The sequence below is a fragment of the Maribacter halichondriae genome (assembly GCF_027474825.1).
In the GTDB taxonomy this organism is placed as follows: domain Bacteria; phylum Bacteroidota; class Bacteroidia; order Flavobacteriales; family Flavobacteriaceae; genus Meishania; species Meishania halichondriae.
On record NZ_CP107030.1, the window covers coordinates 3,657,672 to 3,773,014 of the forward strand.

Below are 115,343 nucleotides of genomic sequence, written 5' to 3' on the forward strand. Positions count from 1 at the left end.
CTCGACGACGTCATGTAGAAGCGCGGAAGCAATGGAGACTGCATCTAAACCAATTTCAGAGGCAACAATTTTAGCAACGGCAATGGGGTGAAAAATATAAGCTTCCCCAGACTTTCTTCGCTGGTTTTTATGAGCGTCTACTGCAATTTCAAATGCTGCCCGTATCAGTTTCTTGTCATCATCCGACAAGGTCTGATAGCTGATGCGAAGCAATTCTTTATACTGCTTGGCAATTTCCTTATTTTCTTTTTCTAACGTTGCTTGTGTCATGAAATATTAAAAATACATCGATCTTTACTAGCAAGCAACAAAAATTATGCCCGAAGATTCTTGATTCTTTGGATAAGGGGTGGATGTGAATAATGCATGAACACATAAGCAGGATGGGGGGTAAGGTTGCTCAGGCTATTCTTGGAAAGTTTTTTTAAGGAAGTAATCAAAGGTTCGGCCCCAAACGTATTCTTGGCATAATCATCGGCCTGATATTCGAATTTTCGGGAGAGGTAGTTCATGATCAAACCGGTCAATTCCGAAATCGGTCTGTACAGAATGCCAAAACCGATAAGTGCTGCATGAAAACTAGGTCGGGTTACTCCAATGGCCAATGAAATATCAGGATTGTTAATAAATAGAGAAAGAATATACAAGGTCAAACCGGTAGTGACAATCGATGCAACTAAATTGAATAAGATGTGTTTTCGCTTGTAGTGCCCAACTTCATGCGCCAAAACCGCCACAATTTCATCTTCCTCAAGATCGTTGATTAGCGTATCATAAAGGGTCACTCGCTTTTCTTTGCCGAAACCTGAAAAATAAGCATTGGCCTTGGTAGAGCGTTTTGACCCATCGATTACGAAGATATTTTGTAGTTCAAAACCAACTTTTTTGGCGTAGGCTTCGATCTTACTTTTTAAACTTCCGGTTTCCAAAGGGGTCTGTTTGTTGAATAATGGCACAATTAAACGACTGTAGAATAGGTTCATAAAAAGGGTGAAAACAGTAATGATGCCCCAAGCATGGATCCAAAAATTACTACCGGCCACTTTATAGAACACCATGATGGCAGCTAGAATTCCACCGCCCAATATTCCTGACATCAGCCATCCTTTTAACTTGTCGATAAAAAATAGTTTTCGACTTGTTTTATTGAACCCGAACTTTTCTTCGATGACAAAAGTGGAATAATATGAAAACGGAGTGGTAATAATATCGCTACCAATCATGATAATTCCGAAAAATAATAAGGCCATACCTTTGACATTGCCTGTAATCGACCTGACGATATTGTCGATCCACTCGAATCCGCCGAAAATCAAGAATCCCAGAGTCAATACTAGGGAAAATGCCGAGCTCACCAGACCAAACCGATATCGGGTCTTTTTATATGCTTGTGATTTCTGGTATTCTTGTATGTCGAAGACATCGTTGAGTTCTTCTGGTACAGGGTCTGCATAGCGCCTTGCATTGAGGTAATCTAGAAAAGTCTCCAACAAGAATTGGGCTATAAGAATAGCAATAATGATATGGAAAAGAGTGCTCATATCTGGTCTGGTATATGAAGATTGCTGTAGTGCTTGAGTGCCATCTCTGATTACTGAAGGCTACAATCCCCTTTGTCTTTTAGCCTCAAAGATAAGTATTGCAGCCGATACCGATACGTTCATCGAATCAATTTCGCCCTGCATCGGAATAACGATATTTTGATCCGACTGTTCTAGCCATGCTTCGCTGAGTCCGGTGGCTTCAGTGCCTACTACGATAGCCGTAGGGTGTTTAAAATCGGTTTCGATATAGTTTTTCGCTGCGGACAGGGCCGCGCAATAGATCTTGATTTTATGGGCTTTTAAAAAGGCGATGACCTCGGTTGTGCTTCCTGTGGCAATCGTATTTGTAAAGACACAGCCTACGCTCGAACGTATGATATTCGGGTTGTACAAGTCCCCTTTGGGGTTGGCAATGATCACCGCATCCAAGTTCGCGGCATCTGCGGTACGCAGTAAGGCACCTATGTTTCCTGGTTTTTCTGGGGCTTCGGCTACCAAGACCAGTGGATTTTTGTTTGTGAATTTGAGGTTTTCCAGCGTGTGCAGCTTACTTTTTACGATAGCTAAAATACCTTCTGTTGTCTCGCGATATGCCATTTTTTGGTAAACATCCCTGGATACGGAAATAATCTCAGGTCGGGGTTTTGATTCAGGAATTAATGCGAGAATTTCTTCTTTGGAAATGATATCGGAAAAGAAAAGTAATCGGTCAATTTCATAGTTACCTTTCATGGCCAATTGTAACTCGCGCTGCCCTTCCAGAACAAATAAGTCTGACTTTTTCCGTTCCCGTGATTTTTCCCTCAAAGTCAAAACCTTTTTGACCAAAGGATTTTGAAGACTACTGATTTCCTTAATTTCGCGCATCATTACAAAAGTAATTTAATTACAATTGCTCCGACGAATGGGAAAAACTAAAAACGTAACAATGAGATTATTGACTTTAGCCTTTACTATTTTGGCTTTTACGGCTTGTAAGGAAATCAAAAAAGAAGCTATTCAACCTAAAATGGAAGAAGAAACGACTTCAAAGGAGTTTCCTGAAACAATTTTCAAAATTTTTGAAGCGCATGGCGGATTCGATACCTATATCACCAATAGGGTACTTTCTTTTGAAATTCCAAAAGACGATATGACCGAGGCCCATACCATCGATTTGAAGACAAGAAACGAAAAGATAACCATGGGCGATATTGCAATGGGGTATGATGGTTCTGAATTTTGGCTGTTGGATGAGAAAGGTGAATACAAAGGCGATCCGATTTTCTACCATAATTTGATTTTCTATTTTTATAATATGCCTTTTGTCTTGGCCGATGATGGAATACATTATGAAAAGACCGAAAGTCTTGAATTTGAGGGAAAGAACTATCCGGGTATCAAGATAAGTTACGATGCGGGAATTGGCTCATCTTCGAAGGACGAATATTTTATTTATTATAATCCGGAGACATTTCAAATGGAATGGTTAGGGTACACTGTGACCTATCGAAGCAATGAGAAATCAGATAATGTACGATGGATTCGGTATATCGATTGGATGAACGTAGACGGTTTGACCCTACCTAAATCTATCACATGGTACGCGTATGAAGGCAGAACGATCAAGGAAGCGAAGAATACAGTTTCATTTGAAAATGTCATTTTAGCGAAAACAAAAAAATCGGATACTTTTTTCGCCAAGCCCGAAAATGCCAAAGTGGTCACAAAGGAATAGAAAATCCTCTTTTTTTAAGTAAATTGAACTTTCAATTAAAAGAATAGATGGAATTATTGTTATTCGGAATAGCCAAAGATATCGTCGGCGAATCGGTTATTGATTTGTCGGATAAGGATTGCTTGCCCACTTCGGTGGCGGAACTTAAGAAGCTTTTGGCCGCCGCTTATCCCGATTTCTCAAAACTTTCATCCTTGGCCATTGCAGTAAATAGCGAATATGCCGATGATGATGTCGTTTTGGACAAGGATGATGAAATAGCTATAATTCCGCCAGTAAGTGGGGGATAATGGAACATATTGTTGTTGAAATAGTCGATGAAATTGATACTTCCCAAGTGTTCACGGACCTGTCCCATGCACATAGCGGGGGTATTTGCATTTTTGTAGGAACCGTTCGTGAATTCACTCAAAATGAGGAAGTTGTTTCTTTGGAATTCGAGACCTACGAAAAAATGGCACTAAAGGAAATGAATAAGATTGCCTCGGATGCCACAGCGAAATGGAATTTGAACAAAGTGGTCATACGCCATGCGGTAGGTGCGAAACAAGTTGAGGAACCTGTAGTTATTGTAGGTGCTTCTTCCGCCCATCGGGATGCTTGTTTTGAAGCTTGTCGATATCTTATCGATACTTTAAAAGAAACCGTTCCCATTTGGAAAAAAGAAATTTTTAAGAATAAAACAGTTTGGGTTTCGGCGCATCCGTAGGTTTAAGGTACGAGGTACGAGGTACGAAATACGAGGTTCGAAGTGCGAAGTTTAAAAAAAGTAAAAGGTAAAAGCTCCTCCCCTCAGACGAGGGGAGGTGGACCCGCTAGCTGGCGGGGACGGAGGGGTTGAAAACCCAAGCCTTTGCTGGAAAAAACCGAACTTTAGAGTCAATGCCCAAACCCTAAACGAGCCCAGCCAACTAAATAAAAATATTCCCGCCTTCGCGGGAATGACAATAAAATTTCATCTTTAATGACAAAACAACTTTCACACATAGATGAGGCTGGCAAGGCTTCTATGGTTGATGTATCCGACAAAAGCACATCCGTGAGAACGGCTAGGGCGTCGGGGAAAGTACTTTTCCTTCGGATGTTTTTGACCAACTTGCAGCGGATGATTTCCTTGGAAAAAAAGGAAGTATCATTCAAACGGCAATTATCGCAGGAATCCAAGCCGTTAAAAAAACGGCTGAATTGATTCCTTTGTGCCATCAATTGAACCTATCTAAAATACAATTGCATATTGAACCAAGTGATAAAGCATTACAAATCTCGTGCAGCGTTAAATGCAACGAACGGACCGGAGTCGAAATGGAAGCTTTGACAGGGGTATCCGTCGCAGCTCTGACCATCTACGATATGTGCAAGGCCTTGAGTCATGACATTACGATTTCAGAAATACAATTACAACAAAAAACAGGAGGGAAGAATGACTTCAACCGCTAAAATCTACGGACTGGTGCTCTCCGGAGGAAAAAGCTCTCGTATGGGTACGGATAAGGGTTTGATTGACTATCATGGAGCCCCCCAACGTGAATATTTGTATGATTTGCTGAGTCAGGTTTGCGAACGAACGTTCATCAGCTTGCGCGAAGAGCAAGAATCTGAATTACCGGCAAGAATGCAAACCATTATTGATTTAAACGAATTCAAAGGACCATACAATGGACTTTTATCGGCCCATAAAAAATTCCCTGATGTAGCATGGTTGGTCTTGGCCTGCGACCTTCCCTAATGGAATTGGAAGCATTAAAAGAATTGATCGCGGCCCGAAATCCTGATCGCGAAGCAACCGCATTTGCCTTAGAAGAAAACCCACTACCGGAACCTCTTTGTGCCATTTGGGAGCCGCAAGCATTACAAAATTCAATTAAGTATTTAGAAAGGGGCAATGGTACTTGTCCGAGAAAATACTTGATCAATCATGATACGGAGTTGGTTTTTCCAAGTAATGAAAATGTATTATTGAACGCAAATTCTGAAGAAGAGTATAAAGAGGCTTTGAAGAAGTTGGCGGAGGTATGATAGTGTTTTTTTGGCTTCCCTCGTAAGACCTGACGGAAGAACTTAAAAAAGTAAAGATTAGAATTTGAACAAAAACCGCTACAATAGACAAACAATCCTAAAAGGCTTCGGCCCTGAAGGGCAGCAAAAACTAGCCAATTCCAAAGTTTTGGTCATCGGAGCAGGAGGTTTGGGCGTACCTGTTTTGATCTATCTTAATGCAATGGGCATTGGCAAAATAGGAGTGACGGACAATGATGTGGTTTCATTAACCAATCTACACCGTCAGGTTTTATATTCCGAAGCGGAGGTTGGGCAACCGAAAGTTTCAGTAGCTATCGAAAAATTAAAAGCCCAAAATTCAGATACCGAACTCGTCGGTTATGAGACTTTTTTATCCGTAGAGAATGCATTAGAAATTCTTATGGGTTATGATGTCGTGGTAGATACTTCTGATAATTTTCCGACACGCTATTTGGTAAATGATGCTTGTGTAATCTTGAACAAACCTTTTGTGTATGGTGCTTTGCACGGCTATGAAGGTCAGGTAAGTGTGTTTAATTTTCAAGGAGGACCCACGTATAGGTGTCTTTTTCCAACGATGCCAAAGGAAGATGAAGTACCCAATTGCAATGAACATGGAGTGCTAGGGATAATTCCGGGAATCATCGGAAACTTCCAAGCACTGGAGACCATAAAAGTCCTTACGGGAATAGGGGAAGTACTTTCGGGAAAATTGTTGTTATTCAATGGACTTAACCAATCACAACAGAAAATAAAATTCAAGCTACAAGCTGAAAACTTAGAAATCAAAAAGCTCCAAGATTTTTACGAATGGAACGACCCCTGTGAAATTGTCCCGACTATTGAAGCAGAAAATATTCAAAAACTACTAGTAGCAAATGCCCAGATTGTTGATGTTCGTACAGATGAAGAATTTAGGAATTATCATCTACCCGAATCGATTCATATTCCTTTAAACGAATTGGAGAACAATACTGAAAAGATCAATTTTTCGATTCCCGTCTACTTAGTATGTCAATCAGGTAAGCGAAGCGAAACAGCTTTGAGACTACTGCAAAAAAAATACCCCAAGAGTTCGCTTTTTAGTATTTTAGGTGGTCTAAACCAGTATTTGGCTACATGCTCCTGACCCTACCCGAACTCTTGTTATTAATGCTTGGCTTTTTTGTGATTGCCACACTTTATTCTTCTGTGGGTTTTGGAGGCGGGTCTAGTTATTTGGCTTTATTGACTTTGGTTTTTGCCAGTTTTTTTGCGATTCGAAGTACGGCTTTGATTTGCAACCTAGTAGTGGTTTCGGGGAGTAGTTATCTGTACTTTAAAAACGGCCATCTTGATTTCAAAAAGTTCCTGCCTTTCATTGTAACCAGTATTCCGTTGGCTTTTATTGGAGCCTCTTTTCGATTGAAGGAAAATGTTTTTTTTATCATACTAGGGGCTGCATTGATCATTTCGGCATTGGCCCTGATTTATCAAACTTTTGCAAAAAAAAACTGGGACGAAGTAAGTGCTGACTATCCTCCCTATATGACCTATTTCTTAGGAGGCGCCGTCGGTCTGCTCTCTGGACTCGTAGGTATTGGAGGTGGTATTTTTCTCGCCCCGATTCTCAATCACATGCGATGGGATAAATCGGTTAAGATTGCAGCATTGGCGAGTTTCTTTATTTTGGTCAATTCCGCTTCGAGTATTGGCGGATATCTCAGCAATGGAACTTTTGAACTCCCCTGGCGCGAAGCCATTGGTTTGGTGATTGCAGTTTTTATAGGTGGTCAATTGGGTATTCGTATCAGCCTAAGCAAGTTCACGGGGAAAAGTATTAAAGTGATTACTGCGATATTGGTATTGTTTGTGGGGATTCGGGTTTTGGTGGTTAATGGACTATCAATTGAGTTTTAACCGTTATTAGGAGACCGCTTCTTTTTGTCTTCCAAATCGAATAAAACGATAGAAATACCTGAAGTTGCCATTGTACCAAATGGCAAAGATAAAGGCGGTGTAGAGCAGCCAATCTGGTAGTACGGCTACATTGTAATAAGTTTTGGAAATCAGAAATGCCAAGGCTGTAGTGGCGATACCTAAGGAAATCCAAGTTCGTTTGTCTTTTCGATTCAATATAATCATGGTAATGATTATGATTCCCATGATCGGTTTGGTATGCAGGAGTACAGGTACGAGTGTGCTGTATTCCACATCAAAGAAAAGTACCATGGCGCTCATATAGGCAGTCATACAAAGTGGGCACTTAGGAATAAGAATCAATAAAATGGTAGAAAGAAAAGACATGGAACCATTGGCTGCTTCCACTTTTTTGGGAGTGTGCACCTTGGCTTTACAACAACCTGTCTTTGTGATTTCCATAGCAAGAAATTACCATTTCCTTCGGTAAGGTACAAAAGGATAAACCTCATTCGCAAAAAATTGGTTTTTATTTTGAGGTAATATTAAGAATCCGTCGGTTTTAACGAGATTGGCGAAATCTCCCGAACCATTTCCTGCAATGGGGTCTGCCACTAGGGTGCCATCGGCACGACTTTCTAAAGCAGCCTCTAAGAAATACACCAAATCAGGATTGAACTGTACGTCTTTTTTCAACTCCACATACAAGGTTTCGGGTTCTAAATTCAAGGATTTTTTCAGCCAGAATTGCAAATACATATAAATACAAACAAAAGAGGAAACAGGGTTTCCCGGCAAGGCAAAAATCTTATTGTTGTGCACACTGGTACCGAACCAGAAAGGTTTACCAGGGCGTTGCTGAATTTTGTGAAAATGCTTTTTCACTTTCAATTCTTCCAAGACGTCAGGTAAGTAATCATACTTTCCTTTGGAAACACCGCCTGTAAAAACCAGTAGTTCGTAATCCTTTAAGAGTTGGGAAATAATAACAAGCATTTTTTCCTTGTCATCGGGCAGATGTTCCAAGTCTGCTTCTAATCCCCATTCATTCAACGAATTTTTTATACCGTAGATATTCGAACGGCGAATCTGGTGGAGTTGGGGAGTTTCGGAAACGGGTACGAGTTCGTCTCCAGTAGAAATAATAACCGCTTTTGGTATTTGAACAATTTTCAATTCGGCTTTTCCAACGGCCGCAGCAATATTGATTTCCGCACTCGATAGCTGTTTTCCTTTTGCTACAATACAAGTTCCTTGTGCAATATCCATCCCCTTGAAATGTACATTTTGTTTGTGGTTTAGGGAATCCAAATGTATGGTGGCTAAACCATTTTCAATCTGCAAATCCTCATAACGAATAACGGTATCGACTCCGTTAGGCATAATAGCCCCCGTCATTACTTCAATACAGTTTTGTGGATTTTCTAATGTCTTTTGTGGAGTACCGGCTGGAGCGATGGCCTCAATTTTAAATGCACGTTGTCCTTTTCCAAAAGTCGAGAAATCAATGGCAATGCCATCCATGGTTATACGATCGAAAGGGGGAAGTCCCGATCGGCCAATAAATCTTCTGCCAAGTAGGCGCCAACGCATTCCTCCAAGGGTTTTGAAACTATGGGAAAATCACTTTTGTATTCCGCTAAAATGGAAAGGGCTTGCTCGTAGGGTATAAAGGTGTTGTTTTGCATCAATTTTGTTGAACCGTGAAAACGAGTTAGGTATTAAATTTAACTGGAAGGAGTGCAAAGAAAAAGTGCAAAGTTCGCAAAGTTTTATTCTCAATTTTTTGCCTTATCGTCCTTTGCGCCTTCTTCGCGATCTTTACGTTTAGATAATCATTGTAATTTTCAAACAGTTAACTATTAGTTCCCTTTATTCTTTATCCACCAATAACACTCATACTATCCATCACGTTCGACGTTTTCTTGTGCGTTTTTTCCGCCGCGAATCCGTCCTTAGGTTTTAGCTTGATGAGTTCTTGGAATTTTAAGCCTAGTTCTTCATCGGAAACTCCCGATCGCATATAATCCCTGATATTAAAGACGCCACCGTCGTAGAGGCAGGTCTTGATTTCACCTTTTGAGGAAATACGAAGTCGATTACAGGTGTTACAGAACGTTCGGGAAAAGGCTGCGATGACACCAATGTTTCCTTTGTAATCGGGCACTTGATACAGCGTTGCCGTATCGCCATGTTTACCTTGAAGTTCGTTGAGGTTCGGATATGCTTCCCGCAAATCTCGAAGAATGCTTTTCGCGCTGTACATCTCGGTATTCTCCTTGTACCCACCGTTGAAAGGCATTTCTTCTATAAAACGGACATCAACTTGATGGTCTTTTGCCAGTTCCGCCAAGGAAATGATATCTTGGGTATTGATTCCGTGCATAATAACTGCATTGAGTTTGACCTTGAAGCCGTTTTCCATCAACATATGAAATGTCTGAATGACCTTTTCATAATCATCCCTACGGGTAATTTTATGAAAACGCTCACGGTCTAACGAATCGATGCTGAGGTTGATTTGGGTAATGCCCAGTTCCTTCAATTTCGGAATATGTCTTTGCAATAAAGTGCCGTTCGAGGTAATGTGAATGGATTTGTAATCTTCCAATCCGGCGGTATTCTCCAATAATTTCATGAAATCTTTCCGCAAGAAAGGCTCGCCACCAGTAAACCTGACTTTTTGAAAACCAAGATTTCCCAATACCTGAAGTAAGCGGGTAATCTCTTCATAGCTAAGCAAATGTGCTTTAGGTTCATACGGAATACCCTCAGCTGGCATACAATAGAAACAACGCAAGTTGCAACGGTCGGTCACAGCTATTCGTACATAATCAATAGTTCTATCAAAGGAATCTTTCATGATTTATATCAGCGATAAGAAGATTCAATATAGCTAATTTTGGATATATTAGATGGACTATTTAAGAAAGAAATAAGAATTGCTGCCGAAATGAAAGAAATTAAATCGATACTTCAACTGTATAACTCTTTCAAGAGCTCTGGGGAAAAATGTGCTATTGCGCAGGTAGTCAGAGTAGAGGAATCATCATATCGAAGGGAGGGCGCCCGAATGCTTGTTTTTGAATCGGGTGTTTTTGAGGGAGGCATTAGCGGTGGGTGTCTTGAGGGAGATGCTTTGCAACGCTCTCAAATTGCTATTTTAAAACAAGAACCTTCTATAGTGACCTACGATACTTCAAAAGAAAATGAAATAGGAGTCGGCTTAGGTTGTAACGGCGTTATCGATGTTTTGATTTCTCCCATTTCAGAGAATTCCGCGACCTTGGAAATGCTTCAGAAATGTGTTTCGGATAGAGGGGAACATATTATTGCTACCGTAACGGACTTGAATTCTGATATTGATACAATTCCGTTAGGAAGAAGTTTTTATTATGATCGGAATACATCATCCTTAGAGGATTGTCAACACAACGGATTGCGAAATTTTCTTCAGGATAGAATTCAGGATGTCTTAGAGAATAAAAAATCAAAAACCTATCATTTTGAGGAAGTAGAGGTAAAAGCAAGTGTTTTTATCGAATTGATTCCACCACAATTTCATTTAGCGATTTACGGAGATAATTATGATGTGTATCCCATGCTAGAAATGGCAGAATTGATGGATTGGGATGTGAGTTTGGTAGGAAACGTTCAAAAGCTCAAAAAGGAAAAATTACAGGCCGTAAAAAATATCTATCTCAAAGATGGCGAAGCACGCCCAGAAATAGACCATCGTACGGCTATCATCTTAATGGCGCACGACTATAAAACAGATTATGCCAATCTGCAAGACTTGATAAAGAGTCCGGCGCCCTATATTGCTTCTTTAGGCCCTCGTAAGCGTTTTGATAAAATGGTCACAGAATTCAAAGCAAACGGAATCGAATTTTCACAGGAGGAACTAGACCGTATTTTCGCCCCTTGCGGATTGGAAATCGGAGCCAATACGCCTGAAGAAATAGCAATGAGCTTGTTCAGCGAAATTCTAAGTGTTTTTTCCGATAAGCATGGGGGAATGCTTCGTGAGAAGGTTGGGCCGATACATGAACGGTGATTTGACCGTAAAGTGCGCAAACCTGCCTGCCGGCAGGCAGGGGTTTCGTAAGGGTCGCCAAAAAGGAAGGTAGGTTAGATTTCTCCTTTTAAAGTGTTTTGGTCGCTATTCGTTCATAACCCAATTTGGCAACCGCAGTTTCGTAGTAAGGATCCTCTTGCTTTTTATTGGTAAGCAAGTTTGAGGCAATCAGTCCGTATGCCATTGCACCTTTGGCTCCAACACCTGACATTCCTGCTATCACAACAAAGTTCTCATCTATTGAATTATCGTCCTCCAGAATTGGGGTAACAAATGGGACTTCGGTCTCGGTAAGGCTATAGACACAGGAGTACGTATCAACAACTTCAATTTGATTGACCATGATGGGCAAATTCAGAAAGTTTAGGTAAGAGGCTATTTTTTCGATGGACCAGTTGATCTCTTTTTGATTCAGTTTCTTTTGCCAAACTTTATCAATATCGCCAATATTTGTCCGCTGAAAATGCCCCCCAATTTTAATAATAGGATTATCTTGTTCATCGTAACTTTCAATCATTGCAAAAAATTCTTCGCACTCTAAGTTCGTCGTCCTATCGATTACCGGAAATCCATTTTTCATTTGCTGTTTTTGCGCTACTGGTAAGTTGTTATAATGTTCATTTTTGATTCTCAGAAAAGTGAGAAAGACCCTCTTAGGATGAATCAGGCTATTATAATAGGGAGCGATTTTTTGGAGCAGTCCCCCCGTATACGGACCTGCTGCGCTAACTACTTGTTTTGCACTTAGAAGAATCGATTTACCATTGGCATCCACTGTTATTTTGTAGACTCCATCTTTCTTTTCAATTCCTGTGACTTCGGAGTTATACCTTATTTGATAGCCCTTTAAAGCAATCGCCTGATGCAGCAATTGGATTAACTTACGTGGATTAAAAGTGCCAGAATGTGTATTATATTCCCGATGCAGGAAAGTGCCCTCTTTAAGGTTTACACCAAATTTGGATTCCCCTTCTTCTACCTTAGAAGCAAGTTCAAAATTGGCATCCTGATTTTTTAGATTGTTCAGAAGCTGGCCTAGTTCTTCATGTCTAGCTATATATGATATTGGTGAGGTGGTGTAAATACCCTCCATCGTAATTGCTGTTCCTTTATTATTCAAAAACCTGATCACTGTTTCAACTTCTTTGACGCTAGTATTATGGAGATAGGACCAAAGGGTATCGCCTTCAATGTTACTACTTCTTACTACTCGGGCTTCCCCTTTACTAGATCCCTTTTCGTAAACTCTACCCTGCTTCTCCAGAAGTACAACTTCCTTACCATAATTGGAAAGATGCCAAGCGGCGGAACTTCCCATGAGTCCTCCTCCGATTACAATGACATCATGGATTGTAGTTTGTTCACCGTTATGACCATTTGAATTAAATGTCATAAGTACTTATTTAAATAGTTTTAAGCTCTTCGCTCCCAAAGAATATTAGCCTCTCGCTGTTTCGAAACTTCGTCCTTTACAATCTCAACCGCCTTTTCAATATCTTCCTCAGTAGTATACCTCCCAATACTCAAACGCAAAGAAGCATACGCCAAACTTCGTTCAACGCCCATGGCTGTTAACACATGTGAAGGTTCAACCGAAGCAGAATTACAAGCTGACCCATTGGAAACGGCAATTTGTCTACTCAAAGCAGTCAACAGGTTGGCACCATCTACATAGGGAAAAGAAACATGAACCGTGTTCGGTAATCGCTTGGGAGTTTTACTATTAGAAACGGCTAGTTCAATTTCAAGCAAACCTGCTTCAAGTTTATCACGAAAGGTTTTCATTCGCTTATGCTCTTCCTCCAAATTTGAATAAGCCAGTTCAATCGCTTTTGCCAATCCCACAATCAAAGGAGTATTAATGGTTCCTCCGCGTTGCTTTTTTTGTTGTCCACCGCCTTGAATAAAACTCGGTAAACTATCTCCGTCTTCGTTGTCCTTTATATATACGAGTCCGATTCCTTTTGGGCCGTAGACTTTATGTCCTGAAAAACAAGCGAAATCTACAATTTGTAAAACATCGGTTAAATCGACTTTTCCCAAAGCTTGGGTGGTATCTGAAAATAGCAAGCTTCCATTTTCTTGGATCAGTTTTGCTATCTCTTCTAAAGGTTGAATGTTTCCCGTTTCATTGTTTGCGTATAAAATCGAAACTAAAATGGTGTCAGGGCGCAAGGTTTTGTTTAAGGTTTCCAAAGAAATCAATCCATCGGAATCAACATCCAAATAACTGATTTCAAATCCATCTTCCTCTAAAAAAGCACAGGTATCTAAAACAGCTTTGTGCTCCGCTTTGGTGGTAATGATATGTTTTCCATGGGATTGCATTTTTCGCGCGACTCCTTTCAGCACCATATTGATACTTTCCGTTGCACCCGAAGTATAAATTAAACTGCTCGGAGCAATACCTAAGTTTTTAGCGATTGAATTCGTAGCATCTTCAACAGCACCCTTCGCCAACCACCCGTAGGGGTGATGACTACTGGATGGATTCCCAAAATCTTCATGAAAATGCGGCAACATACTGTCCACTACTTCCTTGTCACAGGGGGTGGTCGCATTGTAGTCAAAATAGAGTTGGGAGTACATGATCGATATCGATTTGCCAATAAGTTAAAGGTAAGCAATATCCCAAAATTTACATTTTCTCTTTTAGAGCTGACAATTGGATTTATCTATGCAACTATAAATTATTAATTTGTTAATGACTGATTAATATCATTGTGATTTTAGCGAATTAGAGTTACATTTATTGCTTACCTCTTAAATTAATTCCTAAAATATTATGATTCCAGCTAATTTCAATTATCATAAGGCAACTTCTTTGAAGGAAGCGATTGCCTTATCACAAGAACTTGGTGAAGAAGCGAAATACATGTCCGGCGGCCATAGCCTGCTGCCCATGATGAAACTTCGATTCGCCACTCCCGAACATATTATCGATATCAGTAAAATTGAGGGTCTTTCCTATATTAAGGAAGAAGACAATATGCTTAAAATCGGTGCTTTGACCACACAGAGCCAGATGGAGCATAACACCCTTATAAAGGAGAATTATCCTATTATGGGTGATGCCATCTGGTTGACGGCCGATCCTTCAGTTCGAAACTGTGGCACCATTGGCGGTAACATCGCCCACGGTGATGCGGCCAACGATCAACCTGCTTTAATGTTGGCCATGAGGGCAACGATTATTGCGGAAGGCGCGGATGGGCAAAAAACAATTCCTATAGACGAATTCTTTCACGGATTTTATATGACGGCTTTGGAACCCGGAGATATACTTACGGAAATCCAAATTCCGAAAGCCAAGAAAGGCAGTGGTGGCGCCTATCACAAAGTAGAACGAAAAGTTGGGGATTATGCAACCGCAGGCGTAGCCGTTCATGTTGAATTGGATGATGATGGCGTTTGCCAAGAAATCGGGATAGGCCTTACCAATGTGAGTGCCGTGCCTATGCGCTTGGAAAGAGGAGAGGAAGTACTTCGAGGAAAAAAATCACAGCGGATCTCATCGAACAAGTGGGTCAGATCGCAAGCGAAGATTGTGAACCCGAATCTGATTTAAGGGGGTCGGAAGCTTATAAAAGATCTATCGTGAACACGGTTACAAAAAGAATGTTGAACAAGGCTCTTGAAAGAGCAAAACAATAGAAATCGCTATGGCAAAACACAAAATAACAATGACAATAAATGGGGCAAGCGTTTCCGCTGAGGTGGATTCTCGTTTGCTCTTAGTACACTTTATACGAGAAAATTTAGACATGACAGGCACCCATATAGGCTGTGATACTTCGAGTTGTGGTGCGTGCACCATTTTGATCGATGGTAAATCGGTCAAATCTTGTACCTATTTGGCCGTTCGAGCCGATGGTGCGAATATCACCACAATTGAGGGCATTGCCGCCGATGGTACCAACCACCCGCTGCAAAAGGCATTTCATGACCAACATGGTCTACATTGTGGTTTCTGTACTCCGGGTATGATTATGAGGTCGATAGAACTATTGGAAACAAACCCCAATCCTACGGAAAGGGAAATACGATGGGGAATTTCTGGAAACCTATGTCGATGTACTGGCTATAACAATATCGTTAAGTCGGTTCAACAGGCCGCGGAAGAAATGTCAAAGGAAAAAGAAGCTACAGTCTAACCTCTAATAAAAAAGAAAACATGTTTAAATGTAAAACATCAGCAGAGGTAGGCGGAATGGGCCACTCTGTAAAACGAAAAGAAGATGCCCGCTTTTTACACGGCAAAGGTAATTATACCGATGACGTAAAATTACCGGGGATGTTGCACATGGTCATGGTGCGTAGTCCGTATGCTTATGCAAAAATTTTAAGTATTGATAAAGAAAAAGCTTTGGCTATTGATGGTGTTTTGGCCGTCATTACCGGTGAAGATTTGGCACAATACAATCTGCATTGGATGCCAACTTTACTTTCAGATACACAAATGGTTCTACCAACGGATACGGTAATGCATCAATCGCAAGAAGTCTGTGCCGTGATTGCCACGGATAGATATATTGCCGTCGATGGTGCGGAAGCGGTAGATGTGCAATACGAACCGATGCAAGCGGTGGTGAATCCGTTCAAGGCATTGGATGAAGATGCACCTTTATTACGACCGGATAAAGAGGGTCAAAAAGACAATCATATTTATCATTGGGAACGGGGTAAGCGCGAAAAAACCGATGCCGCTATTGCAGCTGCGGACGTAGTTGTAAAAGAGCGTATTCACCTTCCAAGAATTCACGTAGCTTCTATTGAAACCTGTGGCGTTGTGGCATCCTATGATAAGGATACCGAAAAAATGTTGATTTATTTGACATCTCAGGCGCCTCATGCGATTCGTACCATTCTAGCTTTGGTTGCGGGTCACGTGGGTTTATCCGAAGAAAAGATTCGAATTATCGCTCCGGATATTGGGGGTGGTTTTGGAGGAAAAGTACCTGTTTATCCTGGGTATGTTGTTGCGATTGCAGCTTCTTTCTTAATCGGAAAACCAGTAAAATGGATTGAAGACCGTTCCGAGAATTTGGTGAACGGATTTGCCCGTGACTATCATATGGACTGCGAATTGGCAGCTACAAAAGACGGAAAAATCCAGGCGTTCAAAGTTTCGACTTTGGCTGACCACGGGTACACCGATTCTTCGGCAAACCCTTCAAAATATCCTACAGGAATGTTCTCCATTTGTACCGGATCGTATGATTACGAACATGCGTTTGCCGAATTGGACGCGGTCTATACCAACAAAGCGCCAGGTGGTGTAGCGTATCGATGCTCCTTCCGCGTGACGGAAGCCGTGCATGCTATTGAACGCATGGTTGACAAACTTGCCGCTGAAATTGGTAAAGATCCCGCGCAAATACGTTTTGAGAACTTTATCAAGAAAGAGGATTTTCCATATGCGTCTCCTTTAGGTTGGAGTTATGATAGTGGTGATTACAAAGCTACTTTGGAAAAAGCCATGGAAATGGTGGGCTATGATGACTATAAAAAAGAACAAGCCGAAAAACGTGCCCAAGGAAAATTGATGGGTATCGGAATCTGCACCTTTACAGAAGTAGTAGGGGCAGGACCATCCAAAGATTTTGATATTTTAGGTATCAAGATGTTCGATAGTGCCGAAATACGGGTGCATCCAACAGGAAAAGCATTGGCTCGTTTCGGAACCAAATCGCAAGGTCAAGGACATGAAACAACTTATGCCCAGATTCTGGCAGAGGAATTGGGAATACCCTATACCGATATTGAAATTGACGAAGGAGATACGGATACCGCTCCCTACGGATTAGGAACTTATGCAAGTAGAAGTACTCCTACAGCCGGTGCGGCAGCAGCGATTGCGGCACGTAAACTACGTGATAAGGGTAAGAAAATTGCGGCCCATTTATTGGAAGTAAGCGAGGAAGATATTGAATGGGAAGTAGGGAAGTATTCTGTAAAAGGTGCCCCTGAAAAATCGAAGACGATACAGGATGTTGCCTTTGCTGCGTATACCAATTTCCCTGAGGGAATGGAACCTGGTTTCGAAGCAACACACTATTATGACCCACCAAATTTAACCTTCCCTAATGGCGCCTATATCTGTGTCGTTGAGGTAGAAGAGGAAACAGGTGCAATCGATGTAAAACGTTTTGTTGCGATTGATGACTGTGGAAATATCATCAACCCGATGATCGTAGAAGGTCAAATACATGGTGGATTGACACAAGGTATCGCTCCTGCAATGTATGAGGGTATCGTCTATGATGATGAAGGAAACGTTTTGAACGGAACTTTAATGGATTATCTAGTGCCAACGGCGGTAGAATCCCCACATTGGGAAACTGGCCATACGATTACACCATCACCACACCACCCATTAGGTGCAAAAGGTGTAGCCGAATCTCCAACCGTTGGAGCGCCACCGGCAATTGCGAACGCGATTATCGATGCATTATATCCATTGGGAATCAAGCATTTGGATATTCCCATCACTCCTGATAAAGTTTGGGATGCTATACAAAAGGCAAAAGCGGAAGCGTAGGTACGAAGTTGAAAAAGTAAAAGCTTCTCCCTTCAGAAGAAGGGAGATGGAATTCGCTGAAAGCGGATGATGGAAGGTTTGAAAGCGCAAACCTTAAGAAAAGCGCAGAATACCATTAAACAGATTCCAACCTTTACTGAAACGAGTTAAGCACAAGCGTTTGAATAACAATAAAAAATACTATTGCAATGAAAACACAATTAGATAAATCGTTCGAAGTACCCCAAAGCACCGAACTAGTCTGGGAACACCTTATCGACCCAGAAAAAATAATGGACTGCGTCCCTGGCGTATCCATAGATGAAAAGGTGGGCGATAATCATTATAAGGGTAAAGTCGGTATGAAGTTCGGCCCAATGGGTGTGAAGTACGACGCTGACATCTTTTATAATGAAATTGATAAAGAAAATCGAAAAATCATTATTACCGGAGACGGCGTGGATTCAAAAGGTCAAGGAAATGCCGAAATGAAAATGACGATTGATCTTAGCGACCGAGCTGAGGGAGGCGTAAAGCTTGATGCCATTATGGATGTTACCGTTAACGGAAAGATTGCTCAATTTGGTTCGCGATTGATTACTACCGTTTCCAATCAATTGTTCAAACAGTTCGTTTCGAATTTTTCAAAGAAGCTTGCCGCAGCGGAAGCATCGGCGACCACATAGATAGTCCCGGATTCTATAATCAGAAGCTATGCTCCCCGGGCATAGCTTTTAAAATTTTAGCTATTGAACAAAGAAATTGAAGCGCTGATAAAAGACTTTTATGAGCACGACTACATCCTGAACGAAGAATTAGCGACTTCCATTTTTCTATTGAAGAATTTGGAAAAGCCATTATTGTTGGAGGGAAACCCAGGAGTGGGTAAAACCATGCTTGCCAAAACCTTGGCTGAACATTTAGGCACAAATTTAATTCGTTTGCAATGCTACGAAGGTCTTGACGTTAGTACCACCATTTACGAGTGGAATTACCAAAAACAACTGCTCCATATCAAACTCTTTGAACAGGAAGAAGATAAATTAGTCTTGCAAAACCAGATTTTTGGAATGGATTATGTGCTTCAGCGACCCTTGTTACAATCCATAAGTTCAGACAAACCTGTGGTACTTTTGATTGATGAAATCGACCGCGCTGATGAGGAATTTGAAGCCTATTTGTTAGAGCTGCTTTCCGACTTCCAGATCAGTATTCCCGAATTGGGTACGATACAGGCGACTTCAAAACCATTGGTCATTTTGACGTCTAACAGAACAAGGGAACTTAGTGATGCATTAAGAAGGCGGTGCCTCTACCATTGGGTAGACTTTCCATCCAAAGCCAAAGAAATTGATATCATTGCCAAGAAGCTTCCGAATATCGATGAAGAACTAGCAACACAGGTAGTGACTTTCATTCATAATTTACGAAAGTCAAGCCTACACAAACCCCCAGGAATTGCGGAATCTTTGGACTGGGCGAAAACGCTACTATTAATGAACCAAAAAAACATTACGGACGAAATCGTGCAAACTACCATCGGTAGTGTTTTGAAGCATAAAGACGACGTCGAATTCGTTCGCAACAAAACGGTGCAAGAATTCTTGATACCCGTTTAACGTAAAGTTCGCAATGGAATTCCATATCAATCTAAACTTTGCGATACTTGCGATTTAACCCTTGCGTTCCTTGAGGTTAAACTTCAGTAGCGTAAGCCATAAATTAACAATCAGTTTTTAACCATTTACATATAAACTGTGGTCGCCGTAGACAAAACATTCAAAGAACGCCTCATCGATTTTACCATGTATTGTCGCGAACGTCAGTTTGTTTTGGGCCCACAAGAGACGCGTGATGCATTTGCTATTGCTGAACGCGGTTATGCTTTGGACCGGAAATTATTCCAATACAGTCTAAAGGCGATTTACTGCAAACGCAAAGAACATTTCGACCGTTTTGATGAGATGTTCCAGCGTTTTTGGAGTCGTTATTATGAGGAAAAATTAGAGCAGCGTCAAAAACAAATCAAGCAACTTAAAAAGGAAAAGGATACGGCTACAATTATTTTTTTGGGAACGGAATTTAAAGTACCGAAAAAGGAAGTCAAAAAACAGGAAGCTAAGCAAACTGTCGGTGCGAATGAAAGCATCCGGTTACGATTGACGGACTTCTCGAAAGTCAATGTTGCCGATAAGGAAAAATTGGAAGAACTGGCCGAAGAACTTTTCCACCAGATGAGTATGCGCTTTAAAAGGCGACTCGAAAATGCAAATAGAGGTAGTATCGATATTCGAAATACAATTCGCCATGGCGTTTCCAAAGGAGGCATGATGTTAGATCTCGCCTATCGCAAGAAACGAAAAGAAAAACGGAAAGTGGTCTTTCTGTTGGATGTTAGTGGTTCAATGGATACCTACAGTTATTATTTGCTCCGTTATGTGATGGTGTTAAAGAAGTATTTTAAGAGCTTAGAGTTTTTTACCTTTAGTACGCAGTTGACCCACGTGACACCAATGTTGCGAGCGAACAATGAACAGCAGGTTTTAAATCAAATTGGTAAAAATGTACATTCGTGGTCGAGCGGGACAAAAATTGGGGAATCGCTGACAGAATTCCTTTCGGTCTATGGCCATAAGTTTTTGAGTCAAAAACATATTGTAGTGATCTTGAGTGACGGCCTCGAAACCGGAAATGTAACGGTGCTCCGAGATGCGGTACGCACCATCCGCAGAAAGTGTAAAACCTTGGTATGGCTCAATCCACTAAAAGGAATGGAAGGCTACCAACCCATTCAAAAAGGAATGGTCAATGTAATGCCACATTTAGATGCGTTCGAATCAGCCCACAACTTGGATAGCTTATTGAAATTGGAAAAATTATTGATAGATGTTTAACGAACTCGCGATACAGATTGAAAAACACTTGGCTAAAGGTGAAGATTTTGCCATTGCACAGGTCATCGACCGTATTGCCCCAAGTTCGGGTAAGGTAGGGGACAAGGCGCTAATTTTGGCGACAGGCGAACTCATCGGTTGGGTCGGTGGGGGCTGCGTTCGTGGTATCGTAATCAAAGAGGCCCTCGATGTCATCAAAACGAAACGTTATCGAAGAGTACGCATTTCCCCAGAAGGCGGAACTCGCGAAACTGCAAATTTTAAAGAATACGTTATGAGCTGTCAAAGCAAAGGTACTTTAGAAGTTATGATAGAACCTGTTATCCCTCAACCAGAACTTATTGTTGTCGGTAAGTCGAACATTGCCCGTAAATTGGTGCAGATGGCTTCTGCCGCCGATTTTAAGGTTGCCGTTATGGCGAGCGATGCCGATGTGCAAATGTTTCCCACGGCGAACCATATGTCCGATACCGTTGATTTTTCTACCCTTAAAAGTGTAACGAATACCTATATCATCGTAACCACCCAAGGCGAAGATGACGACCTCTCCGTGAAAAAAGCTTTGGAAACTTCCGTCAAGTATGTCGGTTTTGTAGCGAGTAAAAAGAAAGCTGAAGATATTAAGACCTACCTCGAAAATGAAGGTCTCGCTACCGATCGCGTTGCGCAATTACGCAGTCCCGTAGGGTTGGATATCAATGCGAAATTGGCCAGCGAAGTCGCCATCAGTATTTTGGCTGAGGTCATCGATCATTTTAGAAAAGGCAATGTATCGGAGAACATGCCCGTGCACCAACCAGAAACAACATCGGAAACACTTGCTGCGATGCCAGCAGCGGCTACGTTTGCCGAAGAATACTATATCAACCCCGTTTGTCAAGTGCCGGTCTCTAAAAGGAATCCGAAACATATTGTCGAGTATCAAGGCGAGAAGGTCTATTTCTGTTGTGATGGGTGCAAGGTTAGCTTTGAGAAGAATCCTGCGCAGTATATAAAGGCCTAACAGAAATCATTTTGACGAAATTCTTTATTATACGTACCCCAAGTGGCAATTATTATAGTAAAGTTGTTACAACAACATAAATAAACGCATCATCGTCGAAATCATTTAAAGCCAACCACTTTGAATCCAACTTTTAAAAATGTCTTGGCCGTTGCAGCCGGACTCGTCATAGGAAGTATCGTCAATATGGGCATCGTTATGATTAGTGGTTACCTCATTCCACCGCCTGAAGGTGGAGACATCACCACCATGGAGGGTTTACAAGCGACCATGCACTTGTTCGAACCCAAACATTTTATCATGCCCTTTTTGGCTCATGCTTTGGGCACTTTGGTCGGGGCATTTGTTGCCGCTAAAATCGCCGTCACACAAAAAATGACCATGGCCCTGATTATTGGGGTTTTCTTTTTGATCGGTGGCGCAGTGAACAATTATTTGCTTTCAGGACCGCTATGGTTTACGGCACTTGATTTGATCGTGGCCTATATTCCAATGGCCTATTTGGGGGCTAAGTGGGAGATGAAGAAGTAGTTCTTTTTTTTACGACAATACGAAACTTCAGTTGGTGCTTGTTAAGTTAGCTTTGAGGACAATCTATAAAAGCACAGCACTACTGATTCAAGAACCAGGGTCAGGCACAAAACAGCTAGAATCACCCCAGATTGGTTCTTCGACACAGTCCGTACCATCGGGGCCGTAGCAAACGGTTTCAAAACAGGCATCCTCTTCCGGGGTACACGAAAGGCAAAGTATCAAAGTCAGTATGGCAAAAAAGCGTTGTATTCTAGTGTAACTAGTATTCATTAGTGTATTGGTGTTAAATATGTTTAGACGCTAATAAATATAATATTTAGCAAACCAATTTTGTATTCGGTCTAGTCGAGCTTTATTCCATAGGCACTTCGATTTCCTCATCCCAAATATATTTCCCGAACCACTGCCAGTTGTGCCAGGTCGCCGCAAGGCGTTCTTTGGGCTTATTGATTCCGTGGCCGAATCCTTTGTAGATAATCAATTTCGTTTCAACCCCAATATCTTGAAGCCCTTGAAAAAGTTCGTAGGCATTCGCCGGCGGCACCCTTCTATCGAATTCGCCATGTTGTATCAGGGTAGGGGTCACGGCATTGTTGATGTTGGTCATCGGTGAGGTCTTTTCATAAACTTCTTTATCTGACCATGGGGTGGCTTGTAAATATTGACGCGTGAAGGGATGGATATCAGTATTAACGTAATAGGTCATCCAATTTGAGATGCCCGCACCGACTGAAATTGCCTTAAAGGTATCGGAGTTTGTGGTAAGAAATGCGGAAATATAACCCCCTTGGCTCCAACCCATTGAGCCGACTTTGTTTCCATCGATGAGTCCCTGATCTTCTAAATGCTGTACACCTGATAGCACATCCCAGGCATCGCCGACGCCAAGATTTTTCACATTGAGCGATCGGAATTCTTCGCCATACCCTGCAGAACCCCTATAATTTGGCCGTAAGACCAGAGCTCCTTTGTTGAGCCATTGTACCATAGGGTAAACATATGAGGGAACTGCATTCGGTACAGATACCCCGGTAGGGCCACCGTGAATAACGACCAAGAGCGGATATTTTCTGCTCGGATCGTAATCCTGAGGTTTGTGGAGCACCCCTTCAATTGTAGTTCCGTCCTTACTTTTCCAAGAAATGACTTCGCTTTGCGCAACCGCCCAATTTTGGATTTGGTTAGTCGAAGCCGTTAATTTATCGATTTCCTTAATCGGATAAGTCGTTTGGTAGATTTCGGTCAAATCGCTGTCATTGACTCCCGTAAAGGCCATTTTTTTACCGTCTTTTGAAAATGAATACCCATAAATGCGTTCAGGCCCTTTTTCCAGCATTTTGGTCTTCCCGTTTTTTGGATCGATATGGATCAACGGCCGTTTTGTTTTTTGCCATGAAAGTGCGAAAATTCCGTTCGGGTTCCATTGTATGGCAAAAAGGTCTTCATCGAAATCTTCCGCTAGTTGTTGATTCTCCGTGCCGTCTACATTGATGCGAAAGATTTTTCCGTTTTTATAATAATTGGAAATACTATCGTTAAGGCTAGAACCATATAGAATGGACGCGCCATCGGGAGACCAAGTGACCAATCCATCATAACTCAAATTAGCTACCAAAGTGGTCAGTTTTTTGGTTCGAATATCATAAATGGAAATATCCGCCTTAAAAAATGTATTCCGCAAGGGATCGGGTTGATGCTCCAAGGCTATTTTTTGTCCGTCGGGAGACCATTTGAAGGTATTAATGGAAAATGACACACTATCTATCATCGGTTTCGCCTCCAAATTTTTGGTTCGTACCGTATCTTTTGACTCCGAGGGTAACGGATTGTACCTAAGACTATCGGGCTTAAAATTGGCTAGGTATAGTTGATTCATACTATACTCGGCGTCTTCCACGGCAAAACCACCATAGATATCCTTTCTTTTTTCTTCTTCTTTCGACCTATCCTCTGATTGTAAAAAGGCAATTTTTTTACCAATGGGCGCCCATTCATATTGTGAGATGTCCTTCTCGGTATGGGTGACTTGTACGGCCTCTCCGCCATCGACCCGAATCACATGAATTTGACTCTTTTCCCCTCGCTTTGACAAAAAGCTGATCCATTTGCCATCGGGTGACCATTTCGGATTCGAACTACCGTTCTCGGGATTATTGGTTAGTTGGAAGGGTTCACCTCCATTTTTAGAAATCCACAACTCGGTGACATATTTATTTTCTTCCCAGTCTACCGTCTGTTGCTCAAATACAATGTGGTTACCATCAGGTGAGATGGCGGCATCCGAAACTGACCGCAATGAAATTATTTCCTCAAAAGATGGGTTTTGTGCCTGTTGGGCATGGCTAGGAATAATTAAGGTAGCGACTAAAACAACAAGTAATGTGATTTTCTTCATAATATGATTCTAGTTATTCCCCCTCATACTTCCCCGAATACCTTTTCCAAAGCTCAGTCTGGTGAGTTTCCAAGGAAATAGTACGGCCATCGATAAAGGCATGGGTCAGTTGATTTCCGCGCATGTCGAGGGCATCTCCTTCTGAAACAAAAAGGGTAGCACTCTTACCAATGGCCAAAGTACCGTGGGTATCATCGATACCCAATATTTTTGCAGTGTTGCCTGTAAGCATTTGTAACGCTTTTTCTTTGTCCATTCCCTGACCTACGACCTGACCTGCATAAAAGGGCAGGTTTCTGGTTTGGAAGTTGGAGGCTTCCCCATTTTGCAGGGCGACTAAAAGGCCAGCATCCATTAATAGTTTGGGGAGTTTGTATGGCAGAATCATAATCGTCATCGTTCAAACTAGGCAGGTTGTGGGTATATTGTACTAAAACGGGAATATCGTTTTTCTTTAGAAAATCCGTCACTTTATAGGCATGATAGCCTCCAACCAAAACTACATGCTTTGCACCGGAGTTTTTGGCCAAAGTGATGCCGTCGATAATTTCTTTTTCGCCATCGGCATAAACGTATAATCGTTGGTCTCCACTAAAAACGCCTTGCATGGCCGCGAAGGCTGGGTTCAGCTCTTTTGCGGTTCCCTCTCCGTATGCAGTGGCGTTTTGCATAAAGGTCTCGACTTCGTCCACTTGTTTTTGGTAGTCCTTATTGGGTTGCAATCCGCGAGGTTCGCCCATCCACCAGCGACCTCTTCTAAAACTAGGTGGCCAGTTCAAGTGAATACCGTCGTCGACTTTTACGGCAGCATCTTCCCAATTCCAAGCATCGAATTGTACGATGGAGGAGGTGCCGGAAATACGTCCACCTTTGGGCGTAATCTGCCCTATCAAAACCCCATTGGGGCGCATGCTTTCCACCACTTTCGATTCAGCATTATAGGCAATCAAGCTTCGTACATGGGGAATGATATCACCAATCTCATCGGCATCATTACTCGCACGAACGGCGTTGACTTCTACAAGTCCTAATTCCTTGGCGGGAGCTATAAATCCGGGATAGACATGTTTGCCAGCCGCATCGATGGCAGTCCCCTTTGCAGTAGCATCTGCGCCTAAGGCCGTTATTTTTCCATCCTCAAAAACGATGGTGCAGTTTTCTACAATTGTGCCGTCGCCGATATGAGCGGTTGCTCCAGTGATGCTAATGGCTCCGCTTTGTTTTGGTGCGGGAGTTTGTTGGGCCCAGCTCGCTACTCCGAAAGTGAGTAGGAGGGCGGTTATAATGTTAGTTGCTTTTTTCATTCTAAATGATTTATTGTCATTCCCTCGCTTGTGCTGAACTCGTTTCAGTAAAGGCGGGAATCTGTTTAAAGTTGGTTCTATGTTTCTTATGGCTTGGGCTTTCAAACCCTCTGTCATCCCGCCGAAAAGTCGGGATGCCACCTCCCTTTTTCTAAAGGGAGGAGCCCTTATTTTTTCATTTCGTACCTCGTACCTCTAACTTCGTACTTCATCAAAGCGTTTCACACGTCATTCGCTCTTTCTTGCTCATTTTCGGCCCTTGCGTCTTACCGCCTCCTGCTTTTTCCTTCAACATCATATTGATCAGTTGGTTACGTTCTTTTTGGACGGCTTCCCGAAGTTGCTTGTCTTTTTCGATATCGAAATAGGTCGCGCCTTCGATTAGGGTTTTTTCCGCTTTGGCATACACCGAAAGGGGATGATCCGACCAGAGTACGAGATCGGCATCTTTACCTTCTTTGATACTTCCGACGCGATTATCGATATGCAATAATTTCGCGGGATTGATGGTTACCGTTTTCCAAGCATCCAATTCACTCATTCCGCCATACTTGACCGTTTTACCGGCTTCTTGGTTCAAACGTCTCGCCATTTCACCGTCATCACTGTTGATGGCTACGGTGACACCTACTTTGTTCATGATGGCCGCATTATAAGGTATCGCATCGTTCACTTCATATTTATAGGCCCACCAGTCACTAAAGGTACCAGCACCCACGCCATGTTCCTTCATTTTATCGGCCACTTTGTAACCTTCAAGAATATGCGTAAAAGTATTGACCCTGAAATTGAATTTATCGGCCACTTTCATCATCATATTGATTTCGCTCTGAACGTAGGAGTGGCAACTGATAAATCGCTCTCCATTGAGTATTTCGGCAACGACTTCCATTTCTTCGTCATAGCGATAAGGCTGTCCGCTTTTCTTCAAGGCGTCATATTCCTTACCGCGTTGGAAGTAATTCATAAATACTTGCTCCACGCCCATACGGGTCTGTGGGAAACGTGAAAAGCTCTGCCAGTTCGATTGCTTTACATTTTCACCCAAAGCGAATTTGATGAATTTGGGAGAGTTGTCATAGATCATCTCATCTGCAGAGGCGCTCCATTTTAACTTCAAAATAGCAGAACGCCCACCGATCGGGTTGGCCGAACCGTGCAGCAATTGTGCCGAGGTAACGCCGCCCGCCAATTGACGGTAGATATCGATATCCTCATTGTCGACCACATCTTCCATTTTCACTTCGGCGGTAGAATTGTGCCCCGCTTCGTTAATGGCAAGGGCTGCGATATGGGTGTGTTCATCGATGATTCCCGTGGTCAAGTGTTTTCCTGTGGCATCGACCACTTTAGCGTTACCTCCTTTGAGGTCTTTTCCGATTTTCGAAATCTTTCCATCCTTTATTAAGACATCGGTGTTTTCGAGAATTCCCGCTTCTTCGCTCGTCCATACCGTGGCATTTTTAAAGAGGATGTTTTCTGATTTCGGTTTTTCGGAAAATCCGAAACCAACATTCGGGTAGGTGACGCCAACCATTTCAGGTTTGGATGATGCTTTGTCATCTTCTTTTTTCTTATCCTCAAAAGCACTTGTTTTCGTAGCGCTAAAAGAAGATTCATTGCCGTCGGGAAGCACCAGTTTTCCACTCAGATTATCATCGGTCGTTACCAAGCCTGTCATGCGATAATTCTTTTCTTCTTCATCCGTGGAAAAAGAAAGTTCCAACCAATCACCTTTGTAATTGATCTTTGATTTTAGTTTGTTCGTGTCTTGTTTGATTTCCACTTTGGGTTTACTCGGCTCACCTGTAATGGCTAGTTTATAGGTCATTCCACCTGCGGCCAAATCGTAATTACCACGAATATCTTTCTGGTCCTTCTCCTTGATGATATTCTTATTGCCTTGTACCCAATTCTCGTAAAGGGTAGTGCCTTTTTCAAAAATATCCCCAGAAGTAATCAAAAAATTCGCTTGCCGCCCAACTTCTAAGGAACCAATGCTTCCTGACTTGCCAAGAATGGTAGCAGGTACGGTGGTCAGTGCTTCTAGAGCTTTCGTTTTTGGAAGTCCGTATTCGATGGCCTTCATTAGATTATCCTTGAATTTCGAAGGGGATTTCAAATCATACAGAGTAAGTGAAAATGGAACTCCCGCATCCGCCAAGGCCTTTGGATTCGACGGGGCTTGGTTCCAATGGCGCATATCGGCCAAGGTTACATAGTCAGCCTGAAACGGATCCGAAACATTATAGGCCTTAGGAAAATTGATCGGGAGAATGAACTTCGCGTTCGTACCCTTGATTTCCGCAATGCTTTCATATTCATCGCCGCCACCTAGAATCGCAAATTGAATTCCGTTGGTATCTCCGATTTTATCTGCGCGTAAGGCATTGCCTTTGTCTTTTGCTTCGAAAATCTGTACGAGACCCTTGTTGGCGTTCAATGCTTCCAAGGAACGGTCTTTGGTATCTGAATTTCCTGCAGCGTACCATTTGGCATCCGAATACATTTGGCGTAACAAGGCCATAGCACCCATCAGAGACGTAGGGTACGATTGTTTTTTGATAACACTCTTGTCGAATGAAAGATATTGTGCGGACTTGTCATCTAAAATTCGGTTGGCATCGCCATCTGTTCCGTTAAGAGCGACGAGTACCCCCGTTCCTCTTACGATACCATCGTGTATATGAGAGTTGACCACTCCGAATCCGGCATCGCGAAGCTCTTTGGCTTCTTTGTCGTCATATTTGAATTTATCAATCGCCGCATTTTCGGGCATTACGTGGTCGTTCCAGTAAAAACCTTCCCGCTCGGCATCATATTGTGAAGCTCTGCCGCCTCCGGGTTTTCGTTTCGGTTGCTCCACCCCAAATTTGGAATAGGCATCTATAAAGGAAGGATAAATCGATTTTCCACTTAAATCGACCACCACCGAATTTTTTGGTAAGGCTATCGTTTTGCCCACTTGCTTCACTTTTCCGTTTTGGATCAGTAAGGTGCCCCCATCGATAACCTGTGTGGGCGTCACGTAGATTTTAGCATTGGTAAAGGCCGTGTAGTTGTTGTTCTTTGATTTTACACCGTCGTTCTCAGGGAAGTAATCTTGAGCGGACAAAATTGCGGTGCATGCCAACAGTGTTAGCGTGAGAAATCGCTTTTTCATAAAGTTCTGTATTATTTGATTAGCCGTTCTAAAAATAAGGGAAGTGAACGGATTATCTATCCTATTTTTAAGTTTTTTGGATGTATACTCCTACCACTTAGAAACCCGAGTTTTTTGTCTTTCTTTTTCCTTTCCCGGTGTTAAAATTTTTAACCGTAGCTACGGCTATGCTTGCAAATTTTGTCTTGGGAAAGAAAAAAATAAAATCCCCAAAATTCCCGGATTTCTAAGTGGTAGGAGTATAAACACTATTATTATAATGGATGCTTTTCATAATAGTTAACCAAAAGTGAGACTACCGAATTATAGCTCAGAATACCTTCGCTTTGATTATTGGCTTTTAGAAAGGTGTTGAAGACAGATTTAAAAACAGGTTCCATGGGATTTTCATAGGATAGCCAGAAATCGTTCATCTCTTTATAATTTTTACGAACGCCTTCATTTAGTTTCGCATACTCTGTATTGAACAAGGGCATATCGACCCGTTGTAATTCTCCCAAGGCATAGGCCAACGCATAGGAATAGGCCGCATATTTAAAATACACATCCTCATTGTTCACCGTAGCCAGGTACCCAATAAAATTCGTTTCGTTTTCTGCGGAATAGCCCAATTGATGTCCGACCTCATGGCCTGCCACCACGGGAAACCGATATGCAGGCAATTTACCGTTCACTTGTGCCTCGTTGGTAAACGGATTTAAATATCCCCCATACCCCATATATGTAAGGGCCAAGCTGAAAATTGATTTTTTAAGGCTTGGGGATCGGTATTTTAAAAATGGAATTTTGTTTCCTAGATCATTGTAACTATGGATTGTTTTTTCAAAGATTTCTCTCTTGGTAAAGGGAAGTTCAACAGCTTTTGTACTGTCCGATGTAATACTCAAGTGGACTTGATTTGTTTTTGTTGTCAACTTCTCGATAAAGGAGGTCAATTGTTCTTTGGTATGGGTTTTCGGCAGGTCGAACTTTTCGGCTATAGGAAGGCGATAATAATTCATGCCCCACATCAAATGGAATGTAAAATAGGCCACCGACAGCACCACTGCGATATTTAACAAGAATTTCAAAGGATATGCACGGATTCTTTTTCTGTTTACAAATACATATCGAATGGCGATCACTCCCAAAAGAAAATAAAGAACATCCCCGAATGAAAATGGAATCCACCCGAACAACAACCGGAAAAACCTCGAAATCACGGGATAAATACCTTTGCTATAGTAGGTCTCGACAAGCTGTGGATAATGGGCCAACCATTTTACCAGAATAATCTGGGGAATCAAGGAAATCGCAATGCCCAATTTCAGTTTTGACGTCATGGGCTCAAAAATAATCAAAACGACGGCTATATGTCGCAATGTTATTTTCTAACCGTATTTTTGGTCAATAACAAATTCGCTATGAACAAAACGATACACGACTTAGAGCCCAAATCACTTTGGAAGAATTTTTCAGATTTGAATGCAGTTCCTCGACCCTCTAAGAAAGAAGAACGTGTGATAGCGTTTATGATGGATTTTGGAAAATCACTGGAGCTCGAGACCTTTACCGATGAAGTAGGCAATGTAATCATTCGAAAACCGGCTACTGAAGGTATGAAGGACCGAAAAAGTGTCGTACTACAATCGCATCTTGATATGGTACACCAAAAGAATGCCGATACCGTTTTTGATTTTGATACCCAAGGCATCGAAATGTACATCGATGGGGATTGGGTCAAGGCAAATGGGACAACACTTGGTGCCGACAACGGTATCGGGGTCGCTACGATTATGGCTCTGTTGGAAAGTACGGATATACCCCACCCTGATTTGGAAGCCTTGTTCACAATCGATGAAGAAACAGGCATGACCGGGGCGATGGGATTAAAAGGTGATGTTTTAAAAGGCGAAATACTTTTGAACCTAGATACGGAAGAGGATGATGAAATCGATATCGGCTGTGCGGGAGGTATCGATGTAAACGCGGAACGCGAATACAATGAAAAAGATATACCGAGTTCGTTAATAGGATATAAGATAACGGTAGACGGGCTAAAAGGCGGTCATAGTGGCATTGAAATTCATAAAGGCTTGGGCAACGCCAATAAGATTATGAATCGCGTATTGTTTTGTGCCTCATCCGAGTTTGCGGTGCGAATTGCCGAAATCGATGGAGGAGGTCTTCGCAATGCCATTCCCCGAGAAAGCGTTGCCCATATCGCAGTAGCTAAATCACAGGCTGATGAGTTTGAAAATTCATTTGCAAAGCTCGCAGCCACAATTAAGAATGAACTTGAAATTATGGAGCCTGGCCTTGCCATTCGATGTGAGAAAGGCTCTCTTCCTAATAAAATTATGGGTCTGGGGTCTCAAGAGAAATTCATCAAAGCGGTCTACGCGGCCCATAACGGAGTGTATGCCATGAGTGCATCGATTCCTGATTTGGTAGAAACTTCGAACAATATAGCCCGTGTTTTTGTCAAGGATGGGAAGATTAAAGTGGGATGTCTGACCCGTTCTTCCGTCGATTCGGCAAAAATCGATTTGGCAAATACCTTGAAGTCCGCTTTTGAACTAGCCGGATTCGAAGTTGTATTTGGAGGTAATTATCCTGGTTGGAATCCCAATCCGGATTCGGAAATTCTTGAAGTTTTGAAGTCTAAATATCAACAGCTGTTCAGTGAGAAACCCAAAGTAGTCGCGTGCCATGCCGGACTCGAATGCGGAATATTGGGGCAAAACTATCGTGACATGGATATGATCAGTTTCGGACCGACCATAAAAGGAGCCCATTCACCCGATGAGCGTGTGAGAATCTCCTCGGTACAGAAATTCTGGAAGTTTGTTCTGGTGATTCTTGAGGATATTCCCAAGAAATAAATGCCTTGGCTTTTTGTTTGCCAAGGCATTTATTGATTTTCTATGTATTGTACTACTGCGCTATACCCGTAATCTCAAGATCAAAGATAGTTTCTGAATTCGGCGGAATAGGTCCGGCACCTTGTGCTCCCCATCCCAAATGAGGGGGTAAGAACACACGTAATTTGTCGCCCACTTTCATGCTTAACAATGCTTCCCTAAAACCAGCAACCAATCGTGATTCGGGTGAATATTCCATAGGCGTGGCTTCGTAACTTCCATTTAGTTTATCTTGTTCAGTGAACCTGCCATATTTTTTAGCGATTTCTTCATCATTACTGTCGAATAACGTACCATCGGCCAAGTAACCGGCATAGATTACGTTCACTCGCTGCCCGACCTTAGGTTTTTCACCCGTACCTTCCTTAATTCGAAGCACTTTTAGGCCCGACGGCAGTTCTTCCGCTTTTTCTCTTTGTGCATTTAATTCAGCTACAACTTCTGCCGACATTCTTTCTTTCTCGGCAAGCAGGGCCTGCTCCTCCGCGAAGTAATCGCTCATTACTTGAGGTGCATCGAATTTTTTGGCCGCTTTACCATTGCGTATAATTTCAACCGTCTTCATAACGATATCGTCCAAGGGGCGATTTAACGTCATTTGATCTTTTGAAACCGTCACGTTCGCTATGGAGTCTACTACATCAAGACCTTCGACGACTTCACCGAATACGGTATGCTTGCCATCGAGCCAAGGGGCTTCCCCGTGGAGAATGAAGAATTGGCTTCCATTTGTGTTTGGCGGTCCAGGGTTTGCCATTGAAATAATTCCGGGCTTATTATGACGGAGCGAATCATGTATCTCGTCCTTGAATTTATAGCCAGGCCCTCCCATGCCCCTTCCAAGGGGATCTCCACCTTGTATCATAAAATCTTTCATTACCCTATGGAAAATGAGGCCGTCGAAATACTTTTTTCCTTTTAAGCTATCCGATACGAAAGGGCTAGTACCTTCGGCCAAAGAAACGAAATTGGCAACGGTTACGGGCGTTTTATCATGCTCTAAGCGCAAGATGATATCTCCTTTATTGGTCTCGATATCCGCAAAAAGTCCGTCACCCAAATCGGGATGTTGACTTGATTTGCAGGCCGAAAAAACCATGGTCAATGTGATAATTAATAAATACGCTTTCTTCATTATTAGTAGAGTTTAATTTTGAATAGTATCTTGAGGTTCTTCAATTTTGAATAGGGTAATCGTCGATCGTACCGGTATATTTACACCTACGCGGTCGTTATCCCCCTGATAGCCAAAGGCCAATGACGAAGGATATAAAAAGGTAGCCGTTTCATTTTCCTTCAGAAGTTTGACACTGTTGCGCAGTCCTGGAAATAGTTCTTGTTTGTCGACCTTATATTTTATAACGCCTATCTCGTCGTGCGAGTATATGGTATCGTTGTCGAAACCCATAATATTATAGGTCATCGTCACCAAATCATCGGGTCGCGCCGTATAATCGGAGTTTTCGTTTTTCTTCTGGTAGTAGTACCATGATCCGCTCGCACTTTGTTCGTACAAGTGCAACGAATCGTTGGCGATATATTCTTGAATCATTTCTTCTTCGGCCTCCAAAAGTTTTTTGTTTCGTTCGATATCTCCTCCAAAATACGTGCTTGATTTTACTTTGACCGGTCTTCTAGGTTCCGGACCGCCGCAACCTATCATAAAAATTGCCGTGAAAATTAAAATAGCGAATGGCCTCATGACTTTAATTGATTTTTGTATGAATTTAGAAGGGATTCAAAACGGGTCGCGGTTTCAGGCAATGAAAGTTCACTTCTACCGCCCGCTGCATTGTCATGTCCTCCGCCATCAAAATGGGCTCTTGCAAATTCATTAACCGAAAATTCTCCCACCGACCGAAACGATATTTTGATTATGCCTTCCTCTTTATTTTCTATAAAAATCACGGCAAATATAATGCCTTCCAAAGTCAATCCATAGTTTACGAAGCCTTCGGTATCTCCTTTTTGATATCCATACGCGTCCAATTCTTCCTGACTTAAGGTGATGTAGGCCGTTCTATAGTTTTCTAGAATGACCATATTTTTAAGGGCGCAGCCTAAAAGATGTAAACGATTTGGAGAATTGGTATCGTAAATTTGATGATGAATGGTCGTGTTCCTTGCTCCTTTTTCGATTAGGTCGGCTACGACAATATGTGTCCTGCTGGTGGTAGATGCGAATTTAAAGGAGCCGGTATCGGTCATAATACCTGTATAGAGGCAATCGGCAATTTCGGGTGTTATTTTATCCGTATCCCCTAAAGACGCTATGAAATTGTACACCATTTCACAAGTTGAACTCATGGTCACGTCAGAGTAGGTGATCAATGCATAATCAGCTGGGGACTGATGGTGATCTATCATGATAAAGGTAGCGGTTGATTTTTCCAAAAAGGATTCCATTTGTCCAATGCGTCCCAAGTGATTAAAGTCAAGGGTAAAAATAAGGGTTGCAGCATCTATTTTTTCGCGCGCCTGCGAATTCTCCCGTTCAAAATTCAAGATATGCTCGTTACCGGGCATCCATTTCAGAAACTTAGGATAATCGTTGGGGGCTATGATGGTCGCCTCTTGCCCCGTATTGTTGAGGTAGTGCCATAGTGCAAGGGTAGACCCGATGGCATCCCCATCCGGGTTTTTATGGGGAACGATTACAATTTTTTGTGGCACCGAAAGCAATTGCTTTACGGTCTGTATATCCTCAAAATTCATGCGGGCAAAGATACAATTTAAAAAAATACTCCTACCAATTAGAAATCCGAGTTTTTGTGCCTTTCTTTTTCCCTTTCCCGGCGTTAAAATTTTAAACCGTAGCTTGGGCTATGCTTGAAAATTTTGTCTTGGGAAAGAAAAAAACAAATTTCCCAAAATCCCCAGATTTCCAATTGGCGGGAGTATGTGTAAAGTCCTATTTTTGTGCTCAACGAAAAAATAGACGATGAGGTACTTCTATAGTTTTCTGGCCCTTTTAATTTTTGCGGTTTCTTGTAAATCTGCGGGAACCCTATCGAAAAAAGAAATTCTGCAGACGGAATCGAGTGATTTTACCATCGCCTTCGGGTCGTGTAACAAGACCGATAAAGAGAATCTTTTGTGGGACGATATTTGGGCCGTTGACCCCGATATATGGATTTGGGGAGGAGACAATATTTACGCCGATACCGATGATATGGAAAAGCTACGGGCTATGTATCAACAACAAAATCAAGTAGCAGGCTATGCTAGCTTAAAGGAAGAAGTTCCGATTATCGGCACTTGGGACGATCATGACTATGGATTGAACGATGGGGGAGTGGAATTCTCGGCAAAAAAAGAAAGCCAACAAGAATTTTTGGATTTCTTGAAAGTACCGAAAAACAGCCCAAGACGAAGTCAAGAAGGTGTCTATAACTCACATGATTATAAAACCGAAGCCGGCCATATAAAAGTGTTAGTGCTGGATACGCGCTATTTCAGAACCGCACTGACCCCTGATACCGAGACAAAAAAGCGTACCAAACCCAACTCTTATGGAAAGGGAACTGTTTTGGGCGCCGAGCAATGGAAATGGTTTGAAAAAGAATTGAACCGGTCAAAGGCCGATTTCAATATTATCGTAAGTAGTATACAGGTGCTATCGAACGAACACGGATTTGAAACTTGGGGCAATTTTCCGCATGAGGTGGAGAAATTGGAAAAATTGATTTCAGATTCCCGGGCAAAAGGGATAATCGTATTGTCGGGAGACCGCCATATTTCCGAGTTTTCAAAGAAAAGTATTTCCGGACTTGATTATCCCCTTATCGATTTTACCAGTAGTGGGCTGACCCATGCCTATCGCGATTTTTCGGGAGAACCTAATCCGTTTCGGGTGGGGGAAGTTGTTTTTACGGAGAGTTTTGGGGTGTTAGAGTTTGATATAGAAAGAAGAAAGGTCCAATTCAAAATGATAGGTAATAATGGCACATTGCTTCAAACCATAGAACAGTCCTATTAATGATTGTGGGTTTTGGAATAAACCGTATTTTTGCACAAAATTTTACGCATGTCAACAAGAACGAACAGAACATTTACCATGATTAAACCTGATGCGGTCGAGAATGGCCACATCGGTGCTATACTTGAAAAAATAACTTCGGCCGGTTTTAAGATCGTGGCCCTAAAATATACGCAGCTCAGTAGGAGGGATGCACAGGAATTCTACTCCATTCACAAAGAACGTCCGTTTTTTGGTGAATTGGTACAGTTTATGACCCGAGGCCCAATCGTATCAGCTATTCTTGAAAAAGAAAACGCGGTAGAAGATTTTCGTGCCTTGATTGGTGCCACAAACCCTGCCGAAGCTGCAGAAGGCACCATTCGCAAGTTATTCGCCAAAGATATCGGCGAGAATGCGGTACATGGATCCGACAGTGATGAAAATGCTGCCATCGAAGGTGCTTTTCACTTTTCGGGCAGGGAGGTTTATTAAATTTCAGATAGAAAGATATTAAAATTTAAAAACCCGGTAAATGATATTTATCGGGTTTTCCTATTGAGTGTTGAATCAACAATTTTTATTCTAAACATCAACCATCAACCATCGACCATCGACCATCGACCTATCTCAACACCAACTTCTTTACCAATTCCTTCCCTAGCTCTTCATTGAGCATATTGATGATTTTAGTCTTTCCATGGCTTAGTTCTTCGCGTAGTACAGAGGAAGAAAGCGATACAAAAAGGGTTTCGCCCCGAAGTTCAACGGTCGTGGTATAATTGTTCACTCCATTGCCCATAAGATTAGCCCAGGCATCGCGTACGTTGACCTTGTCAATTCCCTTTTCAAGCTTGTTGACTTTGATGAATTCTTGAAGCGCATCACCCAGGGGAATACCCGTACTTTTTCGTTTCGCCATTACTTTGGAATGTTAATAGGAATGAATCGCCCGTATTCGTAAATAAGTCCTTCTTCGTTTTGGAGCGAAAAACTATTTTCGGAAACCTTGAGAAGCACTTCCGACCAAGTATTCGCCCCATTTTTATATTGTAATAGAAATGTACCCTCTTTTTCCGAGATTACAAAAGGTTGGGCGTCATTGGAGGTGTCAAAGGTACCATTCAATTTGGGTTGTACCTTTTTACGAAATCCTTTTTTATCCTCTAATTTTATAAAATCAATACTAGTATTCACCGTATAGTCCTTCTTTTTCCATCCGGGAACACGACTTCCTTGATTTCCCAATAACCGTTTAAATGACCAAGGTCTTCAGCGGTAGGGGAATTGGAACATCCTGAAAGAATGAAAAAAAGTGCTACTGTACGATAGATATTCAACTTTTAATAATTTTAATAAGTAAATAAGTAATCAGTGGACAGCAATCAGTAGGTGTGTCTCATTAAAAAAATATAATAAAGAATGTAATCAATTCCTTCTCCACTCAACCAATCTACTTTTTTTACCAACTTCCTTCTTCCTTCTTCCTTCTTCCTTCTTCCTTCTTCCTTCTTCCTTCTTCCTTCTTCCTTCTTCCAACCTCACTCCAATTTAAAAATTTTATAAGACTGGTGAATTTTTTTTACCACATTTTCGGTGCGCTCGGCGTGGGTGTCGCTTATAAAAATTTGTCCAAAGTTCTCATTGTCGACCAAGGTTATAATATGGCTGACGCGGTTTTCATCCAACTTATCAAAAATATCGTCCAATAGCAAAATCGGAGTGGTTTTGGCCAGTTCTTTGATAAAATGGAATTGTGCAAGTTTCAAGGCGATCAAAAAGGATTTCTGCTGCCCTTGACTTCCGAATTTTTTGATGGGGTGTCCTGAAATCTCAAAACTTAAATCGTCTTTATGGATTCCTACACTGGTATACTGTACGGCCCTGTCTTTTTCAAGATTGCTTTCTAATAGGTTCAATAATGTATCTGTGGCAAGCTTACTTTCGTATGACAAGGTGACCTCTTCGTTACCCCCTGAAATAATGGCATATTGTTCCTTGAAAATGGAGATAAACGGCTTCATGAAGGCGGTGCGCTTTTCGTAAATCGTAGTTCCTAAATGGTTCAATTGCTCATTGTAGACCGTTAGGGTGGCGGAATCAAAAGTATGGTTGGCGCCAAAGTATTTCAACAATGCATTGCGTTGCGATACGACCTTATTATATTTTATGAGCGTCTGTAAATACTCTTTATCGGATTGGGAAATGACCCCATCGATAAATTTTCGACGGGTATCACTACCTTCGATGATAAGATCCCGGTCCGCCGGAGAAATGATGACCAAGGGCAGGAGTCCGATATGATCAGAAAGTCGGTCATAGGCTTTCCCGTTTCGTTTGATTATTTTTTGCATGCCTCGTTTCAGGCTACACACCACCTTTTCCTCACGTTTGTTTTTAACGAACTCCCCATCGATTACAAAGAAATCCTCATCATGTTTTATATTCTGTGTCGCGATGGGGTTAAAATAACTTTTTCCAAAAGAAAGATGATAAATGGCGTCTAAGATGTTGGTTTTGCCAACACCGTTAGGTCCTACGAAACAGTTGATTTTATCATCAAAATCGAATGAACTGGAACTAAAATTTTTGTAATTAATAAGGGAGAGTCGGTTTAAAAACATTCCAAAGAGGGGTAGTATTATGTTTAGCCATAATCGGGTGGGCTGCAAATTATCCAAAAATAACGAATAAATACCCCTCGCGATTTCAATAAAAACTTTATTTTTGCGCGACCAATAAAAATAGCAATGGCTACATATAAAAAGAGAGGCTTTAAACCCAAAAATAAAGCTGAAGAGCAACAATTCGATGAGCATGGGAGTACAACAGCTGAGGTATTCAGCACCTTGGACCAGAGTGCTTCGAAAACTGAGGCATGGGTCGCCAAGAATCAAAATTATATTTTGGGTGTTATCGGAATCATTGCCGTTGGGGTTTTGGGATATTTGGCCTACAATCAATTTGTGCAGAAACCAAAGGATGCCGAAGCGACGAACGAATTGTTATATCCACAACAATATTTTGAGCAGGCAATGAACAATGCTGTTGCAAAAGATTCACTATTCACGCTGGCCCTTGAGGGTGCCGAGGGGAAATATGGATTTTTGGACATTATCGATGAATATCCTGGCACAAAAGCTTCGAACCTTGCCAATTACTCCGCAGGAATGGCTTATTTGAACATGAACAAGTATCAAGAAGCCATTGATTACTTGGAAGACTTTTCTTCCGAAGATGATATTTTAGGACCGTTGGCAAAAGGCGGACTAGGCGATGCCTTCATGCAATTGGGACAACCGCAAGATGCTTTGGGATATTATGAGAAGGCACTTGCCATGAGCACCAATGAATTTACGACTCCCAAATTTTTATACAAAGCCGGTGTTACGGCAATGGAGTTGAATCAGCATGACAAGGCACTACAATATTTTCAGCGCATAAAAGATGAATTCTCCACTTCGGACGAGGCAAGAACAATAGATGCTTTTATAGGCATGGCCAAAAGTGGAAAATAATGGCCACCGCAAATAAAAATTTATCGGTTTACGATAAGACTACGATCCCAAATGCGAAGCAACTTCGATTTGGGATCGTTGTTTCTGAATGGAACCATGAAATTACCGAAGGATTATTTACGGGTGCTAAAGAAGCACTTCTCGATTGTAGCGCACAAGAGAAAAACATAATCCGTTGGAACGTGCCCGGAAGTTTTGAGCTCACCTTCGGGTGTAAAAAAATGATTGCCGAGCAAAAGGTCGATGCGGTAATTGCCATCGGTAGCGTAATTAGGGAGGACCAAACATTTTGACTTTGTTTGCAGCGCCGCGGCCCAAGGGATAAAGGACCTTAATGTGCAGCTTGATATTCCTGTGATTTTCTGCGTACTTACCGACAATACACTTCAGCAAGCCCAAGAACGAAGTGGCGGTAAACATGGTAATAAGGGCACCGAGGCGGCTATTGCCGCTATCAAAATGGCCGTGCTTGGAAAATAAATTCTAAGTCCGACTTCTCGCCGCGCATTATAAATTGTAAATCGTATTTCGCACTTCCAGTTTCTAACCTCATATTTCGTACCTCAAAGAAACGTGTTAACAAATTTTGGCTTTCCGAATACGGCATATTTTTTGATTTTGAGTAACTTTGAATCAATGGGAATGTTATCAAAATTTACAAGACTCCGCGGAAATAAGAAGTATAACTATACGCCTCGTTACTTTGATGATAAAGGCAAGGGCAATCCCTATAAACTGGAACATAAGTTCGATGAATTCAGAACTACGGTAGACGCACCGCGCGGGTTAAAAGGTAAATTCGGCAATGCGATGTCCGATATGCGTCGTGAGGGAGACCGTAATCTAAAAATTCGAATGCTTATCATATTGGCCGTATTAATTCTCATCGTACTCTATGTCCTAGATTTCGATCTATCTATCTTCTTCTCTAAATAATGGCGGATATTATCAAACTTTTGCCGGATCACGTTGCCAATCAGATTGCGGCCGGTGAGGTAGTGCAACGACCTGCTTCGGTGGTAAAAGAACTTCTCGAAAATGCCATAGATGCTGGTGCCAACACGATAAAACTGATTGTAAAGGACGGAGGCAAGAATCTAATCCATGTGGTCGATAACGGTATAGGAATGAGCGAAACCGACGCCCGCCTTAGTTTTGAGCGACATGCCACTTCGAAAATCCGTCAAGCGGAAGACCTATTTAAGTTGGACACCAAAGGTTTTAGGGGAGAGGCCTTGGCTTCCATTGCGGCGATCGCGCATGTAGAGATGCAGACCAAGACCGAAAATACCGAGGTCGGAACACATTTGAAAATCGAAGGAAGTTCCATTGTTTTCCAAGAGGTCACGGTAACACCGAAGGGAACATCCATAGCGGTTAAAAATCTTTTTTTTAACATTCCTGCGAGACGTAATTTTTTAAAATCGAACCAGGTCGAGCTTCGGCATATTGTCGATGAGTTCCATCGCGTTGCTTTGGCGCATCCTAACATTGCATTTCATTTTTATAATAATGGAAGCGAACTTTTTAATTTGCCCCAAGCCAATCACAGACAGCGTATCGTACATGTTTTTGGCTCGAAGACCAATCCTAAATTGGTTCCGGTGCAAGAAGAGACCCAAGTAGTCAAAATCTCGGGCTATATCTCAAAACCGGAATTTGCAAAAAAGAGCAGGGGAGAGCAGTTTTTCTTTGTCAACAATCGATTTATCAAAAGTCCGTATCTGCACCATGCTGTTCTTGCGGCCTTCGAAGGCTTGATACGCCCCGATAGCTATCCAGGTTATTTTCTTTATTTGGAGGTTGATCCAGGTACGATCGATATCAATATCCATCCGACCAAAACAGAGGTCAAGTTCGACGATGAACATACTTTATATGCTATTTTACGGTCTACCATAAAGCATAGTCTCGGTCAATTCAATGTGGTTCCATCCCTTGATTTTGAACAAGACCAGAATCTTGAAACACCGTACGCCTACAAAGATAAGAATGCCGTGCTACCCGGTGTTACGGTCGATTCTGGATTTAATCCATTCAAGGAAGAAAGACGTTCTGTGACCAGTGCGACCTATAAAAAGGAGCGCGGAAGAAGCTGGGAAAGTATGTATATCGGGCTCGAAACTATGGATACCGATGAGGCCTTTGGAAGTATCCGCGTCGAATCGGACTCCATTACCGGATCGATTTTCGAGGGCCAACAGGATAGCATGGAGTCGGTCGCGACTACGTTTCAGCTTCGTAGAAAGTATATCGTTACTACTATAAAATCCGGAATGGTCGTTATCGATCAGAGTCGAGCTCACCAAAGGGTGCTTTATGAAAAAATTTTTGCGCAACGGCACCGTGAAACATACCGTAAGTCAACAATTGTTATTTCCTTTAGCGCTCTCATTCTCCAAGTCTGACGTAACTTTGCTGAACGATATTAAGGATAGCCTCATTACTATGGGCTTTGTTTTCGGTAGCATAAACGAAGATTTGGTAGAAGTGACCGGTGTTCCGGTTTTGGTGACAGAGAGTGAGGTGGGTATGGTTCTAGATCAATTGATCAGTGATTATCAGATGCAGGTCAGTGGACAAAATTTTTCCCAAACCGATATTATTTCAAAGACTTTGGCGAAAACCCTGTCGGTAAAGACGGGCGAAGTATTGGACAGTGAATCGCAATTGGCCCTGGTCAACGACTTGTTCGCTTGTAAGGAATCACAGGTGAGTCCGTTCAACAAACCGGTATATATTACCATTACCGAAAATGATATCGACAAAAAATTTATTTAGATGGCAAGACTCACAGAGGCAATAAAACACCTGCTCATCATCAATGTGCTCTTTTTCGTTGCGACTTCGCTTTATGGCGATCAGATGTACGAGTGGTTTGCACTGCATTTTCCTAAAAACGATAGTTTTCAGATATGGCAGATCGTAACACATATGTTCATGCACGGTGGCTTGATGCATATCGGTTTCAATATGTTCGCCCTTTGGATGTTCGGATCGCCCGTGGAGCAGAGCTTGGGAAAGAATCGTTTTTTGTTCCTATATTTTTCTGCAGGATTAGGGGCGATGTTATTTCAGTTGGGATACTATTATTTTAATTTTCTCCTGCCTTTTCCGAGTTGATCGATTCAGGATTGAATAATAACCAAATTTTACAAATGTTGGCAACAAATGAAACCATTGGGGATTTGGATACTACCCAAATTTCGAATTTGCGGGAAATATTCCCCATTTATAACGCTTCGATGGTCGGAGCTTCAGGGTGTATTATGGGGGTGCTGGCCGCATTTGGTATGATGAATCCGGAGGCGAAACTGATGTTGATATTTTTGCCAATTCCTATAAAAGCGAAATATTTTATTCCCGGAATTATTTTACTGGATGTTATTTCTGCCATTACAGGGCAATCGTTTTTCAGTCCCAGCAACACGGCGTATATGGCGCATGTCGGTGGTGCGGTAATCGGTTTTCTCACCATGTGGTATTGGAAAAGCAATAGTTTTAGCAACCGAAGATGGGACAAATGACCAGTGGAAATCTTAAATATCAATTCGCGAGATTAAGTGTCGCCGAAAAATTGATCGCCATCAATGTGGTTGTCTTTATCATCAACGCTTTGGTACCTTTTCTTCTGGGCATTTCAAAAAGTACTATCGATGAATGGTTTCATCTGCCCAAAGACTTTTTCGATTTTCTAGGGCAGCCTTGGTCATTGGTTACCTATTCCTTTTTTCATGGAGGATTGGGCCATATTTTTTGGAACATGTTGTTGCTCTACTTCTCAGGACGGATTTTCTTAAACCTTTTTGGTCCAAAACGTTTTATCACGGTATACTTTTTAGGGGTTATTTTCGGGGGATTGCTTTTTCTTTTGAGCTATAATGTATTACCCGGTCTCTTGGGAAACAACACGGCGCTTATAGGGGCCTCCGCAGGTGTCACCGCTATTCTTATATTCGTATGTACCTATATTCCCAACCAAGAAGTGCGTATCATCTTTTTAAATGTCAAACTTTGGCAGGTCGGCGTTTTTGTGGTCTTGATCGATTTGATTCAAATGCCCATGGGCAATGCCGGGGGGCATTTGGCGCATTTGGGAGGGGCGGCCTTGGGGTATGTGTACGCACGCCAATTACTCAATGGCAGGGATATCGGCGAGGGATTTACGAAATTTATCGATGGTCTTTCGAACCTATTCAAGAAAAAAGAAAAGAAAGCACCCTTGCGAACGGTACATCGAAAGAAAAAAGTTACCCAACCCAGCAAAGCTGAATATGACAGGCAAAGTCACCAACGAAAAATAGATTCTATTTTGGATAAAATAAGTAAGTCTGGCTATGAAAGTCTTTCAAAGGCCGAAAAAGATTTCTTGTTCAAAGCGGGTAAAGAAGATTGATTTAATGAAGTCATTTAAACTTTTTCTTTTACCTGCAAATTTCACATTTTGCACCCTAATTTTGCCATTTTTGATTACCGTAGCTATGGCTATGCTACTAAAAAATAACTTCATTAGGGCACAAAAGCCGAAATTCTCGGTTCCAAACAAAAAATTTAGATGACTTCAATGACTTCATGGCGAGGGTTATCCCTATTCAACAAAATTGTTTTTTTGGTCAATGGCTTTGTAGCCTTGCCGTTGTTTTTGGCAAGCTTTACCCCTTATGTTCCGATACATAAATTCCCCGCCCTGTCATTCTTGGGCTTGGCCGTTCCGGTTTTGGTAGTCGCCAATCTAATTTTTGTCATCTACTGGCTCTTAAGCCATCGACGATTTGCATTATTATCGGTGATAGTTTTGGTCATAGGTTTTTTTGCATTGGGAAACTTTATTAGACCTCCATTTGCGGGAAATGAAAACCTTGATGAGCAAGACCTCCGCATTATGACCTTTAACGTCAGGGGTTTCAACGGATATAAAGATATGGATGACAAAGCCATTAATTTGGCTACCGAGGCTTTTGTGATTGGAGAAAATGCGGATATTGTCTGTTTGCAGGAAGTGGGAAATATTGACAAGGATGAATATACGACCTATCCGTATAGATATGTCCAGAACAGTAGGGATTACGAGCGGGTACGACTCGGCATCTTATCGAAATATCCGATTATTGATGCACAAATCCTGAATTTTCCCGATACCTATAATAGTGGATCTTATGCCGATATCTTGTACAAAAACGATACCCTACGTATTTATAGCCTACATCTCCAATCCTTGGGTATTACACCAGGTAAGGGAGTCATTAAAAGTAGCTCTTCCGAGAAATTGTACAAACAATTGACCGGTTTTTTCAAGAAACAAGAAGATCAGGCAAAATATGTTGTGGAACATGCAAGTTGGGTGAATTACAAAACGATTATTTGTGGTGATTTCAACAACTCGCAATTTTCACGTACGTATAAAATTCTGCATCAAAATAGGTCGGATAGTTTTAAGGAGCAGGGCCAAGGTTATGGACGAACCTTTATATTTCATGGTGTTCCCGTACGGATCGATTTTATTTTGGCCGACCCGCAATTGGAGGTGACGGGTCACAAGAATTACGATATAGAATATTCAGATCATTTTCCAATAATGGCCTCATTTCGATTGAATGGCGAGTAACCAACAATCCGCAAGATCGGCGATAATATGAATGATGAGGGCAAGTCCGAACAAGCGTGTTTTCTTAAAGATGAATAAAACCAAATAACATATGATTGCGAAATAGCTATGTAGCGGATGATAGCCTATACTGCAACGTTGCGGATCGAATATGGGGTTTGCGATAAGATGATCTACATCTATAATGATTCCTGCAAGAAGTATTAGAATTGCCACCATTCTTTTCTCCTTCGGAAAGAAGGAAAATCCGATTGCTACAGGAACCAAAAAATGAATTCCGTAATGGATTAAAAACCTAAGCATTCAATGAAGGTAGCGATTGACTTTGAAGATAAGATAGGGTATTCGTTCCTTCATTGAACAAAAGATCCAAAATACTGGCATTTTCTACAAAGCCATGCCGGTCACCAAAGACTTGGGTATAGGGTGATTGTTCAATAGCAATAGTTTTCTTCGCATTTACCAAAGAACGTCCGTCAATATAATTTTTCGGTGATACTTCATAGATCTGGGTCTTGACTGTTGGCATTTGAATTTGAAGGCATTCACATACGATTTCAATGGTTCTTAGATTTAAATCCATTAAAAATTCTTGTTTTTTATCGAATAAGCTCACTAGGTCATCTTCATAATATTCAAAAAATGGAGAGGTTCTATAAGCGGTTTCCAAGGTGCGCCAATGCTGTCGTTGCCATGGGTAGGTATTGTCAACTTTTACATCTTTATATTTCTGCCGTCCTTGGTTTCCGCCCACATGACATATGGGAATATTGAGTACGTGTAGACCTCGATCATTACAGATATGGCAACGATTGCGAAAGGTCTGTTTTTGATAATTGTCAGCTGCCTCCCAAACGATTTCATGTTGAACCATAGTAGCGAAGCTTGCGATATTGGGAAAATAGGTAGGGTGTAGGAGGGTTTTCACGATTCAAGTTCAAAAATAAAATACAAATTCAACTACAAAAATCAAGTCCAAAAAACTTTAGGGGTTTATTATTTTAAAAAAAAGTTTATGAGTTTAGAAAAAACTAATTTGTCCACTTACCACTTACCACTTACCACTTACCACTTACCACTTACCACTTACCACTTACCACCACTTACTGACTACTTTTTTTACGTTTTTTCCAAAAGTAATCACCGATAAAATAGAGTGCGAGCGCAATCAAGAAGTATCTGAAGTATGAAACAGGATCACCACTCCCATGAACCGTAGTAAAAATTCGGTCCCAACGCGGTTTCCATTTCCAAGGTGGATTTACATTTAGTCCTTTCGCATCCTTAAAATTATCGAAGCTTAACCAAATAAATATAGGTGTGCCTACGATGTGGTTTTCAGGAACATAGCCCCATGCGCGGCTGTCCTCCGAATGATCGCGGTTATCGCCCATCATCCAATAATAGTCTTGTTTGAAGGTGTAGCTATCAGCCACCTCACCGTTTATCACGACCTGGTTGCCCTTCACGCTGACCTTGTTTCGCTCATACTCTCGAATTATCTTTTTATATAGGGGTAGCACCTTTAAATTTAGCGAAACCGTAGTCCCGGCCTTCGGAATATAGATAGGGCCCATTTGGTCGTAGTTCCATGGGTAATCTGGACTTTGAGGGAAAAGATTTATGCCTCTTTTTCCGACGGGCTCGACTACTCTGACCACAGAATCAATAGCACTACTGTTTCTAAGCTGTTGTACCATTTCGTTCGTCAAGGTGGCCTGTCTCGCGCGACCCGTTTCCTCGGTAAGGGCAATACCATATTTGCGGATTGCCTCTATCGGAATCCCTTGGTTTTTGGTAATCAACTCAAATTTACCATCGGCTCTTTTGTTGAAACCTAAAATATATTCGTTGACAATATTGGCTTGATCTTGATTCAGTCCCGCTACGACAAATGTGCGGTTGAATTCCTCGACACCAACTTCTTGTAGCAGTTTGGAGGAAACCCCTTTATTGGAATATACCATATAATCGTATTGTGCCTTTGCCCTATCGGGAAGTTCCAATTGTTTTCCATTGATAAACACATAACCATCCCTGACTTCAAGAGAATCACCCGGCAACCCAACGCAACGTTTTACGTAATTCGATTTTTTGTCGATGGGTTTGCGAATTCCTTCTTCTTTTTTGAAAAAGTAACGTACGGTATCGGCAGGCCAACTAAAGACGACGATTTCATTTCTTTTAATTTTCTTAAAGCCCGGCAACCTGAAATAAGGAAGTTGTAATTTATTCTTCCATGAAGTTTTATACTCGTCCCTATCGACTTCCGCAAGATAGGAAGGGATTCCTAAAACGGGTAAGGTATCATGGACCATAGGCGCCGCAACGGTCGTCATGGGTGCTCGAGCTCCATAATGAAATTTACTTACAAAAAGCAGGTCTCCGATACGTAGCGTACGTTCCAAAGAACCGGTAGGTATTACGTAGGGCTGAATAAAATAGGTATGGACCAATGTCGCCGCTACAATGGCAAATACAATTGAACTGACCCATTCGCCGGCGGCTGAACGGGGTTGTAGACTGCGGTCTTTTATATGTTGAACATCCAACATATAGTTGACGTAGTAAATGTAAAAACCTAAGGTCAATATGACCAACCAGGTTTCTAAAAGGCTATGGCGACCAAAACTTCGAATGGTCTCGACCCAAATAACCGGGAACATCAACAAATTGATTATGGGAATGAACAACAAAATAACCCACCATTTCGGCCGATTGATGATTTGCATCAAAACAATCGCATTATAGACCGGTATGGCTGCCTCCCAAGCTTTTCTACCCGCTTTCACATACAATTTCCAAGTACCCAGAAAATGAATGACCTGAACGATTAAAATAAATAGTATCCAACCTGTTGCGTCCATGTTGTTTATGGTTTATATGTTGTTTGTGGTTTGGTGTTTTACTTAAGTTAAAAAGTAAATGAGTTAAATGAATTTGATTCAGAATATTCTTTCCAATAGTATTGTTCACTGCCTACTGCAACTGTAAACTGCCTACTAACTTTTCAATTAAGCGTTTTTCAATAGAACATATTGTACACGTTAACCAAGGTTTAACACATCTTTCATTGTAAATACCCCTTTTTTGCCAATAATCCACTCGGCCGCTGTAATCGCTCCCAAGGCAAATCCCTCACGGTTATGAGCGATATGTTTTATTTCAATTTGGTCTACCGTACTGTCGTATGAAATACGGTGTGTTCCCGGAACCGAACCCATTCTTTTAGAAACAATCGGGATTTCATTTTCCTCGGCATGATCGAGTTTCCAGGAATCATACTCCGAATTTTTGATTATGCCTTCCGCCAAGGTAATGGCCGTGCCACTAGGTGCATCTAATTTTTGGGTATGGTGAATTTCTTCCATGGAAACCGAATACTGCTTTAGGTGTTGCATCATTTTAGCGAGCTTTTTGTTTAGCTCAAAAAAGATATTTACGCCCAGACTGAAATTCGACGCATATATAAAAGCTCCCCCTTTTCCTCGCAGATTGAAACAGCTCTGTCATACTCGTTAAGCCATCCAGTGGTACCACAGATTACCGGAATGCCATGTTCCATACAGGCACTTATATTGGCAAAGGCGGAATCAGGGGTGCTGAAATCTATGGCGACATCCATGTCGTCGAACTTCACCTCCTTGGTATCCACATCGATACGGGCGGCGATGGTATGCCCTCTCTCTTGGGCCAACATCTCAATCATTTTCCCCATCTTTCCATATCCGAACAAACCTATTCTCATCCTTAAAATTTTATTAGAAAGGCCAGACCATAACTTGGGCTGTTGTTAACTGGGTTCAAATCGAGGTAAGGCCGCATATCCAAACTCAAATCATCATCTATATTGAATTGTTTTAGGTGGGCATCCACATTCGCATCTACCACATTTAGGGCGTACATGGCAATCGTTACCAATAGCGCCAAGTCGCGATCCCTTTGAAAACGTTCCTGCGCATCTTGTAGTGCATCGGTCGATAGATCGGGTGTATCTGGAATTTCGCCGCCAGGATTTCGAGCATCCCAGAACTCATCATCCGTAAAACCGGCCTGTCTTCTTTTGAATGCCGAACGGTAATCGTTGTATTTCCCATCGTTCCATAAATATGCATAAACCCCTGTGCCAATGACCGCATATACGATAGGCACTTTCCAATATCTTTTGTTGTAAACTTGCCCCAGTCCCGGTAGGATTGCAGAATAGAAAGCGGCCTTACTCGGAGCCAATGGATTAATCACTTTTTTCTACTAGCAGCGAATCTTGAAATCGAATACCTTCATTTTCAAGATCAGTCTGAAGCGAATCGACTTCTTGGTTTTGTTCCGGTTTTTTGGTAACCTCCTTCTTTTCCTGAGCCATGGCCGATATAGCAAAAAGAAGAAAAAAACGAATATGAATAGGTTTTTACCCACCTATGATCATTTTTTTGATGCGTTGGAATTCTTCGGGCGAATTAAATGGAATAGCAATTTTACCTTTGCCTTTCCCAGAGGTACTTATTGCGACCTTCACTTCTAAATGATCGGTCAACTCGCGAATCGCTTTCTTGGCAAAATCGGGAGTGCTTGTTTTCGCACTTTTCGTAGTAGTGGTCGTTCCACGGTGATGATAATTCTTGACGGCTTGTTCGGTGTCGCGTACCGAAAGATTTTCACCAACAATTTTCTCATAAAGTTCGATTTGATCCTCTTTTGAATCAATATTGACCAACGCCCTGCCGTGACCCATACTTACAAACCCGTCTCGTATTCCGGTTTGAATGATGGGATCTAACCTTAACAATCGCATATAATTGGCTATGGTAGAACGCTTTTTTGCCTACGCGGTCACTCAATTTTTCTTGTGTCAATTTGATCTCGTCGATCAAACGCTGGTACGATAATGCAATTTCAATGGGATCTAGGTCTTGGCGTTGGATATTCTCTACCAAGGCCATTTCTAGAGATTCTTGGTCATTGGCAATACGGATGTACGCGGGAATAGTTTCTAGGCCAACTAACTTCGAAGCCCTATAACGTCTTTCACCAGATACCAATTGATAAGTATTGAAATCTAGTTTACGCACGGTGATGGGTTGAATAACACCCAATTCCTTTATGGAGGTCGCTAATTCTTGGAGTGCCTCATCATTGAAGTTGGAACGAGGCTGAAAAGGATTTACCTCTATGGCATCGATATCCAGTTCTACTATATTTCCAACAACCTTGTCGGCATTTTTGTCAGAGGCGGAATTTATATCGTTCTCAGGGTCTTTCAACAATGCGGAAAGCCCCCTGCCCAGTGCTTGTTTTCGTGTTGCCTTAGCCATCCTATACGGTTTGCTTGTTTTTCTGAACGACTTCGTTCGCCATGTTGAGGTAGTTGGTGGCACCTTTACTGGTTGAATCGTACTTAATGATACTCTCCCCATAGCTTGGGGCCTCGCTCAACCTTACGTTACGCTGTATTATCGTATCGAAGACCATATCTCCGAAATGTTTACGCACTTCTTCGACCACTTGGTTTGAAAGTCGCAATCGCGAATCGTACATGGTCAAAAGCATGCCCTCGATATCCAAATCGGGATTATGGATTTTCTGGATACTTTTTATGGTATTGAGCAATTTTCCCAAACCTTCCAACGCAAAATATTCGCATTGAATCGGAATAATTACCGAGTCGGCGGCGGTAAGGGCGTTTAAGGTCAGAAGACCCAATGAAGGGGCACAGTCGATTAGAATATAATCATAGGTGTTCTTGAGCTCTGAAATGGCCTCTTTCATCATATATTCCCTACGATCCTTGTCGACCAATTCGATTTCTATGGCCACTAAGTCAATATGGGAAGGAATCAAATCAACATTGGGGGATGAGGTCTGTATTATGGTCTCAGATGCACTTTTGGAATGTTCTACCACCTGATAGGTACCCATTTCAACACTATCGACATCTATACCCAACCCTGAAGTGGCATTAGCCTGTGGATCTGCATCTATCAACAGCACTTTCTTTTCCAACACACCTAAGGAGGCTGCCAAATTAACCGTTGTAGTTGTTTTTCCGACCCCGCCCTTCTGATTTGCGATAGCAATAATCTTGCCCATTATCCTCATACGTTAGGGGGTAAAAATACGATTATTTACGATGCAAGGGAAACCATTTTGTTAACACAAAGTGAATAACTTAGTGTTCTGGCGTTAAAGTTTGTTAAGAGGAAAAAGTTCAAGTGGAAGTCAAAAAAATGGTTGAGGAGTTAATAGGTTTAGAAGTTTATGAAATTACTCAGCGACTTCGCTCTGCTACTGCCAACTGCCACTAATCTTTCTCCTTAAGTTTCAAGCTGTCCTCATATTCGATAAGGTAAATTTCCTCGTTCTTCCTTTTCAGATAATATTCTTCTCTGGCAAATTTTTCGAGCTCATATTCATCGGAGAGTTTTTCGATGATCAGTTTATCCTTGGCGATTTCTTCCCGCAGGAATTCCTGTTGCTTTTCAAGGGTATTTATCTGTTTGCGCAGTTCTAGGTGTATTAGTAGAGAATTGGTGTCGAAAAAAACCATCCAAACGACAAAAGCAGTCAATACCAATACGTAGACGTTGGTAATGAGGCCGAACCACTTTTTCTTTTTTAGATTCTTGAATCCCATATGTTTTTAGGACAGTTTTTCGTTAATGATGGTCCGTACAATATCAACTGCGACCGTGTTGTATTTATTGTTCGGAATAATGATATCGGCATATTCTTTTGTGGGCTCGATAAACTGTTCGTGCATGGGTTTTATGTTGTTCTGGTACTTGTCCAAGGTTTCATCCAAGTTCCACCCGCGCTCGTTCACATCTCGTTTTAACCTGCGGATAAGTCGCTCGTCGGAATCGGCATGCACATATATCTTTATATCCATCATATCACGGATTCTGGCATTGGTCAAAATGAGGATGCCCTCAACGATCATCACTTTGCTCGGATGTATGAGAATGGACTCTTTCGTTCGATTGCATTCCAAAAAAGAATAGACAGGTTGTTCTATTGATTTTCCTTCACGCAAAAGGCCCAAATGTTCTTCCAATAATTCAAAGTCAATGGATTTCGGATGGTCGAAATTCGTCTCTCGTCTTTCTTCCAAAGTGAGATGCGAAAGATCATTGTAATAGGAATCTTGGGAAATCACACCTACCTCTCCAGGAGGCATTTCGTTAATGATCTGGTTGACCACCGTTGTCTTTCCGCAGCCCGTGCCTCCAGCAATTCCTATAATCAACATTTTGGACAAATTTTTATCAAAAGTACATATTCTCTGAAAGAATCTAGACCGCTTCGCTGCAAGAAACAAGAACCAAGACTTTTTTGTCATCAAAAGAAAAGCGGTCTTGTTTCTAGGCTCTTGTTTCTTGATACTAGACCGGAGTAGTCAATCATAATTCAAAAGGGAAAAAATAATCCAACAATTCCATTTTAGTTGCCGATCCCTATAACTACTTTTGCCGGATGCAAAACCAAAATGCAAAACCGAATTTTGAATTTGTTGCCTTAATGGCCGCTTTGATGTCCATTGTCGCCTTGGCCATCGATGCGATTCTGCCTGCCATTTCGCAAATAGGGATCTCCATAAACAGTCTCGACCCGACTGACAATCAATTGTTGATTACCATGATTTTTTTGGGTCTCGGAGTAGGGCAGTTATTTTTTGGGCCTTTGTCGGATAGTTTTGGCAGAAAACCGATTGTCTATTCCGGTTTTATTTTGTTTGTTGTCGCGAGCGTCATCTGTGTGCTTGCCCCATCTTTGGAAATTATGGTCGGTGGGCGCATTCTTCAGGGCATTGCACTTTCTGCCCCACGAACCATGGCAATATCTATTATCAGGGACACGTATAAAGGAGATTATATGGCCAGGGTCATGTCTTTTGTGACGGCCTTTTTTATTCTGATTCCCGTAGTGGCGCCTGCCATTGGAAAATGGATTTTGGATGGTTTTGGATGGGAGGGTATTTTTTACATGCAATTATTTTTCGCCCTTCTGGTTGGAATTTGGTTTTGGAGACGACAGGTTGAAACCCTTAAACCGGAATATAAGGTTCCGTTTTCGGGAAGTGTTTTCGTCAAGGGGCTTATTGAATTTTTAAAACATAGGGAAACCGTAGCGTTCACATTTATTTCAGGATTTGTTACCGGAGCTTTTTTGGTCTATCTAAGCGCATCGCAACATGTCTTTGAAGATCAATATGGACTGCCGGAGCAATTCCCCTATATTTTTGCTGGACTTGCCATTTCCATTGGGCTTTCCACCTTTTTGAACGGTACCTTGGTCTTGCGGTTCGGAATGCGAAGACTCTCCTTTATGGCATTGGTTGCCTTTTGCTTGATTGCACTTTTATACGTTGGTATTTTTTGGAATAAACCTAATCCTAGTGTTCTTATTTTAACTGCATTTCTCTCCGTTCAATTCTTTTGTCTGGGATTCTTATGGGGAAATTTTCGTTCGATTGCCATGGAGCCCATAGGTCATATCGCAGGTATCGGGGCGGCCATAAACGGATTCGTCTCAACTGTTCTAGCAGTGCCCATCGCCAATTATATCGGAAGTTTTGTACAAGATACGGTTTGGCCCCTTTTTGTGGGATTGTCCATTTGCGGGTTGATTTCGCTGGTGATTTTTTTCGCTTTTGGCAAACGGAATGCTTTTGTGAGGGAGTTGCGTTAATTTCGAGCGTCACATCGACCAATCGATTATCGAAGAAATAACACTTCCTAATTTAGTGTCTTTTGGATCTAATTTTAGGATTAAGTTTTTCCTCGAGGAAGATTTCAAAAGCTGCGACCCAATGTTTATCGTTTACGTCTTTAACATTAAGTAATATCACTTTTGATTTTTTATTGCCAACCATTTTAGACATTTCAAAATCTTCATTTTCAGTATTGTCTCGAATATGCTCCAATGCCCTTTTTCGGCTATTTGTCAGATGTCTTCCTACTTTAATTACCTCATTGTCAAAAAGGAAAATGTAAACACCTGGATTGTAAATAAAATCTACTTTTGAAGCGGCTAAATCTTCAAGGTATTCCTCTATAATCACAAACTTTTGAGATATAGATTTAAACTCAGTTTCAAAAGTGTTAATTATTTCTCGCAAGGGTCGTTCGATTTTTTCATAAAATCTATCTAAAGCGCATTATCCATAATCTCCTTGACCACTTCAGGATTTAAAAGTGTACTTGTGTCGCCCAAATTTGAAGTATCCTTAGAAGCAATTTTTCGAAGTATACGCCTCATGATCTTTCCACTTCGTGTTTTGGGTAGGCCTGATACGAACTGAATTTTATCCAGTTTGGCGATAGGTCCAATTTGTTCGGTAATCTGTTGGTTGATTTCTTTTCTTAGGTTATCACGGTCGCGTGATTCGCCAACTTCCTTTAGAATTACATATCCGTATAGTGCATTTCCTTTGACATCGTGCGGGAAACCAACGATTGCACTTTCAGCAACTGCTGGGTGCTCGTTGATGGAATCTTCGATCGGTGCAGTTCCTAAATTATGTCCTGAGACTATTATAACATCATCGACACGACCTGTAATTCGATAGTAACCCACGGCATCGCGTAAGGCACCATCCCCTGTAAAATACATTCCTTTATAAGCGGAAAAATAAGTGTCGCGATACCGGTCATGGTTGCCCCAAATGGTTCGTGCAATCGAGGGCCATGGAAACTTGATACAAAGTCTTCCTGAGACTTGGTTGCCTTTGATTTCGTTTCCTTCTTCGTCCATCAAAGCGGGTTGGACACCGATAAAGGGTAAGGTTGCGTAGGTCGGAGTAGTGGGGGTTACATACGGAATCGGGGTTATCATGATTCCTCCAGTTTCAGTTTGCCACCAGGTATCTATTATTGGACTTTGGCGTTTCCCCACATTATTATTGTACCAATGCCACGCTTCTTCATTAATAGGTTCGCCTACGGAGCCAATTACTTTCAGACTTGACAAATCGTGTTTTTCCACAAAATCCAAACTTTCTTTTGCAAGGGCGCGGATGGCTGTCGGAGCGGTATAAAACTGATTGACTTTATGTTTTGCGACGACTTCCCAAAATCGTCCGTAATCCGGGTAGGAGGGAACGCCTTCGAACATTACAGTGGTTGCGCCGTTCGCCAACGGACCGTAAACGATATAGGAATGACCGGTAATCCAACCGATATCGGCGGTGCACCAATAGACATCATCCTCTTTGTATTGAAATGCATTTTTAAAAGTGTAAGCCGTGTAGACCATATATCCGCCGATGCTATGGACCATTCCTTTTGGCTTTCCGGTAGACCCTGAGGTGTACAGAATAAAAAGTGGATCCTCGGCATCCATAATTTCGGCGACCAAATCGGCATAAGAATCATCGAGCAAAGGCTGTAACCAGTGATCTCGCCCTTCCTTCATTTTAACATCACTATTGATACGTTTGGTGACCAGAACATTTTCAACCCCGGGGCAATCTTCCAAGGCCTTGTCTACAATTCCTTTTAAATCAATAGATTTTGCACCACGATACGATCCATCTGAAGTAATGACCATCTTGCAATCCGAGTCGTTGATACGGGTCGAAAGTGCATTGGCGGAAAAACCTGCAAAGACTACGGAGTGGATAGCCCCAATTCTTGCACAGGCCAATAGCGATACCGCCAGTTCGGGAATCATGGGCAGGTAAATACAAACGCGATCTCCTTTTTTTACACCTTTGTCCAATAATACATTGGCGAGTCGGCATACGCGTTCATGCAATTGGCGATAGGTAATATGTTCGGCTTCTTCTTTCGGGTCGTTAGGTTCAAAAAGTATAGCCGTTTTATTTCCACGGGTCGGTAAATGCCGATCCAAGCAGTTTTCAGTAATATTAACTTTGGCACCTTCGAACCATTTGATCTCGGGTTTTGAGAAATCCCAGCTCAGTACATTGTCCCACTTTTTGCGCCAAACAAAGTGTTCTTCGGCGATTTCCTCCCAAAAGGCCTCGGGATTGCGAACCGATTTACGATAAACTTGATAATATTCCTCTAGGTGTTTGATGTGGTAATTGCTCATGAATCTAAGTTAATAGGTAATTGAGTTAAGAGTTATTGGCGCTTAATGTGCTGGAGGCCTAAAATTAATGAAAATCCTTGTATTTTAGAACAGCCGTCAATGCCCGGTAGCCTCTTTTGCACCACTCGGAATTCGAATATCCTCCACGATTTCCTGAACGTTTTCAGGTGGGGTGGGAGTGAATTGCATGATAACTATGGATACGATAAAATTGACCAACATGGCCACACTTCCGAAGCCTTCGGGAGAAATACCGAACCACCAATCTTTTTCCAACCCGGGTAGGGCCTCTTTTCCTCCGTCAAAAATTCCGAATTTGAATTTCAACATATAGAAGAGCATGAGGGAGATTCCGACGACCATGCCGGCAATGGCCCCTTCCTTGTTCATTTTTTTATAGAAAATTCCCAGAACAATAGCTGGAAAAAATGAAGCCGCGGCCAGACCAAATGCCAATGCTACGACCGCAGCCACAAATCCAGGGGGATTGATTCCGAAATATCCAGCGATTATGACCGCAACCGTTGCAGCCCCTCTAGCCACCCAAAGTTCCCCTTTGTCCGAAATAGTGGGCACAAAAACTTTCTTGATAAGATCATGTGAAACAGAGGAGGAAATGACCAAAAGTAATCCGGCGGCGGTAGACAGTGCAGCGGCCAAACCGCCAGCGGCAACAAGGGCAATTACCCAAGCTGGAAGATCGGCAATCTCTGGGTTGGCCAACACCATAATATCATTGTCAATGGTCAATTCATTGACTTGCTTATTGGCTACGTACTGAATCTTGCCGTCATTGTTTTTGTCATCAAAAGTTAAAAGTCCAGTCGTTTCCCAGTTCTTGAACCATTCGGGCATTTTTGCATACTCTTGGTTACTCACTGTATTTATCAGGTTGGTCTTTGCAAAAACCGCTACTGCAGGGGCGGTAGTATATAGAATCGCAATAAACAACAAAGCCAATCCTGCCGATTTGCGGGCATCCTTGACACGTTTAACCGTAAAAAATCGAACAATGACATGTGGTAGTCCCGCTGTTCCGACCATCAGAGCCAAGGTAATCATGAAAACATCGGTCATTGACTTTTTACCATCTGTATATTCAGCAAAGCCAAGCTCGGTTGAGAGGCCGTTGAGTTTATCCAAAAGATAGATGCCAGAGCCGTCATTTAATTGCGATCCCATTCCCAATTGCGGAATCGGGTTCCCCGTCATTTGGATGGAAATAAAAATCGCTGGCACCATAAAGGCAAAAATCAATACACAATATTGGGCGACTTGGGTATAAGTGATACCTTTCATACCGCCTAAAACGGCATAGAAGAGTACGATTACCATGCCGATTATGACCCCAGTATTGATATCGACCTCCAAAAATCTGGAGAACACGACACCCACACCGCGCATTTGTCCTGCGACATAGGTAAAGGATACAATCAAGGCACAGATTACGGCCACGATTCGAGCCGTATCGGAATAATAGCGATCTCCAATGAAATCGGGTACGGTGAATTTCCCGAATTTCCGAAGATAAGGGGCGAGCAATAAGGCCAATAAGACATAGCCTCCCGTCCAGCCCATTAAGTAGACCGAACCGTCATACCCCATAAAAGATATAAGTCCGGCCATCGATATAAATGAGGCTGCGGACATCCAGTCCGCCGCCGTCGCCAAGCCATTGGCCAAGGGAGAGACCCCTCCGCCCGCTACATAAAATTCCTTGGTAGACCCGGCTCTTGACCAAATGGCAATACCGATGTAGATGGCGAAAGTGATTCCTACTAAAAGATACGTCCAGGTTTGAACATCCATAATTTTTGAGCTTTGGTTGGTGGTTTATTCGTTGTAGCCGTATTTTTTATCCAACTTGTTCATCAGGCGTACATATACGAATATCAAGATAACGAAGACATAAATAGCCCCTTGTTGGGCGAACCAAAAGCCCAATTCAAAGCCACCTATCTTAATCTCATTCAAGGCATCCTTGAAAAGAATTCCTGCACCATAGGAGACAATAAACCAAATCGCCAGAAGAATAAGGAGATAGCGTACATTTTCTTTCCAGTAGGCGGTGGCTTTTTTTGTTTCTCTGACATCTTCGAATTGGTGTTGATTTATTGAACTCACTAATATAGCGATTTGCTTCAGATTTTTAGTTGGGCAAAAAAATCACCCCGCTCGAGGAATCCCGTTTTGCTCCAGTGACAGAACTCGGAACATTTATTTTTTGTTCTAATCGCAAAACACCCATCAATGCAAAAACCAAAGCTTCCTTAAACTCGATCAATTGTTTTTCAATTACGACCACTTGGGCTACATCGCCCAATTTGTCCTTTAAAGTTTCAATCAGAAAGTCGTTCAAAGCGCCACCTCCTGTTACGAATAGGGTATTTTCAGGTTTTTCGGGATTGTTTTTTATTTGGATGGCAACCTGCTCGCAAATATGATGAATACTGGTACATAACAGGTTTTCCATGGAATCATTAGTGCTCTCAACAATCGGAACCACTTCTTCAACAAACCATTCATACCCGATGGATTTTGGAATTGGGAGTTTATAATATTCCAAAGCATTCAACTTTTCAAGCATTGCGGAATTCACTTTTCCACTTCGAGCCAATTGTCCGCCTTCGTCATAATCCAAACCATTTTTTCGCGTGATATGATTTAAGATCATATTGGCCAAACCAATATCGTAGGCAATACGCCGACCATCTTTCTCAAAAGAGACATTACTAATACCGCCTAAGTTCAAACAGAAATCATATTGACCAAAAAACAGTTGGTCCCCAATTGGAACTAGGGAGCTCCTTGTCCACTGAGCGCGACATCGTTGGTGCGAAAATCACAGACTACTTTTTGTCCGCTTGCATTGGCCAAATGCTGCCCAGAACCGATTTGAAAGGTCAGTCCGTTTTCGGGTTGATGGTGTGTGGTATGGCCATGGCTGGCGATGGCATCAACTTCTAGGCTGTTTTCTTCGATAAAATTTTTAGCCTGTTCCCCCAGCCAAGTACCGTAGGTATTATGAAAAATCAGGAGTTCATCGGCGGCAAGAAAAATGGAATTCTTTAATTTTTCCTGCATTTCTTGGGAATAGGAAATACTTTTTGTTTCCTTGATTTCAAATTTCCACGTAGTTTCCTCTTGCCAGATATGGCAATAGGCAAGGTCCAGGCCATCTAAGGATGTGCCGGACATGAGGCCTAAAATTTTATGCATTTTCATATTCCTTGAATGGTTACAGGCAATTTCCCTTTCGCTTCTAAATTACCCAAAAAATGTTCCGCCGCAACTTCTTGAAAAACCTCAAAATTCTGATAAGCAATGACCACGGCCTTTGCGTTTGAAATATCAATATGATTCAAAACATATGGATTCCCGAAGAGATGAAGCACTACATTTTTCGTTTTTAAAAGCGCATTAATTTGAGCAATTTCAACATCTGAAAAACCAAAATTATTCGTTGGTTTTACCTGGGGCGGAAAGAGTGCTAAAAGGATATTTTCTTCACTTTTCAAAGAGTTATCCTCTAAAATATAATTATTAAACTTTTTATACTCTTTGATTTTATTAAAAAAATGATTTTCAATACGATGTGAATTTTTTATTCCGACAAAATCATTCGATAAAAATTCTGAAATACCTTCCTTTGTTCCTTTATTCAATGTCATGCTTTCTTCGGCAAGATTGCGATTAAGTGCCAAACTACTTTGCAACCTTGAACTTTGAACCTTGAAGGCTTTTTCCTTGAGCCTCCAAACCCTTTCAAAACTTTCTTCAATTTGTGCTTGGGAAGCATTCTTTAAGATTGATTCAACTCCCTCTCCGGTATGTTCCGCAAAACACAAAACATCATTTCCGGCATCAAAGGCGAGCCATTCCAATTTTCCTTTTTCGGGATAATCTTTTGAAACCGCATGCATGTTCAAGGCATCGGAAATGATTGCGCCTTCAAATCCCATTTCCTTTCGCAAAATACCTTTGATAATATCCTTTGAAATGCTCGAAGAAATTTTTACTCCATTTGCCAACGCCGGAACGGATAAATGCCCTACCATGACCGAATCCACACCTTCGTCAATCAATTTTTTAAAAGGATAAAGTTCATTTTCGATTAGTTCCTTTTTCGACTTATCAATCAATGGAAGCCCCAAATGCGAATCCGTCGCCGTATCGCCGTGCCCCGGAAAGTGTTTGATACTGGTCAACACACCTTCACTTTGCGTTCCTTTTACAAAAGCGATTGCTTTTTCGGCAACCGTTTCCCGGTCTTCCCCAAACGAACGGTACCCAATAACGGGATTGTTCGGATTGTTATTGATATCGGCGACAGGGGCCAAGTTCCAATGAATCCCTGCGGCCTTGCAGTCCCTTGCAATATTCCTTCCTACCTCAAAAATCAAATCGTTATCGTTTTGAATCGCCCCCAAAGTAATTGCGTAAGGATATTGTGGTGTATTTTCTATGCGCATGGCCAAACCCCATTCGGCATCGATGGCGATCAACAAAGGATATTTTGCAACGGCCTGATAACGTTTTATTAGTGATTTGAGGGTTTCAAAACTATTTTCATTGTAGATTACTTTTTTCTTGCCTTCATAGTTCGTGGCGGCACTTGCCCTTGAATGGAAAAAGCAGAGTCCCCCAACACCCTGTTCCCGGATCAATTTTTCTAATTGAAGAATTTCTTCTTCAGAATCATTGATAAAGGCGGCGGGCATAAAAAGTTGACCCACTTTTTCGCGTAGTGATAGCTCTTCTTTTGTGTGGCTATAATCAAGCACTTTGTTCATCTTTTTCTTTGGCTTTCCCGAAATCAGCTGGGTATTTAATGAATTTTAGAAGAAAAAACGCAGGCAGGGCGGCCAACACGACCCAAATGAAAAATCCGGCATAGCCCAACCATTCCTGCATAAAACCGCTGATTAGGCCTGGTAGCATCATGCCTAGGGCCATAAACCCCGTTGCTAACGCATAGTGCGAGGTTTTTGATTTTCCTTCGGCGATATAAATCAGATACACCATAAAACCCGCGATGCCGAAACCGTAGCCGAATTGTTCCACAATTACGGTTCCCGTGACAGCGAATGCGCTTGTAGTGCCTGTAAGTGCAAGTAATGCATAAAGTGCATTTGGCGCGTTGAGGGCAATGAGCATGGGTAACATCCATTTTTTTAGTCCATGGCGGGAGATTAAGATTCCTCCTAAAATACCACCGACCGTCAAAAATATGACTCCAATCGTACCATAAATTGTTCCGACTTCGGATGTGGAATACCCCAATCCGCCAACTGATGTTGGATCGAGCAGAAAAGGGGATGCCATTTTTACCAGCTGCGATTCACCTAATCTAAAAAACAATATGAATGCAATCGCCATACCCATGCCCGGTTTTTTGAAGAAGGAAACAAAAACCTCAAAAAACCCTTTCGGTTTGTCAAGGACTATAGCTTTTGAACCTTCAAATTTTGGTGCCACGAAAAAATTGGTCATGGTAAACAACAACATCAGCGCACCTGCACAGATCATGGTATACGACCACGCTTTGGTATTATCGCCGTAATATGTTTCCAGATAACCGGCCAAGATGACCAAAAGGCCCTGCCCCGTAACATTGGCGAGTTTATAAAAAACACTTCGCATACCTACGAAAAAGGATTGTTTGTCCTCAGTAAGTCCGATCATGTAGTACCCGTCGGTGGCGATATCATTGGTCGCCGATGCGAAAGCGACCATCCAGAAACAGGCCAAGCTGGTTACGAAAAAGACGTTGGTGGGCAATGTAAAGCCTATCGCCAAAAGAGCCGCCGAGGCCAACAGTTGCATCCATAAAAACCAATTACGTTTGGTACTTTTCAAATCAACAAATGGACTCCAAAGCGGCTTTATGACCCAAGGAATATAGAGCAAACTGGTATAGAGGCCTATATCTTCATTGCTGATGCCTAATTTTTTATACATGATAACCGATACGGTCACGACCAGTGCGTAGGGAAGTCCCTGAGCAAAATAGAGCGTCGGTACCCAGGCCCAGGCCCATTTGTTTTTTTGATCATATCAGTTGGTTTGATTTAAATGTAAGATTTTCGGTTCACTTTCGTGTCCATACCTATCAATAAAAATAAGGGCAATATATTTTCTTTTTCGGATGATTTCTTCAGGAATTTTCAAGGAAGTCATATCGTCTACCGGAATTTTCGATACCAATTTTTTGATGGGATAATTCCCCTTGGATTTCTTCCCAGAAGGATAAATGGTTATAAAACGATAATTAGTTAAATCATTAAAATTCAATACAATAGAATTATCTATCTTTTGTAAAGATTTAAATTCAAGTTTTGATGGGGAATCTATTTTTACATAGGATGAAATAGGGGGTAGGGCCTCTCTTTTATAATATCTTTTTCTCAGGCGTTTGACGACATCATCATTATTTTGCATCAAACTTTTGGCACTAAAAAAAACATTGCCCTGAACCGCTTGTTTGTTTCTAGCATAGGTCAATTGAGTAGGAAGTTCTTTTTTATTGTCCCATGCCTTGTCGCTATTGTTCCGGATTTTATAGGGTCCGTTGCCGATGTATAGATTTGTATTCGTTGAATTATCGGCCCACCAATCCACTATTTTTCGATGAGAGGCCACCGGAAGCTTCATGCTCCAATACACCTGCGGTACTAGATAATCCAGCCATCCTTCTTTCATCCACAATAAAGGGTCGGCATATAAATTTTCATAAGTTGTTTGTCCCGCTCTCGTATCGGAACCTTTGGGGTCGGTCGAATTATTTTTCCAAACCCCGAAAGGACTTACCCCAAATTGTACCCAAGGTTTACGTGCTTTGATGGTCTCGTAGCTATTTTTTATTAGGGAATCCATGTTGGAGCGTCGCCAATCTTCCAATGATTGATTTTGAAGTTTGTGGTAGTCGTAGGTCAAAGAATCCCGAAAAACTTCATCTTTGATGGTGTACGGATAGAAATAATCATCAAAATGGATGGCATCCACATCGTAATTGGAAACGATCTCATCAATGACCGAAACCATTCGTTGCCGTACTTCGGGAAGACCCGGGTTGTAATAATACTTCTTTCCATATTTCAATACCCATTCAGGATGCAGGTTGAAGTCATGGGTAGGACTCAATATCTCTGTCTTTAAGTCAAAGGTTGCCCGATAGGGATTGAGCCAGGCATGAAATTCCATTCCTCGGTTATGGGCTTCGTCAATCATCCAATTTAAAACACTCTCTTCAGTATTGGGTGCTTTTCCTTCTTCTCCGGTCAAAAATCGGGACCATGGTGCATATTTCGAATCGTAAAACGCATCTCCTGCCGTTCGGATTTGCACGATGGTCGCATTGAAATTCAAATCCTCATAAAAATCCAATATTTCGAGATAGTCAGCTTTTTGCTTTTCGATTACATCGTTCCCGTTTTTGGGCCAGTCGATATTTACCACCGTAGCCACCCAAAAACCTCGAAACTCCCGCTCAGGTTGGGGGATGGGTTTGAAGATGCTACATGAAGAGGCTGAGATTAGAATAAAAAGAAGAAGTACAGTTCTTGGCATTTTTGATTGAGGTATGTAGCGCAAAAAGAGCGAATTGTCATTCCGAGGCAGGAAGAATCTCTTGCATAGTGGCGAGTGGGATTCCTCCTGACTCGGAATGACAAATATAAAACTATCCTTTCCTAATCGAACTTATGCCTAACAAATGCCTCCATAGCAGCATAGTCCGAAAGTCCTAGAGCTCTATAACGTTCAGCGGTATCTTTGTTTCGTTCTTCGGCGCGCATCCAAAATTCTCGTGAATCATCACCTTGAAACATCACTCCGTCTTTTTGGCTTTGGTGGGCAAAAATGGCATTACGTTTCTTGAGCACCTGTCCCGGGCTCATCGGTACGGCCATTTCGATTTCGTTGATGTCCCACTCATGCCAAGCGCCACGATATAGCCATAGCCAACAATCTTTCATGAAATCTTTTTGTTTCAGGCGCTTCATTGCCTCAAAAACGGCATCGAGACAAACCTTGTGCGTACCATGCGGATCCGCAAGATCTCCGGCAGCATAGATTTGATGCGGTTTTACCTTGTCTATAATACTCACCATAACTTCAATATCTTCTTCCGACAGGCTTTTTTTCTTGATCGTACCCGTCTCATAAAAAGGAAGGTCTAAAAAGTGAACCTTGGTATCGTCAAGCCCAAGATAACGGGCGGCAGCATATGATTCACCCCGCCGAATGTTGCCCTTCAACCTTCTGACTTCGACTGAATCGAAACTACTTTCACTCTTTGACTTAATAGAGTCGATAATGGTCTGAACCTCTTCGGATGCACAGATTCTTTTGGATATTTCGGCATAACGTAGGGCATCGGTGTCCGAAACGGCAATGTTACCCGATGTCTGATAGGCAACATGCACGTCATGGCCTTGTTCGACCAATCTGTCGAAAGTACCTCCCATTGAAATAACATCATCATCCGGGTGTGGACTAAAAATGATTACTCTCTTTCTTGTGGGTTCAGCCCTTTCCGGCCTGTTGGTATCATCGGCATTGGGTTTGCCACCTGGCCAACCTGTGATTGTGTGCTGAAGCCTATTGAACATTTTGATGTTCAGGTCATATGAATCTTGGGCCGACAACAAACCTGACATACCGTTATCATTATAATCTTTATCGGTCAAACTTAGTATTGACTTTTTGGTTTCTCCGCAAAGCCAGACCATGGCCTTGGCGGTTAGGTTTTCATCCCACTCCAAAGATTCATCGACCAACCAAGGTGTCTTATTTCGTGTCAATTCACTTCCCGCTCCAGTATCCAAAACAAAGGTGCAATTCTTGTGGTTCTGCAGATAAGTGGCGGGTACTTGAGAAGAAATCTCGCCTTCAACTGTTTTTTTGATGATATCGGCCTTATTTTGGCCCCATCCTAATAAAACGATCCTCTTGGCACTCATTACCGTTGCGATGCCCATTGTAATGGCCTTTCTGGGTACATTGTCGATGCCCAAAAATGCGGGGGCAGCATCGACTCGGGTAATATGGTCCAAGGTAATAACGCGAGTTCCTGAGTTGTAGTGAGACCCTGGTTCGTTAAAACCGACGTGTCCGGTTCTACCAATACCCAATAGCTGAAAGTCGAGTCCACCGAACTTTTTGATTACCTTTTCATAAGCTAAGCAGTAATCAATAACGAATTCGCTAGCAACCGTCCCATCTGGAATATGGATATTTTCCCTGGGAATATCAATATGGTTGAACAAATGTTCGTGCATGAAATACCAATAACTCTGCCGGTTATCTTTTTCCATAGGTAGATATTCGTCGAGGTTGAAGGTGACAACGTTCGAAAAACTAAGTTCCTCTTCATGGTGCATTCTGACCAGCTCTTCATAGACCCGAATGGGGGATGATCCCGTGGCAAGCCCCAAAACACAGTTTTTTTTCGCTTCTTGTTTTTTGCGGATTAGTGCAGCAATTTCTTGCGCCACTTTTATGGAAGCCTCGTTGGAATCGTCAAAAATGACATTGTGGATTTTCTCGAACCGAGTTTCCTCAAATTGCCCGACTGGTTTAAAACTAATATCGATACCCGTTTTTTTAGCTTTTGGTTTCATCGTCAAAGGTGCTATCATGATTTTTTAAATGAAAATTTAATACTGCAAATGTAGGCAATAAAATTTAATTTTGCCGTTTTTTGCATTTTAATATGCCGTTTTTTGCTTTTTTAATAATATTTTGCTTTTAAAACTGTACAAAACGGCATTTCGGATTTATTGTTTATCTTTGTTTTCTTTAGAAGATATTTAAGTTTTTGACTATGTTAAAGGAGGAACGGCAACAGACTATTTTAAGTGAAGTTGAACTGCACAATCGGATTTTATTGACCGATATTGCCGAAACCTTGGATGTCTCAATCGACACCATCAGAAGGGACGTTAAGGAACTAGATGCGGAGAACAAATTGCGAAAGGTACACGGAGGGGCGATTTCTTTGGGTTTCACAACCAATAGTGCCCGTAACAATAATGTTTACAGGCTTGAAGAAAAAACAACGATTGCTGAAAAGGCTTTGGCGCTCTTAAAAGATGGTGCTGTTATCTTTATCGATGGCGGAACAACTTGTTTGGAACTGGCCCGGCTAGTTCCGACCGATATAGATCTTACCTGTTTTACGCATAGTCTTCCAGTGGCCATGGAACTTTCCAATAAACAAAACGTTACCGTAATCTTTGTTGGAGGACAAATATCAAGGGAAGCTCAGACTTCAATAGGTGCCAATGCCATTCACAATCTGGCTGAAATCAGGGTCGATTTTGGTTTTATAGGTACGGGATATGTCGATTCCCTATATGGCCTGACCGAATTCGATTGGGACATCGTTCAGGTAAAAAAAGCGGTTATAAAATCGGCCAAAAAAACGGTACTTTTATCCATCTCTGAAAAGCTCAACTCACAACATCGGTATAAGACGTGTGATATAAATGCTATAAATACAATGATTACGGAATTAGAACCTGAAGACAGTCTTTTAAACTCCTTTAGAAATAACGATATTCGACTGCTATAATTATCTAAAAAATCCATAGCGAACTTTGCGATTTTCTTCGCGCACTTTGCGGTTAGCTTTACCGCAAAGGGCGCAAAGGTTTGACGCCAAGTTCACAAAGAACAATGGAATCAACTAAAACTTTTATGGACTATAAAAAAATTACCGAAACCCCATCCAATCATGACAATTTAGAACACTTGGATACATTGTCCATCCTCCAAAAAATGAACGAGGAGGATAAAAAAGTGGCCGATGCAGTTGCCGAGGTAATTCCTCAAATCACAAAGTTGGTCGATGCTTTGGCAGAGCGATTCGAAAAAGGAGGTCGTTTGTTCTATATCGGGGCAGGTACGAGTGGAAGGCTTGGTATTTTAGATGCCTCTGAAATCCCCCCGACCTACGGAATGCCTCATGAAAGGGTAGTGGGACTTATAGCGGGTGGAGACCAAGCTATTCGTAAATCGGTAGAACATGCGGAGGATGATACCCAACAGGCCTGGAAAGATTTGAAGGTTCATGGTATTACCAATATTGATGTGCTCGTTGGCATTGCCGCCTCTGGAACCACCCCTTATGTTTTAGGTGGAATTGCCGATGCCAAGAAAAATGGGGTGCTAACAGCGGGAATTACGAATAACCCAGGTTCACCGCTGGCAAAAGCCACAGATATTCCGATAGAAATGAACGTAGGGCCTGAATTTGTTACGGGTAGTACGCGTATGAAAAGTGGGACATCCCAAAAATTGGCCTTGAATATGATTTCTACTGCCTTAATGATTAAAATCGGACGTGTCAAAGGCAACAAGATGGTGAATATGCAATTGAGCAATAACAAACTTGTGGATAGGGGTGTGCGTTATGTATCAGAAGGTTTAGGCATCGAATACGCTGAAGCCGAAAAACTACTGGAAAAGCACGGCTCCGTCAAGGCGGCACTGGATGCAGGCGTCTAGTCTACTTTTGAATAACTTCCACCTCATCGACCGTCACCATTTCATCTGAAGAATTCCCCCAAGAATTTAAGATATAGTTTATCACGTCTGCGATTTCTTCATCTTCCAATCCGGGGTCTGGCATGGCACTGTTATAAGTGACTCCGTTGACCATGATTTCTATCTGCTGTCCGTATTTTACGCCGCGAATACTGGCCTCACGATTTTTCATTAAGTAATCTGATTTCGCCAAGGGAGGAAAAGTGCCCATAACCCCTTCACCTTTTTCGAGATGGCAGGTGACACAGAAATCCGCATAGATTTCGCTACCGCGTTGCACGCTTTCTTCGAGGGCTGGGTCTTGGAAGAGATGCGCCGAAAGACCAAGAATGGTTAGAAAATATATTGTGCAGAATGTTTTCATGTATTGTATTTTTTGAAGTTCCCTTCCTAATTCTAGGAAGGGTGGGCTGCATTAGCGGGCCAGGGTGGTTAAGCCCAAGCCATAGGTTTACAGGAAACTTAACTTTTGCGCCTAAGGCTTGCGCTTTCAACTCCTCCGTCCTTTTCTCCGCCAAAGGCGGATTAAGTCCACCTCCCCTCGCACTTCGACTACGCTCAGCACAGGTTTGAGGAGAGGAGCTTTTGAGATTTAGCTTTTAGGTATGAGCTTATAAATCCCTTTTCCTTCAACAGCAACGTATATGAGTCCATCAGGTCCTTGTCTTACATCGCGTACACGGCCCAAATCTCCCATTAGTTTTTCTCTTTTAACTACCTTATTCCCGTCTAAAACAAGTCGTTCCAAATATTGAAAAGCAAGCGACCCTACCAATAGACTTCCTTTGTATCCCTCATATTTATCGGAGGTTACAAAGGCCATACCACTTGGTGCGATACTAGGTACCCAATAATGTATCGGCTGCTCCATACCATCCAATTCGGTCTTGTCGGTAATAGGGGTGCCACTATAATTGATTCCGTATGTGATGACAGGCCATCCGAAATTAGCACCCTTCTTTACCACGTTGATCTCGTCACCCCCACGTGGCCCATGTTCGTTGTTCCAAATCGCCCCTGTGTCGGGGTGTTTCGCCAATCCTTGCGGATTTCGGTGGCCATAGCTGAAAATTGCGGTTTTCGCTCCTTCTTTATCAACAAATGGGTTGTCTTGAGGAATGCTTCCATCATCGTTGATGCGATAAATTTTGCCTCCGTCGCGCGTTACATCCTGCGGATTTTCATCTCGATTCCCACGGTCTCCGACGGAAAAATAAAGATGCCCTTGGTTATCAAAAACAATGCGGGACCCGAAGTGCTGTCCTTTTGTAGTATTCGGTGAAGCTTTGTATAGTAATTGATTATCAGTCAGTGCATTATCTTTTAGTTTAGCACGTATAACGGCTGTATTGCCGCCTTTTTCATCACCTTCCGAGGAGGAGTAGGTAAAATAGATCCATCCGTTGTTTTCATAATCGGGGTGGGCGACCACGTCGAGAAACCCGCCTTGACCTCGGGTATAGACTTCCGGTATGTTGGAAATTTCCGTCTTATTTCCATCCTTGAAATGGATTAACTGCCCTGATTTTTCGGTGATTAGCATCCCCCCATCTGGTAAGAAGGTCATACCCCACGGAATGGGTAGTTCATCGATCAGTAATTCAGCCGAAAAAGGTATATTTTCAGGTGTATCTACTTGATTTATAGCGTCTTGTGCACAAGAGAGGTTGAACGACACAACGAATAAACAAAAATAAACGATACTTTTTTTCATAATTTGACGTTAAAACAAAGCATATAAGGTATGCAATAGCGCATAAAGATAAATAGAAAAATATAAGTTTAAACTTTTACCCCAAAGAATATACCGATCCCCAAATCTGCATATTCTTGCAAATTCGACTTAACCTATGCTCCCAAAAAAACCACGGCATCTTCTGTATGCCCTACTATTGATCGCAATATCGGTAGCTAGTACTTCAGCCATAGCGAATACCCGGGTCTACGAATTCATAGCCGAGATTACCACGGTACTTGAAGAAAAATCCAAAACGATTTTAGCGGATACCGAAACCGATGCAAATGCCGCACCATCCATAGAAGTCAATTCGAAAGGTTCAAGTGCCAATGCGCCCATTGCAGCCATGTTCGCCACCCCGATACAGGACTACGATGATGTAGCTACCTGTACGAATAACGGATTTACCATCGCCCGATTTATTTTATGTGGAGATTCCGATAACAGAACCATTACCGTAGCAGGGAATGCCTCATATACACTATACGAACTTACAGGTAGTACACCGGATACCAATGCTGAGTGTCCTGATACCATTCTAGGGAATTATACTTCCATTTACACGGGTACGAGCTATAACTTATTGGCGACAAGCGTTCCCCAAGCTACTGGTGCAGAATATTTTTTGCAAGTAGGAGGTACAGGTCCAAGATATTATTTCGAGGTAATAAAAAGTACCATTACCCAGACCTTTGTAAAACAAGACTTTGTCTGCAACAACCCCGGAAGAATAGAAATTACGGGATTACCCAACAGCTACCAGTTTCAGATTCAAAAAGATGGCGGTGGTTTTGGGCCTTATCAGGCTTCCTCTATTTTTTCAAACTTGCAGCCAGGTTTTTATACGGTTCGGGCACGATTGAATATTTCAGGTCAGGTTTGTGAATATCTATACGATGTCATTGAAATACAGGATATTGATATACAGATCGATGTTACCTTTACCAATCCCACTTGTGCCGGCGAAACCGGTAGTGTTACCGCCACGGTCAACCCGAGCATTCCTGGGCCTTATGAATTTACCTTACTTGATGATAACGGGGCACCTGTTGCTTTTACGGCACCGATATCGAGCAATACCTTTACTTTCGCAAATGTCAGTGAGGGTACATACGCGGTTAAAGTAGAAACGCCATCCTGTTTCGAAGATATTCCCAATGGTATTCCTGCTCCGATACAATATAATGATACGGGAGGCAATCCGATAACGGTAGGTACTGGCCTGAATCCGATTACGGTAACGACAACGACCAATGGAATGAGTTTTGGTTGCGCCACCATATCTAGTGTAGATATAGATGTAACCCCTTCAGGAGGCTCGGGAACCTATAGCTATACCGTGACCGGTGGTGGTAGTGGTACCTCTGGAGGCAACTTCACCGGAACGAGCTCCTATACGGTACCTGGTCCGGGAACCTATACTTTTTTTATTACGGATACCTCGGGATGTACTGCAGAAAAATCGGAGTATGTCGCTGTATTGGACCCGCCTGACGTTACGGCCGGACCTATAATAGGGACTTGTACCAACGGAGGTGGAAAAGTGGAATTCACGGTCAACGATCCGAGGGGCTTCAATTTGGAATTTCGGGCGACAAACAATGCGGGCGATCCTTGGACGACATCACCAATTATTCCGGTTGCAGATGCTACCTATAATATTGTTGAGGTTCGTTATTCCCAAGGAGCTTTTAGCTGTGTTTTGGCATTACCGCCCGTTACCGTTACTTCGGCAGGGGGTCTCAGCGGAAGTGCAAGTCTGACCAACGATTACACCTGTGCCGCAGGCGGGGCGACCATCGATTTTACAACGGCAAGCGGTGGTTCCGGCACTGGATATGAATATAGCGTTCTGTCGGGAGTCTTTCAATCGGGTACTAACTTTACCGGTATCGCCCCGGGCACCTATATTCCACAGATTAGGGATGATGCGGGCTGTCTTCAAAACCTGGCTCCAATAACGGTTTCTGCTCCTGTACCACCTACTTCAATAGATTTTGCACAAGATCAATTGGACTGTGCCGCTGGCACCAGTCGTGTAACTATTAACGTATTACCCGCCAGTTTCACGGTAGCACAATACCGTGCCATAAGTTCGAACCCTGTGACCGTTTTGCCCCCTTCGAATAGCACTGGTGTCTTTGCTGGACTTAGCTTGGATACGTCTTACCAGTTTGAGATAGAAGATGCAGACGGTTGTATATATCCAGCAAGCTTTACAACAGGTGGATTCAGCACAATTAGAGCCCAGGTAAAATCAGGGGGGATTTAAAGGTATGCCCCACGGCAACGGATGGTTCCGGGGCCTTCTTGGTCGACGGTTATGCTACGGATTATGATTATACGATTACCTATACTCCAACAGTAGGTGCGCCCGTAACTCATTCTTCGGGCACGGGATCCACCAATTTTGAAATTGCCATTTCGGGGCTAGGTGCTGGAAACTATGAAATTTCGGTAACCGACAACGATACCAATTGTATTTCTACTGCTTCTTTTGACGTGGTTGAACCTACCACGGCCTTAAGTGTGACCGCGAATGTGACCGATATGAGCTGTCAGAACGGGAATGTCGGTCGGGTACAAGCTACAGGCTTGGATGGTTTTGGAGGATATCGATATGAATTACAGTGGCCTTCGCCCCCTGGAACGCTACAGGGACCTAAAACAGGCCGTACGTTCAGCAACCTAACCGCTGAGGGTGAATATATTCTTTACGTTATCGATTCCGAAGGATGTAGGGCCGAAACTAGGTTTACACTGACAAGTGTTACGGCGCCGACCATTGCTTTGGATACTGCCGATTACTGTTATTCCGCAACAAATGATGGAGAAATTACGGTAACCTCAACAGCAGGTACCGCTGCCTTGGCAACGCACCAATATCGAATGAACGGTGGTATTTTACAAACTCCGGGTACTGCGGGAACGTTTACCTTTTCGAATCTGGTTCCGGGAAATTATAATATTGAGGTAGTCGATGGTTCCAATTGTTCGGCTACGCTTCCTACCATAACGATTCCGCCACAGATCCAAATTACCTTGGACGTCAATAGTGAAATTCCCTGTGGAGGCGATGGAGAAATGGAAATATCTATCAATGGTGGCGATATATCCAATTTGGCCGCTACTTCCTATACGATAGAATATGAATCGGCGACCCCGCCTAGTCCGTATACGCCAATAGTCGGACATACGGGAGTACCCTTGCCTTCGGGCACTTTTCAGTACACCGTACCTTTTGGTAACGATGGAAATTATAGGGTAACGGTAACCGATAGTAATGGCTGTACGAACATTTCTGCACCCATTACATTTATTGAACCTACGAACATATTGGCCAACCATACCATAGTTGGCCCAAGTTGTGGTGACCCCAATAGTGGTTTTGTTGAAATTAGCCCGGTGGTTTCTTCCGGAATACCTCCTTTTGAAGTGGTTTTTGCTCCCGCACCGACGCCCGGTGTTTTGGTGGCCGATCCGAACACTCCGGATCCGACATTTACCTATTCTTTTTCGTCACAGACGATTTATTCAGGTCTGGCCGCAGGATTCTATGAGTATGTGGTCAAGGATTCTAGAAATTGTGTTACCTCCCCGTGACAAGGATTGAAGTGATTACGGATCCTATTCCTGCGGTTGACGCTAGCATTACCCCTATCGATGCGACCTGTTCGGCAGGCGATCTTTCTGGCGGGGTAACCATCAATCCTATGGTTTCGCCGGGGGTTCCGAATTATACCATTGTTATCGAGGATAACTTTGGAAATCCCTTTGTGACGCAAAATAATGTGGCTCCGGGTGATTTGCCGTTGAATATTACGGACCCTAGTTTGATTCCCGGAAATTATCAAGTTATCGTTATCGATTCTAGGGGCTGTGTCGATCAAGAACCTTTTGTAATCGGTACAACCAATTTGGATATTATACCAGATATTCCTCCTGCTCCATTGGTATGTGCTCCAGGGGGTACCACATTTTGTGTTGATATCGTAAACGGTACCGGTCCTTATGAAATTCGTTTGGTTACTGATCCGCCATCCGTTTGGGAAACTCCAAATAATACTCCCACAAGACATTGTTTTAGCGGCTTGTTGTTCGGTGTTTCTTATACCATAGAGGTTAGAGACACTGCCACCGGATGTACCTATCAAGAAGTAATAACGTTACCCGATGGTCCAGGTGTCACGGCAAACTTGACTATCGATAGTGCAAATTGTTACAATGGTGATGTGGGTCTTGAATACACGATTACGGCAGGAACCGGACCCTACAATGTGATTATCACAAACCTTGATATGGGTGTCGAAGAACTGAATTTAACAAATTCTGCAGTAACGAACGCAACGATTCCGGTACCGGCAGGTCGTTATGGGATATCCGTAGAAGATACCTCTACAGATTGTACTGGCGGAGATGAGACTGAGGCGGTACTCAATTTGCCAAGGGTCGATATTATCAGTAACGAAAATGCCAATTGTAACGAATTAGGCCAGTTGACCGTTCGCGGTAGTGGCGGAAATCCGTTTACCACTGGAAGTCCATATCTATATGCCTATATGCCCGCAGGAACCCCACCAACTCCCGGGGATTTTACGGATGCTACCACAGTGGCCCTGCCCGGAGCATTGGCGCCCGGTATCGAATATGACATTTGGGTATTGGATGACGATAACTGTACGTATAACATTACGGCGGCGGTTATTCAGTTAAATCCCGATTTACCGGCACCGATAATCAGCGTGAACAATCAGTGTGATGTAACCCCACCGCCATTGGGATGGGATATAACGATAGAAATGCCCGGCAATATCGATACCCCAACGTTCACATTGAACGGAGTTACCCAAACCCCGGCCTATACGCCCGGTGTTCAGACCCAGGCCACCTTTAATGTCGGCAGTGTTGGTCAGTATCCCGTATATGTTATCGATGCGAATGGTTGTGATGTAGATGCTATTGCCGAAGTATTCCAGGTATTGTCCGCATCCGGAGATTTCAGTACCGAACCCAATTGTGAGAATGCCGATGGGATAATAAACATTATGGCCAATGGGGGTAGTGGAGACTTCTCCTATTTCCTAACCGGATTAGACTTTTTAGGGAATCCGGTTAGTATTGATTTATTGAATGAGGATGACAATGTCGATTTCCCGAATATCCCTCCTGGGGATTACCAAGTTGTCATACGAGACAACCAAGTGACCAATGGGGTGAGCAATTGTGAAACAATTGTAGACAATATTTTTAGGGAGACACCGACACAACCGGTTATCGATGATCCCGGAAAAAGCGATGTTTCTTGTAACGGTCTGAATGATGGAAGTATTGGAGTCTCTTTGGTAGTAGATCCGGTACCTGCCAATAACCCGACCATCAAAGAATATAATCTATATAGTAGTGATTTGGCATCAATGCCAGCCAATTACGATATCGCAACTCGAATCGCAACAGACCCTTCTGGTGGATTCTCAGGGCTAGCCCCTGGCACCTATGTGGTGGAGGTAGTGACCGATAGAAATTGTTTTGATCGAGAGGAAGTGACTATCGTTGATCCACCGGTATTCGGAATCGAAGTGAGTGCGGATCCATTGTTGTGTAATCCGAATTCGAATCAATACAGTACCACTTGGGTCAGGGCTTCCATAGCGAATTCCGGAGCTGATATTGGTAACGGTGCGCCTTACGGCTATAAGATCAATGTGGCGGATAGTTATCAGGCCAGTCCCGATTTCTTAATCGTGGATACGGGTTCCGACCAAATAATAACCGTCTACGCTATCGATGCCAATGGTTGTGAATCAAGTGATACGGTCACGGTTTTGGCCCCAAATGATGTAATGGCCACGATTACTCAAGTAAGAGCTATGGATTGCGAGCTACCGGAACGTATTCGTATCACGGTAACAGGTTCTGGCAACTTTATCGTAGAAGATCAAGGTTCTTCCGTGGCAGCAGTTGCTTCAGTTCCGGGAACGAGTGTGGTCGAATTTGATCTTCCACAGGTATCAGGTGAATATCGCCTTCAAATCAATGATGTAGGTGGTTGTACGTATCCTTTAGAGCCTTATACGGTCATAGAACCTGTATTGCCGACAGTCACCATTAGCCAAAATGAACCTGTAGGTTGTTTTGGTGCGACAGATGGTATTTTGAATATCGAAGTGAACAATTTAGTCGGTACGGCCTATGAATATTGGGTTTATGATTCCAGCGACCCTGGATTTACTGGAGGTGCTTTCGGAAGCCCGGTTGCCGGGAATTCTACAGGATCCTTGGATACGGCTACCGATGGTAACCCAGCGACCATTACCGGTCTGCCGGGTGGTACCCTGCGAGTTGTCATTCGACAACAAGGGAAAACGGTTTTGGCCTGTGACGTCTATAGCAATGTATCGACCATACAAATCCCTAATGGTCAATTGCTCGTAACTGCTTTTGATGAAGTGGGTCGTGTGGGCTGTGATGACAATCTCGGCGAATTGGTCGTAACCTCCCAAGGTGGTTGGGACGGCTTGCCTTATGAATATATGTTGGAATATGATGATGGTAGTGGCTTTGCCCCACATCCGACTTATGGAGATTTTGCTACCAATGGTACTAATGACCGGTTTACGGGATTATCAAGTGGTGTTTACCGCGTTACCGTTCAAGATAGCGAAGGTTGTACTCATTCGATGACGCAGACCTTGGCACCCGTTCCACCGATTCAGGCCGATGCCATTATTACCCGAGAACTGGAATGTCCACAAGGAAACGATGCGGTTATTGTGGCCGTTGAACCAGGAACGACAGTTCCTGGCGCTATCGGAGGTGTGCCCGGTGCTGGATATCAGTACCGTCTTGTAAAATTGGATCCGAACAATCCTGACCCAAGCGTTCCGGCGAATATTATTTCAAGTACCGGACTTCAAAGTAGTCCTGAGTTTGTTGGAACGGCAGGTACCGGAGTTATTTCGGGCGGATGGTATGCAGTTGAAATTGTATCGACATTGAATTGTCAAGCCTTTACAACTCCTGTAGAGGTTATTCCTCCGCCACCTATCGCTCCGGCATTGATTCAGACTTCGGTACCGGCTTGTGGTAATGATGCTACCATGATGATACGCGTAAATAATCCTCAGGGAGGAACCTACGAATACAGTGTCAACAATTCCGGTGGCCCTTGGTTCCCGATAGATGAAGTCGATGCCAATGGTTTGCCCGTCAAAACAGGAATTATAGGTGTTGTAGGTAGTTCTTATCGTTATGAAGTACGCAAGGTGGGTAGCTTGAGCTCTTGTTTGGCTAGAAAAACCAACGGAATTACAATAACCGACGCTGATCCTTTATTCTTAGATCCCGCTTCACCGACCTTTAGTGAATCGTGTGCAGGCGAGATAGATGGGCGTATTGAGGCTCAAGCACAAGGAGGTACGGGAATCTATGAATTCCGTATCTATGATTATGATCCGGGATCGGATGCTTTCGCAGCGGAATCGATGGCTACCTATGATAATAGGCCCATGCAGGATTTTGGAACCTTTGAAAACTTGGACTCTGGCGATTATTGGATATCGGTCATTAGTCGTCAAAATTGCGGTGAGGTAGCGGGACCGTTCACTATTACACCTGCAGACCTTGTATCCATTGGTTTTAGTGCCACTCCGACCTCTTGTTTTGATACGGCCGATGGTACCATTACAATGAACGTAACCACGCCTAGTGCCGGATTGGTTCAATTTTCCATCGAACCGAATCTCAGCGAGTTCTTTTCTGATCCAGCGAATCCGGAGACGTATACCTTTACCGAATTGGAAGGGAATAGATCATACACGGTTTTGGCACAAGATGAAGAAGGCTGTCCACAGACCTTCGATATTTATGTTGGCGCACCCACCGAGGTTCAAATTACCGACGTGCAAACGACTCCCGAAACCTGTATCGGTTTTGATGATGGTACGGCACAATTGACGGTAATCGGGGGAACACCGTTCATCGATTCGGTCACTTCGGCTGAATATTATGAGACAAAATTAATTGGCCCCGACTCCGATGGTAGTGAAATTTTCGAACCGAACTTGAATATGGAATTCTTGACCTTGGCCGGTGGGCAGAGCTATCTCGTATTTGTCCGGGACGCCAATGGTTGTGAGACCTTTGCTGAATTCACCATTGAAATGGGCGTTAATCTTGATGCTGAACCTATTGTTCAATATGGGTGTGAGGGAATCTTCCCGAGCAGTACCGTAACCGTTCAAATGGCCGATGCTAGCATACTGCCAGATCTTTTGTTCGCCTTGGACCCCATAGACCCAACGGATGCGGTTACGGCCTTGGCCGACGCCACGTATACTTGGGGCGATTTGCCCGCCGGGGACCATACCGTATATATCTACCATATCAACGGATGTACCAATATGGTCGAATTTACGATGGAAAGCTATGATCCCTTGACTTTAAGCGGTGAGAAAACCGGGGCCAACGAAATTACCGTGATGGCAGAAGGCGGATACGGGGATTATGAATTCTTCTTTCAAGGGGAATCCATGGGTAGTGAGACCGTATATACGACCAATGAAAGTGGTAACGTAACCGTTCAAGTTATCGATTCCATGGAATGTGTTGCCGCGATTACCTTTCCGTTCGAGTTTACGGGTATGTTGGAAATACCGAATTTCTTCTCACCCAATGGGGATGGAGATAATGAACTATGGTACCCGGAGAATAGACAATTCTTTCCGAATATCGAAGTGAAGATCTATGACCGATACGGTCGTGTCGTTGCCGAGTTGGACCAAGTCTCTAAATGGGACGGTCGATACGAAGGAGAAGAGCTGCCTACAGGAGATTACTGGTACGTTGTCAACGCCAATGATAAGAGCAAACAGCGATATGTAGGGCATTTTACCCTGTATCGCTGAGAATAGATAAATTTTTGAATTATTTTAACGGGTGCCCAATGGGCACCCGTTTTTTTTTGCTCCTCCCTTTAGATAAAGGGAGGTGGATTCGCTTTAGCGGAGACGGAGGGATTGACCCGCAAACTAGCTCACGCACAGCTATTCCACCCAAATTCAACACTAGCTCGCGCTCTGGAATCCCTCCATCCCCACAAGTGGGGCCACCTCCTTTTGGAAAAGGGAGGGGCCTTCGCGACCATCCTTCACGTAATAAAACGTAAAGGAATATTTAGGATAAGAATACGTGTATTATGCGCTTTTCATTATCTTCCATTTTAATTTGAACAATGAAACATCAGGTATTTTATTTCTTCTTCATTTTTCTTCTGCAAAGTTGTGCGGCTCAGTCGAAATCACAGTTGATAGATGCTCAATTAAAGACGGTTACTACCGAGACCTTTGATTATTATTTATACTATCCTGAGGAATACCAATCGAACGAAGACGAAAAATTTCCATTACTGTTGTTTCTACATGGTGGGGGTGAATCAGGTGATAGTCTTGTTGCCATAAAACGAAATGGCCCTCCAAAACTGATTACCCAAGGCAAAAAGTTTCCGTTTCTTGTTTTGGCGCCTCAAAATCCGCATAAAAAAAAGTGGTGGAACACTACTGCGTTAATACAATTGTTAGATACCATAGTGGCGAACAATAGGGTCGATCCTCAAAGGATATATTTAACAGGTCTTAGCAGGGGAGGAGGCGCAGCCTGGGAACTTGCCGTTCAGTATCCCGAAAAATTTGCGGCCTTGGCCGTAGTCTGTGGCATGACCCCTCTACCTTATGCCGCATGGATCGATAAAGAAATGCCCATCTGGGTCTTTCACGGAGAGGAAGATGAATCGATACCCATTTCAGAGTCTGAAACCATGGTAGATCGATTGAAGTCGATGGGCTACGATGTTCGTTTTACGAGATACCCCGGGGTAGGACATAATTCGTGGGTAAGAGCCTATAACAACGAAGAATTGTACGAATGGCTCGTTGCGCAGAAACGAAACGAAAAGAATAATTAGTATTTTTAGATCAAACCAAACGCTAAAGATGACATGAAAAGATATAGACTTTTAGGTTTTATTTGTATTTCCTTATTGTTGATGGCCCATGTTCATGCTGAAGGAAAATCAGAGGTAATTGGCAATTCAACCAAAAAGACCAAGAAAAAGCTCCGTAATGTGATATTCATACTGACCGACGACCATCGGTACGACTATATGGGTTTTACGGGAAAAGTTCCTTGGTTGGAAACCCCGAATATGGACCGACTTGCTGCCGAAGGCGCATATTTGCCAAATACTTTTGTGACTACCTCACTTTGCTCCCCGAGCAGGGCATCCATATTGACGGGACAATTTTCACATTCACACACCATTGTAGACAATCAAGCACCAGACCCCGGCAATCTCACGTATTTTCCGCAGTACTTGGAAAAAGCAGGTTATCAAACCGGGTTTTTTGGAAAATGGCACATGGGAGATCACGGTGATGAACCACAGCCCGGTTTTACCCATTGGGAGAGTTTTCCGGGTCAGGGGGTTTATTATAATCCAACGCTCAACATCAACGGTAATAGGGTTGCATACAAAGATTCAACCTATATCACAGATCTGTTGACCGAACATGCCATCGATTGGTTGGACAAAAGGGATAAGAAAAAGCCTTTTTTCTTTATCTATCACACAAAGCTGTACATGCCGGTTTTCAACCTGCCAAGCGTCATAAAGGTAGGTACAAGGGAAATAAAATAGAATTACCCCCAACATATGGGCAGACACTTACGGGTGAATATAGAGATTTAAAATGGCCGCAATGGGTTGCCGATCAACGTGTCAGCTGGCATGGTGTTGATTATATGTACCACGATTTTAAAGACCTGCATAGCATGGTGGTCGATTATTGTGAAACGTTACTCGGGGTCGATGAAAGTGTAGGGAGCGTGATGGATTATCTTAAGAAAGAAGGTTTAGACGAGTCGACCTTAGTCATTTATATGGGCGATAACGGATTCAGTTGGGGCGAACACGGACTTATCGATAAGCGCCATTTTTACGAAGAATCTGTCAAAGTACCTCTGTTGGTTCGCTGTCCGGAATTGTTCGAAGGTGGTAAGAAACCGACCGAGATGGTACAAAATATTGATATAGGACCGACCGTTTTGGCCGAAGCAGGGGTGAAGCAGCCCGAAAACATGCCCGGGGTTTCCTTTATTCCCATTCTGACGGGAGATGCCGATGCCCCAACTAGAAAAGAAGTGTTTTACGAATATTATTGGGAATACGATTTTCCGATGACGCCCACCGTTTTCGGAATGCGTACGGATAAATATAAGTACATTAAATATCAGGGTATTTGGGACCGTAACGAGCTTTACGATTTGCAAAAAGACCCCGATGAGATGTACAATCTCATTGCGGATCCCGATAAACAGGACATTGCAAAATCGATGTCAGCTGCAATCTATGATTGGTTGGAATCCTCTAAGGGTATGAATATTCCTTTAAAGCGAACCGTTAAATATCGTTTTGGGGATTATAAACATGCCAATGAACATTGATTTGTTCAGAGCCTGTTTAGGGTTTTGTCGATTATTTTTTTATGCCCCTTTTTCCACCCTTCTTCGTTAAAATTTTAGCCCGTAGCTAAGGCTATGCCCGAAAATTTTGCCTAAAAGGTCGAAAAAATGACCTATAACCCCGAATGCTCGGGGCTAATCACAAAACCCTAAACAGGCTCTCAAAGGTCAGAAGCTTACTGAACGAGTTTCCCGACCGGTTACATCATAGAATTTGATTTCCGTTGCTTGAAGGGGTATATTAAAAGTTCTACTTGATTGTGAATTAAAGGTACTTCCCCATTGTGTTTCACGTACACTTTTAGAACCGTCGGTGAAGGTAATCAATGTTTTTACTTCGTTGGGTCGTAGCGTTATCGATTTGAATGGTTTGTCCCTTGTGAACTCGAAGACCCGCAAGGAATCATTGTTTTGTGAAGCAATGGTCAGCATTTTATCATCGCCAATATTGAGATGTACAAGGCTTTTTCCATCTCCAGGAACGAAAAAATGGCTTTCTTCAATAGGAAGAGTTTTAAAATTACCTTTTCCATCATTTTTTAAGGAAATGCCGATCAGGGCGTCAGCGGGCCCCTGCTGAACTTCCATTCCGAAATCGTTACCTATCAACAAAAGATCTATAGCACTGTCATCGTTCAAATACGTTGGAAGTATTCCAAAGATAGGTGCCATCTGCACTTCCAATGGTAATGGGTGAAGTTCAAACTTTCCATTTCCCAAATTTTCGACCCATGATGTACGCGTCTCGTTAAGGGTAAATTTTTGTGCATCATCTAAAAGACCATCCGAGAACATTTCTGGTAGCGTAGATTCCCCAAAAGCTCCAAAAGAATTAAACTTTTTGCGAATTCCGACATATTGTTTCGTTACATCTTGCCAAGGGTGATAGAGATATTCTTTTTTGACTCCGACACTGTCCCTCAAGTAGTATGAGATTAAAGGGTCTATAGTACCGTTCTGGTCTAAATCTTTGGCATACAACCGAACCGGTTCCTCCTGCGTTCCTTTAAAATAGGTATTTCCTCCTAAATTGCCAGCGATGTAGTCAATATCCCCATCGTTATCAATATCCGCTGCTGCTAGGCTATTCCACCATCCGTGTTTATTTTGTATTCCAGTTTCTTGGGTTACTTCGACCAACGCACCTTTGTCGTTCTTAAAAAACCGAAGGGGCATCCATTCACAGGCCAAAATAAGATCTGGCCAAGAGTCTCCGTTAAAATCGGTCCACAGGGCGTCACTTACCATTCCTGGGAATAGCAATTCACTGGAAACTTCTTTAGTAGCATCGATAAATTTGATTTCTTTGGCCGTACTTTCATTTCTCAAAATAAAAGATCGGTCGGCGGAAGGATAGGAAAAAGGCAACACCCTGCTCCCAACAAAAAGGTCTAAGTCGCCGTCATGGTCATAATCAGCTGCCTTCACTGCGGAACTATTTGCCGTGAGATTTGGCAAAGCGGTCGTATTCTCGGAAAAATTACCTTTCCCATCATTTATCATAAGAATATCTCTATAGTACTCATGATTTGCCGGATATTGTCCGCAACCCCTTGCGATATAAAGATCAAGGTCATCGTCGTTATCCGCATCGAATAATAGGGTGCCCGAATCTTCTTCCTCCAGTTTTTCGCCTTTTTTGTAGTTTACGGGGTTTTTAATAAAATCGCCAGTTCCATTTTGTAAGAACCAGGTGTCTTCAAAACCACGACTTCCGGCCACAAAAAGGTCATCTAACCCATCGCCACTTACATCACCAACGGAAAGTGAAGGCCCAAATTTAGAAAACTTATGTGGTAGCGTCGTTTGAAAATTAAAATCGATAAAATCGTGGTCCCCTGCAAAAAAGTTAAGGTCGTAAAGTTTTGAAACTTCTTTGAACAAAGGTTTTTCTTGTGATCTGCCAGCCTCCTTGGTTTTGAAAGTACTTGCCCCGTAGACAATGGTAAGTACGGTATCTATGGTAGGTTCAACAAGTCCTTGTACTTTTCCGTCAGGCCAGGTTATAGTAATGCTATCGGCTTTATGCTTCTCTCCCAGACCAAAATGTAAATAGAGTTCTGGCTGTGACAGGTAGCCACGACCTGCGAGAAGTGTTTTTTGTAGCGCGGATTCTTGGGAATGCAATGTCACTTTGGCTCCGATGGCAGCAGGATTTTCATCTGTGCCTCTAAGTTTTAATCTTAAGAAATGACTCTTTGGTTTTAATCGATCAGCATGATTTTCCAGCAAAGTAGCTGGGTCGTTTATATTATTAATGACTAGGTCAAGGTCTCCGTCATTATCAAGATCTCCATAGACGGCCCCATTGGAATAGGTGCCAAAATTAAGTCCCCATGTTGTAGTGACATCTTCAAATTCAAGCCCTCCCTTGTTTCTATAAATGAAATTCGGAATTTTTATCTCAGGTATGGCGGCAATGAGCTGTTCTTTGCTAACCAGTCGACTTGCCGTAATTCTAAAATCTCCAAAATCGCGATCTGTAACATCCTTAGGAAAACCATTGGTAATCAAAAGGTCTTGCCAACCATCGTTGTCATAATCGGCAAAAAGTGGAGCCCAGCTCCAATCAGTTTCTTTAATACCCGCAAACATTCCAATCTCACCAAATATGGGTAATTGAGTTTCGGGATTGATACCCAAGTTGTGTTGCAATGTATTTCGAGTGTATTGTTGTTCATACCGATATTTTCTGGTAAATATTTCTTTTTGATAACTACTTGGGCCTTGAAACAGTTTCTTTCGCTTATTGTAATAGGGTTGCATCTCTGAAGTAAACAAATCGAGTTGGCCGTTATTATCGACATCCGCAAGATCACTGCCCATTGAAGAAAGACTAAAGTGTTTAAATATGTCCCCGGCTCTATTGGTGAAAGTGCCATCTTGATTATTTATGTAAAGGAGGTCATTACTAAGAAAATCGTTGGCAACATAAATATCCATCCAACCGTCTTCATTAAAATCATTGATTAGGGTACTGTGGCTATACCCATGATAACGGATCCCTGCCGAATCGGAAACGTTTACAAATTTCTGTTGTTGTAAACTATCGTTCCAAGTATTTTCATATAGTTTGTCCCTGCTCTTCGAACTGCCATCATCGGTTAGCGGACTGAATTCATTGGGATTGATACCTTCAATGCGATTGACCCCTATAAAAAGGTCAAGGTCGCCGTCCATATCATAATCAAAAAATTGGGCATGTGAAGAATAGGTGCTGTCAGCTATGCCATATACCTCGGCCATTTCCTTAAAAACCGGAATATTATTTTCATCATTCCCTTTATTGATATAGAGCAGATTTTTTCTAAGGTGTGGTTGATTGCGAAATGTATTGCAGACATATAAATCTAATTTGCCGTCTGTATTGATGTCCACTATAGAAACCCCGGAGGACCACATCAAGGAGTCGGGTTTGACAATATTGGCTTCTGTGGAGATGTCATCAAAACGTAATCCACCTTTGTTAAGAAACATTTTGTTTCCAACTTGATTTCCAGCAAAAAAAATATCATCAAGACCATCACCGTTGACATCGCCCAAGGCCACACCGGCACCATTGTAGACGAATTCATTGTCTAAGATGTTGATAGAATCGTCTTCAACGAGGCGATTGTTGAAATCAAGCCCTGAAGTTTCGGAGTCGACTTTTGTAAACAGGGAAATTGGTTTTTTATCTCCGCATGTGGAAAAAACAAACAAAAGGCTTGTCAAGAAACCTAGGAATTTTATCGGGCTATTGTGCGCAATTCTCATTAAGAGCTATACCTAATTTATAAATCACAAAGATGGTTGATGGTTTTGAAAGAAACAAAAAAGAGCTGCCATTGGCAGCCCTTTTTTAGAAAATTTATGATTAATTCTAGTATCCGGGATTCTGAACTAAAACTTCAGGTCCTTGAATATCTACTTGTGTTTGCGGAATTGGATAATACTCATTTTTACCCGCAGTAAAGCTTGCGCCACCGAATTTGGTAACAAGTAGTGTTGATTCATAGGCTAAATAGTCATTCAACTCTTCAGCCGCAACACCCCATCGAACCAAATCAAAGAAACGATGGCCCTCACCTGAAAGTTCTAGCTTACGCTCAAAACGAACCGCTTCACGTGCCGATGCTTGCGATGCAAACTGAGAAGGTGGATATTCAGTAATCTCGTAATTGGCCGCAGGACCGCTACCATCATTTTCCTGTACCCAGAAAGCTGGGTTGGCAGCCCTTGCTCGAACTAGGTTGACATAGGTTCTAGCTTGTTCCAAAGAACCGGCTTCAATTTCCGCTTCAGCAGCCATCAAAAGTACATCTGCATAACGAATGATATTGTAGTTCATGGTAGCATAACCACGTGTCCAAGAACTACCATCTGTAAACGAGTTTTCTTGAGACTTGTAGTAGATGAACTTTTTGGGAGAATAAGGTCCCGCATAGGGTTGGCTACGAATCCAAGCTTTACCAGGATGCTCTATCCAATCTAAATAGGGAATTCCCCTTCTTCCAACAGACCAATCGATTCTAGGGTCCAATGGACCTGCATCCTCCGTAAAAGCGTCGTCAGATTCTACGTTGTAGTCGTTGGCTATGGGGTCACTGTTATACGATTTGTCCAACAAAGGCAATCCGCTGGCGGTTCTGAACGAATTTGTCAATTCAAAACTCGGTTGAAAGAACCCACAGCAGTTTCCTGGACCATCTGGGCCTGTGTTGTAAGGGTAGTTCAAGTCGTCAAAAGCGTTCGCATTTTGCACATTTCCAGTATTGTTAGCCGATTCAACGTCCATAACCGATTCTGCATGGTTGTCGTTTTCAGCGTTGAATATTTGTGCATAGTCTTCCAACAAAGCATATTTTATACCATTGGAGGTGGTGCCGTTTGCGATAACATCATCAAACCACGTTTTTGCCTCGGCAAACTTGCCTTGGAATAATTTCGCTTTGCCCATATATGCGGCCGCGGCCCATTTGTTTACCCGGCCGGCCCCGTTCTCACCGGGTAAGTTGTCATAGGCAAATTGAAAATCGGCCTCAATTTGACCCCATGCATCTGACGCCGTGTTGGTGATTTCGATTATCTCGCCCGCAGCTAAAGTCTCATCAAAAACCGGGATGTTGTTAAAGTGCTTTTTCAGGTCAAAGTAGAAGTGACCACGTAGCATTCTGGCTTCACCTGCTAGTCTAGATGCATCTGCTGGAAGTATATCTTCAGCAGCAGTCAAAGCGGCCAAAACTTTATTGGCTCGGTTAACGCCTTCAAAACGTCCTCTCCATAAGTTATTGATGTCTCCACTAGTCGGATCGTGCTCGTATCGCTGAAAGGGGTTGATAGCAGAGTAATCCCCTGCATCGGTACCTTTATTGGCTTCGCCACCCATAATTGAGCCCGTAATCCAGTGGTTGGGTCCTTCGAAACGGTTACCGAATACGCCGTTTAAGGCAGCGTACGTTCCAATTAAAAGCCCATCGATACCATCTTTGGTACCTACTTGGGCATCCGCAAGTGCACCTGCTGGCGCGATTTCAAGAAACTCATCGCTACATGATACGCCGACCATCAGGAAGGCCATCGCAGCAACGGCTGTTCTTTTTAAGTTATTCATTGTTTTCATAGTTTATTTTTCTATAAAGATATTAATATTTTTTGATTTAAATATCACGTTTTTGTCACAGTGCCTATAGTCCCATTTCCAATGTAAACAAATAGGAAGGCGTAATAGGGTAATTACCGGCATCTACACCAAACTCGACATCACGTCCGAAACGTGAACCGGATGCACCACCTACGTTAGGGTCTAGGCCGCTATAGTTTGTAATCGTCCAAATGTTGTTGGCCGCTAGCCCTATTTTAAATTTACTAAGGCCAAGTTTTTCCGTTAAGTCTCTAAAATCGTATGATAGTGCCAAACGTTGCAATCTTACGTAGGTACCATCTTCAACATACCAAGAGTTTCCGGCACCACTCGTACTTAGGTTCGATGCACTTTCCCATATTGGAGCTGCCGCGTTGTTGCCCAATGCCGGAGTCCAAGATTGTTTTGCATTTTGACCCTTGGCAGACCCCTCGAACGTACCGAAGAAATCGGTAAACCATTTTGATTGATTGAAAATGTCATTTCCAACCGAGGCGAACCAATAGGTTTCAAATTCTAAATTCTTGTATTGTAAATTGATAACGGCACCCCCTGTGTAGTCAGGTATCGGATTTCCGATAAAGGTTCTATCTTCAGGAGTAATGGCACCATCGCCATCAATATCAGCATATCTAAAGCGACCCAATCCTTTTCCATCTTGAGCCGGTGAACTGTCGACTTCTGCCTGACTGTTGAAATAGCCTATAACTTCATAGCCGAAGAAAGCTGCAAGAGGTTGCCCTGCCGCATTTCGGGTCGACTGTATACCACGTCTTCCGCCACCATCAAAAAATTCAATACCCGGTGCGATACTGGTAATCTCATTTTTCAAGAACGAATTGTTCAGGGTCACCTGATAGGTGAAATCTTCGGTAAAATTACCTCTTCCGATAATCTGAATATCAACCCCCTTGTTCGACATAGTCGCAAGGTTTACTGAAGGCTGTGAAGCATAGTTGCCGGTTACACCTGCCAGTTCAAGCGGAAATAACAAGTCTTTCGTATCTTTTGTCCACCAGTCTAGAATAACTTGCAATTTGTCATTGAAAAAGTTTGCGTCGAAACCTATGTTGGTAGTCGTTACGGTTTCCCATTTCGCATCGGGATTTCCGATACGACTTGCAGCAAAACCTTCATTGGCCCCACTGTTTTGACCATCTACTGGGTAGAAGGTATTTCCTCGATCCGATGCGTACAAGAAATATTGGTTGTTGGGATCAACGTTGTTCGAGTTACCCATTTCACCCCAGCCACCACGAATCTTTAAATCGGTAATAAAGTCTTGGTTCTGCATAAAGGGCTCGGCAATCACACGCCATGCACCCGAAACTGCTGGGAATACACCATATCGGTTGTTACCCCCAAAACGGGAAGAACCATCGCGACGAATAACTCCCGCTAGATAGTATCGCTCGTCAAAATTATATTGCAATTGACCAAAAATGGAAGAAAAGTTCACTCCTTTGAACTGTCCACTGTTTACAACGGGGCTTTGTACCACGCTCAAACTCTGGAAATCCAAATCAGTAGAAAATGGATTTATACCATTACCATTGATGAATCGGCCTGCACCGTCGTTGAGGGCTTCAATACCGGCCAACAAATTAATTTTGTGTTTACCGAACAATTTTTCATAGTTGGCTGTATTCGTGAAGGTCCAATTGAAGGAATAACTGCTTCCTTCTCCAAAGTTGTCACTTGCCTGAGGTTCTGAATCCCCTAGATATTTAAATCCGTAATTGACAAAGTGACCATTGTTATATCCTCCACCTAAACTAGTTCTAAGCGTTAGTCCTTCAAAGGGTTTTAATAACAAATAAATATTACCGAAACCTCCGATACTATAGTTTTGGTCAAACTTATCATTGGTCAACAACGTTCTCACGGGGTTACGAGGGTTATTGAAACCTGCGGCCCTTGTACTGGCAAAACTTCCGAAATCATCACGGACAGGAATTATCGTAGGCATACGATAAGCGGAAAGAATAACAGATTCATCATCAGCTCCACTAATACCGCCGAAGCCGCCGAAACCACCTTTGGTAGATCTATAAGTTACCTGAAAGTTTTCTCCGATGCTTAGCCAAGGCGCGATATCCCATTCGGAGTTGAATCTGGCCGTATATCTTTCAAAATCGTTTTCTAAAAGTACACCTGCTTCGGTCTGCGTAGACAAGCCCATGTAAAAACGGCCATTTTCATTACCTCCGTCAAAATTAAGGGAGAATCTTGTAATCGGAGCGACCCTTGTAATCTCTTTGTACCAGTTCGTTCCAGCTAAGTTAGGACGAATCAAGAATACATTGTCCGGATCGGCCTCGTAGTTCGCTTGTACCTCTGCTAAATTCACGGCACCTGCAGATACGCCGTTTTGACCATCGGCATGAAGAAAATCTGGAAGAACCGGCGTTGCATTGGATCCATACTGTGGGTGGGTATAGGCAACGGGCGTACCGTTGGCCACTGCATTGTTTTCATAGGCCAAGTGCGTAAACTGTGCCATTTCTTGAGGGTTCAAGTTGTTTGCTGCCCCAGCGACATTCGGGTCACGAACCCCACTTGAAACATTGATGCTTAATTTAGACTTTCTATTTCCTCTTGATCCTTGTTTTGTAGTATATACAATAACACCACTCGCTGCCCTTGCTCCATAAATGGATGCGGCTGCGGCATCTTTAAGAACCGTAGTGGTCTGAATATCATCAGGATTTAAAAAATCGGTCGATCCCACGGGAACACCATCGACAATGGCCAGTGGGGAGTTGTCTCCAAAGGTTCCAAAACCACGAACACGAATTTGACTGGTCGTACCTGGTTGACCATTGGTCAATACGGTGACACCGGCCACCCTACCTTGCAATTGCTGTTCAACGTTACCCGATGGTATCGCGGCGAGTTCTTCGGCCTTAACAATAGATACGGCTGCGGTGGTTTCACGTTTTGTCTGCGTTTGATACCCGGTAACGATCACTTCTTCTAGGGCTGCCGCATCTTCCTGAAGACTTGCATTGACGGTCGATTGTCCGCCCACGGCCACTTCTTGGGTCTGAAACCCTAAATAGCTAAAAACTAAAACCGCGTCGGCATCAACATTTAAAGTATAATTACCGTCGAAATCGGTTTGTGTACCATTGGTGGTGCCTTTGACGATTACGTTGGCGCCGGGTAGGGGGGCACCATCGGAATCGGTCACTGTACCCGATACGGTTGATTGAAATTCAGCTTCCAATGCAACTGGGGCAAAAGTTGTTTCGGTATTCGCCAATGCGAACTGAGCGCTCAGGCAAACCACCATCGACAAAAACCCTAGCTTGAGCAATACACTCTTACCTTTGGGCCTTAACGAATTGTAATCATGTTTTTGATTCATAATCCTTGTTGTTTGTTAGTTTAAATTAATCTTGATTTTGTCCGTTTTCCAACGCTTTGGCATCCCTAATGAGTGTTAAGAAAAACCAAATGAAGGTGTAATAATAACAAAATATTGTGATATAGTGTCCGTTAAAATGCACAATTTTAAAAATCAGGTTGATAATTTTAGTGAATAAAATACTTCACGTACTTAATTATAGCCCATGTTTATTGAGAAAATGATATTTTTAGATTGTGTATTTTAGGAAGTTATGAAAAGATTTAATTAACAAATAGATGCCGAAGTGTTAAGGGTTTTCCTTCATTTATTAGGCTTTAAGAACGGTTTTAAAGGCCTTAATGCGGATACGTAAAACGACTTTACCAAAAATTGACTATCGTATCAAAATGATTTCTACATTGAGAGTTTAAGAATTGAAGATAGATTTTGATTTATAGCCGTTATTTAGGGACTTTGGAACAGATAAGAACAACTTGCTCGTCACCAATGAGTCGCGTAAAAAAAAGATAGCATGCTCCTCCGTCGGAGATTTTCAACTGTTTTCTTATAACCGCGACACTTAAGGAAAAATTACGAACGGCGATATTGGCCTTTTTGATCCTAAGTTTTTTAACGTTTTTTTCGAATAGGTAACGACCTGGTCAATTTTAAATCGTCGACCGGGGAATTCAATGTACTTCTCAGACGTATAAAGATGGGTGTGTTGATGAAGTTTGTACAGTTCGTATACATGGCCTACCGATTTAAAAGCACCAGCTTTTAGAATAGCCACATTGGGTTCATATAAATAGGGTAAGGGTTCTAAGAATTTTGAAACTTCTTTCTTTTCTTTGGAAATGTTGATATTAAAGATCTCTTTTACGTCATCTTTTATATTAACGGTCTTAATTTCGGCCTCTCCCTTGAATCCTTTTTTCAGTACCCACAAAAGCTCCTTAACTTCGTTATGAAGGGCGACTACGTGGATTTCTAGAACATGCTTCAATTCTTTCAGGCCCGCCTCTATGTCAAGCAAAGGGGAGGTCTTGAGCATTAAATTGCTTGATTTTTGAAATAGAAAATCGAGATTGTCAGGTACGTTGGGTAGACAGTCCTTTAGTTTAAATACTTTTTCCTTGATATGGTTTCGACGTGATGGGTCTATATAGATCCAATCAAAGGTTCTTTTTTCTTTTTTTAGGAATTCGATTCCGTCATCTGCGATAGTCCGAATATTCTTGGCTCCTAAAACGGAAAAGTTGTATGTAGCTATTTGAGATAGTTCTTTGTCGATTTCGCAATGAACGACAGTTTCCATTTTTTTGTCGAAAAAAAAGCTATCGATTCCAAATCCACCACTTAGATCGCAAAGTGAATTTCCTGATACGATTTCCGATTTATAGACAGCGGTAGATTCTGAGGATGCCTGCTCGATATTGAGCACTTTCGGGTAGTATATTTTAGGTGTATTATACCATCTGGGAAGTTTTTTTTTACACTTGGCCTTGCTCTGAATCTGTTGGACGAGTTCTTTATTGGAAACTAGTTCAAAAATTGGTTTTTTGAACAGAACTGACACGATGTCAGCATCCATGCTTTTTTCTATAAAATTCTGTACACCAGTTTTTAATATATTTTTATTCAAAGTTTTACTATAATTTTTGTGTAATGTTCTGCACAAACTTGTTTTCGGCAAAAAATTCCTTTAAAACAACCTTGATAACTGTGTAACCGGGTACGGCAACGATCATTCCGACGACTCCGAAAAGCAAGCCCGCGATGATGATGACTAAGAAGATTTCCAACGGATGGGATTTTACACTATTCGAAAAAATAAAGGGTTGTGAAAAGAAATTATCCACCAACTGACCAATGGTCAAACCGATTAAAACATAGCCTGCTTTCGGGAGGATTACTGAACTAAAATCCATACCTAAATTACTGGTCATAGTGAGCACGATCATAACAACGCCACCAATAATCGGTCCGATATACGGTATTATATTGAAGAGTGCACATAAAAAGGCGATTACAATGGCATTTTCTATCCCTACTATGAGTAAAACTGCGGTGTAAATCACAAAGAGGATAAAAATCTGCAACAGAAGTCCCACGAAATATCTAGAAAGCAAGTTATTGATCTTATCAATCGAATTGACGGTGCCAGTTTCCTTATTTCTTGGAACAAAAGTCAAAATGCCCCGTTGAAACAATTTACTGTCCTTTAGAAAGAAAAAGGATATGAAAAGTACCGAAAACAGACCGATGCTTGCCGTGCTCAACACATCCAAAAAAGAATTCAAAAAATTGGGTATGAAACCTATATCGAGGCCTTCTAAGATGTTTTTTTCTAGGTCGGCCTCTTTAATTACCTCTTTTACGACTTCGGGCGAGGCACCGAAGTAATCGGTAATTTCACGATAGAGCGAATTCAAATTTTTCTGAAGCTCGTCGATATTAAGCAAAGAGAGATTTTTGCCTTGTTCCGTTAATAAGGGAACAAACAATGCGACAATCCCCACAAGTAATCCCACCATCAGTACCATGGTCGCTACTACGGCCAATGTGTTCGGAAATTTCGCCCTTCTTCTTAAAAAAAGCACTAGGGGCCTTCCGATAAGGGCTATGACGGCTGCTATGGCCAAATAGGCAAGAACAGATTGAATCTTGTACAAAAAATAGAGCAACAAGCCTATTCCGATGATTACGCCGACGGCCCGCAGAATACCGCTTGCTATGGTTTTTGAAGTCATTACCTATATTTTAAACGCATATGATATTATGTTAGCTCCCATTTGCAAAGCCTTTTCACGAATTTCTTGAGGGTCGTTATGGACCGAGGGGTCTTCCCAACCATCTCCTAAATCGGATTCGAAGGTAAATAATAAAACAAGCCGGTTCTCATGAAAGATACCTAGGGCCTGAGGTCGCTTTCCGTCATGTTCATGAATTTTTGGCAACCCTTCGGGAAATAAGTATTCTTGGTTGAATATGGGGTGATCGACACCCAGCTCTTCCAAATCCTTATCCGGAAAAACTTTGAGCAATTCTTTTCGCAAATAAGGCTCCATGCCGTAGTTGTCGTCGATGTGTAAAAAACCTCCTGACAATAGGTAAATTCTAAGATTTTCAGCTTCTTCACTGGAGAAAACTACATTGCCATGGCCCGTCATATGTAGAAATGGATATTGAAAGATAACAATATCGTCAACTTCAACGGTTTCAGGTTTTTCTTTGATTTTAGTGCCTATATTATCGTTACAAAATCGTATCAGATTTGGCAAAGCGGTCGGATTGGAATACCAATCGCCACCACCTTGATATTTTAGGATGGCAATTTCCTGAGCGTTGCAAAACCAAAGCATTAAAAATACAGACACAAACGTAAGCCTTCTCATAGTAAAGGGTACTAGTGGAATCAACAAATTTAGCAATTCTCAAAATGAAAAGTAATTATAACCTAGCAATAGTTTTGTGACATTGCCTTTTTGGGCCTTGTCTCAGGTTTTTTGGGAAAGAAGGAATCACGAGAAAATATTATTCAATGGGTGTCTTACACCAAAGTCAACCGTTATTTATGGTATTGACAATGGTACACGCGACGATTCCCGCAGTTTCTGTGCGCAATCGATTTTGACCCAAAGAGACAGGTACAAATCCTTTTTCATAGGCCATTTTTATTTCTTTGCGAGAAAAATCCCCTTCAGGACCAATGAGTATGGTAATATCGGTATCAGCTGCGACCCGACGCTTGAGATCAGCCTTCTCGTCATCTTCACAGTGTGCGATAAAAAGAAGTCCGGAATGTTGTTTTTCCAAAAACTGGTCATATGTCATGGCATCGTTGACTTTCGGTAAAAATGCCTGCAATGACTGTTTCATGGCCGACTGCACCACTTTTTGAATGCGTTCTTGTTTTACGGTTTTACGTTCTGAATGATCGCAAATGATGGGAGTGATCTCATTGACACCTATTTCTGTGGCTTTTTCAAGAAACCATTCAAAACGATCGTTACTTTTTGTAGGTGCCACAACCATATGAAACCAGTACCTTTCAGGGTGTTTTTTTGTTGTAGAAACAATCTGCGCTTTACACTTCTTTAAAGTGGCGTCAATAATCTCGGCTTCGAAAATATACCCTTTTCCATTTGTGATATGCAAAATGTCGCCTTCCTTTTTCCTCAGTACTTTTGTGACATGTCGACTTTCTTCGGCGTCGAAAACGAACTGTGAAATACTGGTATCGAGGGTCGCATTGTAGAAAAGCTGCATATCGGTCAAAAATAAGTATTATTTAGTTTTGACCGGATATTCTTTAGAGAGATAGTACCCGAAAGGGTTATTGAAAGGCCATTATTTTTTACAGACCACATAGAGCGCACCTTTGTTACCGTCTTTGTGGATCTTATTCCCGTTTTCGACCTCAACGATAGAAAAGCCGACTTGCTCCAATTCTTTTAAAATGGCGTTGCGTCTTACCCAATAAACACTAGGTTGGTTCTTGGCGAACAACTTCCAATTGAATTGGGTGTCGTTCAATTTTAACCATGGCAAATGGTATTTTGAAGCTTCCTCACCCCGCATCTTTCTTAAAAAATTTATTATTCTGCTTAGTATCGGATTATAAATTCTTGAATCATAATCCAAAAAAGTAAATAGGGTAGTGCTACCTTTTTTGGCGACCCGATAGGTTTCTTCAATGGATGTATGAAAAAGTTCTTTGGGAACGAAGCAGAGCACCTGTTGAATGTAGACAAGATAATCGAAGGTCTCATCCTCGAAAATAGTAAGATTCGAAGCGTCGCCAGTCTTAAATTTAGCTTTTGAACTTCTTTTGTCGGATTCTTTTTGTGCGAATTCCATCATTTCAGGAACGATGTCGAAACCGGTAACATTTTCGAAGCCCAACTGTTCTATAAAGAAGGTCAATCTTCCGCCACCGGCACCCGCCTCTACCACTGAACCCTTGGTGTCGGTAAGATATTTTTGAAGCATTAGCCTCTCTTCGGGCCAAACATCTTGACGGTAGATTGTACTATCCATCATATGTTCGGCATAGAAATCCTTGTTTAAATTGGTAACCTTATCTGACATTTGCAGTATATGTTTCAATTGCAATCAATACTTGTTATAGAGGGAGTTGAACAAGTACAGTTTTAGTAACGCTAATATATTTGAAATAGTCTTTTTTAACCGATTTTTCAAAAATTCGATAAAAATCATATTTGATAACGTGCCTTAACAGCTACGTCATATTCAGCAAATCGGCCTTGAATATATTTGAAATATCCTACGATGCCTATCATTGCGGCATTGTCGGTGCAATATTCGAATTTTGGTATAAACGTGGTCCAGCCATATTTATTTTCACCTTCTTTCAGGGCTTTTCGAATACCTGAATTTGCCGATACCCCACCTCCAATGGCGATTTGTGTCACTCCCGTTTGTTTTGCGGCCTTTCTTAATTTAGCCATCAAGATTTCAATGATGGTATATTGAATGGAGGCACAGATATCCTTGAGGTTTTCCTGTATGAAATCGGGATTCTTTTTGGTCTCTTTTTGAATAAAATATAAAATACTTGTTTTCAGTCCGCTGAAACTGAAATTCAGTCCGTCTACTTTAGGTTTTGGAAAAGGTAAGGCCATAGGATTTCCAAATTGGGCATTCTTATCTATCAAAGGACCTCCAGGATAGGGCAGTCCCAATAATTTTGCACTTTTATCAAAGGCTTCGCCTACGGCATCATCCAAGGTTTCGCCCAAAATTTCCATATTAAAATAATCATGGACTAATACGATTTGGGTGTGGCCGCCGCTGATCGTCATTGCCAAAAAAGGAAATTTCGGAGATTCGGTTTTATCGTCTCTTATAAAATGGGCCAAAATATGAGCCTGCATGTGATTTACCTCGATCAACGGAATGTTTAAACCAAGTGACAAAGACTTGGCAAAAGAGGTGCCTACCAATAACGAACCCATGAGTCCTGGCCCTCTTGTAAAAGCTATGGCCGATAACTGTTTTTTGTCGATATTTGCTATGGTCAACGCTCGGTGCACGACCGGAACGATATTCTTTTGGTGCGCCCTTGAGGCAAGTTCGGGTACAACACCCCCGAATTCCTCATGAATTTTTTGAGTAGCGACCACGTTGCTGAGCACTTCGTCGTTACATAAAACTGCCGCCGAGGTGTCGTCGCAAGAAGATTCTATGGCCAGAATATAAATAGTTTTGGAAACCATGAGGTTTGGAACAAAAATTGGTGTACGAAGTTATTCAAACTTTTTGTCTTGAATAACTTCGAATAAAGGTAAAACATAAAGCCCTATCAAAAAACTCAGAAAAATACTGGTCAGAACACTTTTGGTGTTGGTGCTGCTCTGTGTTTTGGGTACTTTGATACTTTCTCTTCCCGTTGTCCAGACTAAATTTGCCCAGTATACCACAAATCGAATAAATACGGAGTTCGGTACGAACATCAATATTGAAAAGCTTAGAGTTTCCCTGATAACCTGGGATACTTCGTTGGAAGGAGTCTACATCGAAGATTATCAAAAAGATACCCTGTTTCATATTCAAGAGTTGACCACTTCGATTCTAAGCTTAAAAAACCTGACCGGCGGAAAACTTGAATTTGGGGATATCGCAGTCGATAACTTGACCTTTAAATTAACGGATTATTCTGATAGCCTGAATTCCAATCTTGAGGTCTTTATAGATAAGCTTGATGATAACAAACCCCGAAAACCGGGTACCCCGCCCTTCTTTTTTTCATCTTCCAACGTCGATGTGGCCAATAGCAGGTTTACCTATGTCGATGAGAATCTTGAAAATCCTGAAATTTTGAATTTCAAAGACCTGAATATTTCAGCGGATAGCTTTCTGATCGTTGGTCCGGAGGTTACCGCGAATATTGATGAAATGTCATTTTTGAGTAAAAGGGACATAGCCGTAAAACAATTGGCGACACAATTCAAGTACACCAAAGAACAAATGCGATTTGATTCCCTTCAAATTAAAACACCAGAGTCGAATCTTAACGGAAACTTGGTTTTTGACTATGACCGAAAAGATTTTTCCGATTTTCTGAACAAGGTTAATATTACCGCGGATTTCCAAGAGTCGACGGTCGCGTTTGATGAAATCAATTTGCTTTACGACGAATTCGGAAAAGGCAAAAAAGTAGATTTTTCTTCCAGTATAAGTGGAGTTTTGAACGATTTGAACACGAATGACCTTCTTCTGGCATCGGATAATACAGGGATTCGAGGCGATTTTAATTTCAAAAATCTATTTTCTAAAGATGAATCGTTCATTATGGAGGCGAACATGAAAAATGTTACCTCAAGCTACTATGAACTCCGTTCCCTATTGCCGAATATTTTGGGAAAGGCCTTGCCTTCGACTTTTCAGAAATTGGGTCAATTTACGATTCGGGGCGAAGCTATCGTCACTGAAACTTCCGTTGATGCCAAGGCCAACTTGAACACGGCCTTGGGCAATAGTTATTTCGATTTGAACATGACCAACGTGAATCATATTGATAATGCTGAATATAAAGGGTTTCTTTCCCTTATCGATTTTGACCTTGGTAGTTTGGTAGAAAATAATAAAGTGGGCAGAACGACACTCGACTTCAATGTTGAAGGAAAGGGATTCGTTCAGAAAACCCTAAACACCGAGGTAATCGGGGAAGTATATTCTGTAGTTTTCAATAATTACGAGTATAAGGATATTAAAGTGTCGGGTATACTCAAAGAGCAGCTGTTCGATGGTACATTGGTCAGCAATGACGAAAACCTGAAATTTAATTTCAAGGGTCTAGCTGATTTCGGAAAAAACAGAAATGATTTCAATTTCATAGCTTCCGTTGAATATGCCGATTTAAAAAAGCTTAACTTTATTAATGACAGTGTTTCCATTTTCAAGGGGAACGTGAATATGAACGTTACGGGCAATACCCTTGATAATTTAGCGGGCGACATCAAATTTACCAAGACTGTTTTTCAGAATAAGAACGATACCTATTATTTTGAAGATTTTAAAGTCTCATCCACCTTTGAAAACGATTCGATTCGTACCATTGATATCAATTCACCTGACATCATCACGGGCTACATGAAAGGTAATTTCAAGGTCAATGAATTGGGCAAATTGGTACAGAATTCATTGGGTAGCATCTATACGAACTACAAACCCTTTGATATTTCAGATGGCCAGACCTTGGCATTTAATTTCAAGATTTATAATAAGATAGTAGACGTGTTTTTTCCAGAGGTCAAATTCGACCCCAATACCTTCATCAAAGGAAACATTGTGGCTGACGAAGGAGATTTCAAACTGAATTTCAAGTCTCCGAGCATAGTGGCTTACGGTAACTCTGCTGATAGCATCGAGGTCAGGGTCGATAACAAGAACCCGCTGTTCAACACATTCGTTTCTGTCGGAGATTTGAAGACGAAATATTACGATGTCAAAGATTTCAACCTGATTAACACGACCTTAAAGGATACACTTTTTTTCCGAACGGAGTTTAAGGGGGTAGTGCTTTGAACGACAGTTACAACTTAAACTTTTACCATACATTCAACGAAGACAACAAGTCGGTTATCGGTCTTAAAAAATCCGATGTCAGTTTCAAGGGCAATACTTGGGTCTTGAATCAAGAGGGCAACAGTAAGAACAAGGTCATCATCAACCGGACCCTTGACAGCATTTCGATACAAGAAATCGTAATGAACAATAATGTTCAAGAGCAGATTTGGTTGAACGGCCAAATGGCCGACTCGACATTCAAAGATTTACAACTACAGTTTAAGATTGTTTCCCTGAACAAAATTACACCTGCCATAGATAGTTTAAAGCTTCAGGGAGAGGTAAACGGTACTTTGAACGTTTTTCAAAAGGATGGGATTTACCTACCATCCTCAAATTTGGGGATTGAGGATTTCTCAATTAATAATATGCGAATGGGAGATTTGAATATAGGTATTGCCGGAAACCGAGATCTCACCGAATTTGTGGTAAACGCAGAAATCAGGGATAAAGGTGTTGAAAAATTTGGTGTTGCCGGAAAAATATTGAATAAAGGTGAATCGCCAGAGGCCGATTTGCTGGCCAATTTCACCAATTTCGATTTGGAACCTTTTAGTCCTTTGGGTGAAGGCGTGATTTCAAATATTCGTGGAGATCTTAACGGAAGTGCTCGAATTAAGGGCGACATCAACAATCCTGATTTTAGTGGTATTCTTACTTTGGACAATGCAGGTCTTGGCGTGCCGTATCTCAATGTAGATTATCGTTTTGCACAGAACTCACGTGTGAATCTCAGTAATAAGTCCTTTGAATTTGTAGACATAAAACTGAGTGATGTGGCGTATAATACAAGGGCGACCTTGGACGGTACCATTACGCATTCCTTTTTCAAAGACTGGGCGTTAAACTTAAATGTCGACACGAAAGGCGACCGGTTGCTGATTCTCAATACGGATTTTGAAGAAGAATCATTGTATTATGGCACGGGCTTTCTGAGGGGCCAGGGCCGAATATTCGGTTCCACAAGGGCATTGACGATTACGGCTGACGGTGAAACGGCCAGAGGCACATCACTAAAAATACCGTTGAGCGATGTAGCGACGGTAGGCGATTATGAATTTATCAATTTCATCGAGAGAAATGATGAAAAGACGGTTGAAGAACAAAGGGTCTTGGACGAGGTAGAAGGTTTGGAACTAGAGTTCAATTTGGACATTACGCCCGAGGCCGAAGTAGAAATCGTTACCGACAGAAAGACCGGAAGTTCCTTAAAAGGTACAGGTGTCGGGTTGATGAACATGAGAATTAATACGAGAGATCTGTTCGAGATTTATGGGGAGTTCGCAGTGGTAACAGGCCAATTCAACTATAAATTCGGCAATATTATAAATAAAACCTTTACTGTGGAACCGGGTGGAAGTGTATACTGGTTGGGCGACCCTTTAAAGGCACAATTGAACATGAAAGCGGTATATTCCTTAAACGCCAACCCCGCACCTTTGCTTTCAAATCCGGGCTATTCTAGAAGCATACCCACTAATGTGGTCATTAATTTGGGCAATGAACTCGAAAATCCTGATATTGAGTTCGACATCGAGTTTCCAGGAGTAACTCGATCAACCAATCCGAATTGGAATATCGGTTACAGGATCCTGCCGTAAAAGAGCGTAATGCTATTTTCCTTTTGGCCCAGGGTTCTTTCGTAAGCGATCAAAGCGGGCTGACCCAGCAAGCGGTTACCGGCAATTTATTGCAATCAGCATCGGGGATATTGAATCAAGTATTGGGCGGCAACAACGACAAATTCAATCTGGGCATCTCATATGAACAGGGCAATACCATAGAGGATTTTCAGACGGACGATAGACTTGGCGTAACGGTTTCGACCCAGATCAGTGATCGCGTACTGATCAATGGCAAGGTAGGTGTTCCCGTTGGGGGTGCCAGCGAAACGGTCATAGCTGGGGATTTCGAGGTCCAGGTACTTTTAAACGAGCAGGGCACATTAAGTGCTAAATTTTTCAGTAGGGAAAGTGAAATCCAAGAATATTTGGCAGACCGTCAGGGATCCACCCAAGGTGCAGGATTATCTTACGAAGTGGATTTCAATACCTTCCGGGAATTGTTCCGGAAAATTTTCGCCAATAGAAAAAAAGATGATATAGAGGTGCCCGAACCGACCGCTTCACCTGCTTCCGTAATGGGTAAGGATAGCCTCATTCGTTTTTCGCAAAGAACAAAAGGCCTTTGATCAATTAAATTCCCCGAGGCTATGCCTCGGGTTTGGCATTCAGATAACGACCTCTTCAGGAATCAAGAGCCAAGAACCTAGAGTCAAGACAAAAGGGTCTTGTTTCTTGATTCTTGTAGCCTGCCCCGCTGTTCAAACGGTCGCAGCGGTCTTCCCCGAAGTTTCGGGGCTCATACCTCGATGGCTCTGCCTCTAGGCAGTTCATTATTTTGCCACTAAAAGCTTCTTATTTGTTAGATTATTTCTTTTGAAACCCTTGTACATGGCCGAAATCGTTTGAGAAGATAAAAGCCAATGAATTATAGGGTTTAACTGTTCTTTAATTCAATTTAGTTTGCTAATTTTGCTAGCTTAAAATTTTCGATGGCTTCAGCAATAAAAAAGATAGGTGTTTTTACTTCGGGAGGTGATTCCCCGGGTATGAATGCCGCGATTCGTTCCGTTGTTCGTACTTGTGCTTACATGAAAGTAGATTGCGTGGGCATTTTTCGAGGGTATCAGGGCATGATCGAAGGTGACTTTAAACCGATGGATGCCCGAAGCGTGAACAATATCATCAATAAAGGCGGTACCATATTAAAATCTGCCCGGTGCGATGATTTTAGGACTCCCGAAGGCAGAAAGATGGCTCATGAACAACTAAAGGCCGAAGGTATAGATGCTTTTGTTGTAATCGGCGGTGATGGCAGTTTTACGGGTGCAATGATTTTTAATCAAGAATTTGGTTTTCCGGTAATCGGTATTCCAGGAACTATTGACAACGATATCTTTGGAACTTCATTTACCTTAGGTTTTGATACTGCCCTAAATACCGTGGTCGATTGTATCGATAAGATACGCGACACGGCCAGTTCGCATAACCGATTGTTCTTTGTTGAGGTCATGGGGCGCGATGTGGGGCATATTGCCTTGAATGCCGGTGTTGGTGCGGGAGCTGAGGAAATTTTGATTCCTGAAGAAGATAGGGGACTAGATCGTCTGTTGGAATCCTTAAAGCGAAGTAAGCTCTCTGGAAAATCATCAAGTATCGTTGTTGTGGCCGAAGGCGATAAAACGGGTAAGAACGTTTTTGAACTAAAGGACTATGTAGAAAAACATTTGCCGATTTATGATGTGCGAGTCTCTGTGCTGGGCCATATGCAACGTGGTGGTGCGCCATCTTGTTACGATAGGGTCTTAGCCAGTAGAATGGGGGTAAGGGCCGTAGAGGCACTTCTGGAAGGCAAAACGAATCTCATGGTCGGTGTGAGAGACAATAAACTGATTTTGACCCCGATCGACAAAGCAATAAAAGGACAATCTAAAATGGATAAGGAACTCATTCGGGTTTCAGAGATAATGACAACATAATTATAATTTAAAAGAGAATAACAATGTCAAACTTAAAAATTGGAATAAACGGATTTGGTAGAATTGGAAGATTGGTTTTCCGAACTTCAGTAAAGAGGGGTGATGTCGATGTAGTTGCCATAAACGATTTGTTGGATGTAGAGCACTTGGCCTATCTTCTTAAATACGACTCCGTACACGGCAAGTTTGACGGAACCATCGATGTGAAAGACGGTCATCTGATCGTGAACGGCAAAACCGTAAGAATCACGGCCGAAAGAGACCCTAAAAATATTAAATGGGATGCCGTAGGTGCTGAAATCGTTGCAGAATGTACCGGTATTTTTACGACACTTGAAACTGCCCAATATCATATTGACGGTGGAGCCAAGAAAGTTGTGATTTCTGCACCCTCAAAAGATGCCCCGATGTTCGTGATGGGTGTGAACCATAAAAATGTTAAAGCATCCGATACTATTGTATCAAATGCATCTTGTACCACGAATTGCCTGGCGCCAATGGCCAAAGTATTGAACGATGCTTTCGGCATTGAAGAGGCTCTTATGACTACCGTACATGCAACGACCGCCACACAAATGACCGTTGACGGGCCTAGCAAAAAAGATTGGCGCGGTGGACGTAGTGCCATGTTGAATATCATCCCAGCTTCAACTGGGGCCGCCGTAGCAGTAACTAAGGTAATTCCTGAATTGAAAGGGAAGCTTACGGGAATGGCATTTAGAGTACCTACCGCTGATGTTTCCGTAGTCGATTTGACCGTCCGTCTTGAAAAAGAAACTTCCTATGAGGAGATAAAAAAAGCGTTTAAATCTGCTTCCGAAGGCGAATTAAAGGGAATTTTAGGATATACGGAAGAAGCCGTAGTATCTCAAGACTTCGTAAGTGATCCACGAACAAGTATTTTTGATGCCGGGGCAGGAATTGAATTGAACTCCAAATTTTACAAGTTGATCAACTGGTATGATAACGAGGCTGGTTTCTCGAACAAGATGGTCGATTTGGTTCAGCATGTTGCCAGCTTGTAATTTTCCGAAAAAGAGTAGTAATCAGTTTTCCTGAAAGTTTGAAATGGTCATTCTTTCAGGATAATTTTTTGAGTGAGGCATATGATATTAATAGTAGATAGTGGTGCGACCAAAGCTGATTGGATTGCCCTTGACAAAAAAGGCGAACAATTATTCTTGACGCAAACGCTGGGTTTAAGCCCTGAAGTATTGACGAAAGAGGTCATTGAAGACCGGTTGGCCAACAATTTTGAACTTTCGAAAAATCGGGATAAAGTATCCCATCTCTTTTTTATGGCGCAGGCTGCGGTACGGAACGTATGCGAAAGTTTCTTAAAAAGATATTCAAGGAATTTTTCCCCAAGGCCAAAGCCGATGTTCGGGAAGATACTTATGCTGCAATTTATTCGACAACGAAAGTAGGCCATCAAGGCATCGTATGTATTTTAGGAACAGGGTCCAATTGTAGTTATTACGATGGACACCAACTCTTTCAAAAAGTGGTTTCCTTAGGCTATATTCCCATGGATGATGGTAGCGGTAATTTTTTCGGAAGAAAATTGATCCGAGACTACTACTATCATAAAATGCCGCAAGATTTGGCCATAAAATTTGAGAACGGTTATAATCTAGACGCCGATGTCATAAAGGAAAATCTGTACAAGCAGCCAAACCCAAACACCTATTTGGCTACTTTCGCAAGGTTTTTGGTAGAAAACAAAGAACACCCATATTGCAAAGGGGTTATTGACAAAGGCTTTCAACAGTTTATCAATAACCATGTCATGCAGTTTGAACTCGCCACCAAGGTACCCATTCATTTTGTGGGGAGCATCGCGTATTTTCTAAAGGATGAACTAACGGCCGTATTAGAGCGGAACGACCTCGTCCCTGGAGTCATAAGACAAAGACCTATCGATGGTTTGGTAGAATTTCACAAACAGACCATTTGAAGACTTTCCGTATGCAGTGAACGGTAGGTAATTCGTATGATAGGAGTTTTGTTGAAAATAATGTTGACTCCTCGTGCCGTATACTGCTACTGCAACGGCAAACCACGAACTAACCCTTCACGGCAATCATCGAGATTTCTACGTTGACGAATTTTGGAAGATTGGCCACTTCAACGGTTTCCCGTGCAGGTGCTGTCTCCGAATCAAAATAGGTGCCGTACACTTCGTTCACTTGCGTGAATTGATTCATGTCACTTAAAAAAATGGAAGCTTTTACCACGTTCTCAAAAGTCATACCCGCTTCGGATAGAATTGCCCTTAAGTTTTCCATAGATTGTCTGGTTTCCTTTTTGATATCATTTTCGACAAGATTTCCTGTTTTGGGGTCTATGGGAATCTGTCCTGAAATATATAAGGTGTTTCCGCTTAAAACCGCCTGATTATAAGGCCCGATAGGGGCTGGGGCATTTGTAGTATTGATAATTTTTTTCATCTGTTCAAATTTTATTATTTTTTAAAGGTCAGATGTAATTCGCCATTGAACATCTTGGTTAGTATCAAGAATTGTTATGGCTCATTTCATAGAGATACTATTTTTATCATTTTCTAAACTTGATTTTTTGGTTTCAAAATAAATGCATGCGTTTTGAACTCTCCCTCTTATCTCAACCTTCTTTGTACTTCGAACCTCCAACCTCGTACTTCAGACCTCGTACCTTTTTTTACCTTCTTGGGGGTTGACTTCGATTTTCCCATTTAAGGTCACTAAGAATCGAACTTTTTATCCCGATAAAGAAATACCAGCGTTCGTATCTCCCAAAGGGCGACCAATTGAATCGCATGGTAAAACTTTTCAAGTCCCTTTCAAATCTTAACTGGGTCAACGTAAAGCCGTTGTTCTTAAAATCGTAACCCGATGAGCCACCGACTTTCCATCTAGGTGACAGTTCAATATCACCAGAAAACATGAGCGAATGGCTACTGAACTCATTTTGCCTCGCAGAATTGGAATAACTCGCGGAATACGCCAATCTGAAATTCCAAGGTATTTTCGTGCCCCAAGCGGGGTTTTCAACATCCTGAGACTTTTTATCACGGTCTTGATCATTTCTTTGTGTATTGTAGAAGTCATCCGCTTTTCCGAAAAGGTCGTCGTCACGCCCACCGCTTTGGGCCACATAATCGAATTCATCCGATTCTTCTTCCTCTTCTTTCTTTTTGCCAAAAGTTTCGCTGTCGATGGAATACCCTACATTGACATTGGCCCTAGTAAGCCTAAAGAGGCTTCCACCGTTGTCAATATTGAAGGTGTTGATTCTTCTGCCATTATTGTCAATGGCATAGGGATCGAGCGCCGCCGAAAAGTTAATCGACATTTTTTTGTTAAGTATACTCGTGCCCCCGTTGATGCTTAAAGGGCTTAACTTCAGTGAATCGGCCTCGAGATTGTAGCCAGTAGATATATTGAAGTTGCTTAAAATAGGGACTTTTTTGGCCTCCGTTGCGGTTGAATCCTTATCGCGCACTTTGGCTTCCAAAGTATTGGCCAACGAAAAACTAAGACTGTTCGATTTTCCTAAACTGGGCGACCCGTTTAAGGTACCCTCAAATCGACTATATTGCACCACTTCACCGTTGGCATCAATATATTCGTCATAGAACTGTTCAAAAGATGGTGCATAGCCGTAACTTAGACTAGGGCGCATCACATGTCGTATGGCCTGAATTTTTTTATCCTCCCCAAAATTAAAGGTTCCATATACTGTCGTTCCGACACTTGCGCTGAAGTTGTATTTATTGAAACGGTCAAAACCTTTGATGGTGTCGCGCACCACGGTACCATTTTCGCCCACTGTGGCATCGAATCGCCTCCGAAAAGTTTCCAAGGTCCATACATCTTCATAGCTTCCGCCCATGGTCACACTGAAAAATTTAGCAACTTTAAAATTCGTACTAATGGGGATGCGATGCCTAGCACCGACTCTCGCTCCATCGAACATACGGCCGGTCAAGAAATCCTCATCATTGGTCTTTAGTCTATTCTGGGCATTGACATCGTACTGAAAGTTGATATTTTGAATGAATCCCTTTTTGATGCCATCCCTCTTTGCAAAAGGAAAAATACGTTCCATGCTGGCCTGAAAGGTGGGCAAAGTCATATCTATATTATCTTCAGGGGCGTTGTCGCTTGTATTTTGGCTATGTGTCATCGTAAGGCTCGTATTGACGGACGGGTAGGCAGGAAAGGTCTTTGAGTACGATATCGACGAACTAAGCGTGTTGTTTTGGGTATTCGGTAGATTTTGTTGCAAGAGCGAATTTTGATAGTACGAACTACTTCCTAAATTAACCGAGGCCGAAAACCTTGAATTCGGGCTGGCCTTTGTGTCTTGCGAATGTGCCATCTGCAGGTTCCAAATAGTATTCCTGCTATAATCATCAAAACCTTTTTGACTTGTTACCAGGTTTTCATATCTAAAATTGACATTGCCACGATATTTATATCGTTTGACATAAACCGATTGGGTTCGAAAACCGTAGCTACCATTCGTGTAGAAGTCTCCGGTAAGGGTCAGATCGGCATATTCTCCGATGGGGAGATAATATCCGCCCTGCTGTAAAAAATACCCACGGTTTGGGTCGTTGCCAAAAGTAGGTATCATGAGCCCCGCGGTTCTGCCCACAGAAAGCGGGAAATAGGCGAACGGTAGCCCGATTGGGGTGGGTACATCGGCAATGTATAAGTTGCTGACCCCTGCAATCACCTTCTTTTTTGGTACAAATTTGGCCTTTCGAACCCGAATGTAGTAATCAGGATTTATAGTATCGGTCGAGGTAGTCAACTTGCCCTCGCTCAAAAAATAGACCGAGTCGTTCTCTTTTTTCGTGATTTCGGCATATACCTTCATATTGTCACCACCTAATTGGCCCAACCCCGCTTGTTGCTCGGTTCGCGAGTTCCAGATTAATGCTTTTTGGGTATCGAAATTGAAACGTATGGAGTCGGGTATCACCTCGTTGTCGGCCTGTTTGAAAAAGGGCAATTGTGAATAATTTCCTAAGGAATCCTTAAGACGTCCTGCATAGACTTCGTTCTTTACGTAGTCCATAATAATGATGCCGGCCTTTAATTCGGTATCTTGATAATAGATTTCCGCTTCATTGTACAAATATATCTTCTGGTCTTTTTGGCTCAGTTTTACAGAATCTTTGGCCTTATACCTTATTTTACCAAGAAGCAGTGAGGGGCGGCTGTTCAAAGAATCGATCTGAGTGCTATCCGTTTCGACCGTATCACGCTGCTGTACGGGAAAAAGCGGGGCTACAATCGAATCTTTTTGTGCTTTTATAGGTAGGGTAACTATTTTATCTTCTTGGGAAGAAAGTACGTTCACAAATAGGAGCAATAGGAAAAGTAAAAGATGTTTGTTTGATTGCAAAGCTAGATATCCTATTTTTGTAAAGGTTTGGCTTTCTTAGGGGTCCGTACTATGATTGGGCTTTTAGAAGTCAAACTTACATATATTTTTTATTCCCGTCGTAGGGTATTACCATAAATTTAACCTTCATGAACACCCCCAAAAACCTTATTAAAATGAAATGGAAATCCTTTTCTTTTATATCATTTTTTGTCGTGGTATTCATTATACTATCGTTTGATAATCCTCAGTTTTCACAAGAAAAAGACCAATTCGTAGTCGTTTTGGATGCCGGTCACGGTGGCCATGACCCGGGAAATCTTGGTAATGGCTATTTAGAAAAGAATATAGCCCTAAACATCGTGCTAAGGGTCGGAGCGCTCTTAAAGCAAAATTCTGACATCAAGGTAGTTTACACCCGAGATGACGATACTTTTGTAGATTTATACGTCAGGGGTGAAATCGCGAACAAGGCCGATGCCGATCTTTTTGTTTCGGTCCATTGCGATTCACATACTTCGGATGCCCATGGGGCAGGAACTTTTGTTTTGGGGCTACATGCCAACGAACAGAATTTTGAAATCGCGAAAAAAGAGAATTCCGTTATTTATCTGGAAGACAACTATGAAACCCGTTATGCGGATTATGACATCAATTCCCCTGAATCGGTCATCGGTCTTACCATCATGCAAGAAGAATTTTTGGATCAGAGCATTTTACTTGCCAAGTCAATGCAAGACAATTTTACGGGAAAGTTAAAACGAAAAGATAGAGAGGTAAAACAAGCGGGATTCATTGTACTTCACCAAACTTTCATGCCAAGTATTCTTATCGAGACAGGTTTTTTGACAAATAAAGAAGAAGGTGCCTACCTGAACTCCCAAAAAGGGCAATATGAAATGGGTGCCGCAATTGCCGATGCGATTTTGAGGTATAGGGGCAACGTGCAGCCGGATATCGCTGGTGTAGGAACGCCGGTTTCACCAACGACAATCGCGGGACCTTCATCTGTGGAAATGGAGGCCGAAGCTGAAACGGAGAAAGAACGTTTGGCCGAAGAGGTAAAAGTTGCAGAGGCAGCTGAAGTAGCGGTAAAAGAAAAAGAGGCCATTGAAGCCAAAAAACGTGAACTCGCCGAGTTGGAAGGAAAGCGAAGAGAGGCCGAGGAAGCCAAAAAAGCCCAAGAAGAACTTGCCGAGAAAAACCGTATAGCCGAAGCGGAGAAAAAGGCGAAGGAAGAACTTGCGGAGAAAGAACGTTTAGCGGAGGAGGCCAAAATAGCCGAAGCTGCTGAAGTCGCTAAAAGAGAAAAAGAGGCGGAGGAAGCTAAGATAGCCGAGGAAGCCGTAGCGGCAAAAAAGGAGAAGGAAGCCGAGGAGACAAAAAAACGTGAACTCGCCGAGTTGGAAGGAAAGCGAAGAGAGGCCGAGGAAGCCAAAAAAGCCCAAGAAGAACTTGCCGAGAAAAACCGTATAGCCGAAGCGGAGAAAAAGGCGAAGGAAGAACTTGCGGAGAAAGAACGTTTAGCGGAGGAGGCCAAAATAGCCGAAGCTGCTGAAGTCGCTAAAAGAGAAAAAGAGGCGGAGGAAGCTAAGATAGCCGAGGAAGCCGTAGCGGCAAAAAAGGAGAAGGAAGCCGAGGAGACAAAAAAACGTGAACTCGCCGAGTTGGAAGGAAAGCGAAGAGAGGCCGAAGAAGCTAAAAAAGCACAGGAAGAACTGGCGGAGAAAAAACGTATAGCCGAAGCGGAGAAAAAGGCGAAGGAAGAACTTGCGGAGAAAGAACGTTTAGCAGACGAGGCCAAGATAGCCGAAGCTGCTGAAGTCGCTAAAAGAGAAAAAGAGGCGGAGGAAGCTAAGATAGCCGAGGAAGCCGAAGCGGCAAAAAAGGAGAAGGAAGCCGAGGAGACAAAAAAACGTGAACTTGCCGAGTTGGAAAGAAAGCAAAGAGAGGCTGAGGATGCCAAAAAAGCTCAGGAAGAACTTGCCGAGAAAGATCGTATTGCCGAAGCGGAGAAAAAGGCGAAGGAAGAACTTGCAGAAAAAGAACATCGCGCTGAACAGGCAAAAAATACGGAAGTTGAAAAGGGGGCGATCCCGAAAGTGAATCAAAAGTAGTTTTTAAGGTACAGCTTTTGGCCAGCTCAAAAGAGATACCGTTAGAACCGCAAAATTTCAATGGTTTGAATAGGCTATCAAAAGAACCGATTAAAAACCTTTTTCGTTACATGTATGGTGGCACGGGTTCTTACCGCGAAGCCAAAATGCTGAAATCGAACGCTGACGTGAAAGGTTATCCGACCTCTTATATTGTGGCCTATAAAGATGGAGTGCGTATTACCGTTCAAGAGGCACTGAAATACGTTGATGAATAAATACGCTATCTAAAATTTATTCCTAATTTTGTTAGTAACAGAAAACCATCCTTTTGAAACTATCTAGAGAAGTTAAGACCGGTATTATCGTTATTGGAGGCATTTTACTGTTCATATTGGGCTTTAGTTATCTGAAATCTACCCCTTTGTTCGACGATAGTAAAACGCTTTATGCGATTTATCCGAATGTTGGAGGGCTACAGGCGGGGACACAAGTTTCGGTAAACGGATTTTCCGTTGGAACGGTTAACAACATTAGATTTAAGGATGAGACCGGTAACCTCTTGGTCACCTTTACGGTCAACAACGATTTTGATTTTTCCAAAAATAGCAAGGCGGAACTTTACGATACCGGAATCATTGGGGGCAAGGGAATTCAGATTATACCAATTTTTGATGGAGCTCCCATGACGAAATCCGGTGATACGTTACAAGCCACTACGAAGCCTGGGTTGACCGAATTGGTTCAGACGAGTTTAAACCCTTTGAAGAATAGGATTGAAGGTGCTGTATCGAACGCTGATTCATTGATGATAAATGTGAATCAGGTTCTTGATGACCGCACAAAAAAGGATTTGCGCGAGAGCATTGCAGGATTGAGCCAATTGATGAAAAGCCTTCAAGGCAGTGCCGATGTGCTTAACGGAATTTTAAGTGACAACAAAGGCAAATTAGACAGTTCGTTGACCAATTTTAGAGCGCTGACCAATAATTTTGCAAAACTTTCAGATTCCCTGAATAACGCAGGTTTAGGAAGAACTTTGGCCAGCCTTGAATCTACGGTTGCTAATTTGGATAACCTATTGGCCCGAATCAATCAAGGTGATGGTACTTTGGGCAAGTTGATGAAAGATGAGGAGTTGTATACGAATTTGAACAATGCTTCAAGAGAGTTGGATCTTTTGTTGCAAGACTTCCGTTTGAACCCTAAACGTTATGTGAATGTTTCCGTATTTGGTAAAAAACAAAAGGAGTATACCGTCCCTGAAGAGGATCCTGCGGAAAAAATAGACGAACAATAAATGCAGTACCTGCCCAATATTGTATTTGCCATTATACTTATAACGGCTATTGGCTTTTTTGCCAAAAATATCAAACGTCTTTCTAGAAATATTAAATTGGGGAAGGATGTTGACGTATCGGACAACAAATCCAGCCGATGGAACAATATGGCTCGAATTGCCTTGGGGCAGACAAAAATGGTGGTCAGGCCCATTGCCGGCATTCTTCATATCATCGTTTATGTTGGCTTCATCATAATCAATATCGAAGTACTTGAAATCATAATTGACGGACTTTTTGGAACCCATCGCATTTTCTCATCTCTCGGTGGGGTATACGATATCTTGATAGCCTCATTTGAAATTTTGGCACTATTGGTCATTGTAGCGGTAATCGTTTTTTGGATTCGTCGGAACATCATCAGGTTACAGCGATTCATAAAGCCCGAAATGAAGGGCTGGCCTAAGAAAGACGGCAATCTTATCCTTTACATTGAATTGGTATTGATGGTATTGTTCCTTACCATGAACGCTACTGATTTTCGATTACAACAATTGGGTGTAGATCATTATTCGCAGGCCGGAGCTTTTCCCATAAGTCGATATTTGATTCCATTATTTGAAGGATTCTCAACGGACACTTTGATAATAATAGAACGTACGGCTTGGTGGCTCCATATTGTCGGAATCTTGTTTTTCTTGAACTATCTCTATTACTCCAAACATTTGCATATCCTTTTGGCTTTTCCTAACACTTATTTTGGAAAATTGGGGCCAAAAGGAAAATTTAAAAATCTTGATGCCGTTACCCAAGAAGTGAAACTTATGATGGATCCATCGGCCGATCCGTTCGCTGCTCCTGCCGAGGATGCACCGGCACCAGAAAAATTTGGAGCTTCCGATGTAATGGATCTTTCGTGGGTTCAATTGCTTAATGCCTACACCTGCACCGAATGTGGGCGATGTACAAGCGAATGTCCGGCCAACCAAACGGGTAAAAAACTTTCCCCAAGAAAGGTCATGATGGACACCCGTGATAGACTTGAAGAAGTAGGAAAAAATATCGACGCCAACAAAGGAGTATTCGTGGATGATGGCAAACAATTGTTGGACAACTATATCACAAGAGAAGAATTATGGGCCTGCACCTCTTGCAACGCATGTGTAGAAGCTTGCCCTGTTAGCATTGACCCTCTTTCTATAATTATGGATATGCGTCAATATCTTGTTATGGAGCAGTCTGCAGCACCTACAGAACTGAACAATATGATGGGCAATATCGAAAACAACGGAGCGCCTTGGCCCTTCAATCAGATGGATAGGCTTAACTGGAGCCAAGAACAATAACGAAAAGGTTATATGGGAAACGAGCTAAAAGTACCTACCATGGCCGAAGTCTTTGCGACCGGACAACAGCCCGAAGTTTTATTTTGGGTAGGTTGCGCCGGTAGTTTTGATGACCGCGCCAAAAAAATTACTAAGGCATTTGTGAAAATTTTGAACAAAGCAAATGTCTCATTTGCCGTTTTGGGCACCGAAGAAAGCTGTACGGGTGATCCGGCCAAAAGATCTGGTAATGAATTTTTGTTTCAAATGCAGGCGGTGACCAATATCGAGGTGATGAACGCCTATGCAATTAAAAAAATCGTAACGGCATGTCCACATTGTTTCAATACCCTGAAAAATGAGTACCCGGGCCTTGGGGGAAATTATGAAGTAGTGCACCATACTCAATTTTTAAAGCAGCTTTTGGAAGAAGGTCGTATTTCCATGGAAGGCGGAAAGTTCAAGGGTAAACGTATTACTTTTCATGACCCATGTTATCTGGGCCGTGCCAATGATGTTTATGAGGCCCCCAGAGACCTCATTCGGAAATTGGATGCCGAACTGGTCGAAATGAAGAATTGCAAGAAAAAGGACTTTGTTGTGGTGCCGGTGGGGCGCAAATGTTCAAAGAACCTGAAAAAGGCGATAAAGATGTGAATATCGAACGTACTGAACAGGCCTTGGAAACCCAACCTGAAATTATAGCCGCGGCCTGTCCGTTTTGTAATACGATGATGACCGATGGCATTAAAAACAAAGAGAAAGAAGCCGTGATACAAGTAATGGACGTAGCCGAGCTTATAGCAAATGCAGAAGACCTTTAGGCATAGCTAAAATTTTAAGACAACCCCAAATTATTGATGTTATGCTAGTAGATTTTGACACCTTACCCGATGATGCACGAATTTGGATATATCAGGGAAGCAGGAGTTTGTCGGAAGATGAGCTGATCGAAATCAGACAGGCCATGGATGATTTTATACAGAAGTGGACAGCACATGGAAGTGAGCTAAAATCTGGGTATGAAATCCGGTACAAACGATTTTTAGTACTAGGGCTGGACCAATCTAAGGCCTCTGCCTCTGGCTGTTCAATCGATGCATCGGTTCATTTTATTCAACAACTTGAAAAAAAATATAATATCGAACTTTTGGACAAAATGAATGTGTCTTACAAACAGGGAGATTTTATTGCCTACAAGTCTTTGGTGGACTTTAAGAAAATGGCGCGCCAGAAAGCGGTTTCAAAAAATACCGTGGTCTTCAACAATCTGGTAGCCAACAAGCAAGAATACACAGAACATTGGGAAGTGCCGGCCTCCGAAAGTTGGCACTCCCGATTTATGTAAACCTGCTTCTGGTACGGTAATTGGATATATTAAAGCATTTCGTTTTGAAAAATCGGATAAAGTGCAATAATTAGTGCGGTTTTCAGTTAATTCCATAGACCAATTTTATATGCGTTTTTTTACTGTTCTCCCATTCTTTTTTTTGATTTTAGTTGCCCGGGCTCAAAAAAACCCTTTGGTGACCAGAGATAGCCTTTCCCAACAAAAATGGGTCGACACTCAGTATAACGATATGTCTTTGGAAGAAAGAGTTGGCCAGTTGTTTATGGTCAGTATTGGGTCTAAAGAAAATTCGGATGCCGATAAGATTAAGGCATTGATCCAAAAACACCATATCGGAGGGGTCATATTTTTGCCTGGTGGACCAGTTCAACAAGCGAAATTGACTAACTATTTTCAAAAAACTTCAAAACGCCCCTTGTTGATCGGCCAAGATGCGGAATGGGGCCTAGCTATGCGGTTGGACTCTACCTACGCTTTTCCGTGGAACATGACATTGGGTGCTATTTCCGACAGTACCATTGTTGAAAAAGTAGGATACCGTATTGGAAAGCACGCCAAAAGATTGGGTGTTCATATTAATTTCGCCCCGGTGCTCGATGTTAACATGAATCCTGAAAACCCAATTATCGGAAACCGTTCGTTCGGTGAGAATCGGGAGAATGTCTCCCAAAAAGGTGTGGCCATGATAAAGGGAATAGAAAAAGCGGGTGTATTGACAAGCGGTAAACATTTTCCGGGTCATGGCGATACGGCTACGGACTCGCACTATTCGCTTCCGGTACTCGAATTTTCGAAAGAACGACTGGACAGTATAGAGATTTATCCCTATAAGAAAGCAATAGAGGCAGGACTCAGTAGTGTTATGGTTGCTCATTTGAATATTCCAAGTCTAGAAATGAAAAAAGACCTTCCTTCGTCCTTATCCGAACAAATTATTACAGGAATCCTTAAAGATGAAATGGGTTTTAAGGGACTGGTCTTTACCGACGCCTTGAATATGAAAGGCGTTGCCGATCATGGTAAAAACGGGGAAGTGGAACTTGAAGCTTTTATGGCCGGCAATGACATTCTTTTGATGCCTACCGAACTTGAAAAGGCCAAGGAAAAGCTAATTAAGGCAGTTGAGAAGGGAAAAATTACAGAGCAACGCCTGGCCAGTTCGGTCAAAAAATTCTTATGGCCAAATATAAAGTTGGGCTGCATAAAACCCGTTTCGTCGATTTGAATAATTTACATGAAGATTTAAATACTTTGGAAGACGACTTGGTCTATGAGGAAGCCATAGAAAATGCTATTACGGTAGTCAAGAACGACTATTATCTTATGGGCGTCAAGAAGTTGGAAAACAAAAAGATAGCCTATGTCAAGTTCGGTGACGACAACAGTGATGCGTTCATAACCGAACTAAATAAATATACAAAGGTTGATCAAATCAACGGGAAGGATATTGCCACTTTAAAAAAGAAATTAAAAGACTATAATCTGGTGATTATCGGTCTACACAAGAGTAATGAAAGTCCTTGGAAACCTTTTGATTTTTCTAAAAATGAACTTTTCTGGTTAGAGGAAATCGCCAAAGAACGAAGTTCGAACCTTATTTTATCCGTTTTTGCCAAACCCTATGCCTTGTCAAAAGTGGCTTCTTATAAGAATATCGATGGGGTAGTGGTAGCTTATCAGAATAGCAAAATGGCCCAAGAAAAGACGGCACAACTTATTTTTGGAGCCATCCCAGCAAAAGGTATTTTACCGGTTTCAGTTAACGAGAACTTTCCCGTGAATACAAGTATATCTCTCGAATCTTTAAAACGTTTGGGCTATAGCATTCCTGAGCGGGTGGGCATGAGTAGTACCAAATTGGCGGAGGTCGATAGATTGGTTCAAGATGGTCTCGAT

Annotated in this window: 86 protein-coding genes and 14 pseudogenes (2 of these 100 cut by a window edge); 48 read left to right on the forward strand and 52 right to left on the reverse strand. The window is 42.2% G+C overall.

The genetic code is table 11. The features are described 5' to 3' along the window. The 3 genes in view from N8A86_RS17100 to N8A86_RS17110 are tightly spaced (at most 60 nt apart) and all read right to left on the reverse strand, a layout consistent with a single transcriptional unit that may run on beyond the window. On the reverse strand, positions 1-270 hold the 5' end (the start) of the coding sequence (locus N8A86_RS17100) for a RelA/SpoT family protein (protein WP_273566479.1). It extends 1,935 nt beyond the left edge of the window; the window shows 270 of its 2,205 coding nt (coding positions 1-270); its start codon is at positions 268-270; its stop codon lies beyond the left edge, outside the window. Between the two features lie 44 nt (positions 271-314). After that, positions 315-1,541 (reverse strand): M48 family metallopeptidase, encoded by a 1,227-nt coding sequence (locus N8A86_RS17105; RefSeq protein ID WP_273566480.1) that lies wholly within the window; start codon positions 1,539-1,541, stop codon positions 315-317. A 60-nt stretch (positions 1,542-1,601) separates the two neighbouring features. Then, positions 1,602-2,411, reverse strand: a complete 810-nt coding sequence (locus tag N8A86_RS17110) for a TrmH family RNA methyltransferase (RefSeq protein WP_273569091.1) — start codon at positions 2,409-2,411, stop codon at positions 1,602-1,604. Positions 2,412-2,472: 61 nt separating this feature from the next. Here N8A86_RS17110 and N8A86_RS17115 point away from each other — a divergent pair, with 61 nt between their 5' ends. From N8A86_RS17115 to N8A86_RS17145, 8 genes and pseudogenes are all read left to right on the forward strand, one after another. Beyond that, positions 2,473-3,261 (forward strand): DUF6503 family protein, encoded by a 789-nt coding sequence (locus tag N8A86_RS17115; RefSeq protein WP_273566481.1) that lies wholly within the window; start codon positions 2,473-2,475, stop codon positions 3,259-3,261. A gap of 47 nt (positions 3,262-3,308) precedes the next feature. Then, positions 3,309-3,551 (forward strand): MoaD/ThiS family protein, encoded by a 243-nt coding sequence (locus N8A86_RS17120; RefSeq protein WP_273566482.1) that lies wholly within the window; start codon positions 3,309-3,311, stop codon positions 3,549-3,551. After that, complete coding sequence (locus tag N8A86_RS17125; RefSeq protein ID WP_273566483.1) at positions 3,551-3,970, forward strand: molybdenum cofactor biosynthesis protein MoaE; 420 nt, start codon at positions 3,551-3,553, stop codon at positions 3,968-3,970. The genes N8A86_RS17120 and N8A86_RS17125 overlap by 1 nt, the downstream gene beginning before the upstream one ends. A 255-nt stretch (positions 3,971-4,225) precedes the next feature. Then, positions 4,226-4,698: pseudogene (moaC, locus tag N8A86_RS22075) on the forward strand (cyclic pyranopterin monophosphate synthase MoaC). Further along, positions 4,682-4,987 (forward strand): molybdenum cofactor guanylyltransferase, encoded by a 306-nt coding sequence (locus tag N8A86_RS21725; RefSeq protein WP_337251646.1) that lies wholly within the window; start codon positions 4,682-4,684, stop codon positions 4,985-4,987. The pseudogene moaC and the gene N8A86_RS21725 overlap by 17 nt, the downstream one beginning before the upstream one ends. Continuing rightward, positions 4,957-5,277, forward strand: coding sequence for a hypothetical protein (locus N8A86_RS21730; protein WP_337251647.1), 321 nt, complete (start codon positions 4,957-4,959; stop codon positions 5,275-5,277). The genes N8A86_RS21725 and N8A86_RS21730 overlap by 31 nt, the downstream gene beginning before the upstream one ends. Before the next feature lie 64 nt (positions 5,278-5,341). Next, a complete protein-coding gene (locus N8A86_RS17140) occupies positions 5,342-6,409 on the forward strand; it encodes a HesA/MoeB/ThiF family protein (RefSeq protein WP_273566484.1) in 1,068 nt (355 codons plus the stop codon). Then, positions 6,400-7,179 (forward strand): sulfite exporter TauE/SafE family protein, encoded by a 780-nt coding sequence (locus tag N8A86_RS17145; protein WP_273566485.1) that lies wholly within the window; start codon positions 6,400-6,402, stop codon positions 7,177-7,179. The genes N8A86_RS17140 and N8A86_RS17145 overlap by 10 nt, the downstream gene beginning before the upstream one ends. A gap of 6 nt (positions 7,180-7,185) precedes the next feature. Here the strand turns inward: N8A86_RS17145 and N8A86_RS17150 are convergent, their stop codons facing one another. The 3 genes from N8A86_RS17150 to moaA all read right to left on the reverse strand — a co-directional run bounded on the left by N8A86_RS17150 (position 7,186) and on the right by moaA (position 10,042). Further along, positions 7,186-7,641, reverse strand: a complete 456-nt coding sequence (locus N8A86_RS17150; protein WP_273566486.1) for a hypothetical protein — start codon at positions 7,639-7,641, stop codon at positions 7,186-7,188. A gap of 9 nt (positions 7,642-7,650) precedes the next feature. Further along, positions 7,651-8,772 carry a molybdopterin molybdotransferase MoeA gene (locus N8A86_RS17155; RefSeq protein ID WP_273566487.1) on the reverse strand — a complete coding sequence of 374 codons (1,122 nt, stop codon included), beginning with the start codon at positions 8,770-8,772 and terminating at the stop codon, positions 7,651-7,653. A gap of 286 nt (positions 8,773-9,058) precedes the next feature. Then, entirely contained in the window at positions 9,059-10,042 is a 984-nt protein-coding gene (gene moaA / locus N8A86_RS17160) for a GTP 3',8-cyclase MoaA (RefSeq protein ID WP_273566488.1), read from the reverse strand. Between the two features lie 39 nt (positions 10,043-10,081). Here moaA and N8A86_RS17165 point away from each other — a divergent pair, with 39 nt between their 5' ends. Continuing rightward, positions 10,082-11,236 carry an XdhC family protein gene (locus N8A86_RS17165; protein ID WP_273566489.1) on the forward strand — a complete coding sequence of 385 codons (1,155 nt, stop codon included), beginning with the start codon at positions 10,082-10,084 and terminating at the stop codon, positions 11,234-11,236. An 88-nt stretch (positions 11,237-11,324) separates the two neighbouring features. Here N8A86_RS17165 and N8A86_RS17170 read toward each other — a convergent pair whose 3' ends face one another. Together N8A86_RS17170 and N8A86_RS17175 are read right to left on the reverse strand one after the other, a co-directional pair. Then, entirely contained in the window at positions 11,325-12,650 is a 1,326-nt protein-coding gene (locus tag N8A86_RS17170; RefSeq protein ID WP_273566490.1) for an NAD(P)/FAD-dependent oxidoreductase, read from the reverse strand. Between the two features lie 20 nt (positions 12,651-12,670). Further along, entirely contained in the window at positions 12,671-13,846 is a 1,176-nt protein-coding gene (locus N8A86_RS17175; RefSeq protein WP_273566491.1) for a cysteine desulfurase family protein, read from the reverse strand. A gap of 196 nt (positions 13,847-14,042) precedes the next feature. Between N8A86_RS17175 and N8A86_RS17180 the strand changes: the two are divergent. The 8 genes and pseudogenes from N8A86_RS17180 (at position 14,043) to N8A86_RS17215 (ending at position 22,205) form a co-directional block, all read left to right on the forward strand. Then, a pseudogene (locus N8A86_RS17180) lies at positions 14,043-14,911 on the forward strand (FAD binding domain-containing protein). Between the two features lie 8 nt (positions 14,912-14,919). Then, positions 14,920-15,411, forward strand: coding sequence for a (2Fe-2S)-binding protein (locus N8A86_RS17185; RefSeq protein WP_273566493.1), 492 nt, complete (start codon positions 14,920-14,922; stop codon positions 15,409-15,411). A gap of 20 nt (positions 15,412-15,431) precedes the next feature. Continuing rightward, positions 15,432-17,798, forward strand: coding sequence for an aerobic carbon-monoxide dehydrogenase large subunit (locus tag N8A86_RS17190; protein WP_273566494.1), 2,367 nt, complete (start codon positions 15,432-15,434; stop codon positions 17,796-17,798). A gap of 188 nt (positions 17,799-17,986) precedes the next feature. Continuing rightward, entirely contained in the window at positions 17,987-18,463 is a 477-nt protein-coding gene (locus tag N8A86_RS17195; RefSeq protein WP_273566495.1) for an SRPBCC family protein, read from the forward strand. A 63-nt stretch (positions 18,464-18,526) separates the two neighbouring features. Beyond that, positions 18,527-19,396 carry an AAA family ATPase gene (locus N8A86_RS17200; protein WP_273566496.1) on the forward strand — a complete coding sequence of 290 codons (870 nt, stop codon included), beginning with the start codon at positions 18,527-18,529 and terminating at the stop codon, positions 19,394-19,396. A 138-nt stretch (positions 19,397-19,534) separates the two neighbouring features. Continuing rightward, entirely contained in the window at positions 19,535-20,671 is a 1,137-nt protein-coding gene (locus tag N8A86_RS17205) for a vWA domain-containing protein (protein WP_273566497.1), read from the forward strand. Beyond that, positions 20,664-21,674 (forward strand): XdhC family protein, encoded by a 1,011-nt coding sequence (locus N8A86_RS17210; RefSeq protein ID WP_273566498.1) that lies wholly within the window; start codon positions 20,664-20,666, stop codon positions 21,672-21,674. Before N8A86_RS17205 ends, N8A86_RS17210 begins: the two co-directional genes overlap by 8 nt. Before the next feature lie 120 nt (positions 21,675-21,794). After that, a complete protein-coding gene (locus N8A86_RS17215) occupies positions 21,795-22,205 on the forward strand; it encodes a hypothetical protein (RefSeq protein ID WP_273566499.1) in 411 nt (136 codons plus the stop codon). Between the two features lie 87 nt (positions 22,206-22,292). On the opposite strand, the gene N8A86_RS17220 is transcribed toward N8A86_RS17215, so the two are convergent. The 5 genes and pseudogenes from N8A86_RS17220 to N8A86_RS17240 all read right to left on the reverse strand — a co-directional run bounded on the left by N8A86_RS17220 (position 22,293) and on the right by N8A86_RS17240 (position 30,431). Then, positions 22,293-22,478 carry a hypothetical protein gene (locus N8A86_RS17220; RefSeq protein WP_273566500.1) on the reverse strand — a complete coding sequence of 62 codons (186 nt, stop codon included), beginning with the start codon at positions 22,476-22,478 and terminating at the stop codon, positions 22,293-22,295. Between the two features lie 82 nt (positions 22,479-22,560). Then, positions 22,561-24,603, reverse strand: coding sequence for a S9 family peptidase (locus N8A86_RS17225; protein ID WP_273566501.1), 2,043 nt, complete (start codon positions 24,601-24,603; stop codon positions 22,561-22,563). A gap of 13 nt (positions 24,604-24,616) precedes the next feature. Next, a pseudogene (locus N8A86_RS17230) lies at positions 24,617-25,907 on the reverse strand (amidohydrolase family protein). 211 nt (positions 25,908-26,118) lie between these two features. After that, positions 26,119-29,070 carry an amidohydrolase family protein gene (locus N8A86_RS17235; RefSeq protein WP_273566502.1) on the reverse strand — a complete coding sequence of 984 codons (2,952 nt, stop codon included), beginning with the start codon at positions 29,068-29,070 and terminating at the stop codon, positions 26,119-26,121. Positions 29,071-29,324: 254 nt separating this feature from the next. Beyond that, positions 29,325-30,431: a DUF3810 domain-containing protein gene (locus N8A86_RS17240; RefSeq protein ID WP_337251649.1), complete on the reverse strand. Its 1,107-nt coding sequence runs from the start codon at positions 30,429-30,431 to the stop codon at positions 29,325-29,327. A gap of 42 nt (positions 30,432-30,473) precedes the next feature. Here N8A86_RS17240 and N8A86_RS17245 point away from each other — a divergent pair, with 42 nt between their 5' ends. Continuing rightward, entirely contained in the window at positions 30,474-31,934 is a 1,461-nt protein-coding gene (locus N8A86_RS17245) for an aminoacyl-histidine dipeptidase (protein WP_273566503.1), read from the forward strand. A gap of 52 nt (positions 31,935-31,986) precedes the next feature. Here the strand turns inward: N8A86_RS17245 and N8A86_RS17250 are convergent, their stop codons facing one another. Genes N8A86_RS17250 through N8A86_RS17260 form a run of 3 tightly spaced genes read right to left on the reverse strand, consistent with a single transcriptional unit; the run spans position 31,987 to position 34,688 of the window. Further along, the gene (locus N8A86_RS17250) at positions 31,987-33,108 is read right to left on the reverse strand and encodes a peptidylprolyl isomerase (RefSeq protein ID WP_273566504.1); all 1,122 of its coding nucleotides are present in this window, start codon (positions 33,106-33,108) and stop codon (positions 31,987-31,989) included. Between the two features lie 12 nt (positions 33,109-33,120). Beyond that, positions 33,121-33,675, reverse strand: a complete 555-nt coding sequence (gene gldI, locus N8A86_RS17255; RefSeq protein WP_273566505.1) for a gliding motility-associated peptidyl-prolyl isomerase GldI — start codon at positions 33,673-33,675, stop codon at positions 33,121-33,123. Further along, on the reverse strand, positions 33,672-34,688 hold the full coding sequence (locus N8A86_RS17260) for a DHH family phosphoesterase (protein WP_273566506.1): 1,017 nt from the start codon (positions 34,686-34,688) through the stop codon (positions 33,672-33,674). Before N8A86_RS17260 ends, gldI begins: the two co-directional genes overlap by 4 nt. Before the next feature lie 226 nt (positions 34,689-34,914). Between N8A86_RS17260 and N8A86_RS17265 the strand changes: the two genes are divergently transcribed. Together N8A86_RS17265 and N8A86_RS17270 are read left to right on the forward strand one after the other, a co-directional pair. Continuing rightward, the gene (locus N8A86_RS17265) at positions 34,915-35,952 is read left to right on the forward strand and encodes an alkaline phosphatase D family protein (protein ID WP_273566507.1); all 1,038 of its coding nucleotides are present in this window, start codon (positions 34,915-34,917) and stop codon (positions 35,950-35,952) included. Positions 35,953-36,000: 48 nt separating this feature from the next. After that, a complete protein-coding gene (locus tag N8A86_RS17270; RefSeq protein WP_273566508.1) occupies positions 36,001-36,426 on the forward strand; it encodes a nucleoside-diphosphate kinase in 426 nt (141 codons plus the stop codon). Positions 36,427-36,556: 130 nt separating this feature from the next. Here N8A86_RS17270 and N8A86_RS17275 read toward each other — a convergent pair whose 3' ends face one another. The 3 genes from N8A86_RS17275 to recF all read right to left on the reverse strand — a co-directional run bounded on the left by N8A86_RS17275 (position 36,557) and on the right by recF (position 38,555). Further along, the gene (locus N8A86_RS17275; protein WP_273566509.1) at positions 36,557-36,853 is read right to left on the reverse strand and encodes a DciA family protein; all 297 of its coding nucleotides are present in this window, start codon (positions 36,851-36,853) and stop codon (positions 36,557-36,559) included. Beyond that, the gene (locus N8A86_RS17280) at positions 36,853-37,179 is read right to left on the reverse strand and encodes a hypothetical protein (protein ID WP_273566510.1); all 327 of its coding nucleotides are present in this window, start codon (positions 37,177-37,179) and stop codon (positions 36,853-36,855) included. Before N8A86_RS17280 ends, N8A86_RS17275 begins: the two co-directional genes overlap by 1 nt. Positions 37,180-37,472: 293 nt before the next feature. Continuing rightward, the gene (gene recF / locus N8A86_RS17285; protein WP_273566511.1) at positions 37,473-38,555 is read right to left on the reverse strand and encodes a DNA replication/repair protein RecF; all 1,083 of its coding nucleotides are present in this window, start codon (positions 38,553-38,555) and stop codon (positions 37,473-37,475) included. Positions 38,556-38,681: 126 nt separating this feature from the next. On the opposite strand from recF, the gene N8A86_RS17290 reads away from it, so the two are divergent. The 7 genes and pseudogenes from N8A86_RS17290 (at position 38,682) to N8A86_RS17320 (ending at position 45,054) form a co-directional block, all read left to right on the forward strand. Then, a complete protein-coding gene (locus N8A86_RS17290) occupies positions 38,682-39,449 on the forward strand; it encodes a tetratricopeptide repeat protein (RefSeq protein WP_273566512.1) in 768 nt (255 codons plus the stop codon). Continuing rightward, positions 39,449-39,929 (forward strand): annotated as a pseudogene (gene ribH, locus N8A86_RS17295) (6,7-dimethyl-8-ribityllumazine synthase). The gene N8A86_RS17290 and the pseudogene ribH overlap by 1 nt, the downstream one beginning before the upstream one ends. Before the next feature lie 162 nt (positions 39,930-40,091). Continuing rightward, positions 40,092-40,385, forward strand: coding sequence for a riboflavin synthase subunit beta (locus tag N8A86_RS17300; RefSeq protein WP_337251650.1), 294 nt, complete (start codon positions 40,092-40,094; stop codon positions 40,383-40,385). Then, positions 40,385-42,230, forward strand: a pseudogene (gene mutL, locus N8A86_RS17305) (DNA mismatch repair endonuclease MutL). Before N8A86_RS17300 ends, mutL begins: the two are co-directional and overlap by 1 nt. Then, positions 42,231-42,976 (forward strand): annotated as a pseudogene (locus tag N8A86_RS22080) (rhomboid family intramembrane serine protease). After that, on the forward strand, positions 42,973-43,845 hold the full coding sequence (locus N8A86_RS17315; protein WP_273566514.1) for a rhomboid family protein: 873 nt from the start codon (positions 42,973-42,975) through the stop codon (positions 43,843-43,845). Before N8A86_RS22080 ends, N8A86_RS17315 begins: the two are co-directional and overlap by 4 nt. A gap of 159 nt (positions 43,846-44,004) precedes the next feature. Next, positions 44,005-45,054, forward strand: coding sequence for an endonuclease/exonuclease/phosphatase family protein (locus N8A86_RS17320; protein ID WP_273566515.1), 1,050 nt, complete (start codon positions 44,005-44,007; stop codon positions 45,052-45,054). On the opposite strand, the gene N8A86_RS17325 is transcribed toward N8A86_RS17320, so the two are convergent. From N8A86_RS17325 to udk, 10 genes and pseudogenes are all read right to left on the reverse strand, one after another. Beyond that, entirely contained in the window at positions 45,031-45,357 is a 327-nt protein-coding gene (locus N8A86_RS17325) for a DUF6122 family protein (RefSeq protein ID WP_273566516.1), read from the reverse strand. The genes N8A86_RS17320 and N8A86_RS17325 overlap by 24 nt on opposite strands. Next, positions 45,350-45,982: a WbqC family protein gene (locus tag N8A86_RS17330; RefSeq protein WP_273566517.1), complete on the reverse strand. Its 633-nt coding sequence runs from the start codon at positions 45,980-45,982 to the stop codon at positions 45,350-45,352. Before N8A86_RS17330 ends, N8A86_RS17325 begins: the two co-directional genes overlap by 8 nt. 175 nt (positions 45,983-46,157) lie before the next feature. Beyond that, on the reverse strand, positions 46,158-47,921 hold the full coding sequence (lepB, locus tag N8A86_RS17335) for a signal peptidase I (RefSeq protein ID WP_273566518.1): 1,764 nt from the start codon (positions 47,919-47,921) through the stop codon (positions 46,158-46,160). Positions 47,922-48,101: 180 nt separating this feature from the next. Continuing rightward, positions 48,102-48,802, reverse strand: a pseudogene (gene dapB, locus N8A86_RS17340) (4-hydroxy-tetrahydrodipicolinate reductase). A gap of 2 nt (positions 48,803-48,804) precedes the next feature. Further along, positions 48,805-49,296 carry a DUF5683 domain-containing protein gene (locus tag N8A86_RS17345; RefSeq protein ID WP_337251654.1) on the reverse strand — a complete coding sequence of 164 codons (492 nt, stop codon included), beginning with the start codon at positions 49,294-49,296 and terminating at the stop codon, positions 48,805-48,807. Beyond that, positions 49,289-49,417, reverse strand: a complete 129-nt coding sequence (locus N8A86_RS21745) for a hypothetical protein (RefSeq protein WP_337251655.1) — start codon at positions 49,415-49,417, stop codon at positions 49,289-49,291. The genes N8A86_RS17345 and N8A86_RS21745 overlap by 8 nt, the downstream gene beginning before the upstream one ends. A 45-nt stretch (positions 49,418-49,462) precedes the next feature. Continuing rightward, a pseudogene (locus N8A86_RS17350) lies at positions 49,463-50,366 on the reverse strand (ParB/RepB/Spo0J family partition protein). Position 50,367: 1 nt separating this feature from the next. Next, entirely contained in the window at positions 50,368-51,141 is a 774-nt protein-coding gene (locus N8A86_RS17355) for a ParA family protein (RefSeq protein ID WP_273566519.1), read from the reverse strand. 211 nt (positions 51,142-51,352) lie between these two features. Beyond that, positions 51,353-51,685, reverse strand: a complete 333-nt coding sequence (locus N8A86_RS17360; RefSeq protein ID WP_273566520.1) for an FtsB family cell division protein — start codon at positions 51,683-51,685, stop codon at positions 51,353-51,355. Positions 51,686-51,691: 6 nt separating this feature from the next. After that, positions 51,692-52,300, reverse strand: a complete 609-nt coding sequence (udk, locus tag N8A86_RS17365; protein ID WP_273566521.1) for a uridine kinase — start codon at positions 52,298-52,300, stop codon at positions 51,692-51,694. Positions 52,301-52,524: 224 nt separating this feature from the next. Between udk and N8A86_RS17370 the strand changes: the two genes are divergently transcribed. After that, entirely contained in the window at positions 52,525-53,739 is a 1,215-nt protein-coding gene (locus tag N8A86_RS17370) for a multidrug effflux MFS transporter (protein WP_273566522.1), read from the forward strand. A 52-nt stretch (positions 53,740-53,791) separates the two neighbouring features. Here N8A86_RS17370 and N8A86_RS17375 read toward each other — a convergent pair whose 3' ends face one another. The 9 genes and pseudogenes from N8A86_RS17375 to nagB all read right to left on the reverse strand — a co-directional run bounded on the left by N8A86_RS17375 (position 53,792) and on the right by nagB (position 65,729). Continuing rightward, positions 53,792-54,169 carry a hypothetical protein gene (locus tag N8A86_RS17375; RefSeq protein WP_273566523.1) on the reverse strand — a complete coding sequence of 126 codons (378 nt, stop codon included), beginning with the start codon at positions 54,167-54,169 and terminating at the stop codon, positions 53,792-53,794. Positions 54,170-54,198: 29 nt separating this feature from the next. Continuing rightward, the gene (gene acs / locus N8A86_RS17380; protein ID WP_273566524.1) at positions 54,199-56,106 is read right to left on the reverse strand and encodes an acetate--CoA ligase; all 1,908 of its coding nucleotides are present in this window, start codon (positions 56,104-56,106) and stop codon (positions 54,199-54,201) included. Between the two features lie 96 nt (positions 56,107-56,202). After that, the gene (locus tag N8A86_RS17385; protein WP_273566525.1) at positions 56,203-57,915 is read right to left on the reverse strand and encodes a sodium:solute symporter family protein; all 1,713 of its coding nucleotides are present in this window, start codon (positions 57,913-57,915) and stop codon (positions 56,203-56,205) included. Between the two features lie 24 nt (positions 57,916-57,939). After that, entirely contained in the window at positions 57,940-58,230 is a 291-nt protein-coding gene (locus tag N8A86_RS17390) for a DUF4212 domain-containing protein (protein ID WP_273566526.1), read from the reverse strand. Positions 58,231-58,255: 25 nt separating this feature from the next. Continuing rightward, positions 58,256-59,331: pseudogene (locus N8A86_RS17395) on the reverse strand (anhydro-N-acetylmuramic acid kinase). Next, positions 59,328-60,899: a glycoside hydrolase family 3 protein gene (locus tag N8A86_RS17400; protein ID WP_273566527.1), complete on the reverse strand. Its 1,572-nt coding sequence runs from the start codon at positions 60,897-60,899 to the stop codon at positions 59,328-59,330. The pseudogene N8A86_RS17395 and the gene N8A86_RS17400 overlap by 4 nt, the downstream one beginning before the upstream one ends. Continuing rightward, positions 60,883-62,067: an MFS transporter gene (locus N8A86_RS17405; RefSeq protein ID WP_430682165.1), complete on the reverse strand. Its 1,185-nt coding sequence runs from the start codon at positions 62,065-62,067 to the stop codon at positions 60,883-60,885. The genes N8A86_RS17400 and N8A86_RS17405 overlap by 17 nt, the downstream gene beginning before the upstream one ends. A gap of 96 nt (positions 62,068-62,163) precedes the next feature. Continuing rightward, entirely contained in the window at positions 62,164-63,675 is a 1,512-nt protein-coding gene (locus N8A86_RS17410; protein WP_273566528.1) for a glycoside hydrolase family 10-like protein, read from the reverse strand. Between the two features lie 122 nt (positions 63,676-63,797). Continuing rightward, positions 63,798-65,729: a glucosamine-6-phosphate deaminase gene (gene nagB / locus N8A86_RS17415; protein WP_430682208.1), complete on the reverse strand. Its 1,932-nt coding sequence runs from the start codon at positions 65,727-65,729 to the stop codon at positions 63,798-63,800. A 203-nt stretch (positions 65,730-65,932) separates the two neighbouring features. Between nagB and N8A86_RS17420 the strand changes: the two genes are divergently transcribed. Beyond that, positions 65,933-66,682, forward strand: coding sequence for a DeoR/GlpR family DNA-binding transcription regulator (locus N8A86_RS17420; RefSeq protein ID WP_273566530.1), 750 nt, complete (start codon positions 65,933-65,935; stop codon positions 66,680-66,682). A 125-nt stretch (positions 66,683-66,807) separates the two neighbouring features. Next, positions 66,808-67,617, forward strand: coding sequence for an N-acetylmuramic acid 6-phosphate etherase (gene murQ, locus N8A86_RS17425; RefSeq protein ID WP_273566531.1), 810 nt, complete (start codon positions 66,808-66,810; stop codon positions 67,615-67,617). 1 nt (position 67,618) lies between these two features. On the opposite strand, the gene N8A86_RS17430 is transcribed toward murQ, so the two are convergent. Together N8A86_RS17430 and N8A86_RS17435 are read right to left on the reverse strand one after the other, a co-directional pair. After that, the gene (locus N8A86_RS17430; RefSeq protein WP_273566532.1) at positions 67,619-68,020 is read right to left on the reverse strand and encodes a c-type cytochrome; all 402 of its coding nucleotides are present in this window, start codon (positions 68,018-68,020) and stop codon (positions 67,619-67,621) included. A gap of 228 nt (positions 68,021-68,248) precedes the next feature. Then, on the reverse strand, positions 68,249-69,370 hold the full coding sequence (locus N8A86_RS17435; RefSeq protein WP_273566533.1) for a PQQ-dependent sugar dehydrogenase: 1,122 nt from the start codon (positions 69,368-69,370) through the stop codon (positions 68,249-68,251). A 136-nt stretch (positions 69,371-69,506) separates the two neighbouring features. On the opposite strand from N8A86_RS17435, the gene N8A86_RS17440 reads away from it, so the two are divergent. The 5 genes and pseudogenes from N8A86_RS17440 to N8A86_RS17460 all read left to right on the forward strand — a co-directional run bounded on the left by N8A86_RS17440 (position 69,507) and on the right by N8A86_RS17460 (position 80,890). Further along, entirely contained in the window at positions 69,507-71,666 is a 2,160-nt protein-coding gene (locus N8A86_RS17440) for a hypothetical protein (RefSeq protein WP_273566534.1), read from the forward strand. 38 nt (positions 71,667-71,704) lie between these two features. Further along, entirely contained in the window at positions 71,705-72,997 is a 1,293-nt protein-coding gene (locus tag N8A86_RS17445) for a hypothetical protein (RefSeq protein ID WP_273566535.1), read from the forward strand. Next, on the forward strand, positions 72,994-78,297 hold the full coding sequence (locus tag N8A86_RS17450; RefSeq protein WP_273566536.1) for a T9SS type B sorting domain-containing protein: 5,304 nt from the start codon (positions 72,994-72,996) through the stop codon (positions 78,295-78,297). Before N8A86_RS17445 ends, N8A86_RS17450 begins: the two co-directional genes overlap by 4 nt. A 326-nt stretch (positions 78,298-78,623) precedes the next feature. Further along, complete coding sequence (locus N8A86_RS17455) at positions 78,624-79,352, forward strand: carboxylesterase family protein (protein ID WP_273566537.1); 729 nt, start codon at positions 78,624-78,626, stop codon at positions 79,350-79,352. A 198-nt stretch (positions 79,353-79,550) separates the two neighbouring features. Further along, a pseudogene (locus N8A86_RS17460) lies at positions 79,551-80,890 on the forward strand (sulfatase family protein). Between the two features lie 186 nt (positions 80,891-81,076). Here the strand turns inward: N8A86_RS17460 and N8A86_RS17470 are convergent. From N8A86_RS17470 to tsaD, 10 genes are all read right to left on the reverse strand, one after another. After that, positions 81,077-84,622: a VCBS repeat-containing protein gene (locus tag N8A86_RS17470; protein WP_273566538.1), complete on the reverse strand. Its 3,546-nt coding sequence runs from the start codon at positions 84,620-84,622 to the stop codon at positions 81,077-81,079. A 148-nt stretch (positions 84,623-84,770) separates the two neighbouring features. Beyond that, positions 84,771-86,510 (reverse strand): RagB/SusD family nutrient uptake outer membrane protein, encoded by a 1,740-nt coding sequence (locus tag N8A86_RS17475; protein WP_273566539.1) that lies wholly within the window; start codon positions 86,508-86,510, stop codon positions 84,771-84,773. Between the two features lie 64 nt (positions 86,511-86,574). Continuing rightward, positions 86,575-89,901 carry a SusC/RagA family TonB-linked outer membrane protein gene (locus N8A86_RS17480; RefSeq protein ID WP_273566540.1) on the reverse strand — a complete coding sequence of 1,109 codons (3,327 nt, stop codon included), beginning with the start codon at positions 89,899-89,901 and terminating at the stop codon, positions 86,575-86,577. Positions 89,902-90,344: 443 nt separating this feature from the next. Then, positions 90,345-90,503 (reverse strand): THUMP-like domain-containing protein, encoded by a 159-nt coding sequence (locus N8A86_RS21750; protein WP_337251816.1) that lies wholly within the window; start codon positions 90,501-90,503, stop codon positions 90,345-90,347. Then, the gene (locus tag N8A86_RS17485) at positions 90,464-91,528 is read right to left on the reverse strand and encodes a class I SAM-dependent methyltransferase (RefSeq protein WP_337251657.1); all 1,065 of its coding nucleotides are present in this window, start codon (positions 91,526-91,528) and stop codon (positions 90,464-90,466) included. The genes N8A86_RS21750 and N8A86_RS17485 overlap by 40 nt, the downstream gene beginning before the upstream one ends. Before the next feature lie 7 nt (positions 91,529-91,535). Then, positions 91,536-92,636: an AI-2E family transporter gene (locus N8A86_RS17490; RefSeq protein WP_273566541.1), complete on the reverse strand. Its 1,101-nt coding sequence runs from the start codon at positions 92,634-92,636 to the stop codon at positions 91,536-91,538. A 3-nt stretch (positions 92,637-92,639) separates the two neighbouring features. Then, on the reverse strand, positions 92,640-93,281 hold the full coding sequence (locus tag N8A86_RS17495; RefSeq protein WP_273566542.1) for a DUF4159 domain-containing protein: 642 nt from the start codon (positions 93,279-93,281) through the stop codon (positions 92,640-92,642). A 166-nt stretch (positions 93,282-93,447) separates the two neighbouring features. Further along, positions 93,448-94,155: a 16S rRNA (uracil(1498)-N(3))-methyltransferase gene (locus N8A86_RS17500; RefSeq protein WP_273566543.1), complete on the reverse strand. Its 708-nt coding sequence runs from the start codon at positions 94,153-94,155 to the stop codon at positions 93,448-93,450. A gap of 81 nt (positions 94,156-94,236) precedes the next feature. Then, entirely contained in the window at positions 94,237-94,977 is a 741-nt protein-coding gene (locus tag N8A86_RS17505) for a class I SAM-dependent methyltransferase (protein ID WP_273566544.1), read from the reverse strand. Between the two features lie 125 nt (positions 94,978-95,102). After that, complete coding sequence (gene tsaD, locus N8A86_RS17510) at positions 95,103-96,125, reverse strand: tRNA (adenosine(37)-N6)-threonylcarbamoyltransferase complex transferase subunit TsaD (protein ID WP_273566545.1); 1,023 nt, start codon at positions 96,123-96,125, stop codon at positions 95,103-95,105. Positions 96,126-96,249: 124 nt separating this feature from the next. On the opposite strand from tsaD, the gene N8A86_RS21755 reads away from it, so the two are divergent. From N8A86_RS21755 to N8A86_RS17530, 6 genes and pseudogenes are all read left to right on the forward strand, one after another. Continuing rightward, positions 96,250-98,436 carry an AsmA family protein gene (locus N8A86_RS21755; protein ID WP_337251658.1) on the forward strand — a complete coding sequence of 729 codons (2,187 nt, stop codon included), beginning with the start codon at positions 96,250-96,252 and terminating at the stop codon, positions 98,434-98,436. Next, complete coding sequence (locus N8A86_RS21760) at positions 98,433-100,079, forward strand: translocation/assembly module TamB domain-containing protein (protein ID WP_337251659.1); 1,647 nt, start codon at positions 98,433-98,435, stop codon at positions 100,077-100,079. Before N8A86_RS21755 ends, N8A86_RS21760 begins: the two co-directional genes overlap by 4 nt. After that, a complete protein-coding gene (locus N8A86_RS21765; RefSeq protein WP_337251660.1) occupies positions 100,049-100,669 on the forward strand; it encodes a translocation/assembly module TamB domain-containing protein in 621 nt (206 codons plus the stop codon). The genes N8A86_RS21760 and N8A86_RS21765 overlap by 31 nt, the downstream gene beginning before the upstream one ends. 363 nt (positions 100,670-101,032) lie before the next feature. Beyond that, a complete protein-coding gene (gene pfkA / locus N8A86_RS17520; protein WP_273566546.1) occupies positions 101,033-102,019 on the forward strand; it encodes a 6-phosphofructokinase in 987 nt (328 codons plus the stop codon). A 23-nt stretch (positions 102,020-102,042) separates the two neighbouring features. Then, positions 102,043-103,044 (forward strand): type I glyceraldehyde-3-phosphate dehydrogenase, encoded by a 1,002-nt coding sequence (gene gap / locus N8A86_RS17525; protein WP_273566547.1) that lies wholly within the window; start codon positions 102,043-102,045, stop codon positions 103,042-103,044. Between the two features lie 81 nt (positions 103,045-103,125). After that, positions 103,126-103,976 (forward strand): annotated as a pseudogene (locus tag N8A86_RS17530) (N-acetylglucosamine kinase). A gap of 109 nt (positions 103,977-104,085) precedes the next feature. Here N8A86_RS17530 and N8A86_RS17535 read toward each other — a convergent pair. Further along, complete coding sequence (locus tag N8A86_RS17535; protein ID WP_273566548.1) at positions 104,086-104,469, reverse strand: RidA family protein; 384 nt, start codon at positions 104,467-104,469, stop codon at positions 104,086-104,088. Between the two features lie 229 nt (positions 104,470-104,698). Continuing rightward, positions 104,699-107,416, reverse strand: coding sequence for a putative LPS assembly protein LptD (locus N8A86_RS17540; protein ID WP_273566549.1), 2,718 nt, complete (start codon positions 107,414-107,416; stop codon positions 104,699-104,701). Between the two features lie 155 nt (positions 107,417-107,571). Here N8A86_RS17540 and N8A86_RS17545 point away from each other — a divergent pair. The 7 genes and pseudogenes from N8A86_RS17545 to N8A86_RS22085 all read left to right on the forward strand — a co-directional run. Then, positions 107,572-108,331, forward strand: a pseudogene (locus N8A86_RS17545) (N-acetylmuramoyl-L-alanine amidase family protein); the annotation flags it as partial. A 1,246-nt stretch (positions 108,332-109,577) separates the two neighbouring features. After that, the gene (locus tag N8A86_RS17550; RefSeq protein ID WP_273566550.1) at positions 109,578-109,769 is read left to right on the forward strand and encodes a hypothetical protein; all 192 of its coding nucleotides are present in this window, start codon (positions 109,578-109,580) and stop codon (positions 109,767-109,769) included. 53 nt (positions 109,770-109,822) lie between these two features. Further along, on the forward strand, positions 109,823-110,791 hold the full coding sequence (locus tag N8A86_RS17555; RefSeq protein ID WP_273566551.1) for an MlaD family protein: 969 nt from the start codon (positions 109,823-109,825) through the stop codon (positions 110,789-110,791). Further along, positions 110,792-112,117, forward strand: coding sequence for a 4Fe-4S dicluster domain-containing protein (locus N8A86_RS17560; protein ID WP_273566552.1), 1,326 nt, complete (start codon positions 110,792-110,794; stop codon positions 112,115-112,117). It abuts the gene before it with no gap. Positions 112,118-112,129: 12 nt separating this feature from the next. After that, a pseudogene (locus tag N8A86_RS17565) lies at positions 112,130-112,920 on the forward strand ((Fe-S)-binding protein). A 41-nt stretch (positions 112,921-112,961) separates the two neighbouring features. Then, positions 112,962-113,444 carry an ABC transporter ATPase gene (locus N8A86_RS17570; RefSeq protein WP_273566553.1) on the forward strand — a complete coding sequence of 161 codons (483 nt, stop codon included), beginning with the start codon at positions 112,962-112,964 and terminating at the stop codon, positions 113,442-113,444. 109 nt (positions 113,445-113,553) lie between these two features. Next, positions 113,554-115,343 (forward strand): annotated as a pseudogene (locus tag N8A86_RS22085) (serine hydrolase domain-containing protein) (it continues 1,116 nt past the right edge of the window).

What these genes read in the sequence shown, in the direction of transcription:
- N8A86_RS17105 (WP_273566480.1), bottom strand. Translation starts at nt 1,541, where the DNA reads ATGAGCACTCTTTTCCATATCATTATTGCTATTCTTATAGCCCAATTC.
- N8A86_RS17110 (WP_273569091.1), bottom strand. Translation starts at nt 2,411, where the DNA reads ATGCGCGAAATTAAGGAAATCAGTAGTCTTCAAAATCCTTTGGTCAAA.
- N8A86_RS17115 (WP_273566481.1), top strand. Translation starts at nt 2,473, where the DNA reads ATGAGATTATTGACTTTAGCCTTTACTATTTTGGCTTTTACGGCTTGT.
- N8A86_RS17120 (WP_273566482.1), top strand. Translation starts at nt 3,309, where the DNA reads ATGGAATTATTGTTATTCGGAATAGCCAAAGATATCGTCGGCGAATCG.
- N8A86_RS17125 (WP_273566483.1), top strand. Translation starts at nt 3,551, where the DNA reads ATGGAACATATTGTTGTTGAAATAGTCGATGAAATTGATACTTCCCAA.
- N8A86_RS21725 (WP_337251646.1), top strand. Translation starts at nt 4,682, where the DNA reads ATGACTTCAACCGCTAAAATCTACGGACTGGTGCTCTCCGGAGGAAAA.
- N8A86_RS21730 (WP_337251647.1), top strand. Translation starts at nt 4,957, where the DNA reads ATGGTTGGTCTTGGCCTGCGACCTTCCCTAATGGAATTGGAAGCATTA.
- N8A86_RS17145 (WP_273566485.1), top strand. Translation starts at nt 6,400, where the DNA reads ATGCTCCTGACCCTACCCGAACTCTTGTTATTAATGCTTGGCTTTTTT.
- N8A86_RS17150 (WP_273566486.1), bottom strand. Translation starts at nt 7,641, where the DNA reads ATGGAAATCACAAAGACAGGTTGTTGTAAAGCCAAGGTGCACACTCCC.
- N8A86_RS17155 (WP_273566487.1), bottom strand. Translation starts at nt 8,772, where the DNA reads ATGCGTTGGCGCCTACTTGGCAGAAGATTTATTGGCCGATCGGGACTT.
- moaA (WP_273566488.1), bottom strand. Translation starts at nt 10,042, where the DNA reads ATGAAAGATTCCTTTGATAGAACTATTGATTATGTACGAATAGCTGTG.
- N8A86_RS17170 (WP_273566490.1), bottom strand. Translation starts at nt 12,650, where the DNA reads ATGACATTTAATTCAAATGGTCATAACGGTGAACAAACTACAATCCAT.
- N8A86_RS17175 (WP_273566491.1), bottom strand. Translation starts at nt 13,846, where the DNA reads ATGTACTCCCAACTCTATTTTGACTACAATGCGACCACCCCCTGTGAC.
- N8A86_RS17185 (WP_273566493.1), top strand. Translation starts at nt 14,920, where the DNA reads ATGGCAAAACACAAAATAACAATGACAATAAATGGGGCAAGCGTTTCC.
- N8A86_RS17190 (WP_273566494.1), top strand. Translation starts at nt 15,432, where the DNA reads ATGTTTAAATGTAAAACATCAGCAGAGGTAGGCGGAATGGGCCACTCT.
- N8A86_RS17195 (WP_273566495.1), top strand. Translation starts at nt 17,987, where the DNA reads ATGAAAACACAATTAGATAAATCGTTCGAAGTACCCCAAAGCACCGAA.
- N8A86_RS17210 (WP_273566498.1), top strand. Translation starts at nt 20,664, where the DNA reads ATGTTTAACGAACTCGCGATACAGATTGAAAAACACTTGGCTAAAGGT.
- N8A86_RS17220 (WP_273566500.1), bottom strand. Translation starts at nt 22,478, where the DNA reads ATGAATACTAGTTACACTAGAATACAACGCTTTTTTGCCATACTGACT.
- N8A86_RS17225 (WP_273566501.1), bottom strand. Translation starts at nt 24,603, where the DNA reads ATGAAGAAAATCACATTACTTGTTGTTTTAGTCGCTACCTTAATTATT.
- N8A86_RS17235 (WP_273566502.1), bottom strand. Translation starts at nt 29,070, where the DNA reads ATGAAAAAGCGATTTCTCACGCTAACACTGTTGGCATGCACCGCAATT.
- N8A86_RS17245 (WP_273566503.1), top strand. Translation starts at nt 30,474, where the DNA reads ATGAACAAAACGATACACGACTTAGAGCCCAAATCACTTTGGAAGAAT.
- N8A86_RS17250 (WP_273566504.1), bottom strand. Translation starts at nt 33,108, where the DNA reads ATGAAGAAAGCGTATTTATTAATTATCACATTGACCATGGTTTTTTCG.
- gldI (WP_273566505.1), bottom strand. Translation starts at nt 33,675, where the DNA reads ATGAGGCCATTCGCTATTTTAATTTTCACGGCAATTTTTATGATAGGT.
- N8A86_RS17260 (WP_273566506.1), bottom strand. Translation starts at nt 34,688, where the DNA reads ATGAATTTTGAGGATATACAGACCGTAAAGCAATTGCTTTCGGTGCCA.
- N8A86_RS17265 (WP_273566507.1), top strand. Translation starts at nt 34,915, where the DNA reads ATGAGGTACTTCTATAGTTTTCTGGCCCTTTTAATTTTTGCGGTTTCT.
- N8A86_RS17270 (WP_273566508.1), top strand. Translation starts at nt 36,001, where the DNA reads ATGTCAACAAGAACGAACAGAACATTTACCATGATTAAACCTGATGCG.
- N8A86_RS17275 (WP_273566509.1), bottom strand. Translation starts at nt 36,853, where the DNA reads ATGGCGAAACGAAAAAGTACGGGTATTCCCCTGGGTGATGCGCTTCAA.
- recF (WP_273566511.1), bottom strand. Translation starts at nt 38,555, where the DNA reads ATGTTTTTAAACCGACTCTCCCTTATTAATTACAAAAATTTTAGTTCC.
- N8A86_RS17290 (WP_273566512.1), top strand. Translation starts at nt 38,682, where the DNA reads ATGGCTACATATAAAAAGAGAGGCTTTAAACCCAAAAATAAAGCTGAA.
- N8A86_RS17300 (WP_337251650.1), top strand. Translation starts at nt 40,092, where the DNA reads ATGTTATCAAAATTTACAAGACTCCGCGGAAATAAGAAGTATAACTAT.
- N8A86_RS17315 (WP_273566514.1), top strand. Translation starts at nt 42,973, where the DNA reads ATGACCAGTGGAAATCTTAAATATCAATTCGCGAGATTAAGTGTCGCC.
- N8A86_RS17320 (WP_273566515.1), top strand. Translation starts at nt 44,005, where the DNA reads ATGACTTCAATGACTTCATGGCGAGGGTTATCCCTATTCAACAAAATT.
- N8A86_RS17325 (WP_273566516.1), bottom strand. Translation starts at nt 45,357, where the DNA reads ATGCTTAGGTTTTTAATCCATTACGGAATTCATTTTTTGGTTCCTGTA.
- lepB (WP_273566518.1), bottom strand. Translation starts at nt 47,921, where the DNA reads ATGGACGCAACAGGTTGGATACTATTTATTTTAATCGTTCAGGTCATT.
- N8A86_RS21745 (WP_337251655.1), bottom strand. Translation starts at nt 49,417, where the DNA reads ATGGCTCAGGAAAAGAAGGAGGTTACCAAAAAACCGGAACAAAACCAA.
- N8A86_RS17355 (WP_273566519.1), bottom strand. Translation starts at nt 51,141, where the DNA reads ATGGGCAAGATTATTGCTATCGCAAATCAGAAGGGCGGGGTCGGAAAA.
- N8A86_RS17360 (WP_273566520.1), bottom strand. Translation starts at nt 51,685, where the DNA reads ATGGGATTCAAGAATCTAAAAAAGAAAAAGTGGTTCGGCCTCATTACC.
- udk (WP_273566521.1), bottom strand. Translation starts at nt 52,300, where the DNA reads ATGTTGATTATAGGAATTGCTGGAGGCACGGGCTGCGGAAAGACAACG.
- N8A86_RS17370 (WP_273566522.1), top strand. Translation starts at nt 52,525, where the DNA reads ATGCAAAACCAAAATGCAAAACCGAATTTTGAATTTGTTGCCTTAATG.
- acs (WP_273566524.1), bottom strand. Translation starts at nt 56,106, where the DNA reads ATGAGCAATTACCACATCAAACACCTAGAGGAATATTATCAAGTTTAT.
- N8A86_RS17385 (WP_273566525.1), bottom strand. Translation starts at nt 57,915, where the DNA reads ATGGATGTTCAAACCTGGACGTATCTTTTAGTAGGAATCACTTTCGCC.
- N8A86_RS17400 (WP_273566527.1), bottom strand. Translation starts at nt 60,899, where the DNA reads ATGAACAAAGTGCTTGATTATAGCCACACAAAAGAAGAGCTATCACTA.
- N8A86_RS17405 (WP_430682165.1), bottom strand. Translation starts at nt 62,067, where the DNA reads ATGTATAAAAAATTAGGCATCAGCAATGAAGATATAGGCCTCTATACC.
- N8A86_RS17410 (WP_273566528.1), bottom strand. Translation starts at nt 63,675, where the DNA reads ATGCCAAGAACTGTACTTCTTCTTTTTATTCTAATCTCAGCCTCTTCA.
- nagB (WP_430682208.1), bottom strand. Translation starts at nt 65,729, where the DNA reads ATGAAACCAAAAGCTAAAAAAACGGGTATCGATATTAGTTTTAAACCA.
- N8A86_RS17420 (WP_273566530.1), top strand. Translation starts at nt 65,933, where the DNA reads ATGTTAAAGGAGGAACGGCAACAGACTATTTTAAGTGAAGTTGAACTG.
- murQ (WP_273566531.1), top strand. Translation starts at nt 66,808, where the DNA reads ATGGACTATAAAAAAATTACCGAAACCCCATCCAATCATGACAATTTA.
- N8A86_RS17430 (WP_273566532.1), bottom strand. Translation starts at nt 68,020, where the DNA reads ATGAAAACATTCTGCACAATATATTTTCTAACCATTCTTGGTCTTTCG.
- N8A86_RS17435 (WP_273566533.1), bottom strand. Translation starts at nt 69,370, where the DNA reads ATGAAAAAAAGTATCGTTTATTTTTGTTTATTCGTTGTGTCGTTCAAC.
- N8A86_RS17440 (WP_273566534.1), top strand. Translation starts at nt 69,507, where the DNA reads ATGCTCCCAAAAAAACCACGGCATCTTCTGTATGCCCTACTATTGATC.
- N8A86_RS17455 (WP_273566537.1), top strand. Translation starts at nt 78,624, where the DNA reads ATGAAACATCAGGTATTTTATTTCTTCTTCATTTTTCTTCTGCAAAGT.
- N8A86_RS17475 (WP_273566539.1), bottom strand. Translation starts at nt 86,510, where the DNA reads ATGAAAACAATGAATAACTTAAAAAGAACAGCCGTTGCTGCGATGGCC.
- N8A86_RS17480 (WP_273566540.1), bottom strand. Translation starts at nt 89,901, where the DNA reads ATGAATCAAAAACATGATTACAATTCGTTAAGGCCCAAAGGTAAGAGT.
- N8A86_RS17490 (WP_273566541.1), bottom strand. Translation starts at nt 92,636, where the DNA reads ATGACTTCAAAAACCATAGCAAGCGGTATTCTGCGGGCCGTCGGCGTA.
- N8A86_RS17495 (WP_273566542.1), bottom strand. Translation starts at nt 93,281, where the DNA reads ATGAGAAGGCTTACGTTTGTGTCTGTATTTTTAATGCTTTGGTTTTGC.
- N8A86_RS17500 (WP_273566543.1), bottom strand. Translation starts at nt 94,155, where the DNA reads ATGCAGCTTTTCTACAATGCGACCCTCGATACCAGTATTTCACAGTTC.
- N8A86_RS17505 (WP_273566544.1), bottom strand. Translation starts at nt 94,977, where the DNA reads ATGTCAGATAAGGTTACCAATTTAAACAAGGATTTCTATGCCGAACAT.
- tsaD (WP_273566545.1), bottom strand. Translation starts at nt 96,125, where the DNA reads ATGGTTTCCAAAACTATTTATATTCTGGCCATAGAATCTTCTTGCGAC.
- pfkA (WP_273566546.1), top strand. Translation starts at nt 101,033, where the DNA reads ATGGCTTCAGCAATAAAAAAGATAGGTGTTTTTACTTCGGGAGGTGAT.
- gap (WP_273566547.1), top strand. Translation starts at nt 102,043, where the DNA reads ATGTCAAACTTAAAAATTGGAATAAACGGATTTGGTAGAATTGGAAGA.
- N8A86_RS17535 (WP_273566548.1), bottom strand. Translation starts at nt 104,469, where the DNA reads ATGAAAAAAATTATCAATACTACAAATGCCCCAGCCCCTATCGGGCCT.
- N8A86_RS17560 (WP_273566552.1), top strand. Translation starts at nt 110,792, where the DNA reads ATGCAGTACCTGCCCAATATTGTATTTGCCATTATACTTATAACGGCT.
- N8A86_RS17570 (WP_273566553.1), top strand. Translation starts at nt 112,962, where the DNA reads ATGCTAGTAGATTTTGACACCTTACCCGATGATGCACGAATTTGGATA.